This window comes from Pseudoalteromonas sp. OOF1S-7 (assembly GCF_022347765.1).
In the GTDB taxonomy this organism is placed as follows: Bacteria; Pseudomonadota; Gammaproteobacteria; order Enterobacterales; family Alteromonadaceae; genus Pseudoalteromonas.
In genome coordinates, this window is the sequence record NZ_JAKRFZ010000006.1 from 1 (window position 1) to 115,343 (window position 115,343).

Sequence of the window (115,343 nt, forward strand, 5' to 3'; positions counted from 1 at the left end):
TTCGTGGCCAGAGTGTAAGCCATCAGATACAAACTCTTGTGGAAGGGCTCGACTACCTGAACCGAATGAACCTTTGGATCTTGAGCGCTTTTTAGATTTTGAACCAAGTAATTATTATGATGATTATTCGGGTAACTCAGCTGGTAACGCAGGTAATTCGACCAAAGAAGAAAATGAGTGCGGTACAGCTGGAAATCCTGTCAGATATCAGGACGGAGCCAAAGTTGAAGAATTCATCGACTTCGTCGGTAGCGGCACCAATCCAATTTCCATTTCAAGGACGTATGATAATAGTATAGGAGCAACAAGCTTTTGGGAATCTGGCGCTGAATCAAGTGCGTTTGGACGTTACTGGCGCACGTTTCTAAACTTAAAGCTATCTGGCTTTCAAGAGCCTGCCTACCTGATAAATACATATAGCTTTTTCAAAAGACTTGACAATGGGAAATCCGTATATTTTTCTAGTGAAGATGGAGTTAATTACAAGCCGGGAGGAAGGTATAAGAAATATCTTGAGGGTTCTAAATTCGTCAAGAGATCAAATGGTAGCTTTGAATTTACTTCAATTTATGGGAATAAAGAAGTTTATAATTCTAACGGAGAGTTGATCAAGTTCGAAGACGAGAGTGGCGCTGGCTATTATTTAAAGAGAACGTCAGGGAAAATTAAAATTGAAAGCACCAGTGGTAACTACATTACTCTTTTCTTAGATGGTAAAAGAGTGACCAAGTTGGTTGATCAACTTGGTCAGGAATATATCTATAGATACTACGATAACCGAAATGATGGAAATAAAGGTTACTCGCTAAAATCAGTAACATTCCCTGATGGAAATTCAGTAAGTTACACTTATGCTAATTCATCAACTGTGACTGGAAGATATAACTTCGCTAAATTAACCGGTGTTTACTATAATTCAAAGCGTTACTCTTGGTTTGAATATGAAAAAGTTGATACAAAATATAAAGCAACTTCTAGCTCTCATTATGGCGGAATAGACAAGCATAAATTTGAATATAAGGAAAATGGTGTTGTCATTACCAATCCGCTTGGACATAGAGTTGATTATAGTTTCGATAAGGGAAAGGAAAAAGATAAAAAAAGCCTCCCATCAACCTATTGTCCTGGTATGTCTCTAACTAAGACTTACGATAGCAATGGGTTTATTGATACGATAACAAACGAAAATGGTTATGTCACAGATTTTGATTATAACGATGTGGGTGATGTTATTAAAAAGGTTGAGGCGAAAGGTACATCAGAGCAAGCCTCATATGAATACACATGGCTATCAAATGGAAAAATATCATCGGAGGTAGGCCCCAGTTATAAAATAATTTACCAGTATAATAATAAGGGAGAGGTAACAAGACGAGAAAAGAGAGATCTCAACAATAACATCATCCAATATATGGATACGACTTATACTTATCATAGTAATAAACAGGTTAGTTCAATCAAGGTAGTGGCAAGTAAACTGGGTGATTCACCTAGCTGGTACTATTATGATACAAAAGGAAACCTAACCCAAACAATAGAAAAAGGACTTAAAACGACTTATTCCTCCTACGATGCACTTGGCAGAGTTGGCAAGATAGCCTACCCAACTGGTTTGGCTGAGACATTTACTTATTATCCGCGAGGTGAAGTCAAAGCTAAAGTTACTACGGATGGTCAGTCCCAATCTAAGATTGAGTATAAATACAATGTGATGCAACAGGTCACACAAGAAAAACACTCAACCGGATTGGTTATCGATTACACTTACGATCAGGCGTTCAGGCTTACAAAGATCCAAAAAAATAATGGTGATGTGGTCAGTTTTACGCTTGATAAAATGGGTAATGTTCTGTCTCAGCAGTTTTATAAATCATCCAATACCAGCCAAAAGCACAGCATAGCGTCAGCAACTTATGATGAACTTGGAAGAAAGCTCACTGAGTCGCTCAATGGTAAGCTATTACGAGAATATACTTATGATAATATTGGGAACATACTATCCATTGAAGACGCTCATGGTAATATTACCAGCTATACTTATGACGGATTAAATCGGGTTATTGCTGAGTCAGCGCCGGATGGTGGCGTTACTGAACTCGATTATCGTGATGATAAACTTAGTTCTGTCAGGGACGCGCGTTATAACAGAACTACCTATAGCCACAACTCTGATGGTTCAGTAAAGAAAATACAAAGCCCTGATACCGGCTCAACACATTTTTATTACTATGGTAACGGTATGTTGAAGCAAAAAACGGATGCTAAAGGTAATAAAATATATTATTACTATGACGAACACGGTAGGTTAATCCGCTTAAGCGCCAATGGGAAATTGCATCACTTTGAGTACCGTAATGGTTTGTTATCCAAAGTTACTGACCCTTCAGGCTCTACCTCATTTAGCTACAATGGCGCAGGTAACCCCAGATCCCAAACTAATACGATAAGCGGCATAGGTTACAGAACTAGCCAAGATTATGACCAGTATGGCAGGCTTTCAGAAATAACCTATCCAGGTGGGAATAAGGTTATCTATGAGTATAATAAAGACAATTCAGTAAGTCGTGTGCTAGTCAATACGAATGGGACTAATCGTACTCTAATTTCAAATATCTCCTACAATGCTACTGGCGCAAATACTGGGTTTTACTTCGGTAATGGTCTCAAGAGAACTCTAGCCCGGGACGGCGGTAACAGAATCTCCTCAATTAAAACGACAGGGGTGCAGGATTTGACATATGCCTATGGCAAATCTGGATTGATTAGCAGTATTACCAACAAACAGAATACGGATGCTTCACGCAACCTGGGTTATGATAGAGCAAGTCGATTAAGTTCAGAGTTGCAAGGCACAAGCGGCATTGGTAGCACCTATACCTATGATACAGTTGGTAACCGAAAGTCTAGGTCGTCTAAGGGAGAAAAATATTCAGGCTGGCTGGTATTACACGGTTCCGTTTCAACAGTTATCCCATTTATTAATCGAGCAGGGAAAGAAAATGATGTGCTGACTTATGCATCCAGCAACAACCGGTTGAGTAAAGTCACAGGGTCGGGTGGTTCATTTACGCTGAGCTATGATAGTAACGGCAATATTATTGATGACGGTAAACGCAGCTATAGCTATAACAACTTCAACCGTCTCGTCGGTGTGTCAGGTGGCGTGCAATACAAGTACAATGCTTTAGGCTTACGCGTATCTAAAAAGGTTGGCAATACAGAAACCCACTTTATTTACAGCCAAAGCGGGCAGTTAATGGCACAGGGGACTCACAAGCAATATGTTTACCTTAATGGACAAGTTGTTGCCTACATTAACAATGACAAAGTCTATTATGTACACAACGATCATTTGGGTCGCCCGGAGCTGCTTACGAATGCATCAAAGCAGGTAGTCTGGCAGGCTGAACTCTATGCATTCAATCGCAGTGTAATTCTGGATCAAGTTGGCGGCTTCAATATTGGCTTCCCGGGTCAGTACTTCGATTCTGAGAGTGGGTTGTATTACAATATAAATCGGTATTATGATGCTAAAACAGGTCGTTATGTTCAATCTGACCCTATCGGTTTATTGGGGGGAATGAATACCTATGCTTATGTTGATAGCAATCCGACTTCCCGAATTGATCCGTTTGGGCTTGCACAAGTATGTAAACGACCTCTTTCATTTGCTGGAGAGTTTCAGACAAGCGGTGCCACAGGTTTGGATTTAGGAATATTCCATAGACATATATTTTCTGAAGATGGTAGCGGGGAAAATTGGGGGTATACTAAGGGAGGTATGTTTGATGACAATAAGAACAAAAGCAAATATAAGTGTGACTCTAAACGTTATGATGATGAATTAATGAGAAAGGCTGTAAATGATATAAAGCTAAATTATAGTAATGATGGTTATAACGTCATTACCAATAACTGTCAGGACTTTGTTACAGATGCACTAAAAAGGTACGCTCAATTGGAGATGCTTCAAAACATAGTTGGTAATGGTGGTAAATAAAAGTGAACAGAGATTTGTTGAATCATTTAGCAAAAATCCTAATGATTTTATCCGCTTACTTAGTGCTGCTATGTGTGTTGGATTTCGTTTTTGTAGTTTTTTTAGAGCAGAAACAAGGTTGGTATAATAATTTAGCTTTACTAGTGTTTACACTGCCTTTTTTTCTAAGTTTCTATACCTACAACTACGTACGCAAATCTATTTTATTAACAGTAGTTGCTTTTACACTTGGTTTGGTTGTTAGTTACATTGAATTTATGTGGGTGTCAATCGAATTTCATACGCTAATAGGTGGAGATATTTAGTTTTATTCTATTAATTTTTGTATTTGAAAGGCCAGCTATGCTGGCTTTTCTTTTTTGAGCTTGTTAGTTGTGGCTTTTTTTAGAAAATTTTGTCAGGGGTTGTAGATGATTTCAAGGCTGCCACACAAGCAAAAAGCTACTCGGGTCATAAAATGAATTGGCGTCTTATATTGACAGGGCTCAACTGATCCTGGACTGCAAAGTCAGGTGCCTCTTTTCTTGGAGTACGTGCAATGTGGTATAACAACACTCCTGGTGCACCAGATAATATCGAGCTTAAAGGTTCTGACTTACCACTATACAAAACCAAGCCTACTTGCGCTTATTCCTTATCCACCCTAAAATTGCGTCGCCCAGTCATTAAGCAGTGCGTTAATTTTGTCTATCACTCAGTATTTTTCAGAAAGCGGTCCCCTGGCTCGTCACTTTAACGGCTATCAGCCAAGACAACCTCAAATCGATATGGCCGAAGCCATAGATCAGGTGGTCAAAGACGGCGGGCAGTGTGTAGTAGAGGCGGGAACCGGTACGGGTAAGACATTTGCTTATCTGGTTCCGGCACTGTTGAACGATAAAAAGGTGATCATTTCAACCGGCTCAAAGGCGCTGCAGGAGCAGCTGTATCATAGAGATTTACCAGAACTACTCAAAGCGCTTGGTAAAGGCCGTAAGGTTGCTTTATTAAAGGGGCGGGCTAATTATCTGTGTACTTATCGTCTGAATGAGCATGTGGCGCATGTGCCCAGTGACGACCCCGATGTGATGCACCAGCTGGCCATGGTGGCTAAGTTTGCTACTGAAACGCAAAGCGGAGACCTGGCAGACTGTGTAGGCATTGAAGAAGATGCCAAAGTACTGCCTTATGTTAATTCCACCGCGGACAACTGCTTAGGGAAGGACTGCCCTGATTTTGCCGACTGCTATATACGTAAAGCCAGGCTAAAAGCGGCGGAGGCCGATCTGGTTGTGATTAATCATCACTTGTTTTTTGCCGATATGTCAGTCAAAGAGTCGGGGTTTGCGGAGTTAATGCCAACCGCAGATAGCTATATTTTTGATGAAGCGCACCAGCTAGGTGAAATCGCATCCGATTACTTTGGTGAGTCAATCAGTACTAAACAGTTACAAGCACTCATTAATGATTTGCGGCTGATTTACCGAAGTGACATTCCAGACATGTTGCAACTGGGCAAAACACTGAATAAGTTAGAGACCAGTGTCGCTGATCTGCGACTCGTGTTTGGGGGCGATGGTGCACGGGGAGACTGGCGAGAAAAGTTACAGGATAAAGTGATCTGCGATGCGCTGCACAGAGTAATTAGCAATCTGGACTTTTTATATCAGGTGCTCAAGTTGTGCCTTGACCGTTCTGACAAGATAGAACATCCACTGGAGCGGGTTTTATCGTTTAAAGGGCAGTTCGATCGGGCATTTGATGTTACTCAATCGGGCTTTAGTTATTGGTTTGAAACCACCCGACGTTTTCTGACAATTCACATCACGCCGCTGGATGTATCTAATCGATTTAAAGATATAATGGCTAAGAGTGAAGCGAGCTTTGTTTTTACCTCAGCAACTTTGTCGGTCGACAACAGTCTGGCCCATTTTAATACCAGCCTGGGCCTTGAGCCTGATCATCAGGCCATCGTCGACAGCCCATTTGATTACGAATCGCAGGCGGTGCTTTGCCTGCCCCGTTATCTGCCCGAAACCAAAGATGAGCTGATGCCACATGCGCTGGTAAAAATTGCCAAGCAAGTGATCAATGCTGCTAAGGGCCGAACTTTTTTGCTTTTTACCAGTTATCGGGTAATGCACCTAGTTTATGAAGGACTGAACACAGCGACAGAATACCCAGTGTTTATGCAGGGGCAAGCGTCAAAGCGCATCATTCTGGAACAGTTTGTTCGCCACGGTAACGCGGTGCTTATGGGCACCGCATCGTTCTGGGAAGGCGTTGATGTGCGTGGTGATACACTGAGTTGCGTACTTATAGACAAACTTCCGTTTACCTCACCGGATGATCCACTCCTGCAGGCCCGGATGAAAGATGCCCAATTGCAGGACAAAGAACCGTTTGACGAAATTCAACTTCCCCTTGCCGTTATTGCGTTAAAACAGGGCGTCGGGCGTCTCATTCGGGATAACAAAGACAAAGGTGTGCTAATTATTTGCGATAATCGTCTGGTTACGCGAAAATACGGTGAAACCTTTATTAAAAGTTTGCCTCCCATGTCACGTACTCGTGATTTGGATAAGGCGTTGTCATTTTTAGAGAATATTGACCAGCATGAAATATAATTTGCTTGCCCTGGATGCTTCAACAGAAGCTCTGAGCCTGGCGTTGTCGTATAACGGCAACCTTTATCGCCACTTTGAAGAATGCCCTCAACAGCACAGTCAGAAAATATTGCCTCTGATTGAACAATTGTTTGCTGAGGCCGACTGTCAGCTCAAAGATCTGGATGGCCTGGTATTCGGTCGTGGACCAGGTAGTTTTACCGGGGTGCGCATCGGGGTGTCTGTCGCACAAGGTCTGGCGTATTCGGGCAATCTGCAGCTGGCGGGCGTTTCTACTTTGCAGGCCATGGCACAACAGGCTTTCGCACAGACGGATGCCAAGCAGGTCCTTGTTGCCATCGATGCACGGATGGGTGAAGTGTATCTTTGCCATTATACCCGAGGTGAAAATGATCAGGCGGTTGCTTTAGGTGATGAAAGCGTGATCAAACCGGAACTTATTGAAGGGGATTTTGCAGGCGTGCTGGCCGTGGGCACCGGCTGGCAGACTTATTCAGAGGTTGCCGACAAATTAGCACTCGAAGTACATAACGCTATCACCCTACCACATGCCGAGTATATGCTTGAAATTGGCGCTGTGCAGTTTGAATCCGGGCAAGTTGTTAATGCCGCTGATGCTCAGCCTCAGTATGTCAGAGATACAGTGACGTGGAAGAAGTTGCCCGGGCGCGAATAACAGGCTAGTCTTAATAATGGTACAATGGTTTTTTGGTGGTATTGATTGATGAAAATCAACCAGCTTGTTCAGAATCAGGATACTTATCAGCTCAGGCAGTCGGTTGCTAGACCTGCTGCCAGCGAGCCCGTTACGCCCCCCAAACCTACCGCGCAGCTAAAGTTTTCGGATGCTGGCATTGCGCTGGCCCAACAGTACAATGCAGAAAAGCGCGATGTTATCTACGACCAGCCCAATTATAAAACCAGTATCGCTATGCAAGCCTATAGCGCCATTCAAAATCAGGAGCGACGCAGCGAAGTTCAGTCCTTGCTTGGTGTCAGTATTTACGCCTGACAGGGGAGTGACCTCAAAACCCGCGCGCAGTGCTTAATTGTGTTGCCAACAGCCTGTTTGCTTGAATATTTTTCAGCAATAATTTAGTCAATTCATTTGTTTTAATCTGCTTTTGGAGTAATGTTAAAAGAAAAGAACAATTTATGGTCACGAGTTTGCTGAACAGATTTAACCAGTTTGCACTCAAACTTTCTTCAAATACAGTTGTTTTGTCGTTGCGGGAAGGCTACATCGCGCTGATCCCATTTTTCATTGTTGCCTCTGTTATCACTTTGTTAAATCAGTGGCTTGGAGATGACTTACACAAGTTAAAGTATCAGGCGCTGGGAGACTTCAATACTCTGGTGTGGGGGATATTTCCGTTATTAACGCTCATCTCTTTTAGCTATTACCTGTCTAAAAACCTTAAAATACACACCATCGCTGGCCCTGTCTTAGTGCTTGCCTGCTTTACTGCAACCACAGGCTATATCGAAATCAGTCAGGGCACCCTGAGCATAGTGCATCGCAACGGCATGCTGTATTCGTTGCTTATGCCAGTTTTGTGCTGTTATTTGCTGGCTTATATTGAGCGAATACGCTGGCTAAGGCTGGTCGGGATAAGCTCTATCAGCCTGTTTTTACGCAAACACCTGAATCTGATCATTCCTTATATTCTGGTTACGGCGATAATACTGCTGGTGATCCCGCTCCTGGATCATTTTACCGGCCAACTTCATAGTACCTTAAAGGTACTGAACCCGACCTGGAATGTATTCGAGAAAATTTCAGCGCAGCTGATTTTTTCACATTTATTATGGTTTATCGGTGTCCATGGCGACAATACTTATCACCTTCTGGTATCGGGAGAGTTAACCGATTATCTGGTATTACCTCAGCTTTCGAGTTATGACTTCTATACTTGCTTTGTGATTATTGGCGGGACTGGCTGCATCTGGGGGCTGATCATTGCGTCAATACTGCTTAAGAATGCGCGTCACGAGCGAAGTATTGCCATGATCGCATCGCCACTTGCACTCTTTAATATCAGTGAGGTTATGCTCTATGCATTGCCTATTGTATTTAACCCCTACTTATTGATCCCATTTTTGCTCAGCCCGTTGCTGAATGCGCTGATAGCGTATGGGTGTATTTCAACGGGGGTGATTACTCTGGACCCGGCAATAGATATTCCCTGGTTTACGCCGGTGTTTGTCAGTGGCTGGTTGCTGACGCAGAGTGTAAGCGGAATTTTACTTCAGGTTTTACTGATTACGCTGAATGCCTGCCTTTACTATCCATTTTTGAAATTCAACCGGGACCATAACTTATCAGGAAAGGCACTAGATGTGCTACTCAAGCGATTTACCACCGGAAGGCTGATAGAGGCGGGGGCGGAAAGTTCTTATACCCGTTCCCAACGCGAAGAGCAGATCAATGTACACAGCCTGAAGGAAGTTACTGATGCACTGAATCGAGGTGAGCTAATGCTGTTTTATCAGCCGAAGCTAAACCCATACACCAAAGAGGTGGTTGGGTTTGAAGCCTTACTCAGGCTAAAAGACGCCGATGGCCATGTGCAGGGCCCTTGGTTTTTAGCTACGCTGGAGCAACACGCTCTATTACACATCATTGATAACTTTGTAATAGACCAGCTTGAGGTGGACCTCGAGCACTTTGCCCGGGAAGGGTTCAGGCCCAAAGTGAGCTTTAATATCTCACCACAAAACTTACTGACCGGAGGTTACAAACGCATTGTAAAGGCTTTTGCGGATTACCCAGGTCAGGTGGAAGTTGAACTGCTTGAATCCAGTTACATAGAGGATTTTAATCGGACCGTCGATGTGGTTAATTTATTGCGGGCGCACCAAATTGCCTGTGCAATGGATGATTTTGGTACCGGGTACTCCTGCCTTTCCGTGTTATCTAAGCTCAACATAGATACCATAAAACTGGACAGAAGCCTGCTGCCAGAGAGCTACAACCGCAAGTCGGTGTCTTTATATACCAACCTCTCAGAGATGATAGCTAAGCTGGGTTTTCGGCTGGTGGCAGAAGGTGTTGAGACAAAGGAAGAAGAAAACCTGGTAAAGCAGTCACAGGTGGATTGTGTTCAGGGGTTTTTATATTACAAAGCTATGCCCATAGAAGAAGCGATGAGCCTATTGCAAAACCAGGAGGATGCAAACCAGCAGCAAGAAGCCATTGATCCGTCGATGTAAATGAGCGGGCCTGAAGTGTGACCCGCTACCGAGTTGTATTAGTACTCGATATAAGAAATAAGCTTATCCGCAATTTGTGTATTATTCAAAGAGCCTATAAATGCATCTCGTCCATCACCATAGGCAAAAATCTGGACATCGATTGCTGTGTGACCTTTGGTTGTCCAACCGGTAAAGCTGGCGTCATTGATGAGTTTATTGGCAGCTTTATACAAAGCTTCTTTTGAATCCTTTTGCGCGCCTGCTAGCGCTTTTTCAGTATCTTTATCAAATGGCAAGCCGGTAAACTGAGTCCAGGCCTTCGCCATTTGGGCAGATTTTACGTCATAAAGTGTATTGGTAAGCTCTTTGACTGACGTTTTTACATTTGCAACGAGCTCAGTCTTCCACTGATAAACCCCATTGCTACCTAAAGTCAGGCCACCGGTGGAGTGATCTGCGGTGACAACCAATAAAGTGTCAGGGTTTGCATCGATATACGCTTTAGCGACTTTAATCGCCCCCGCAAAATCGTCCATCTCTTTCATTGCACAAGCGATATCGTTGGCATGGCCACACCAGTCTATCTGGCTGCCTTCAATCATGACGAAGAAGCCTTTGTCTTGATGTTTGTCTAGCAACTCCAGTGACTTTCTGGTCATGGTGGTTAATCGCTTTGGTTCATCACTGTCAATCGCATGAGGAAAAGCGACTTCTGCAAACAGACCCAGTGCGGGCAAGTTGTTCAGTGAGTCAAGGTGACTGAATTGGTCTACATATTGATAACCTGCCTTTTTAAACTCACTGACCAGGTTGCGGTCTTCGCGAATAAAGTACTTAGTGCCACCACCTAGCATTAAGTCGATAGGCAGCTTACCAGCAATCTTGTTATCTATATAATCGTTTGCGATTTCATCATAATTACGACGTGATTCATTGTGTGCCGCAAAGCTTGCTGGTGTGGCATGGTTTATTTGTGATGTAGCGACCAATGCCGTGGTCATGCCTTGCTCTTTGGCTATCTCCAGCATGGTTTTGAGTGATTGCTTGTGCGTATCTACCGCGATGGCACCGTTGTAACTTTTGGAGGCGGTACTGAGTGCCGTGGCGCCGGCCGCGCTGTCTGTTACAACGGTATCATCGTCAGGGTAGGTATGTGCCATGCCTACCAGAATTGAATCAAATACTGTCGGCTCAACCATCTTGGTGGTTTTATCGTCTTGCATATAGCGATAAGCGGTGGTGAAAGCTGGCCCCATGCCGTCGCCAATCATGTAAATGATGTTTTTTGGTGCCGCGAATGCTGAATTTGACAAGGTGCAGCCCAATGCAAACGCGAGGGCACTCAATTTACGTGTCATAGATGATCCTTAATTTTCCCGTATGTGTGCTCGTCTTTGTGCGGAGTAAATCATTGTCAGAATTATGATTTGTGCTATGCACACGAGCCAGAATGCGTAGAATATTAATGTAATACGTTCAATAAGAATATGAATTTATGTTGACTGCTAATAAAAATAAGATAAAACAAGGGAAAGTAGACGGTTTTGCCTATCAGGAAATTGGCCAGGGCCCGCAAACTGTACTGATGCTGCATGGCTGGCAGGACAATAGCAATAGCTTTTTGCCTGTGTTGGAAAACCTTACCGATGACGCGCTGGAAGCTTATAGGTTCATTGCGCTGGACTTTCCAGGTCATGGTAAGTCGGCCTGGCGAAGTGTTGATGCGTATTATTATTTTGTCGAATATGTGTATGATATTCTGAGTTTTCTTCGTGTAATGCATATAGAATATTGCAACATTGTAGGTCATTCCATGGGGGCATTGGTGGGTGGGCTATTTACCAGTTTGTACAAAGAGAAAGTGAATACACTGACACTGATTGATGGTATTGGTCTATTATATCAAAGCAATAAGAATGCTAAGCAACAGTTGCTTAGAGCGTTTTCTGCGCGTGAAGCAAATGAGCAGATTTATGATGCAACAATGCGTTTGTTTGCCGATAAACAAGCTATTATCAGCGCTCGGGTCAAAGTGAGCGATTTCAGTGAAGAAATTGCTGCTATATTAATGGAGCGGAACATCGAGGAACTTGAGAAGGGCGCACGCTTAACGACGGACCCTAAATTGAAACTTCCGTCAACAACGCGCTTTTCGCAAGCTCAGGCGTATTCTTTGTTGCAAGATGTTGAAACACCCACTTTAGCAATAATGGGAACGTCCGGTTACGCGCAAATGAAACACAGTTTGGGTCAATTTTCTGAGTGTTTTAAAGAGTTTACAAGTACCGAAGTGGCAGGTGGACACCATTGCCATATGGAAAATCCGGAGCAAGTGTTAGAGAAGATCTTAACGCATATAAAGCATCCGAACGTTTCCTGATTGTATATTTGTGTCAAATGTGGGACTATCCCAGCTTTAGAGTATTTACTCAATTGTTTGTGTACCTTAATTATATTAAGGTAAGACCAATATAAAAAATAACGAGAACACAGGAGCTAAGAGTGGAAAAAATCTGGTTAAAGCGCTACCCCGAAGGGATGCCTGAAACAATCGACCCAGAACACTACAACTCGCTGCTTGAATTATTCGACAACAGTTTTAGAGAGTTTGCTCAGTTACCAGCATATAGTAACATGGGCAAAACAATGACTTACCAACAAGTTGATGAAGCAACCAAGGCAGTTGCCAGTTACATTCAAAACACCCTAAAGTTAGGTAAAGGGGACAAAGTAGCGGTAATGATGCCCAACCTGCTACAAACACCTGTAACTATTTTAGGTGTACTGCGAGCCGGCTGTACGGTTGTTAATGTCAACCCTTTGTACACGGTACGAGAGCTTGAACATCAGCTCAATGATTCAGAAGCGAAAGCAATCTTCATATTGGCAAATTTTGCAAACACACTCCAGAAGGCATTGCCTACAACGGGTGTTAAGCACATAGTTGTAACACAAATTGGTGACATGCTGGGTGGTTTCAAAAAGCATTTGGTCAATTTCGTCGTTAAAAAACTGAAGAAAATGGTACCAGAATACGACTTGCCTAATGCACAACCCTTTGCACATGCGATAAGCGCCGATCCGGGTCTGTATGAAGTGCCAGAGATAAACCTTACGGATCTCGCATTTTTACAATATACGGGTGGTACAACGGGTGTATCAAAGGGGGCTATGCTGACCCATGGCAACATGGTTGCCAACCTAGAGCAGGTATCAGGGTGTCTTGATAAGGTGCTTGATAAAGGTCGTGAAGTCGTCATTACTGCACTACCGCTTTACCATATCTTCGCATTGACAGCGAATTGTCTAACTTTCATGAAGTATGGCGGTCATAATATTTTGATCACGAACCCTCGCGACATGCCGGGGTTTGTTAAAGAACTGGCAAAATACCCGTTTACGGCCATCACAGGCGTAAATACCTTATTCAATGGCTTATTAAATACACCAGGGTTCTCTGAGTTGGACTTTTCTACTTTGAAAATGTCACTTGGCGGTGGTATGGCTGTGCAGCGACCTGTTGCAGAGCGTTGGCAGAAGGTCACAAAGAGTAAACTGATGGAGGGCTACGGTCTGACGGAGTGTGCGCCTTTAGTAACAATTTGCCCCTGGGATCTGGATGGTTATAACGGCTCCATTGGTTTACCGGCACCAAGCACCGACCTGAAGGTTATCAATGATCAGGGTGAAGAAATGCCAAAAGGTGAACCTGGTGAGTTGTGTGTTAAAGGCCCTCAGGTGATGGCTGGTTATTATAACCGTCCTGATGCAACGGCAGAGTGCCTGCAAGATGGCTGGTTTGCAACCGGTGATATAGCCATTTATGATGATGAAGGCTTTTTCTACATCGTTGATCGTAAAAAAGACATGATCCTGGTATCTGGCTTTAACGTGTTCCCCAACGAGATTGAAGAAGTGGTCGCTATGCACGAAGGTGTGCTGGAAGTCGCCGCGGTTGGTGTGCCACATGAAGTCAGTGGTGAGCAGGTTAAAGTTTTTGTTGTACGAAAGGATCCATCTTTGACAGAAAAAGATATAATAAAACATTGTCGCGACAAGCTAACCAATTATAAAGTCCCTAAATTGGTCGAATTCAGAGATGAATTGCCTAAGACCAATGTCGGCAAAATATTGCGTAGGGCATTAAAGTAAAAAGAAACCGGCGAAAGCCGGTTTTTTATAGGGAGTAAATGTGCAGTATCAATTTATCCAACAACAAAATGAGCTCGACGCTTTCATAACAAAGATATCGGATAGTACCGTGCTGGCGATTGACACCGAGTTTATGCGCCGCAGGACTTTGTACCCGGAGATTGCTTTGATCCAAGTTTATGATGGGGTACATCTAGCCTTGATTGACCCTCTGAGCGAAATCGACTTTTCTAGGTTGTGGCATTTACTTCGCGATGAACGGATTGTAAAAGTGTTGCATTCGCCTTCTGAGGATATTGAAGTGTTCCAAAAATTCGCAGGTTTTGTGCCAACGCCTTTGTTTGACACACAATTTGCGCTGCAGTTACTTGGCGAAGGAAATTGCGTGGGATTTGCCAATATGGTTAAGGCAATGCTTGATATTGAGCTAGACAAGAGTATGTCCAGAACAGACTGGCTTAAGCGCCCGTTGCAGGCGAGTCAACTTGAGTATGCTGCGGCGGACGTCTTTTATCTTTTGCCCTGCTATCAGACTATTAACAAAAAGATTGCTGAAAAGGGGCTGTCGGAAATCGTTACCTGTGAATCCCAACTCATCGCACAGAAGCGCGCATTTAGAACGCCGGACCACTATCTCTACCTGAACATTAAAAACGTCTGGCAGTTAAAGCCTCGCGACCTTGCTGTCTTAAGAGCACTTGCCAGCTGGCGACAGAAAAAAGCGGAAAAAAAGAATCTGGCTCTCAATTTTGTGTTAAAAGAGCATAACATGGTCGAGATAGCAAAGCGCAGGCCTGCTTCTTTAAATAGCCTTCGAAATATTCCTGGTGTAGAACCAATGGAGGTAAATCGCTCAGGCAAAGAAATACTCGCCTGTATTGAAGCCGGGAAAGCTGTGCCAGAAGCAGAGTTACCAGTGCGAGTACAACGACTGATAGACTATCCTGGTTACAAAGGCGCAGCGAAGGAAATAAAACATGCCATTGCTGACGTTGCCAAAGAAAAGGGGATTCCTCTGGACGTATTCGCATCGAAAAAGCAGATCAATCAGGTGATAGGCTGGAACTGGAAGTTAGATGAGCAGCAGAGAAAGACATTCCTGAAGCCGGATTTATTCCTGGGCTGGCGTCATACTATGCTTAAAGATGCGCTATCGAAGTGGCAAGTGACCTAGAAAATAAAAAAAACGCCGCATATTGTGCGGCGTATTCATTTAGACATTATTTCTGTTCGTCGTCCGGGAGCGTCACATTGAGCTCCAGCACAGCCAAATCGTCTTCATTTTGTTCAAACTGAACATTGACTGCGTCAGAGTCAACTTTGACATACTTACGGATCACTTCCAATATGTCTTGCTTCAACTGAGGCAGATAATCGGGGGTGCCACGCTTAGAGCGCTCATGGGCAACGATTATTTGTAGCCGCTCTTTAGCCAGCGATGCGCTGGACTTTTTCTCGGATCGAAAATAATCAAGTAAAGACACATTAACCTCCAAAAATCCGCTTTAGCAATCCTTTCTTTTCAACATTCAAAAACCTGAAGTCGACGATTTCACCCAGTAAACGATTGATGGCATCGCTGTACGCCTGACCTGCGTCCGACTCTGTATCGAGGATCACAGGTTGTCCTGAGTTAGATGCATTTAACACAGCTTTAGACTCAGGGATGACGCCGAGTAAATCGATAGCCAGAATTTCCTGGACATCTTCGACCGATAACATGTCACCGCTTTCGACCCGCTCTGGGTTATAACGAGTTAGCAACAAGTGCTCCTTGACCGGCTCAAGACCATCTTCTGCACGTTTTGATTTGCTTTGCAAAATGCCCAAGATGCGATCTGAATCACGTACCGAGGACACTTCCGGGTTGGTTGTGACAATTGCCTCATCAGCGAAGTACAGGGCCATCATTGCGCCAGCTTCAATACCGGCAGGCGAATCGCATATGATGAAATCGAAGTCTTCCGACATCTCTTTCAAAACTCGCTCAACCCCTTCTTTGGTCAGGGCATCTTTGTCGCGAGTTTGTGATGCAGGCAAAATATAGAGTTTCTCAACGCGCTTATCTTTTATCAGTGCCTGATTCAGATTGGCTTCGCCATTGATGACGTTGACAAAGTCATAGACTACGCGACGCTCACAGCCCATGATGAGATCTAAGTTACGCAGGCCAATATCAAAGTCGATAATGGCCGTTTTGTATCCTTTAAGTGCCAGACCTGTGCCGATCGCTGCACTTGATGTGGTTTTACCTACACCACCTTTACCTGAAGTTACGACAATAATCTTTGCCATCTGAATTATCCTTTGACCAATGCTGTTAATTCTAATGATTCGTTATTTTGTGAAATCTGGCAGGCTTTGCCCCAGTGTTCCCCTTGCAAAGAGTCACTGATCCAATAACTGCCGCCGACTGAAACAAGTTCTGCTTCGAGTTTTTGGCAGTAAATACTCGCCTCATGATTTCCTTGCGCACCAGCGATAGCACGCCCTCTGAGCGTGCCATAAATGTGAATATTGCCATCGGCAATGACCTCTGCACCATGACTGACAGCACCCAGTACAATGAGATCCCGGTCCTTCGCATAAATTTGTTGTCCGGAACGTACTGTGCTGTTTATGACCTGAGCGCCGAGATAAACTTCTTTTTCTACGACTTGTGTTTCAGGACTCTCCTGAGTGACAGGTTTAACGTCTTTAGTGTAGTTGAGTACAGACAAGCCGATTTCTTTTGCCTCAGCATTGTGCTGCTCTGTACCATTACATATACCAACTGGGTTTAATGCCAACTCTGCAAGGATGCGTTTTAAATCGCTGAGCACAATACTCTGCTCCTGGACGTCGGCAAGATTGATGACGATAGGCGCTCCTTTAAAAAACTTAGGAGCCTGGGAAATTTTATCACTCAGTTGCTGTTTTACATGGCCAAGGTTGGCATCGAAGAGGTGTAAAACTGAGAGAGTAAACAGGTTTCCCTTCAATTCAAAAGACTGTGTAGACATAAGCGCTCAATACCAGTGCGAACTCTGATTAATATTGTTCTGACCCCGTACATCTGTACGTTTGAGAGTCGCAAAACTTTCCAAATATTATATAGGTCATGGTATAGTGCTGCTCTCAGATTAGCAAGATTTTATAGGGTTATAATGCTAGCCGCAGTATATAAAAGTAGTAAAAAAGCCGATACCTATCTTTTTATTGAGAAACGAGACGATTTTAGCAAAGTCCCTGACCCTTTAATGGCTACTTTTGGTACGCCAATATTCGTAATCATTGTGGATTTAGCAAAGCGCACTAAGCTTGGGGTTGCTGATTTAAGTAATGTTAAGCAAAAATTAATCGACGATGGGTTTTATTTGCAGCTGCCACCTCCACAAGAAAATCTTCTGGATGAATTAAAAAGACAAAACGGAGTAAAAAGTGACTAAAACACTATCCGCCTTATTAGTATCCTTATGTCTGGCATCGCAAACTGTTAAAGCAGATGATCAGGCGCGCTTCGACAGCTATGTTGAAGTCTTGAAGGCTGAAGCCCTGGAGCGGGGTTACACACCCGCTCTGATTGACAAGGCGTTCAGTACCGTCAAATTCAAAAAGAAAGTGATCAAACAGGATAAGAACCAGCCAGAAATTGTCGAAACTCTGGAAACTTATTTACCTAAGCGGGTGCCCGACTGGAAAGTTCAGCGCGCACGTAAGCTCTACAAAGAAAACAAAAAACTGCTGGACAAAATCACTCAGGACTTTGGTGTACAAGGTCGTTTCATTGTCGCTTTATGGGGACTTGAGAGTAGCTTTGGTCGGGTGCAGGGGGGTTACCCTGTGATAAGCTCACTGGTGACGTTGGCATTTGACGGTCGTCGCGAAGCGCTTTATAAACGACAATTATGGGCTGCATTGGATATCCTCAAAGATGGTCATGTAAATATTGACGATTTTAAAGGCTCGTGGGCCGGCGCCATGGGACAGTCGCAGTTTATGCCAACTTCCTTCAATTCTTATGCCGTTGATTATAATAACGATGGTAAAAAGGACATCTGGACCAGCAAGGAAGATGCTTTGGCTTCCATTGCAAACTATCTGAAAAGTGTTGGCTGGAATGACAATTTGACCTGGGGTCGTCAGGTACAGCTTCCAGATAATTTCCCAAGTCAATACGTACTGAAGCGTGGCTCTAAAAATCATAAGCAATGGCTTGAATTCTGGCGCGACTCCGAACGAACGCTCGAAGAGTGGCAAAATCTTGGCGTCAGGCGTACAGATGGCACTGACTTACCTAAGGTAAATATTAGTGCCGCGCTGGTAATGCCGGACGATATGAATGGTCGTATGTATCTGGCCTACAACAACTACAAAGCGTTGATGAACTGGAACCGAAGCTACTATTTCGCAACCAGTGTAGGGTATTTATCCGATCGCATAGGCTACCCGAAAATCTAGTCGTTCAGATAACAAGCAAAAATAAAAAAGGCAGCGTGCGGGCTGCCTTTTTGGTTGGGCTAATGCAAGTGAAAATCAGTAGTAGCTCAGGTCTTGTGTTTTTCCCCAGAAAACCCGATAAGAAAATAACGTGTAGCCAATAATGGCTGGCACCACCAGTACCACACCGTACAGCATAAAAGTAAGGCCTGACGGGTCAGCAAGGGCATCGAACATGGTCAATGTACCTGGGATTACGTAAGGAAAAAAGCTATACACAATGCCAAAAAAGCACAGCAAAAATATCACCACGGCAATGGCAAATGGTAACCAGCAACCGTGGCTTGGCTGTTGATTGAGTCTTAACAATACTCTGTCTTGTAAGACAAAGAGCACCATGCAAATGAAGGGAAGTGGTAATAACAAAAGGCTTGCCTCAGTACCAAACCAACGAGCCTGAACATAGGTGTTAATAAGCGGGTTAACGACAGAAACTGCCAGCACGCCCAACATAGCAACCAGATTACTAAACCGACACCAGCGGATAGCCGCATTCTGTACCTCACCTTCACACTTCATGATTAGCCAGGCAGCACCTATCAATGTGTACGCGGCGATTACGCCGATTCCACTGAGAGCGGCAAACAGGTGACTTGGGAGGCTGTGTTCAAACGACATAACATACAGGCCTAACATATATCCCTGCGAAAATGCGGTTATCAGGCTGCCGAGCTTGAAGCAGCGATCCCAGGTATGTCGATAACGCGTTTTTGCCTTGGCACGAAAGTCAAAAGCGACTCCCCTTAAAATTAACCCTAGTAGCATAAAGGCGATAGGCAGGTAGAGAGCTTGCAGTATAATCGAATGTGCACTGGGAAATGCGATTAATGCTAGGCCAACAGCCAGCACCAGCCAGGTCTCATTGGCATCCCAAAAAGGGCCTATCGATGCAATCATGGTATTCGCAGCGGGCTTATTGTCGCCGGGCAACAGTATACCCACACCCAAATCGTATCCGTCCAACACGGCGTAAACGATAATTGCAAGTGCCATCAGAGCACTGTACAGCAAAGCAAGATGTTCTGCGCTAAGCATATTGACCCTCCTGAGCGGGTATTGCCTGATATTCTTCAACCTGTACTGCATTGCGTGCTGTGTAGAAAAGCGTTTTGATATAAGCTGTCAGTAGCACGGCATATAAAGTAAGGTAACCAATTAGGGTGAGTAATACATGCTCACTGGGTACATTCGTGACCAATTCTTCAATCTTTACCAGACCGCTGACCATGAATGGCTGGCGGCCAATTTCAGTGACATACCAGCCTGCCAGGGTCGCTATCCAGCCTGAAAAAGTCATGAGAACGAGGGCTTTTAGCTGCCAGTCAGGGAGGGCTGAACGTTTCCATAAGGTGTAGCGGGTTACAAACGCAACGAGGATCATCAAAACGCCTGTTCCTACCATGATCCTGAAGCCGAAAAAGACAGGTGTAACAGGTGGATGTTCACCTATAAAGTCATTCAGGCCCCTGACTTCGCCCTCTGTATCATGAGTCAGGATTAAGCTCGCCAACTTAGGAATGGCGATTTCAAAATGATTGGTCCGTGCGTCCTCGTCTGGTAGGGCGAATAACAACAGAGGTGAGCCACGCTCCGTTTCCCAGAGACCTTCCATAGCGGCTATCTTCTGCGGCTGATGCTCTAAGGTATTCAGGCCATGCAGGTCGCCGACAAAAATTTGTACCGGTGCGAGCAGGGCCGCAACCGTGAGCGACACTTTTAAGGTTAACTTTGGGGCGTGTTTATGGTCATTTTTGAGTAGACGGTAAGCGCTGATCCCGGCAACCAGAAAAGAAGCGGTGAGTCCGCTGGCGATTAGCATATGGAAAATGCGATAACCAAATGACGGGTTAAAAATAATTTCAACCCAATTCTCCGGATAGAAAACCCCATCCACCAGGGTATAGCCAGCAGGAGTTTGTAACCAGCTGTTTAAAGACAAAATCCAGAAGGCAGACAGGGTGGTGCCTATTGCGACAATGAGTGTCGAAAAGGTATGTAAACGTGGACTAACGCGTTTCATGCCAAATAGCATTATCCCCAAAAAGGTTGCTTCCATAAAAAAGGCAGTGAGCACTTCGTAGCCCAGTAGCGGGCCTGCTATATTACCAACGCGCTCCATAAAGCCTGGCCAGTTAGTGCCAAACTGAAAAGACATGGTGATACCACTGACCACGCCGAGTGCAAACGTCAGTGCAAAAATTTTAACCCAAAATCGATAGGCTCTTAGCCAGACTGCTTCGCCGGTTTGATCGTAGCGAAACTTGAAAAACACTAAAAACCAGGCCAAAGCGATGGTTATAGTGGGAAAAAGAATATGAAAGCTTATATTGGCCGCAAATTGAATACGCGACAATAGTAGGGTATCAAGCATGACGCACCTCGTATATTATATCAGCGCGAACCGGGCCAGGATCAGGCTATACAGTTTCGCTGATACGACTGTGATGCGCGGGGACGGACCGCGCACAATGAAGAAATCCTTTTCAAAAACCACTCAGTCAGGATTTTCTGAGTAGTTTGTCCCTAAAATCAATTACTTTGCTGACCGACGACCCGAGTTTCATTAAGGATTGCAATTGCTCAGGTGTTAGCCGTTGTAACTCTGCCGACCACTTGGTGACTGTTTCTAGTAGATCGTGAATGGACTGCATTTGTTCTTGCGCATACTTTTCATTCGGCGAGTTAGCTCCGTCCAGGATCTGATCTCGCAACAGGCTCAGGGTTGGGTCAATTTCGCGCTTGCGGCGTTCTTCAAAAACGCGATTTGCAAGATCCCAGATACTGCCGTTGGGTGAGTAATATTCTTTTCTGTCGCCAGGAATGTGATGGACCTTAACCAGTTGCCAGGATTGCAGCTCTTTAATGCCCATGCTGACATTACCTCGGGATATCTGAAGTGCTTCTGCAATCTGATTGGCTGTCAGAGGCTTTTCATTAATAACCAGCAAGCCAACCATTTGACCTATGGTGCGATTGAAGCCCCAGCGGCTTCCCATTTCTCCACAATGGAGAACGAAATTTTCGATTTTAGGTGATAGCTGCATTTTTAAAGTTTCAGTAATTATTGAAACTTTAATATATAGTGCGATTTGATTTGGATCAAGCCAAAAATTCAACTAAATTAATTGCAATGTGGACAATGAAAAATGGGAAGCACATGAAAATGCTTGCCCATCGGTTGAAGGACGTTCGTTTTAACTGGACGCTGGGTGGCTAGTTACCGTGTTTACCCGTTTCCCAGCGGTCATTAAGCAGTGTTTCACCGGCATCTATGGCGCCAGCTTCTAATGTTGTAGCCATCGAGTCGTTCCAGCGATTCAGGTAGCCAAACAGGGCAATAACTCCAAGAATTTCAACTATTTCACCATCATCCCAATGCGCCTGCATCGCGGTTTCAATAGTAGTGTCTACCGCGTTTGGTACACTGGATGCTGCAAGTGCGAATTCAAACGCGGCTTTCTCGGCATCTGTGAATACATCGCTTTCCCTGAACTGCCAGATCTGCGCCAGTCTTTCGTCACTGCCGCCATAGCGCTGTGCAGCTAAAATGGTATGTGCTTCACAGTAACGGCATCCTGTATTCGCACTAGTAATGTAGCCGATCAGCCTTTTTAATTCTGAGGTGACGCGGCCGTGGTTTTCCATAACTGCCTTGTTCAGGTTAATGAAGGCACGGGCAATTGCCGGGCGGATTTGCATGGTTAGCACACTATTGGGACAAAAGCCGAGTGTTTCGTTAAAAAATTTCGCTAATTCTGAGACTTCTTGATCATGTTCTTGTGACAATGGCTTAACTAAAGGCATACTGGTTTCCTGTTGATGTGTTTATGTTGCATATGCAACAACTATATGTGTAGAGGTACAAATTGTCCAGTGACAATGATATGAAAAAAGCGATTGCCAACAGAAAACAGGCACTTGAGGTAAAAGGACCAAACAAAGGTGCGCTCGACCTGAGCAGGCATGTACCATTTCAAGTTGCCGTAGTAAGTAACCTGTTGTCACTTGACCGTGATCCGGTAATTCGTTCACTGACTGAACTTAACACGCGGGAGTTACGCGTTTTACTTAACGTTGGATCGTATGCACCCGTGACGGCTGCAGAAGTAAGTTATCAGTCTCGCCTGGATCCCTATTCTGTAACGCGTGCCGTCAATACTTTACTCAAACTAGAGCTGGTGCGTGCAACTGAGCTGACAGGCAAAAGTAAACCTGTAATTTTGACAGAAGCCGGAGAGAAAATTTATCGAGAAGTCTCGGCACATGTGCGAAAAAGGGAAGCAATGCTGACTGCGCACATGTCTGAGGATGAAAAAGCGCAATTAAGTACTTTACTGATAAAGTTGGAGTTAACGGCAGAAGAGATACTTGCTAACGAAGTCACGGAAATGGAGGAACAGGGCCAGGCCGTAACACGAGACCATAAGGAAATGCTGCGTTGGTACAAGCGCAGCAGGCTTAGCAGATAAATTTGTTTACAGAGTATCCATGCGGTCAATCACGACATTCCGGTTGCTGAAGCGGCATTGAGTTTTATCGTAGTTAAAAGTATCCAGATAACGGCCACTGATGATCTTCGTGGAATCCGGCTGCGCGTTATTTTTGAGTAACAGGATGAAGTGGGATTCTGCCGCAAGGGCCGAGTGTTGAATGTATTGCCGTGAAGAGGTCACCATGTGAACTGTTGTTGTGCTGTTGCGCGCTTTATTAAAACGCGCGACTATCTGCGTTTTTCCATCGAGTGCGACGTTAAGCTTATTGACTGTAAATTGCGCATTGTCCGTAAACAGCGCAGCATATTGTTTCGCGCTTCCTTTGTCGCGAATTTCCGGATAGGCATAAACAAGATCCTGGCAGATTTTCACATGGTCAGGCTGCCCGAATGAAGCACAGCCGCCAAACAGCATCAGGGTTGGTAGCAGTCGACGATACATATGTACGGTCCTGTTATAAAATTGTGCCTGAATCATTACACAATTCAATACTGCCGCCAAGTGTTGCTACGATGCCTGTATCGACACAGAGACTAATGTTTCTTGTGGGATTGTTTGGTAGAGCTCCTGAATGCTTCTCTGGCTGCAATCATACGGTAGGCAAGCGCGCACACTATATAAGCTAGCACTAGTGCGCTGCCAGTCAACAGAGTATCTTTATCCTGAACAAACATCCACAACATAGCCAAAGCGATACTGGCGAACGTAAAGTGTGTAACAAGTGGGTTCATCCGGGTTTTCTTTTTCATTTCAATAAAACTAACATGGTCAAATAACGACCATATTATAAAGTACAGTGCTTAAACATGATAGTAATTTATGCTTTTTATTTTCATTGCTAGTTCTAAAGTGCTGTTGTTTTGTATGTTTCTCATCCTTTGTATCTTCTCCATCCATAGGAGAGTCAATCACGTTATTGTAAATGTTATTTGTAAACACTTTAGGCACAAAGAATTTGACCTAGAATAAGTTCTTATCTTTGCAGTATTTTACAATGGTACCAGTAGCTATGTTCGTGCTTGTATCGGGAGGGAAGCGTGAAAATCACCTATCGCTTTAAGTTGGACCTAAAACAGCTCATATTGTTATTGGTTAGTGCCGCCATTGTATTGTCGGTGTACAGTGCATTGATGGCCAGTTATCGCGTGCATGAACACGCATTTATCAAAGATGCGCTGGCATCCAATCAGGCATATGCGAAGAAGCTGGCCGAGGTCACTGAGTTGTTTTTACAATCATTAAATAGTCAATTGCGCGTCAGCGCAGGCCATATCTCAAATCACTTTGACGATAGCCATGCCATTGATGCTGAACTGGCACGCTTACTGGAACAGACCAACAGCTTTGATTCTCTGGTGGTGATAGATGCTCAACGCAGGATTGTATCAGCTCAGCCTTCCAGTCTCGCGCTGAAAGGGCTTACTCTCGACCCGTCATTATCTGTACCAATCGAGTTGCAACGTCCCTATATTCTTGACCCTTTTGTATCACCAGCAGGCAATTTACTTGTCAGCCCAACTTTCCCTATATTTGCTACAGATGGCGCTTATCTCGGTTTTATTGCTGGCGGAATTTACTTGCATGGCAATACAATTTTAAATCAGCTGTTGGGCACTCATCATGCTTCCGAACATTCATATGTTTATGTGGTAGATAAGAGCAAGCGATTGATATATCACAAAGCTAACGAACGGGTTGGTGAGTTTGTTGGCGATAATCTGGCCATTAACGCCGTATTGAGCGGGCGATCGGGTGCGACGGAAACTCTGAACAGCCAGGGCGAAAATATGTTAGCCGGATTTGCCCCGGTGACCAGTACCGGCTGGGGAGTTGTAAGCCAGCGCGCGTTGACCAGTATTATTGCTGAGCTGAATCAGACACATACCAATGTACTGTATTCCACTTTACCCTTCGCGCTTGCTATATTGATAGCGACCCTGTTTGCAGGGGTTGTTATTGCCAGGCCACTTGCGCAGTTGGCACAGAATGTCAGTTTTCTGAGTCCAGGTAATTTACGTTGTATTGATGAAACGCCTGCCTGGTATTTCGAGGCCGAAAATTTAAAGTCTGCAATCCTGAATAGTTCTGAGTTGCTTGGACAAGAGATAAGGGAACTGGAACAAGATAGAAAAATGGACCCGCTTACCAAGCTGAACAACCGTTTTGCAATGCAGCTGTGGCTGGACAATGTCAAAAACATGCATTATCAGTTTTCTGTTATGGCGTTGGATGTCGATCACTTTAAATCGATTAATGATGAGTTTGGACATGGTGTTGGAGACGAAGTGCTATGTGCTCTGGCTAATGTGATGAAAATGAATGCGAGAAGTCACGACTTCGTTTGCCGAAGTGGTGGTGAAGAGTTTTTAATTTTCATGCCTTTCGTTGATTCAAATCGTGCGTTTAGTATCGCAGAGCGTTTGCGCACTGCGGTTTGTGAATACCCTATGCCCATTCCCCGGCCCGTTACAGTATCAATTGGCATCGCCAGCTGGCCGGCAAATAGCAACAGTATAGAAGAGACGCTAAATATGGCTGATCAAGCCCTTTATCAGGCTAAGAACCAAGGGCGCAATCAAACCTGCCAGGCCAAAAAATACACTCATGCAGCTAACAATGATGTCGCTCAACACGCGATTTAGGGCCGATTAACATCATACATTATGTTGTTTTTCTAAGGAGAGTTTGAACCTGATGCAGTGTTGTGATATGAATAATATCATATAACTGGTCAGATTAGGTTACTCGCAACAAGCTAACCTTGACTTTAAATTATGCAGGGATTGACGGTGCTAAGATAAAAGTTAGATTTATTGATCTGTATCGAGAATAAGACTTGCTTTTAATTCTATCATTGCAATTTGTTAAAATACCTGTTGATATTGAAAACAATAAAATATAAGAACTTAGCCGAATAATGACTTTTTCATTCAGTACTTTTTACAATCTGTGTAGTAGTGAGGCGCGCTATGAATTGGCGCTCGATTTGATCTATGAGAAATTCAAACCGGCTCATTGTCTGATTGGTAAATTTATCGATGCCGATACGCGGGTTAAAACGGTTGCTTACTCCGTAGATGGCGAACGCTCAAACGACATTATCTATGACCTCGAAGGTACCCCCTGTAACGATGCTAAGACGAGTCAGGGAGTATGTTCGATCAGTTGCAATTTGCAGCAGATGTATGCGGAAGATGAGATCCTAAAGATATTTGATATTGATGGGTATCTTGGCGTAACACTGCGTGCATTGGATCATAAACCGATCGGTATTATGGTTTGTTTGTTTGACGAGAAGGTCGTCGTCAGTGAAGAAGACCGACACTGGTTCCGTGAACTTAGTCTGCTCGTAGGGGCAGAGCTGAATCACAATCTTGAAATTGCTGCACAGCAAATACTGGTCAAGCAACTTGCAAAGGGTGAACGCATAGCGAAACTAAGCTCCTGGACCTGGAATATCAGCCGGGATAAGCACGTTTTCAGTCATGAAATGCGTCGCCTGTTACAACACCGCGAAGAGACGTTATCTCTCGATGATTTCACTGACTGTTTAACTGAAGTGGATCAGAAACGGCTCAGGGTCATCATCCAGAAACTTCGTACCGGTCATCTTGACTATATTGATGTCAATGTAACCCATAAAAAGCGCACCAACTTGCGTGGGCTCTATCGTATCATCGGGCGTGTTGAACAATGCGAGGAACAGCGAGACGAGCGCGTCTTTAGTGCCACTGTGCAGGATGTCTCTTATATATACTCCCTCAATAAACAGCTAGAATTGACCAACGTCGTGTTTGAACACGCGACAGAAGCCATTATGATCACTGACGGTGATAACAAGATCATAATGGTCAACAGGGCGTTCGAACGATTAACCGGTTATACAGGGCATGAATTATTAGGTCGTGATCCATCAGTGCTGTCATCGGGACAACACAGCGGGGACTTCTATCATCAAATGTGGAACAGCCTGATGAGTTCCGGTTGCTGGAAGGGCGAGATCTTCAATCGTCGTAAGAACGGACAGATTTTCCCTGAAGAGCTAACCCTCAGCCTGGTGAAAGATGAGCAGGGTGACATCGTCAACTATGTTGCTATTTTTCGGGATATTACAGAATGGAAGCGCAATGAAGCACAACTCATGTTTTATGCAAATCATGAGCCCCTGACTGCGCTGTTGAATCGTCGATGTTTTATCGACATTGTTGAAGAAAAAATATCAGCCAGCCGCAGTTTGCATACACCCTGTTCTCTATTGTTCATCGGTCTTGATCATTTTAAAGAAGTAAACGATATCTATGGCCCAGAAATAGGTGACAAAGTATTGGTGTCTGTAGCTAAGCGACTGCGAAACGGGATCAGGGAGATGGATACGATTTCCCGCTATGGTGGTGATGAATTTGCTATTTTGCTGGATAGCACAGACGTAAAAAGTGCCTTACAAGTTGCGAAGAAACTCAGTGACAAAATCAAGCAGCCTTATGTATTCAACGACCTGACAGTAGAGCTCAGTGCAAGCACAGGTATTGCTCAACTAGAAAATCGGGGGCGGATCACTGCCGCTAAGTTTATTCGCAATGCCGCACATGCATTAGAAAGCGCGAAGAAAACTCACCGGGGTCACGTTGCTCTTCACAATGCTGCAATTCAAAACGCCTACCTTAACAAAATTAAGCTTAAAGATAAGCTGAAGTCAGCGCTCAAAAGTAATCTGTTAACTGTGTACTACCAACCGATTGTCGACGTACAGTGCGGAAAAATTGTTAAGTTTGAGGCGCTGGTCAGGTGGTTTGACGACGAGCAGGGAATGATATCACCGGGTACCTTTATTCCTATTGCAGAAGAGTTTGGTTTAATTCATCTCATTGGCCAGTTTGTACTCGAGAAAGCCTGCCAGGATCTGAAAGCGCTACATCTGCATGGCTATGAAGATGTCAGTGTGTCAATCAATCGCTCGGTGAATGAATTTAAAACCAGCAATGACCAGTTTAAATTGGTAACGGAAGCCATCACTAAAGCTGAAGTGCCATTTGATAAAGTAACACTGGAAGTAACGGAATCCATGGCAACAAACCGCTATACCTGGGAGCTGCTGTCTAAGCTCCGGGAGCAAGGAGTAAAAATTGCGCTGGATGATTTCTGTACAGGCTATTCCTCACTTAGTCATTTGGTTGAAAATCAAGTCGATTATTTGAAAATCGATAAGTCCTTTGTAGACAGCTTGATGGCAGACAGAAATAAAAAGGTGATGATCAATTGTTTGCTTAATTTAGCGCAGGAGTTGGGTATAAAAGTGATCGCCGAGGGGGTAGAGTCTCAGAGTCAGCTCGCGATGCTTGAACAGCTAGGTTGCAATCACATACAAGGTTTTTATTACAGCCCGGCTCAGCCACTATCTGCGTGCTTAAGGTTGTTACAGGAGTTCAATTCCGGACAGGTTTTTAATGATGAGCTAATGTATATCAGCAAGTCATCACAGCAACATTGATGGAGCTGGGGCCATAACTGGCCCCTAAGCAGAGTCTACCTTATTTTAGACTTGCTTCAGATAAGGTTTGAGCACGTCTAGCAAGGCTGCCAGATGATCGTCTCTGTCGTTCAAAGCCGGGATATAATAGTAAGTTTCACCGCCAGCCTCGATAAAGTACTCTCGGTTTTCTTCTTCCAGCTCCTCAAGTGTTTCGAGGCAGTCTGCACTGAATGCAGGGCTGAGAATCGCCACTTCCTTGACACCCTGAGATGCCAGCTCTTTGAGCGTCACATCTGTGTAGGGCTGCAACCATTCTTCGCGTCCAAAACGACTTTGGAACGTCGTCATTACCCTGTCTTTATCAAGTTTTAATTGCTCGCAAACTAGCCGGGTGGTTTGTTGACAAAAACAATGATAAGGGTCGCCGTTATCCAGGAATCGTTTCGGTGTGCCATGATAAGAAAAGAGCAGTTTTTCAGGCAAGCCGTGTTGGTCAATGTGTTCCTGTACGGAATTCGCCAGCGCGCTGATATAACTTGCCTGTTTGTGATAGCCATTGATAAAACTCAGGCTAGGCACCCAGCGCCAGGTTTTCAAGACGTTCGCGATGGCGTCAAATGTTGATCCTGTTGTTGCACTGGAGTATTGCGGGTAAAGCGGAAGTACAACAATGTTGGTTATTCCTTTTTCACGAAGCGCTTCAAGGCCACTTTTGATAGACGGATTACCGTAGCGCATTGCCATAACAACCTCGACATTATCGTAGTTTTGTTCTTTCAGTAAAGCGCGGAGCTTACTACACTGATCTTGTGTAATTTGCACAAGCGGCGAACCATGCTCTGTCCAGATACTGGCATAAGCTTTTGCTGAGCGGCTGGGTCTTATTCTTAATATGACTCCGTGTAGTATTAACCACCAAAGTACTCTTGGCAGCTCCACGATGCGGGGATCAGATAAAAACTCTCGCAGATAGTTTCTCAGCGCAGGTGCGTTTGGGGCGTCAGGACTGCCCAGGTTGGTAACCAGAACACCGATTTTTTCATTAAATCTGTTCTCGTGCGGATTATCAGTAATGGCAGAAAGCTTTGGCACTCATGGCTCCTTTGGCGTGTTCTTTTAGCCTTGCTATTTTACATAAAAGGCTGGAGTGAAAAAATGATTTTTGAATGTACGCACGTGATGTGACATCAGATCTCATCGTTTTGTCTTAAAAATTTGGCAAAATATAGATTTGTTGTTGCAAAAACAGCGCATTAGTCGTATTTTCTCGCTCCGCAGAAGCAATTTAAAGCATAGAATTCGAGTTTAACAATGCGATTAAATCATCCAGTCACCAATCAGGAAAAGCGTTTTTCCCAAGACACCCGACTTATTTCAGTCACTGATCTGAAAGGGACAATACTTGACTGCAACGAACACTTTGTAGCGGTCAGTGGGTATTCTAAAGAAGAACTGATTGGACAACCCCATAATTTGGTACGCCACCCGGATATGCCTGAAGTCGCTTTTAAGACAATGTGGGATCAATTAAAGGCGGGAAAGCCCTGGATGGGCCTGGTAAAAAATCGTTGTAAAAATGGCGATCACTATTGGGTGAATGCCTATGTTACGCCGATGACGGAAGGTGGCAAAATCGTTGGCTATGAATCGGTACGTAGTTGCCCGGATCGCGCATCGGTTGAACGAGCAGAGGCGCTCTATAAGAGAGTCAAATCAGGCCAGCGCGATACAATAAAGTTACCTAAGTTGCGCTCGATCTGGCCTTCAGTCGCAGTGCTTACGGCCATCCTACTCTATGTCATGGTAAGTGAAACGCTTGGGTTTGGCTGGTTGATTGCTAACACCCTGGCGTTATTTGCCTACAATACCTATCGCGACAATGAGCAACTCGGAAGAATTGACAAAGTCATGTCACACAGTTTTTGTGATGACATCGCTACGCAGGTATATTCCCCCTGGAGCGGGAAAATGGCGCAGTTGCATGTTAAATTGCTCAGTGAACGCTCACATTTGGATACCATAATCACGCGGATTGAGTTTGCAGCCAAAGGGGTGGCCAGCGGTGCACAAGAAAGTAACGCGAAGAGTAAAGAAACCACTCAATGCCTGACCAAGCAGCAGCTTGAAACTGAGCTAGTTGCGACCGCGATGAATGAAATGGCAACCACAATCAATGAGGTATCTCAGAGTGTTCAGGTCAGTTCAGAAGATGCCAAGGGCGTGTTGGTGCTTGCTCAGGAAAGCGCTCGCAGCTCCGAAGAAACCCGGGTGTCAATTGAAAGCCTTGGAGCAACGGTGGTTGATATAAAAGATTCTGTGCTGGGTGTAGCAAAGCAAACATCGAAAATTGCAGAAGCTGCCCAGATCATCGAGCAGATAGCAGAGCAAACTAATCTTTTGGCACTAAATGCGGCGATCGAAGCCGCCAGAGCCGGAGAGCAAGGACGTGGCTTCGCGGTCGTCGCTGATGAAGTACGTCATCTTGCACAACGTACGCAAGAATCTACAAAGGAAATTCACGCAATTATTGATCAGCTGACGCAAAGTACGCAAAATGCAGAATTTATAGCACAGCGGGGCGAAGATGAATCTCGCCAGGGTATTGAACAGCTTTCGCAATCCTCCAGAAAGTTAGAGGGGATCTATCAGCTGATAGAAAAGATCAGTGCAAGTAGCATGCAAATCGCTACAGCGGTCGAAGAGCAGGCCGCTGTATCAGAAGATATCAATCAGCAGGTAGTAAACATAGCAACGCTGGCAAATACAAGTGCTGGTAGTTCAAATGAAATGCATATAATCAGTGAAGAGCTGACGACCGTTGCAAATGACATGTATGAGCTGGTTGTCAGGTTTAAACGCTAAGATTTAATCAGAATTCTGAATGGGGCAGGTTTTTGCGATTCAAGTTGTTGTAGCTTTGCGACGGTTACCGCTGTGAAAACATGCCCTTTTGGTAACAACATAATCCCTGTGTGGCTATGTATTGCCAACCCCAGCTCCATTCCCGGTTTAAGTGCCTGTGCATCAATGATGTTCATCGAACCTACTTGTTCAACTCCCTGAGTATCGGATTGTAACGACTGTTCCAGAGCTGCAACCACTTTGGGGTGATAGAAGGACCCGCTGTACATTTTTATCATCTCCAGCGCGTGGGCGCGCTGTTCGGCGTTGGCCTCATGATTTTTCAGCAGGTGCTCAACATAATCTCTGACCGCAGACAGAATGTGTGCGCCAATGGGGATCTCTTTCCCTTTAAGACCCTTAGGTATTCCCTGGCCGTTATATTTCTCAAACTGGTGGTAGATAGCTTCACCAACGTCACTGAGGTGTTGGGCTGGCATCAGCATCAACTGCGCAGTGGCTGGATGGGTAAAGAATAGCTTACGTTGTTGTGGGCTGAGCTGTTCCAGGGGCTGATTATACAGCGCAGGATCCATGGCAAGCAGACCTACCTGCGACAAGTACCCGGCCATTCGGGTAAGTTGCACGATGTTTGCGCTCAGTCCAAGTTTGCTCGCAACTACGCCACAAAGCTGTGCTACCTGTTTGGCCATGTCTGCGTCGATGTAGGGGTTTGCGTTAATGAAGTTATAGAGCAGCTCAACCGTTGCTTTATGTTCATCCTGTTCTCTTTTATTGGCGCACTCGAGTTGACGAAGTACGGCCCGGATCTGAGACGTGCGTTTGTCGACCAATTCTTCCAGATTACCATTAAGTGCCTTCAATTGCGCATTCTGTTTACTGATCTCTTCCTGAAGCGCGAGATTATATTGCTTGAGGCGATACTTCTCTGCGGCTTCTTTAATGACATGGATCAGCGTTTCATTTTGCCAGGGTTTTTGCAAAAAGTTATGGATCCCGCCTTCATTGATTGCTGCGATTGTCGAATTCATATCGGCATACCCTGACAGTAATATCCGCTGTGACTGGGGTGAGATTTGTCTCGCTTTAGTAAGAAACTCAACTCCGTCCATTTCAGGCATTCTCATATCTGAAATGACCACTTCGAATTCACGTTCATACAGTGCCTTGAGAGCGAGTTCACCGCAATCAAATACAGCCACCTGCATACCTGACATGCCCAGTGTCCTCCTCAATACTTTCAATACACCCGGTTCGTCATCCAGACATAACACCCTAATTGGGCCACATGGCGGCTGTGTAGTTTGTGACGCTTGGCGGTGTTCCATCCTGAATCAACAACGTTAGCAGTAGGTAATATAAAAATTAGTCTAAACTTGGTTGTATAACAATGGCTGCAGTGCGTTGGCTGCTAAAATGCGCAATGTAAGGAGATCTCAATGAAAGGCATAATATTCCGTAGTTTGGAGGAGCTGGTGGTCGAAAATCTGGGAATGAGCGCCTGGAACGCGCTACTGGACGAGCATTGCCCTGCACATCGAAGTTATGTGTCAGCCGTCTCCTACCCGGACGAGGAACTATTTGCCCTGGCCAACGGCGTCGCCAAGCACATGGCATTACCGTTGCCTGATGTATTGGGCGTATTTGGGCGTTACTTATTTGGCTCACTGGCTGCTAAGCATCCTACTGTACTTGCGGAACTGGATACATTTGAAAAGTTAATCGTGGCCATAGACAGTGTGATACATGTGGAGGTAGCCAAGCTATATGATGAGCCGAACCTGCCAAAAATAGACACAGAAATCATCAATGACAGTGAGATAGTGGTTGACTATTGCTCCCCACGCAAGCTTTGCTTCTGCGCGGAAGGGCTTATTTATGGTGCGGCAGATCACTATAACAGGCAAATTGAGATTTCACATACCAGCTGTATGCACAATAATGATGACCACTGCCGTTTTGTCGTGAAAATTCTGGTTTAAATCTGATGTCGTGTCGCGTTTTGTGGTCTGAATTTTTCTGTCGACGGCCACACTGTGTCTATGGCGGGTAACCTGTACAATCGCAATGAGGTTATTTATGGATCAAGATAACAACGAGTATTATAAAGCGTATTTGAGAGAGAAGCAGGCTCGGGACGCACTTGAATCCTTGTTAGAAGATAAAACACGCTCTCTGTACCTTGCAAACCAGGAGCTGGAGGCGAACCTGGCGCAATTAAAGCGCCAACATGCTGCGATTTTGCAAAGTGAAAAAATGGCTACTTTAGGTGTAATGTCTGCCGGCGTGGCGCATGAAATCAACAACCCGTTAGCATACGTCAATAGCAACATCAGTACTCTTGGCCAGGTTGCAAAGGGCGTTGCGGATTTAATCAATGCGAGTCAGCGGTTCTCTGACAACGCACTGGATCAAGATACGTTTAAAGACACGTTTAGAAAGCTTGAGTCGCAGTACCAGTTAAGCTTTTTTGCAGACGATGCCCAGGAGCTGATAGAGGATTGTCAGGATGGCTGTCAGCGCATCGCAGTGATCGTGGCGAGCTTACTCGATTTTGCTCGGCCTAAAAACAATGAATTTGTAATGGCTGATATGACAGAAGCGATTGACAGCGCGCTGGCTCTGCTTGCGAATCAGCTAAAGCACATTAAGCTTGTTGTAAAACAGGTAGATATACCACTAAGCTATTGCAATCTGGCTGCATTAAATCAGATGGTAATTAATCTTTTGATGAACGCAAAATATGCTTGCGAACAGGCAAAAGCACAAGGTCATTGTCAAACCCCCCAGATTACACTTCGGGTACAACCCACAAAAGAACAGATACTGATTGAGCTTATAGACAACGGCACCGGGATAGAAAAGGGCAACCTTGAACATGTTTTTGAACCTTTTTTTACCACTAAACCCGTTGGCCAGGGCACAGGTATGGGTCTGGCTGTTGCTTATGGCATAGTTTCGGAGCACAAAGGTGCAATTAGCGTCGAGAGTAAGCTCAACGAAGGTACTAAAGTGACCATCACATTTCCTGTCAGGGCGATCAGTTAAATACTCTTCTCATTTCTGTATTGTCGTCTTCCATAGATCATTGTAACCCTAATAGCATGTCCCTTTATTGGGCCTGTAGCACGTATTTATCAGTGTTAACGTTGACGTTAACGTGATGTTTCTGGTCTGACCTTGACTGTTTTATATATAACCGTTGGTTATAAGGTATTCTCAAATTGAGTATTGATTCTGAACTTATTCGCATAAAAATAACTTATCAATATAGATAAGTTTTTCTTTTTAATTCCAGTTTAAGGTATTTAACTGGTTGTTCTTATTGCAATAGAGGTGAATATATAAACTGTCATATATGAATTTAGCTCATTTAAAGTTTCTTTCGTGGAGCGTGTAAAAAGTCCATTCATTTGAATAATTGATACGTAAAAAGGATGGGTTTTGTGATTTTGCTGATTAAAAAGTAGTCACGCTTACGTTGACGTACTTTATTTCTATGTTAGCTTTACTTTAAAAATGTTAATCACTAAAACGGTAAAGGTTGAAGAAAGTATGAAAACGAGAAACAAATTCAAGGTGGCAATGCAGCTCAGTGCAATCGCTATTGCTATTGGCTCAACACAAGTTCATGCCTATGATTGTAACGGACTTGCTCCCTGGGAATCGGGAAACGCTTACACTGGTGGTCAGCAGGTAGAGCAAAACAACAATGCTTATGAAGCAAACTGGTGGACCCGCTCTGAGCCTGCGACAAATTCTGGTGACTGGCAGGAGTGGACTTGGCTGGGCCAGTGTGACAGCGTTGTCGAAAATAATCCTCCGGTTGCCAGTAACTTACAGCCAGCTAACGGCACAGAATTCGTCGTTAATGACAGCGTTGCCATTAGTGTTAAGGCGGTAGATTCTGATGGTACCGTGAACAAGGTCGAGTTCTTTGTAGATGGTAGCTTAATTGCCACTGACGTAAGCGGCACCGCAGATATGTTTGACGCGCAGTGGAGTGCGAGTGTTGGTACGCATGATATTAGTGCAACGGCATATGATGACAAAGGTGCTGCATCAAATGTTTTGACTACTCAAGTTGTTGTAAAGCCAGCAGATACCGGCAACAAAGCGCCAGAAGCACAATTGCTGGTTAAGAGCCAGCCTGCTGAACTGATTATCGGCTCAGACGTTGTGTTCGGCCTGTCGGGCAGTGACGTGGACGGCCAGGTGACCAAGTTGACGTTTACGGTAGATGGTGTCGAGGTGGTCACAACTAATGGCAGTGCGACGGATCACACGTGGACCGCACAACAGCTCGGCCCGGTTTCCTTTACTTTAACAGTTACTGACGACAAAGGTGCAACAGCAAGCGTGTCTCAAACGCTCACCGTTGTTGAACAGGGGCAAGGTGGTCGGGATGATTGTAAACCAGAAGGCTTATTCCAGACCCCGGGTTTTAATACACCCTATTGTACTATCTATGACGTAAATGGTCGTGAGAAAATGGGTAGCGATCACCCGCGCCGTGTTATCGGTTACTTCACCAGCTGGCGCAACGGCGCAAACGGTCAACCGTCCTATCTGGTTGATGATATTCCATGGGATAAGATCACCCACATCAACTACGCGTTTGCCCATGTGGATGCTAACAATAAAGTTTCCATTGGCGATCCGGCTGCACCCGGTAATCCGGCAACGAACATGGAGTGGCCGGGTGAAGCCGGCGCTGAAATGGACCCTGCATTGCCTTACAAAGGTCACTTTAACCTCTTGAACAAGTATAAAAAGCAATATCCAGACGTTAAAACCCTAATTTCAGTAGGCGGTTGGGCAGAAACTGGCGGTTACTTCGGCAGTGATGGAAAGCGTGTCAACAGTGGCGGTTTCTACACTATGACGACCAATGCCGATGGCAGTGTGAATCAAGCCGGGATAGACGCATTTGCAGCGAGTGCTGTGGACTTCATCCGTACTTATGGATTTGATGGTGTTGATATTGACTATGAATATCCAACTTCAATGAACGATGCCGGTCACCCGGATGATTTCCCTATTTCTAACGCGTTGCGTGCGGGATTGAATGCGTCTTACCAGGTGTTAATGAAGCGCTTACGTGAAGAATTGGATAAAGCCGGACAACAGGATGGCAAGCACTACATGCTAACGATAGCTTCGCCTTCTTCAGGTTACCTGTTACGTGGTATGGAGACCTTCCAGGTTACGAAATACCTGGATTATGTCAACATCATGTCTTATGACTTACACGGCGCATGGAACCAGCATGTCGGACACAATGCCTCATTGTTTGATACTGGCGAAGACTCAGAGTTAAAAGCGTGGAATGTGTATGACACAGCGCAATTCGAAGGCATTGGCTACCTGAACACCGACTGGGCAGTAAAATATTTCCGTGGTGCCTTGTCCGGTGGTCGTATCAACATTGGTATCCCATATTATACACGGGGCTTTAAAGACGTGCAGGGTGGCACAAACGGTTTATGGGGTCAGGCAGCGTTCCCTGATCAGGCTAACTGCCCGCCAGGTACAGGCAAAGGTGAAAAGAATAAATGCGGCAACGGAGCAGTAGGTATCGACAATCTGTGGCACGATAAGAATGATGTCGGACTGGAGGTACCAGCCGGTTCTAACCCGCTTTGGCATGTTAAAAATCTGCAATCTGGTGTGTTAGGGAGCTACCTTGCTGATTATGGCCTCGACCCAGTTACAGATCCAGCAGATGCAATTACCGGTACTTATGCGCGTCACTATGACTCTGTTGCTGTTGCACCCTGGTTATGGAATGCTGAGAAAAATGTATTCCTGTCTATTGAAGACGAAGAGTCAATGGGCACCAAAGTGGACTATGTCATCAACAATGGACTGGGCGGGATCATGTTCTGGGAGCTGGCTGGTGACTTCGACTATGATGCTGCCAAGGGCGAGTACTTTATGGGCTCCAGCCTGACTACGCTGGCCTATAACAAGTTCAATCAGTCCGGCGCGCCATATGATATTCACCCGGGTAATGTGAACTTCCAGGTACCTGCGGAGTCGGTCGATGTCAGCTTTACAGCCAAGGATTTTCCTCTTGGCGATGACAACTATCCAATCGCCCCTACGTTTGCCTTTACCAACAACTCTGCAATCGACTTGTCTGGTGCCAAGATAACGTTTGATGTACCTGTTGCAACCTCTGCAATCTTTAAGTCCAACTGGAATGCGCAGGAAAAGTTGGGCATGGCGGTTGAAGTGAATGCCTCTAATGCAGCAGGTAACAATATTGGTGGATTTGAAAATGAATTCCACCGCTTCTCTATCACACTGGTTGATGAGTGGGGCAACATTCCAAAATCCTTCGCGCCGGGTGAAACGGTCAATGCACAGGTGATGTATTACATGCCGATCACCGGCCCGGTTAACTTTGTTGCAGAGAAAGACGGTAAACGGTACGCCTTTAAGTTCGAGTATCCGCAATTGCCAGATGCTAAACCTGGCGACGGCAATGGCGGACCTATCACAAGCTGTGAAGGAGTCCCTATCTCACAGATCACGGTTTACCCGGAGTTTCCTAAGGGAAGCCACGCAGCTCAGGGGGATCTGATCATTGATGGCAATGGGGTGTACAAAGCGAAATGGTGGAGTAATAAACAACCATCGACAAGCTCTGATTACACCAAGGTTTGTAGTTTGTAACCGACCCATTTTCACACCAGAGGGGCTTCGGCCCCTAGATAGAGGCAAACTATGAAAACGTATATCTCATTATCGCAGCAAACAGCTATCGGTGCGCTTGTGCTGTCGGCACTAAGCTACAGCGAGCTGGCAGCAAGTCATGGCTATATGGATTTTCCTATGGCAAGACAGGCCATCTGCGAAGATCAGGGCGGCTACTGGTGGCCAGAAGATGGCTCGAATATTCCGAATGCGGCTTGCCGGGCAGCGTATCTGGAATCGGGTTATGTGCAGTTTATCCAGGAGCACGAATTTGCAGTCAATACGCCTGATTATAACAATCAGCAGGCCGTAGAAAAGAATATTCCGGACGGTACGCTATGCGCCGCAGGCTCTCACGAAAAGCGTGGTATGAATTTGCCATCAGCTGACTGGCAGAAGACCGATGTCAGACCTAATGCAAACGGTGAACTGGCAATTCGCTTTCATGCGACAACACCACACAACCCAAGTTTTTGGAAGTTCTATCTGACTAAACCAGGCTTTGACCCTGCGACAGACGAAATGACCTGGAGCAGCCTGGATTTAATCACAGAAATAGGCAATGTGGATTTTGTTAAAGACCCGGATGGCAAGCGAATATATGAAATGACCGTTCAAATACCTCAGGGTCGCTCCGGTAATGCCATTTTGTATACACGCTGGCAGCGCAACGATGTGGTAGGAGAAGGCTTTTACAATTGCAGCGATATCAACATTGTGAGTGATACCCAGCCCGTTGACTGGTATGCAGCAGGATTTTTCGTTAGTCGTGGTCAGACTGCAAATGTCGGCGACCACATATGGGCAAGGGTATTTGACCAAAACGGCCAGGAAATTGTTAAGCACTCATTAGCTGTTACCACACAAAATCAGGCCAACTGGACCAGTGTGTTAGCGGGTCAGCTAAATACGACCTATGCCAACGATGTACAAGTGGGTGTGAAGCAAGCCACTGGCGACGTGATATTTGATGAAGCCAATTTGTTGAGCAACCAGGTATTTGTCACCGATGCTGCTTACACCTATAACCTCACAATTGTGCCCAAAGCACCCAATACTCCGCCAACGGTGCATCAGCCGGAAGCGGTTGTGATGGACGAAAATACGGAAGTTCAGGTACATGTACATGCGTTTGATGATGAACAGACTGAGCTGACATATAACTGGACACTTCCAGCAGGATTGTCGATGACAGGTAGTGGCGCCACCATTGCTTTACAAAGCGGCGAAGTAGTAGCAGATACCCAGTATATCGTGTCAGTCGCAGTTTCAGACGGTGAGTTAGAAACGTCAAGAGACCTTAGTGTGACAGTCAAAGATGTTCCTGTATCGACTTATCCGCAATGGCAGGCCTCAAGCACGTACGTTGGTGGCGATAAAGTGTCTCATGGCGGCAAAAATTATGAAGCCAAATGGTGGACCCGAGGAGAAGAGCCAGGGAAAGCCCAGGTATGGAAAACGCTGTAATCAGTTAATAATTTTTAGTAGTACCAGTAAATCACCCCCTGGGGTTTGGATATAACATGTAAATAAGGTTGAGAAAGTAATGAAGATTAAACAAATTAGCACGGCGATTGGCCTGGCACTGATGAGTGGTTCAGTAATGGCGGCTCCCTCTACACCTAGCCTGAGCTGGGAACCGCAAGTGTATTCATTTGTCGATGTCGTACTCGATGGCAATGGCTCATACAAAGACCTGGTGACGGCCAAAGACAAAGTGGACATTCAGATTAAGTGGAACGCCTGGAGTGGCACAGGAGGTGATAGCTACAAAGTATACTTTGATAACCAACTGGTCAATGAAGGCGCACTGGAAGCCGGCACCAAGGGGGGCACTATCACTTTCCCATACACCCAGTCCGGTCGTCATACTTTGTATGTTGAACTGTGTGACAGTACAGGTTGTGCGAGAAGTGCCGGTAAAGAGATTGTGATTGCTGATACAGATGGCGGCCACCTTGAACCACTGCCTATGGATGTAAACCCCAATAACCGCAACAATGGCACAATCCCGGGTAAAGTGACCGGTGCATATTTTGTAGAATGGGGAATTTACGGCCGAGACTTTGATGTCACCAATATTCCAGCACAAAACCTGAGTCACTTACTGTATGGATTTATTCCAATCTGTGGCGCGAATGAATCGCTAAAAGAAATAGAGAACGGTAACAGCTGGCGTGCTCTGCAAAAGGCCTGCGCTGGCACTGCGGATTATGAAGTTGTTATTCACGATCCCTGGGCTGCTGTACAGAAAACGCTACCCGGTGTTAATCAGAACGACCCGATCCGCGGAACGTATGCCCAGCTGATGGCACTTAAACAGCGTTATCCGGACCTTAAGATCTTACCTTCAGTTGGTGGCTGGACGCTTTCAGACCCATTTCATGGCTTCACGACTAAGGCAAACCGCGATGTATTTGTTGCTTCAATGAAGAAATTCCTGAAAACCTGGAAGTTCTACGATGGCGTAGACATCGACTGGGAGTTCCCGGGTGGAGATGGTCCTAACCCGGATCTGGGCGACCCGATCAATGATGGTCCGGCTTATATCGCATTAATGGCTGAATTGCGTGCCATGCTAGACGAGCTTGAAGCGGAAACCGGTCGCACCTACGAGCTGACTTCTGCGATAGGTTCAGGTTACGACAAGATTGAAGATGTAGATTATCAGGCCGCGCAGCAGTATATGGATTACATCTTCGCAATGACATATGACTTCTACGGTGGCTGGAATAATGTAACAGGCCACCAGACGGGTTTGTATTGTGGCTCTCACCTGAGTCAGGACGAATGTAATGGTACTGGTGTTGATGATAGTGGGGAGCCACGTAAAGGGCCTGCTTATACCGCACACAACGCGGTGCAACTGTTATTACAGCAAGGTGTTAACTCGAAGAAGATCGTCATGGGAGCCGCGATGTACGGTCGTGGCTGGGAAGGCGTGATGGATCAAAACACCACTATCCCAGGTAACCCGATGACTGCGCCGGGTAACGGCAAGTACACAGGCTCAACGTCAGAAGGCGTCTGGGAGCCTGGGATCATGGACTATAAGGCAATCGCTGCCAACCTGGTTGGGCCAAATGGGACAGGTCTGAATGGTTTTGAAGTTGGGTATGACGAGCAGGCAGAAGCCGCTTACGTCTGGAACCGCAGCAATGGTAAATTACTAACGTTTGACAGCGCTCGCTCTGTTGAGGCGAAAGGTCGTTACGTCAACTTGTATGACCTGGGCGGCTTGTTTGCCTGGGAAATCGATGCGGATAACGGCGATATTCTCAATGCTATGTACGATGGCCTGACAGGAGGCGTACCTGTGAATAAGCCTCCGGTCGTTTCTGTTGACAGCAATGTCACAGTGCAATCGGGTGGTTCAGTAACCGTTACTGCTACGGCTTCAGATCCAGATAACCAGCCGCTGACTTTTGCATGGAGCGCATCAAGTGCACTGACGCTTGCTAATGCAACCAGTGCTGCTGTCGGCGTCACTGCTCCAGTTGTGACTCAAGATACCGAGTACACGCTGACTATCGCCGTGTCTGATGGTGAAGCGACCACGACGCGCAATGTCACTGTGCTGGTAAAAGCGCCTTCAACAGGTAATGACGCGCCCGTCGTAACACCGATTGCAGCACTGTCGCTGGCTGAAAATACCAGTACATCAGTACAAGTCAGCGCTACGGACCCCAATGGTGACGCATTGACTTACTCCTGGTCTGCAAGCAATGGCTTGACTGTCAATGGTCAGGGGGCAAGCGCTACAATTACGGCTCCGGAAGTGACTCAGGATACGACTTATCAGGTGACCGTTGCTGTGTCGGATGGCGTTGCGACTACCACTGTGTCATTCGATGTGACGGTAACCGACGCAGCGGTAGGTGCCGATCCCTGGGAGAGCAACAAAGTCTATGTAGGTGGCGATCGCGTTAGCTACCAGGGCAAGTTGTACGAAGCTAAGTGGTGGACTCGCGGTGAGGAACCAGGCAAAGCCATGGTCTGGAAAGCGCTCTAAGCTATGTTGATATCAGAGGACGGGGTATGTGCCTCTGATTGACCAAGGGATTGGCCAACAATAACCAATAAAGGCGCTCAGGCGCCTTTGTTTTCTGTCAGATATCCTTCATAATCTAGCTAATATCAATGATAGCTAGACGTCGTGCATTTACTTTTTCTTTTGTTTTTCCTACCCGTCGTTGCTTTTGCCAATGCACAGTGCGAAACGCGCTACAAGGTTGGTGTTGGCACCAGCTGGCCACCGTACGTGATGTATCGCGATACAGTCCCTTATGGCCTGGATATCGAAATTACCCGCAAGGTGTTCAAACATGCGCAGCTTTGCATCGACTTTGTTCAGTTGCCATCATCCGCGCGCGGGATCACTGAGCTTTCTAAGGGCTTTATAGATATCCTGCCTTCAGCCAGCTTTAATACTCAAAGAGCCGAAGTGGCGTTTTTTAGTCAGGCGTATCGCCGTGAGAGAATGCGTTTATTTACCCGCAAAGAAACGGTGAGAGAAGTCAGAAGCCTGACTGAACTATTTGCGGCAGAGCACACCTTTGTTGCTAATCCTGGTGCTTACTATGGTAAAGAGCTTGAACAGATTTTGAAGATCGCCTGGTACAGAGAGCGGTTATTGGAAGTGCCCAGCATCAGCCAGCGCATGCAATTGGTAAACAAAAAGCGTGTCGATTTTTTGATAGAAGACGAGTTTTCTGGTTATTACTACATAGAAGAGCTGGGGTTTGAGCAAATGCGGATCCATCCCTATGTAGTCAATGATAACGCGATTCATTTTATGTTAAGCCGAAAATCATTTAATAAACAGCAAATCAATGAGATCAATGCGGCTATTGATGAACTGAAAGGCGAAATCGCTGATCTGATCCATCAATATGGAATAGAAATGGAAACGCGTGGGCGAAGCGTGCGTCTTGAAGCGTTTTACGGAGTGTGAATATGTGCAAAACAGGGTTGATAATATGTGTGTTACTGATGGTATCAGCGACTAGCATCGCCAAAGAGCTGAAGCCATATCGTTTTGACACCATGCAAGTGAACCTGGATGCTTTGTTATTTGACCGTACTGACCGGATTAAACCGGCAAAAAGTGACTTTAAGGTAACGCGCAGTATCGCAATGTCGAACGACGACGGGTACCGCGCAGTGTTGCTCAGTCTTGAGAACCTTTCATCAGGGCGGCGTATTCTTGAGCCGGAGCAACTTATGGTAGTTTATGCTGACGGCACTGCTCTGCAGGTAAGTGCATTGCCGCACAAAGTAGTTCTTGAGGGGTATGAGAAGCGTAGCTTCACACTTGAGCTGGGCGCGAATGACTATCCTGTAGTTGCGATTGTTTCGGCCAATAATTCAGGATATTAAGGAAGATGGGATTAAAGCAAATCAATCGGCTGCACGCAATCTCAACCAAGCCAACGCGGATGATCCTGGGTCTGATGAGCGGCACTTCTCTGGATGGCTTAGACATGGCATTGTGCGAGGTAAGTGGCTCAGGGCTCGATACGCAATGCAAATTGTTAAAGTTTACCACCATTGCATACGACAACGACTTTAAAGACAAGGTACGTCAGGTCTTTGCTAAAGATACGGTCGACTTTGAGTACCTGACTTTACTAAACCCCTGGCTAGGTAACTATCACGCAAGGTTAATCAACCAAGCCTTGTCACAGTGGCAAGTAATGCATGAAGAGATCGATTTGATTGCCAGCCATGGTCAAACTGTATTCCACTGTCCTCATCATCAGCATAGCTATCAAGACTTTGCTGACGGTACGCTGCAGTTAGGTGATGGCGATCAGGTAGCAACACACACGCAAATCATCACAATTTCTGATTTTCGACAAAAGCACATTGCTAAAGGCGGCGAAGGCGCGCCGCTGGCCCAGTATGGCGATTACTTGTTGTATCAAAGTGCCCAGGTTAATCGGGTTCTACTAAATCTGGGCGGAATTGCGAATTTCACGGTGTTGCCGCGAAGTGGTAAAATCGATGATATTCGTTGCTCAGACATAGGACCTGGGAATACACTGATGGATGCTTACTGTCGACGTTATTTAAGCCAACCCTACGATGAAGGGGGGAAGCTGGCGAGGCAAGGTCGAGTCTGTGATAGCCTGCTTGAAGCGTTAAAGGCTATACCTTTTTTCCGATACAATACGCCAAAAACGACCGGTCCCGAAGTTTTCAGCCTGACTATGCTAGAGCAAAAGCAGGCTCAGTACTCGAGGTCACTGTCCCATTATGATGTGCTTGCCACTTTAAATGAGCTCACAGCCTGGTGTGTGTTAGAGCATTTGCAATGTCTGAAGCTGAATGGGCCTACTCAGCTCATACTTAGCGGCGGAGGCGCGCACAATACATTGCTGGTCGAAAAATTTAAATCGAGCCTGCCAGACAGTTACGAAGTGTCAAAATTGTCCCAGGATGGTGTGTGTGTTGACTCGAAAGAAGCTGCACTATTTGCGGTCCTGGCAAATGAATGCGTAGCCGGGAGTGGTTTATTTTCGTTCGGTAAGATAAGTCTGCCTGGTTGAGCTTAGTAGGGCACTAAATTCATTACGCAGGTATTTGGCTATTGCCTGCAATATCCTACTTGTTGTCCCGTTATCATCTGCCGCGGCCCATTCATCTTCTTTTCGAGGGTGTATTTCACGAGGCAGGCAGGCCATATAGTCCATACTGTTTTTAACGCGCTGCTTATAACCCAGCAAACTTAATTGCAGGTTGTACGATCCGCTTTTTCCCGATCCCCCCAGATATATCTCTACTGTACCAGTCATGATGTCTTTTTCTTTAAGTTTATATATGCCTATAAAGTCAACGTCGCGATTATCCTGGTGGTTAGCTGTAATGCGGATCTGATTTCCTGACACCGCGTCTTGCGGGAGCAGACAAGAGACAATCAATTGATCTTGTTCTATATAAAACTCTAGCTGGTCAAACGGTGAGCCTTGTTCCAGAAAAAACAGCTGTTGTGCCTGGTCCTTGATATCAAAAGTTAAAGACCGTTTACGTGTATTCATGGTTTTGCCGAAAAATTAAACTGGGGCAATTATGCCGGGGTAATATGTCAAAATTATTAAAAAAGGGCCCTGTAATGAGCCCTTTTTATGAGTACCTGAACACTCTTGCCAGGTAAACGCTGTTACTTGATAGCAAGCATCAATAAGCCTGGCAGTACAAAGAAAGAACCCAGTACATATCCGAATGCCGCAGACTTATTACGTGTACCAATTCGTGCCAGTTTCTCGGCCAGTTGTAGCGGAATTTCACGGAGCAGAGGTAAGCCATAAATCAGGGCAACTGCGAACACATTAAACATGACGTGTACCAGCGCAATCGTCAGGGCAACTTCGGCATTAGGGCCTGTGATAGACGTTGCTGCCAGCAGTGCTGTGATTGTAGTACCAATGTTTGCACCTAGTGTGAATGGATAGATTTGACGTGTATTGAATACTCCGCTGCCTGCCAGTGGGATCATCAGGCTGGTGGTTGTAGACGATGACTGAACCATTACAGTCACAACCGCACCTGAGCTGATACCTGCAACCGGGCCACGGCCAATTGCACTGTGTAGTAATTCTTTAGCACGACCGACCAGTGCTTTCTTAAGCAGTTTACCTAGTGTCGTTACAGCGAACAGGATCATCGCAATACCGATAACAACCATAGCGATACCGACCGCTTTACCATCAAGGAAGCTGACTGCATCTTTAACCAGGCCGACAGCCGGTTTAACAAGAGGCTTAATGAAGTTGTAACTCTTAAGAGATAAGTCTGCATCACCCACAAAAAGGTGTGAAAGTGCGGCAGAGAATTTTTCCAACAGGCCAAACATAATTTCCAGTGGCAGGAAAATAGCGACTGCAAACAAGTTAAAGAAATCATGAACGGTAGATGCAGCAAAAGCACGCTGGAATTCTTCTTTGTCACGGATATGGCCAATCGATACCAGCGTATTAGTGATAGTAGTACCAATGTTTGCACCCATGATCATCGGAATCGCGATGCCTAATGGCAGGCCACCCGCAACCAGACCAACAATAACTGATGTTACAGTAGAAGAAGACTGAACCAGAGCGGTGGCAAATGCACCCAGCATTAATGCGACGAATGGGTTAGTTGCGAACGCAAAAATTTCTTTAGCACCTTCAGTGCCACCAGAAGCCAGTTTGAAACCACCACTGACCGTACCCACAGCGACGAGTACGAGGTAGACCAATAATGCGATGGCGGTCCAATTTAAGATTTTTGCAAAAAGAGAGGTTTGATTTTGTTCACTCATGATTTTACTCAGTTATGTCAGGCCAGCTTATGTGGCACTTTGATGACGTTTTTATTTCAGGGCGGATTAAAACAAAGTTATATGACAGAAATATTTCAATGCGACTGTCGTTTAACCAGGTACTCAAAATTAAAGGAGGCAGTGTGACATTTCGACCGTGAAGTATTTATAGAAGTTTTTTTAAGTTTCTAATAAACAATGCTATTTTGAACTTCGCAACAGTGTTACATTGGTTTACATTACTCAGGAGGCGATACGTAATTTCGTCTGGACTCCACATTTCATACACGATTTAGACCTATGATAGTTACAAATGGTTACCGAGTCTTGTTCATGCGCTTTATCTTTTTGCTTTTAGTGGGGTGTTTTTTGTTAACGGGTCATGCCGCCATGGCAGCTCAGCAGCAAAGCATCCTCTTAGATGACAGTACCACCGAGCTCACATTGCGTGATGCCCGCTTTTTTTACGATTATGATAAGCAAATAAAGGAGGTCAGCAATGTCTCCAAATATGTACAGCAGTTTGTTGCGCTGAGCGAAGTAAAAAAAAGGCCACAGCATGCGCTGTACTCGAAATGGGCCTGGCTGAAACTAGACAATCGGAGCAATACGACTGATTGGGTCATGTCGTTTGGCTTTGCCAGATTGCCCAAACTTGCCGTGTACGTGCTTGAGGATGGCCGCTTTAAGCAAATTCACTCACAAGACGCGAGTGCCAGCTTCGAACAACGGCCTATCCATGATCCTCAAATGTATGTTCCCCTGAACATCAGGCAGGGCCACAGTGAGTTCCTGGTTGAGTTCCAGACATTTGCTAACGCACCGGCTAATCTGCGCTTACACGCACCAGCGCATTACTTGTCGACCTCACAGTTAAGTATATTGACGAATGCCAGCCTTGCTGGTGTTGTGGCCGCTATTTTGCTGATTGTTATAGTTAACCTGGCATTTAACCGTAACACCACAAACGTATTCTATGCCCTGTGGACTTTTCTGTTTTTGCTTATCGTGATCGATATGGCTGGCTTTACATTTCAGTATTTCTGGCCAAATTACGGCTTTTTCAGCGGCCAGTTTTCGATAGCGCTGATGGCCATTGTGCCGATATTTCATCTTTTGTTTGTGCGTGGTTTTTTACAACTAAAGCACTATCATCCGACGCTGAACACCTTATATGTTTGCGCGACCTGGTTGTACATTCTGCTGGTGCCTACGGCGTTGTATCTGCAAAGTGTTTATTTTAATTTATTAGCCAGCACGTTTGTCATCCCCTTGTTTGTCTATACCTGTGTGTGGAGTTTTAGGCAACAAGGCCCTGGAATGCGTACCTTTACCTATAGTTTGGTCAATCATCTGGTATTTCTGAATTTGTTGACCATAGTTGGGGCCAGTTATGGCAATCTAATTGATTTGTTTCAGATCACCTCGTTTATCAAGATTGGTTATCTAATCGAAGTCTTGCTATTCACTGTCGCACTGGCATTACAGCATAAGTCTCTTCAGGGGCAGTTAGTTCGACACCTCGAACAGCAAGTTAATGCGCTTAATCGCACAGTTGTGAGTGAAAGGCAGGTCGTAAACGAGCAGGTAAACCAGCTTAAAGCAAAAGAGGAGCAGCTGTTTACCGATCTGTCACATGAATTGCGTACACCACTGACTGTGATGAAGATCCAGGTCGAATCTTTACAGTACAATATTGTTGAAAACGTGGAAGATTCCTACGCCAAGTTAATGGCGAAAATTGACGAGCTACATAAGTTTATTGATCAGCTGATGCTGGTTACCACAGACAAAGACGTTGCAAATATTCTGAATAAAGAAGAAATTAAGGTCGCGCATTTCATCAACGAAACTTTCCAGACCTGTATGACCTATGTGGACCCGAAAAAAGCCAGGCTCGAAATCATTAACCGACTAGACCCCCACTTTACCATGCAGTTTGACAGACGTTCTATCGGTAACGCGATATTGGAGGTCGTCAAGAATGCCCTGAAATACGGCGGAGACGGCGTTGATATAAAAATGAGTGCGCAGGTTACACAGCAACACCTGGTGCTGCGTATTGAAGACTCGGGTATGCCGTTGTCATATGATGCTCACAGGCAGCTCTTTCAGCCTCTGTTTCGCGAAGAAGCGTCACGTAGCTCACTCAGCGGTGGTAAGGGTATGGGACTGGCTGTGTGCAAAAAGATAGTCGAATGTCATGGTGGTAAAATCGAATCACACAACAGTTTACTGGGCGGACTATGCATAGAAATTATCCTGCCAACCTCAGAGGTGGATGTCGCGTTGGCGTAGAAAAGAGTTGTAATCTGTTTGATGTCTGGCAGACTGCGCTGCGATTTAGATAAAGAATAAGGTTACAGACATGATAAGAAAAACCCTGGTAGCGCTCGTGGTTGGTTTGGCACTGACAGGATGTGAAGTGACTTCTGTCAATACGCAGTCGCAGCAGCAAAGTGTTGAACGCTCAGATGCCAACGCGCAGATGAAGGCACTTGCACAGTCATACTTCGATGAGGGGATCACGCTCAGCCCGCTATCTGCGACCTTTTTCGGTATGTCTGAGTACAATGACAAATTTGAGCCGCCACTTGGAGAGGCCAGCCTCGCGCAGTCTCGTGCCTTTACAGACCGGTACCTGGCGCGTCTCGAAGCACTCGATAGCAGTAAGCTATCCGGCCAGGCTAAACTGTCTTACGACATTCTTCATTATGAACTGCTGCAAAGTAAAGCGGCTGAGCAGTTTGATGGCCAGTATTTGCCGATCGATCAGATGTACGGCTCACACCATATTTTTGCTTCACTGGGCTCGGGCGAAAGCGCTCAGCCTTTTAAAACGGTAGACGATTACAGCAACTTTCTGAAACGCGCAGACGGTTTTGTTGCCTGGCTGAAGTCTGTACAAACTATGATGACGCAGGGCATTGAACGTGAGGTGGTGTTACCGCGTGCGATCACCGTTAAGGTCATTCCTCAGTTTAAAACACACGTCGTGGAAAAAGCAGAAGACTCCATATTCTGGGGCCCCATTAATAACCTGCCCGAGACTTTCTCAAGCGAAGAAAAGCGTCAAATTACCCAGTCTTACAAGCATTACATCGAGCGCACTTTGGTTCCGGCGTACCGAGACATGGTCCACTTTCTGGAAACAACCTACCTGCCTGCGTCCAGAACCACGGTTGGCTATAGTGCATTACCCAACGGCGAAGCCTGGTATCAGCATTACATTAAAGAAAACACCACGCTGGACATGAGCGCAACAGAAATTCACCAGCTGGGCCTGAGCGAAGTTAAGCGCATTCGCAATGAAATGAGCAATGTTAAGGAACAAGTCGGCTTTGAAGGTGATCTTCAGGCATTTTTCCAACACTTGCGTGACAGCGAGGAATTTTATTTTTCTTCAGAGGCTGAACTGATCCAGGCCTACGAAGAAGTGAAAAAGAAAATTGATGCACGCGTGCCTTTGTTATTCGATATTAAACCTAAGGCAGATTATATCGTCAAACCTGTGGAAGCGTTTCGTGCGGCATCGGCGGCCGGTGCATCGTATGAAAGCCCGGCACCGGATGGTTCTCGCCCCGGTGTTTTCTATATTAATAGTCACAACCTGAAGGCTCAGCCAAAGTTTATCGTAGAGACACTATCAATCCACGAGGCCGCGCCCGGGCACCATTTCCAGCTCGCGTTGCAGCAGGAAATTGACGACCTGCCTGATTTCCGTAAGTTTGGCGGCTCGACCGTGTTTGTTGAGGGCTGGGCGCTATATGCAGAAAGTTTGGGTAAAGAGCTGGGTCTGTTCACCGATCCGTATCAATGGTACGGCCGTTTGGCAGATGAGCAGCTCAGAGCAATGAGACTGGTCGTAGATACCGGCTTGCATGCCAAAGGCTGGACGCGTGACCATGCGATTGCCTTTATGCTGGATAATTCGTCGATGGCCAAGAGCGATGTTGAAGCCGAAGTTGAGCGCTATATTGCGTGGCCAGGCCAGGCGGTATCCTATAAAGTGGGCCAGTTTAAGATCCGCCAGTTGCGAGAATACGCCGAACAAAAACTTGGCGCAAAGTTTGATATTCGCGCATTCCATAATCAGGTACTGATTGACGGTGCTTTGCCAATGCCTGTGTTGCAGGACAAGATAGAGCGCTGGGTCGAATCTCAAATGTAACCTCGCCAGTTCACAGGCCAGCTTTGCGCTGGTCTGTTTCTTTTAGTACAATCTGCGCCCCCTTATCTATGTGGCAGACTGTCGTTATGAGCACAACTCCTTTTTGGATTGAAAAATCACTTGAAGAAATGAACCAACAGGAGTGGGAAGCCATCTGTGACGGCTGTGGCAAATGTTGCCTGCATTCCTTCATAGATTCAGACGAAGATGAGGAAGAACAATTTAGTAGCACCGACGTACTGCGTGAGGGGGAAGAGTTGTTGTATACCGACGTGGTGTGCCAATACAGCGACGCAAAAACCTGTGCCTGTACCCGATATTCAGAGAGACAGACACTGGTGCCATCATGCGTGCAGCTCACCAAAGACAATCTGAAAGACATCTTTTTTATGCCACAATCTTGCAGTTATCGCCGCTTACACGAAGGTCGTGGCCTGGCGAGCTGGCATCCGTTGCGTCACGAGGGCTCAAAGCAGCCAATGCATGACGCAGGGATCAGTATTCTGGGTAAGGCCATCAGTGAACAGGATGTCGATCTTGAGAACGACTTTGAAGATCACATTGTCACCTGGCCTGAACGTGATATTGATTAATACCAGGCTGTTTAAACTCAGAAGGCGACACTCTCTCCTTCGTTAAGAATGTAAATGGGCCGCTGGGGTGCCAGTGTTTGTTGAACATGGAGCAGCCGAAACAACGCGGAATGTGACGTTAAATCGCCCATTTTCCAACTCATATTGCCATACCCCCAGGGGACCACTTGCTGACAGTTGAGGTCGTCGGCAGCCACCAGCATATCTTCGGGTGTAAGGTGAACATTGCGATACCATTTGCCATACTCCTCGTGGTGATAAGAGGCTATGGGCAGGAGGCAAACGTCAATATCACCGTACTTCTGTTGTATGTCTTTGAAGTGGGGCGAGTAACCCGTATCACCCGCATAAAATAAGGTCTTTCCCTGGTACTCAAATATCCAGCCACCCCATAAGGTTGCGTCATTGTCTTCTGTTAGGTAGGGCACAACGATCCGGCTGCTGAAATGATGAGCCGGCACAAAGTGCACGCTAAGCTGGTCTTGTTGTGCGCTGGCATACCAGGCCATTTCATTGATCTTATAGCCGCCGCTGGCAAAGTAGTCGGCAAACCCCAGCGGCGTATAATAAGTTGGCTCGGTGCCTAGGGTGTCGATATCTGCTTTATTGAAATGGTCGTAGTGTATATGCGAATAAACGACTGAGGTTAGCTTATTGAGCTCCTGATCTGAAGGCCACAGAGGCTCAGTCCGATAAAAGCCGCCGGTCCATTTAAAGCCCAGGTCAATCGGCCAGTCAAACTGCTGACTCACAGGGTCAACCAGCACTTGTTGTCCGTCAGGCATAGTGAGCAAAAAGCTGGCGTGGCCAAGCCATTTTACGTTAAAGCCCAGTGTGGTGTTGATTTCGGGGCGCTCGCCTGTGTAACGGCATTGCTCCATGCTTTCACGACATTCAATCAGCGGGGTAGGCGGGTAACAGTCCTGCTCACAAGTGTAAGGGTAGCGCTCTGGCTGTTTATAGAGATTGGCAAAACGGTCTGTGTAGCCCTGAGATGTTTTGTATTTTACCACCGTCTGGTCCGACTGAGTCACTTCAACCTGGTTGGCGGTACAGGCACTCAGGCAAATGATGAAAGGCAGGGCGAGATAAGGTTTGTGCATAAACGCGTCTTTTTTTATTCTTTTACTGTGTTAGGCTTAGCTTAGCATAAGTGATTAGCACAAAATCAAATAGTTAGATGTAAGCAGGTGTTACTACAATACTAATTTGGTTGTTTAGTTGATGAGAGTACAAGATGAGCAGAGTTTCTCCAGAAACCTGGTATGCCTTAGGGTTTTTCTTTTTGCTGATCCTGGGCCCCTTTACAATAGGCTGGGGTATAATGAAGGCTTACCGCTGTTATTTTCCTAAAACGCCACCGACGGAGGATGAGAGTTCAGTGTCTGTGGTGTCGCAGCTCAGTGCGCAGCGAGATGGTTTCTTTAAACTTTATCTGCTTGGTCTGGTGATTTGTTCGCCCGGATTTTATTACATTTACACTGAATATTTGGCGCATATTTAATTCTCCTTACAAGTGGGCTTGCTGAAAAGGCGCATCCTTGCACCCGCTCTCACAGCCTGTTAAGCAATGTCTTTGTAACTTGGCAAGGAATCAAACGCGCCATAGCGTGTTACGGCAAACGCGCCGCAGCGGCTGGCGTACTCAATAGCACGATATACGCTGTCCCGAACGGCCAATATGGTGTCGATAGGCAAGTCTGAACGGATAAAGGTTGCCAGTAAGGCGCCAACAAACGCATCTCCCGCAGCGGTTGTGTCTACCGCGGTTACATCGGGTACTTGCACCTCGCCCTGATAAGTCTGCCCATAAAAGCGAACAGCTTGCTTACCATCGGTGATGATCAGCAGCTTTACATTTGCTGCCATGATGGCGTCGAGGGTATGCGACTGAGGCTGACCCGGATGACTGTGCTCGTTCAAAAATACCAGTTCCTCGTGTGACAGCTTAACAATGTCTGAGAGCGAAATTACATGCCAAATGCGCTTTGCGCAGTGGGTCAGGGATGTCCAGAGGTTTTCTCTCAGGTTCATATCAAAGCTGGTATTCATGCCCTGAGCGCGTGCCTGAGTTAAGGCATGGACGGTTGTTTTATAGATGTTGGTTTCGGTCAGGCTATTACTGCATACATGTATCAATGAATGCGTATCGAACATGCTGGGATCAAAGTCGTCAGAGCGAAATAGCAGATCAGCCGCGGGGGGACGATAAAAACTAAAACTTCGTTCGCCGTTTGAATCCAACGAAACGAACGCCAGCGCGGTTTTGGCTTTGTCTGTCGAGCTTATGTAATCACAATTAACCCCATGGGATTGCAACTCTTGTTTTATAAAGTGGCCAAACATGTCATCGCCGACCATACCGCAAAAACTCGCTGCAATACCCTGACGGGCAGCGGCAACGGCAACATTGGCCGGCGCGCCACCTGCGTATTTAGTAAAAGATTCAGGCGTTTTTCCGTCTGACAGGAAATCTATCAGGGCTTCACCAAAACAAACCAGGCTCATAATGCCTCCTGTGCTAGTTGCTGGGCTCTGAGTACTTCGTAGCAGGCGCCCATTGTATGATAATCGGTTTTCCCGGCAGGGCTTTTTTCGTTGCTGTATGCCTGGTTTCGTTTATCCAAAATGCGGTACCAGGCACCATGCTCATGATCTATCATATGATCCCAGCAATACTGCCATATTTTGTCATACCACTGCCAGTAGCGGTTTTCACCCGTTGTGAGTGCCAGCAGCGCCGCAGCGGCAAAACTCTCGGCCTGAACCCAGAAGTATTTGTCTGAGTCGCAAATGCTGTTATCCGGCGCAAAGCCATAGTATATTCCTCCATGCTCCTCATCCCAGGCAGTTTCAAGCGCCGTATCAAACAGGTAACGGGCGCGTTCAATCATCCAGTTTTGTGGTTTGTGTCGATACAGGATCAGCAGCAGCTTACTCCACTCAGTTTGATGACCAGGTTGAAAGCCCCAGGGCCGAAACAGGTGCTTGGGGTTATCCAGGTTATAGTGCCAGTCAATCTGCCAATTATCACTGTAGTGCTCCCAGACAAGGCCGTTGGCTAATTCAGCCTGCTGCACGGTCATGGTAAAGGCAAGCATATGTGCGCGTTCAAGGAATTTATTATCCTGCGTGGCCTCAAAACACATGAGCAATGCTTCGCACATATGCATATTGGCGTTTTGACCCCGGTAAGGGTCAGCGATACTAAAATCACCATTGTACTCGTCCAGGTATAGCTGATATTCACTTTGATAGTATTTGTCTTCCAGTAAAAGCCATACCGACTCTATGGTCTCAGCCGCTGAATCAACACCGGCCTTAAGCGCAACCGCGTTGGCCAGTAAGACGAACGCAAGGCCGTAACAGTGGTTGGTATTGTCTTCAACCTGGTTTTTACTGATAACCCACGCGTAGCCACCATTGGGTTGTTTGTGTGTTTGCTCAAGAAAGTCCAGACCATGGTGAACCAGTTCGAGGTATTCAGGCTCACGGGTTTGCAAATAAGCCATTGCATAATTGAACACAAACCGGGTACTTGATACCAGGTGGCGATCATGGTGGTTGTAAATCGTGCCGTCATCCAGAAAATAGTGGAAAAACCCACCACCTGAGTCAACACAGCACGGATGGTAAAAGCCCATCGTACGGTTGATATGATTAAGTAAGAAGTCATCGTTTCTGAAGTTTATAGACATAACCTATCCAGTGTGTCGTTAATTAGCCTGAGCATATTTACCCGGCAATACCTGCATTTGATCTTACTCTAGCATCATCAAAAATAAATTGGAACGGTCCAATAAAACATTTGTGATTTTTCTGTAACAGTGTGTAGAATCACTGAATCCTTTAACACGGAGTAATCCAAGTGAGCGAAATTAACACCAACCAAAGTTATGTAGCCAGTGGAGATGCAAAAAACAACAACTATTTGTTGCCACTGACCGCCATGACCACCCTGTTTTTTTTATGGGGCTTTATTACTGTACTGAACGATGTACTGATCCCGCGACTGAAAGCGGTGTTTGACCTCAGTTATACCGAAGCTATGCTGATCCAGTTTTGTTTTTTCAGCGCCTATTTTATCGTTTCTTTACCTGCCGGCGCATTCCTCAAGCGCTTTGGTTACAAAAACGGTGTTCTGACCGGCCTGGTAGTGGCAGCAGCAGGATGTATGCTGTTTTATCCGGCTGTGGTTGTCCATGAGTACTGGATATTCCTGAGCGCGTTGTTTGTACTGGCGTCAGGTATTACGGTTCTACAAGTATCTGCAAACCCCTATGTTGCAGCACTGGGTCCAGAGAAAACTGCCTCAAGTCGATTGAATCTGGCGCAGGCACTCAATTCATTGGGTACGACCGTTGGTCCGGCGGTGGGTGGCATGTTGTTATTTGGTGCCGGTGCCAGTATGGCAACTGACGCAACAGCAGACTCCGTTAAAGTACCTTATCTGATACTTGCCGGTGCCTTGCTGCTGATTTCCGCTGTATTTGCGTTTTTAAAGCTGCCGACCATCGAAGCGCATACAGAAGAAGGGGATTGTAAAGCCCGTGGTCACAAGCTGACCGAAGCTCCGCATCTGGTGATGGGTGTTGCGGCTATCTTTTGTTATGTAGGCGCAGAAGTTGCGATTGGCAGCTTCCTGGTTAATTATTTTGCCGAGCCATCGATTGCTGGTATGGAAGAGCATACCGCAGCCAAGTATATTTCTTATTACTGGGGTGGTGCTATGGTAGGGCGGTTTATTGGATCTGCGGCACTACAAAAGATTGCCCCTTCAAAAGCACTGATGTTCAATGCCATTGCCATTATTGCACTGTTGCTTCTGACGATGTCGACAGACGGCAAACTGGCTATGTTCGCGGTACTTGCTGTAGGCCTGTTCAATTCAATCATGTTCCCGACCATTTTCTCAATCGCTATTGAAGGACTGGGCTCTTTAACCAGTAAAGGGTCAGGCTGGTTATGTCTGGCAATTGTGGGAGGTGCACTGGTACCGCTGGGACAGGGTCTGGTTGCAGACAGTGCCGGGATCCAGATTAGCTTCATTGTCCCTATGGTCTGTTATGTCTTTATCGCCTGGTATGGACTGAATGTGGTGTCTCTGTACAAGCAGTGGCAGCAAAAAGTCGATAGCTAAACGCGCTTTTATCGAGCCGGCCTCAGCGCCGGCTTTTTTATGTCCGGTTAACTCCATTAACCTTGTTCCTTTGTATCTCGCTCACTATTTCTCATCCTGTTGCTATTGAATACGTATTCATTTGCGGTGTACTATAGAATGAATTGGAACGGTCCAAATAATTGCAATAGGTATAGAGGAGAGGTGCATGTATCGCATCATATCGGTAGCAACCCTGGCTACTATGATATCAGTCTCGTCGCTGGGGGAGGCTAACGCGTCAAACACTCAGTGGGTAGACCCATTTATAGGCACTGGCGGTGACGGCCACACCTTCCCGGGGGCTGTGGTACCCTTTGGCATGGTTCAGCTGAGCCCGGATACCGATAACCCCATGCGCGGTGTATCACCACAACCAGAAATCTATAAGCGCTGTGCAGGTTATCATTATGACGATACCACCATAGTCGGTTTTTCTCATACACACTTTTCCGGTACCGGACACTCTGATCTTGGCGATCTACTGATCATGCCCATCAGCGGGGAAGTTAAAACCGATCCGGGCACGGCAAAAGATCCCGACTCTGGCTATCGCTCGCGATTTTCGCACGATCAGGAATGGGCCGAAGCTGGCTACTATGGAGTAGAGCTACAAGATTACAATATTAAGGCCGAGCTCACAGCCAGTCCGCGTGCAGGTATGCATCAGTATACATTTAAAAATGGTGGCGAAGGTCATGTGCTGTTTGACCTGACCAGCGCGATTTACAACTTTGAAAACAAAGTTATCTGGAGTGATATCCGCAAGATCAACGACACTACGTTGCTTGCCTACAGGGCAACCAATGGCTGGGCACGTAATCGTCAAATGTATTTTGCCATTGAGTTTTCGCAGCCAATTGATAGCTACCGTTTTATCAACGAAGATAATATGCGCTATCGCTGCATGGGCTGTTTGGGCAAGGAAAAGCACTCCACCATAGAAAACAAAGCCGTAAAAATGAGTGCCGGTAAGGCGATAAAGTTTGTTGCCAGTTTTGCCAATGTCGAAAATAAGCCCCTCCAAGTGAAGGTTGCCTTGTCTGCCGTTAGCCGCAGCAATGCGTTGGAAAACCTGCACGCGGAAATACCGCACTGGGATTTTAACAAGGTGCGCGAAGCGGCCAGTTCTCAGTGGGCATCCTACTTGGATAAAGTGGATGTAGAAGGGACTCGCTCCGAAAAGCGTCAGTTCTACACCGCGCTGTATCATGCCTTGCAGGCACCCAGTTTATATCAGGACGTCAATGGACAATATCGCGGTGTCGATGGTGAAATTCACGATGGTAAAGGCTTTGAGCATTATACCCTGTACTCGCTGTGGGACACTTACCGCGCGCTACATCCGTTACTGACCTATATCGACCCCGACAGAGTCTCGGGCATGATCCAGTCCATGTTGGTGCACTATCAGCAAAGCTACGAAAAGATGTTACCTATCTGGTCGTTCCATGCGCACGAGACCTGGACCATGATAGGCTATCACGCCGTTTCTGTGATAGCTGATGCCTATCTCAAAGGGATCCGAGATTACGACCTTGACCTGGCTGTAGAAGCCATCATTAATACGGCCAATAACCCGGTGTACGATGCGATCCCTGAATATAAGCAGTTCGGTTATGTGCCAATGGATGTGTTACCAGAGTCAGTGTCTATCACGCTTGAATATGCGTACGATGATTTTGCCATTGCCAGAATGTTTGAAGCGATGGGTAAAAGTGAGCTGGCAAAACAGTATTATGCCCGTGCAATGAGTTATAAGAATGTCTTTGACCCGCAAAGTGGCTTTATGCGCGGTCGTGACAGCCAGGGACGCTGGGATCCGGACTTTAACCCGTTTAAGGCCAAATACATGGGGCCGTTCACCGAAGGCAATGCCATGCAATACAGCTTTTATGTCCCGCAAGATGTCGCCGGCCTCATTACCTTAATGGGCGGAGACGAGGCATTCACCCAGCGTCTCGATGACTTGTTTGATACGCCTTTATCCCATGACATGATCAAAGAGCACGAAGACATCGCCGGTTTGATAGGTAACTATGCCCATGGTAATGAACCCAGTCATCATATTGCGTATTTGTATAACTACGCCGGTAAACCGTGGAAAACCCAGCAACGTATTCGCCAGATTATGGATACCTTAAGCTCAGATAAACCCGACGGTCTGGCAGGTAATGACGACGTAGGGCAAATGTCTGCCTGGTATATCTTCTCAGCAATGGGTTTTTATCCGGTAGCTCCTGGTGACCTGGCCTATGCCATTGGTGCGCCACAAACACCCAAGGTTACGTTGAAATTGGCAAATGGTAAGCAGTTTACAACCACTGCGGTTGGTTTGAGCGATGCAAACAAATATATCCAATCGGTTACTTTGAATGGCAAGGTCCTTGAGCGCAGTTATCTGACTCATGACGACATTATGTCGGGCGGGGAGCTGAGGTATGTTATGGGCGATAAACCAAATATGAATTGGGGTAAAGCCTTTAAAGCAAGGCCTCCGGCTTTATCCAAGTATCAGTAGCATGACCCGATTACAATTTCATCAAGCAAACGGCCAGGCTGTGTTGTCCTTCAGTATCGGTCAATGTTGTTAGACTGAGGTCGATACAACTTGCGGTGATCATTGTGTTAATCAAAGGTGGGATAAGTCCCGCCTTTTTTCATTTTTAGCGTTGACACTTGTCCAATAACTATTCAGTTAAAAAATAAATTGTGAAAACAAGTGTATAATTGACTTAAGACCGCAAAAGTTTCGCCGATAAGGTAAGACAAACTCGTTAAGATTTGGTAAAACAAATTTGTATTAGCAGAATTAAGACAGGATCCCCATGTTTAGTGCGCTCAAATTTACAACTAAAATAACACTGGCCGCTTCATTGGTGCTGGTGATCGTGCTTTCCCTTTTTACCGTGAATAACTTTATTCTGATGCGCTCGCAAACTCAGGCTCAACTGACCCTGGTATTGCAGGAAATCTCTGAGTCGGTATCGCAGAATATAGCCAACTGGCTAAACGACAGGCTGGATATTGTCAGCTCTGTTGCCAGCGGCCATCGTGCTAACGACTCGACGGCGGATATTCTGCGTCGAGTACAAACGGCCCATGAGGCAGGGCATTTCAAAAATACCTTTATTGGCACACCCGATGGCCAGTTTGTACTGAACGATACCAGCGTAGTATTGCCCAGTGATTTTGATGCCACCCAAAGGCCCTGGTATAAACTGGCTGAGCGAAAACGCGACACCGCGTTCACAACACCTTATATTGATGTCACCAGTAACGAACTGACCATCACCGCAGTAGTTCCTATTATGCGCAATGGTCGCTTCTCGGGCGTTGCTGGGGGCGACATAGACATGGCGACCATTACAGACATAGTCAACGAAATTGATTTTCTGGGTTACGGTTATGGCTTTTTATTGGATGCAGAAGGTCGGATCCTGAGCCACCCGAATACGCAGCTAAACGATAAACCTATGGCGGATCTGTTCGGCACCAAACTGCCGCTGTCTGAGTCATTCGCTGATCTGACCATAGATGGCAAAGAAAAACTGGTTTCTTTTGTTAAAATGCGCGGTATTAAAAATGTCGACTGGTACCTCGGGGTAGTGATCGACAAAGAGATTGCATACAGCTCAGTGGCCTCATTTCGCAATATGGCACTTATCTACATGCTCGTGGGCGTTGTGGTGATTGTAGTGATGTTACAGCTGTTACTGAAATACCTGATGCGGCCAATGGTTCACTTAAACGAAGCAATTAAAGACATAGCTCAGGGAGAAGGTGATTTGACCCGCAGACTGGAAGTTGAAAACAATGACGAGTTTGGTGAGCTGTCTAATTACTTCAACCTGTTTGTAGACAAAATTCATCAAAGTATCTCTAAGGTCAAGGAAACCACGCTGGCGCTTGAGCAAGTGATGGCCGGGCTGCAATCGCAGACACAGGGCGCACTGGACATCTATACCGAACAAACCAAACGTACAGACAGTGTTGCTACGGCCATCAATGAACTGTCATCCAGCGCGGTTGAAATTTCAAATAATGCTAAACATGCCTCGGAATTAGCGACGGAAGCAAACAGTTTATCCAGTCAGGGTCAGGTTGCACTCAACGCCAATATCGAAGAGATAGGCTCTCTCAGTGCCAAGATGCAGGAAGCCCAGTCGACAATTGATGGCCTGGATAAATTGACCTCCAGTATCGGACAGGTACTTGAAGTCATTAAAGGGGTCAGTGAGCAGACTAACCTGCTGGCGCTAAACGCGGCAATTGAAGCTGCGCGCGCCGGTGAAGCCGGGCGCGGGTTCGCCGTGGTCGCCGATGAGGTCAGACAGCTTGCTCAGCGGACACAAGAGTCGACTCAGGAAATTGAAAACACCATTGGCGAGTTGCAGCAGGGATCTGCGTCGGCCGTAGCGGTGATGAAGTCGAGCATCGATGATTCCAGTAACAGTGCTCAGCAGGCTCAGTCCGCCGGTACTAAAATGCAGGAAGTGACGCATGCAATCGACTCTATTGATGGTGTAAACCACGCCGTGGCCAGTGCAACACAGGAGCAAAATGCGGTGATCCAGTCGCTCGACAGTGACATTCATGGGATCAGCGATTTGTGTGTTGAGGGCAGTGACAGCCTGACAAAAACACTGGAAGAATGCCAGACACTAAAATTGCAATTTGATGAACTTGAAAATATGCTCGCCAAGTTTAAGGTCTAACCCTCTCTAAGGCTGCGCTCATGCAGCCTTTTTCATTTATTGCACAAGACTAAATAAATTCCCTTCATGAATCATATATGACAGCTGTAACCTAAATGTATTTTTAGCGCAACATGGATGTCATTTAGGCACATTAGACTGCACGCAATTCCAATATAGCAACAAGCAAATATTAAAAGGTGTATGCGATGAAGTGCGTTAACCACTTGCTATTAGCAGGTATGGTCGCAGTAGCGGCTAATGCTCAGGCAAACGATCTGGATAAGGTCATTGATTCAAGTTCGGCAATTAATCAGTCCGCTTTGCAATCTCAAAACAAAATCAACTCAATTGCAGACGATATGCAGTCACGGCTGCAAAAGTTCAGAACCCTGAATAAAGAAATCGATGGCCTGGTTGTTTACAACAGCCAGCTGGATAAGCAGATCAAAAATCAATTAGAAGAAATGGCTGCTATCAATGCGTCGATGGATCAGGTATCGGTTATCGAGCGTCAAATTACGCCGCTGATGATGCGCATGATCACCGGTCTTGAGCAATTCGTTGCCCTCGATGTGCCATTTCTTAAAAATGAACGCGCCGAGCGTATCGCAAAGCTACAGGCCATGATGGACCGCGCTGATGTGTCTTCCAGTGAAAAATTCCGCCGCGTTTTAGAAGCGTACCAGGTAGAGGTTGAATACGGTCGCACTATCGAAGCTTACTCAACACTGCTCACCGTGGACGGTCAGGAGCGCGAAGTCGATATGCTACGTATCGGACGTCTTGAACTACTTTACGTAACCAAAGATGGCAGTAAAGCGGGTAGCTGGAACAAAGAGAGCAAGTCTTTCACTGCATTGCCAGACACCAACATCAGTCAAATCAACAAGGGTATCCGTATTGCCCGTAAGCAACTTGCCCCGGATATGTTAACTCTGCCAATTCAGGCTGCAGAATAAGAGGTATACAATGAACTTTTTTAAATCTTTCAGCCTAAAAACGGTTATGGCAGCGACACTGGCGTTGTCGAGCTCCGCATTTGCAGCCGAGCAAGCGATGGACCTGGATACCCTGTTAAAGCAACTTGAACAAGGTCAGACAGCCCAGAACGCGCAAAACGCCCAACGCGAAGCGCAGTTTAAGGCACAACAGAGCGAACAGGTTCGCATGCTGCGCGAACTGACCGCAAACCGTGACGGTGAGCTAAACCGCTCAGAGCGCCTTGAAACACAGTTTGAAGAAAACGAAATCAAGCTGGGTAACCTGAGCGATACGCTGTCTAAACGCATGGGTTCACTCAAAGAGTTGTTTGGTGTTCTGCAGCAGGTTGCGGGAGACTCAAGCAACAAATTCCGCACGTCAGTGGTCTCTGCCGAAATCCCAAACCGCAGCGCGTTTATGGATGATATGGCACAGCGCATGGGCTCAAGCACCAAGCTTGCGTCAATAGAAGACATTGAAAAAGTCTGGGTTGAGTTACAGCGCGAAATGACCGAGCAGGGTAAAGTCTCTCGCTATACCTCAGATGTGATTGTCGCCGGTGGTGCCAAAGAGCAAAAAGAAGTACTGCGTGTTGGTGCATTTAACCTGATTGCTGATGGAAAATACCTGTCTTACAACCCAGAAACTAACACATTGTCTGAGTTGACGCGTCAGCCTACTGCACGCTTCACACAAAGTGCAGCTGACCTTCAGTCTGCGCAATCAGGTATTGTCGACTTTGCACTTGACCCAACTGGCGGCTCAATTCTGGGTCTGCTGGTTCAGGCGCCAAACACCAAAGAGCAGGTCGAGCAGGGCGGTGCTGTCGGTTATGTCATCCTGGGCGTAGGTTTGCTTGCACTGTTAATTGCCATCGAGCGCTTTATATCTCTGATGATTATGGGTGCTAAGATCAATCGCCAGCTAAAAGACTCTGTTGCACGTGAAGACAACCCGCTGGGTCGTGTTATGAAAGTTAAAGAGCAACACCCGAATGTAGCGTATGACACACTTGAGCTTAAGTTAAGTGAAGCAATTCTGCGTGAGATGCCGAAAATTACCCGTAACCTGACCCTGATTAAGATTATTTCAGTAGTTGCCCCGTTGCTTGGTCTACTGGGTACGGTAACCGGTATGATCAATACCTTCCAGGCAATTACACTGTTTGGTACAGGTGACCCGAAACTCATGGCAGGTGGTATTTCTACTGCACTTGTTACGACAGTGCTGGGTCTGGTGGTTGCTATCCCAACCGTGTTCCTATACACCCTGCTTAACACACGCTCTCGTAACTTGCTGCTTATTCTGCAAGAGCAAAGCGCCGGCATCATCGCTGAACGCAGCGAGAAAGGAGCGTAATTGTGGTTCTTTTAGTAGATGCAATTAATGCGCTACGTGAGTTCCTAGATACAGGTGGCCAGGTTCTCCTGGTCATCGGACTGGTCACATTTCTGATGTGGTTGTTGATCCTCGAGCGCTTTATGTTTGTGTTCGGCAAGTTCAGAACGTATCGCAAAGATCTGCTGAACAGCTGGAGCAGCCGAGAGGAAAGAAACAGCTGGAATGCAGAGCAGATCCGCCAGGCCATGATCTCACGAGCCGGTATTCAGCTTAACAGTAACTTACCTTATATCAATGTCATGGTTGCCCTGTGCCCCTTACTGGGTTTGCTCGGCACTGTGACCGGCATGATTGAAGTCTTTAATGTCATGGCAATCACAGGCTCCGGCAGTGCCCGCTCGATGGCAGCCGGTGTATCCAAGGCAACCATTCCTACTATGGCTGGTATGGTTGGCGCGCTGTCCGGGGTGTTTGCCTCGACCTTTTTGCAACGCAAAGCGAAGCGCGAAGTAGAATTGCTGGAAGACAAGCTGTTGCTTGACCACTAGAAAAGAATTTGAGGAAACAAAATGAGAGCTCCACTAGCAAAGGTTTTTCAGGAAGAAGAAGCCGAAGAAATTAACATGACGCCGATGCTGGACGTTGTATTTATCATGCTGATCTTCTTTATCGTTACCGCGTCTTTCGTCAAAGAAGCGGGCATAGATGTAAACCGCCCGGAGGCGGCGACAGCTGTGAAAAAGCAGCGCGCCAATATCCTGGTTGCCATTTCAGATAAAGGCGAGATTTGGATCAACAAACGCCAGGTTGATATCCGCGCTGTACAGGCCAACATCGAGCGTCTGAAAGCGGAAAATCCACAGGGCAGCGTGGTTATTCAGGCGGATAAAAAAGCAACTACAGATACCTTAATCAAGGTAATGGATGCATCGCGTGCTGCAGGCGCGTTTGATGTATCGATTGCAGCACAGGAATCATAGGATTAGAAAATGCGTTACTTACTAGCACTCGTTATTGCAGGTATTGTGACTTTTTTCTTGTTTCTCGGTATGCAAGCACTGATCACAGGCGGCGAAGGCAAAATGGAAGAGCCCGTCAAAGGCAATGTACTTGACTTTGTTCGCCTGAAAAAAGAAGAAACAGTTCAGAAAAAAGAACGCAAGCCACAAAAACCACCAACGCCAAAAGAGCCGCCTCCACCTATGGATGCGCCTCAGATGCAAAGTAATAACCTCGATGCAGCAGGCGCTGACTTTAACTTTAGCGCAGACGTTGCAGCTGATGTAGACCTTGCCGGAGGACTGGCACTCGAATCCAGTGATGGTGAATATCTACCAATCGTTAAGGTTGCGCCAGTCTATCCCAGGCGTGCGCTGTCACGCGGTATCGAAGGATACGTGATCGTTGAGTTCATAGTGACGAAACAAGGCACGGTAAGAGATCCGGTTGTCGTGAAAGCTGAGCCGGAGAATATTTTTGAGCGTGCGGCAATGGATGCGGCTTTGAAATTTAAGTACAAGCCACGTGTTGTGAACGGTGAAGCGGTAGAAGTAGCCGGTGTTCAGAACAAGATCTCATTCCAGATCAATGGCTAACAGACAAAGGTGCGATTATGAAAGTATTTAAAAAAGTCTTGTTGGCAAGTGCACTTAGTTGCGCCGGCCTGATAGCGCCAAGTATGGTCTCGGTGTTACCGGGTGTTGACCTGGCGGTTGCACATGCAGAAACCAAAACAAAGCGTGTGCCTGCACTGCGCGAAAAAGTATACAGCCAGCTGGCACGTGCACAAAAGCTGGCCGACGAAGGCGACGTCAAAGGTGGCCTTGAGGTGCTGGACTCCATTAAAGAACGTTCGGGTAGTATGAACTCTTACGAAATTGCCATGATGCACAATTTCTATGGGTTTATCTATTACAACGAAAACCAGCTTGATAAAGCCATCGCTTCATTTGAGCAAGTGGTTGCTGAAGAGGCTATTCCAGAGTCACTGCGATTATCCACGACTTTTAGTCTGGCGCAATTGGCCATGGCCAATGGTGATTATAGGGCTACTGTCGATTATCTGGAAAGGTGGAAGGAAATTAATACTCAGCCAATTAAAAGTAATTATTACGTATTAAAAGCACAAGCTTTATATCAGGATAAAAACTATCAATCGGCTGTCGAAAATATCAATATAGCGATATCATTAACAGAAAGTGAAGGTAATGTTCCAAAGGAGAGCTGGCTGGTTCTGCAAAGGGCATTATACTACTCAATGAATCAACCTAAAAAGGTTGCTGACGTACTGGAAAAAATGGTTAAGCTGTTTGATAAGCCAGAATACTGGGTTCAATTAGCGGGTATGTTCGGTGAGCTGGGCAAAGAGAAAAAGCAATTGGCTTTGCTCGAAACAGCCAAACAGCGCGGCTTTATTAAGAAACGTAGCGACGTTATTCAGCTGGCTCAGGTTTACCTGTTTAATGGTTTACCTTATAAGGCGGCGGTTGCTCTGGATGAAGGCATCAAGAATGGGGTTGTCGAAGGCAATGCAAAAAATTATGCCTTTATTGCGGAGGCTTATGTCCAGTCCAAAGACGAAAGCAAGTCGATTGACTACTTTGCCAAAGCAGACAAAGCAGTTGACCATGGTAACTACTTACAGCGTATAGCGGAAGTCTATATTAACCTGGAAAAGTTTGACGAAGCTGCCGACGCTGCGCGAGCAGCACTTGACAAGGGAGAGCTTAGCTTCGAATCCAATGCCTATGTAGCACTCGGTATGGCGCAGTATAACCTTAAAAATTTCGACGCTTCTATACTCGCATTTGAACAGGCTGAAAAGCACAAAAAATCGGCTAACCTTGCCAAGCAATGGATTAAATATGTAAAACGAGAAAAAGTTCATGCTGAAACGTTAAAGCAAGCTTTGTTATGATTTTATAATCGCAACACCAAAGCCGCCTTCGGGCGGTTTTTTTATTCCAGTAAAAATATTTTACCTACAATGGATACTTTCATTTTTCTGAAAATAAACAGACACACAAATGAAATATAGACTTTATATGATAACGCCAGCTCATTTAAATACACAACGGAGAATAAAATGAAACTTACTGGGTTATTCAAAGTAAGCCTTGTTACATCTGCACTTGTACTAGCTGGTTGTGGCGGTGACATCGAAGTAACACCTACAGTTAATGATACAAGCGTTACAGATTCAAATAATACAACAACAACTACTAATAATGGCACAGGCGATAATTCCGGTGGTGATAATGGTGGTAATACTGATGGCGATAAAGAGCCAGTTGTTACTAACCCATGTGTAAATCGTACCGTTGCTGGCGTAGAAGTTCAGGGTGACTTCCGTAACGACAAGCATTGTTACTATGATACTTCATTCGCAAGTAAAGCATTAGAAATCAAAGAAAACATTACATTTGATGCATTACCAAATGGTGGCGCACACGTATTCGCTGGCGCACTGTTAATTGGTGAAAACTGTGACACTAGTACAGGTTGTGCAGTGCCAGAGACTGGTCCTACTCTAACAGTAAAACCTGGTGCCACTATGGCATTTGCTTCAGGTGAAGCGATCATTCGCATATCTCGTAGCGCTAAAATTATGGCTGAAGGTACGGCTGAGGCGCCTATTACGTTTACATCAGCAAACGACATTGACGAATTTGACATCACTGGCACAGGTCCTCAGTTTGCTGACTGGGGCGGTATCATGATCAACGGTAAGGGATTAACCAACCAATGTTCTAATGCTGCTCGTGCTGACAATTTATGTAATGTTCCAGCAGAAGGTATTGTGAGCCATTTCGGTGGCACTAACAATGCAGACGACAGTGGTACAATCAAATACGCTAAAATATTTTATGCTGGCTCTGGTCCACGTGAAGGTGGTATCGGTAACGACCTTAACTCACTGACATTGAACGCAGTAGGTTCTGGTTCTAGCTTTGAGTTCCTTCACATTCATCAGGGTTTTGATGATGGTATTGAGTTCTTCGGTGGCGCTGCAAACATCAAGAATATTGTCGTAACTGATACGCAAGACGACTCTATTGATATCGACGCTGGTTGGCAGGGTAAGGCACAGTTCATCTATATTAAACACGGCACTATTAAAACCAAAAAAGATGTGAACTACACTGTCAAAGATGATGATGGAAACAAGATCATCCAGACTATTAAAGCCGGCACTGATGGTTTCATGGGTAACAATGGCTTTGAAACCGATGGAGAAAAAGAGTCTGGCCCGGAGTACGATGATGTATCTCCATCGAATCCAACAATTGCAAATGTAACGGTTGTTACCACAGACGGTAGGTCAATCCGTGACAACGACCCTTCTCAGGCTGCAACATTTGACGATGCTATCCGTGGTCATTACTACAACACATTGTTCATTAAAGAAGATAACGCTACTAATGGTACAGCTTGTCTTCACTTTAAAGACAGTGATGCAGCGCAAAATGCAGTTGACAACAACCTGAACTTCCACAGCTCAGCGTTGGCTTGTGTAGCGAATTTCACAGAGTCCAGCAAAGACCTCCCGGGTGAAGCATACACTGCTTGGTGGGATAACGACGGAGCTAGCATCATTCTTGATAAAAAAGGTGACGTGCTTGCAGATGACGGATTTTCTACCAATACAGAGTCTGAAGATCTAAAAGCTATTGAAGCAAACGACCTGAAATCTCTGAACGACACTTTCTTTGATGAAGTTGACTATGTAGGTGCTGTTTCAAGCACAGATACTTCAAGCGTGTGGTACAAGTGGGTTCAAGAGGCTCTTGAATTAGCAGATAAAGACTAATCAACACGATTAGCTTGTTACTAATTCATTAAGTATTTAGAAGTAGGCGCATTGATTGCGCCTTTTTTACGAGTTTTATCAGGATTGCAAATGAATACGCAGATAAAATTAAGAAAAGTAGCTTTGGCAGTGAGTGCTTCTTTGTCGGTTGGTATTGCGACGCCGGTCTTTGCTGAGGAAGCTCAGGAGATAGAAGAAGTTGTTGCGGTGGGCTCGCGTTTGCAGGGTAGTGCAGCAGCAGTAATTGAAGAGCGTAAAAATCAGGCTTTCGTAGCCGATATCCTTGGTGCAGAGCAACTCTCTCGTACCGGTGATAGTGACGTCGCATCAGCGCTTCGACGTGTAACGGGTCTTACGCTTGTTGATGGTAAATTCATCTACGTACGTGGCCTTGGTGAGCGTTACTCAAGTGCTCGATTAAATGGTGCAGCGGTACCTAGCCCGGATCTGACCCGCAACGTTATTCCTCTGGACATATTCCCATCGAGCATCATAGAGAGCCTGGCCGTTCAAAAAGCCTATTCTCCTTCTATGCCAGCTGCATTTGGTGGGGGTAACATAGACATTCGAACTAAGTCAGTTCCGAGCGAATTTGTAGCCAATATTGAGGTAGGAGTTGGTCAGAATCTTAACTCTCAGGATGGATACACGTTTAACAGAAGTGACAGTGGTATTCCTGTCGCGGTTCAGACAGCAATAGTTCGGTATCGTGGTGACCTTTCCCTGCGAGGCATTGTTGAGCGTGAAGGGTTTACCGGTGATGGAGATCTGACTCCCGCAGACCAGGCACTTGCAGTTAATAAGTCTTTGGTACTCGAATTACCTCGAGATATTCGTGTCAGGGAAGAGTCTCTGGACCCTAACTATGATTTAAAAGCGAGCATTGGTAACAGCTTTGATGAAAGTTGGCTTGGCGGAACGATCGGCTTTCTAGCTGCTGCATCTTATGACAACGACTGGAAATATTCGGAACGAATGACAGCAGTCCTAGATCAGTCATTTCAGGAAGGGTGTAAAACAACGTTAGAGACGGCAGAAGACGCAACTAATTCTTGTTATGTGACGGTGAAGGACTCAAAAGAGACGTCGCAAACAGAGCGTATCAGTGGTGTATTCAATCTGGGCTATAAATATGAGCAGCACAATGTTTCTTATTCAAAAATTTACCTGGAGGATATTGAGGAGGAATCTGAACTGTCCACCTCAGAGAGTCCTAATGGTAGTACAGTAAGAACGAAAGCTGCAACGGGCCAGGCATATCGCAATTACGACTTTAACTATGAAGAGCGTATTTTGGATATCGATCAGGTTGTCGGCCAACACACATTCATGGACTACATGGGTATCGGAGTCGATTGGCAGTATACAGAGTCAAAAGCTGAAACAAAGATCCCTACTAATATTAGTTATAACTTCATTGACAATTTTGATGACGCTGAAACTTATCAGAACTCAATAGTGACGGGCGACGATAACCGTATCCTCTATTCATATACTGAAATGGAAGATAACGTTAAGTCGTACGGCGGAAACCTGACGTTACCATTGTATCTCGAGAACATCGAACTGACTTTTAAAGCTGGTTATGATTTCGTTGATCGCGCACGTGTTTACTCAACTTCAGGTTTTGCAATCCACAATGAGACAAACATAGCAATTCCGGTAAATTCCGATTTAGAGGGAATTAATGCTATTACTTCTTACTTAAGTGATGACTTTGTTTCAAATAACGATTTTTTGATCGCGTTCAATGAACCAACGGCTCCAAGTGCTGATGACTACATCGCAGCACAGAAAATAGATGCTGGCTACTTTGAGTTTGACGCTATTTTCAACAACACCTGGCGTTTAAGTGGCGGTATTCGCTATGAAGATTTCAAACAGGTGTCGATTGGTACCTCAAGCTTGATTTTTGATCGTGTCACGCACAGCACTATCTATTCGGAAGAGCGGATCCTTGCTGGTACAGTTAACGAAGACGATTTCTTTAACGCACTGTCGATGACTTATCTCGGCGGTGAGAAGTATCAGATACGATTTGGTTATGGTGAAACAGTTGTTCGCCCTGATTTACGTGAATTAGTTCCGGTCGCATATTTTGATCCATTGACCGATATTCGGACAATCGGTGTCTCGGGACTCAAGAGTAGCGAACTGAATAATTATGATGCACGATTTGAATACTATATGGATAACGGCGACAATTTCTCTGTTGGTGCCTTCTATAAAGATATTACAGCGCCGATAGAGTCGATATTGCAAGTTGGCGATGAAGATTATACAGCCACATTTGTAAATGGCGAAACCGGTGAAGTGTACGGTGTCGAAGCCGAGTGGTTATACGACCTGTCGGGTGTTGTCAGTGGCTTCTTCACCTCTGGTAACGTCACACTGAGTGACTCAGAAGTTGAGATTGACCCGGCGCGAGCGGGTAACCTGACAAACCCAACCAAGCGTATGACGGGGCACTCTAAGTACGTAGTTAACTTACAGCTTAACTACGATTCTGCAGATGGCCAGCACAGTAGCTCTCTTGTATATAATGTATTTGGCGAGCGGATCCTGGCTTCGGGGATCGGTGGTCGCGAGGATGCGTTTGAACAGCCATTCCACTCATTAGACCTGGTTTATACCTGGTATCCGGATTTTAATTCGCAGGTGAAGTTCAAGGTTCAGAACTTACTTGATGAAGAACAGGAAGTGACCCAGTCGGACTATATTGTTCGCCAAAAAGAAGTGGGCACCAGTGTAAGCTTGAGCTACAAGTATGAATTTTAAGTAATTCACCTCAAATTTAAAGTTGCCGCCATATCTCGGCGGCGGCTTTATCTTATCGCCCTTTCGGATGTTCTGAACATAGGTTTACTCTTGCGTAAATTTCAATTTATCCCAAGTCAGTATTTGCTAAACCAGGTACGGATGATAAAAAAATTAGCTTAATGTTTGGTTAATGCTGCATTTGACTTGTTCTGAGTCAATATGTGAAGCTTGAAATGATGGTAAAAAGTTAAACTAATGTGACAGTGAAAGCTTGCTAAACTAGGAAAATATTTTCTTACTTTTCAGTTTGTTGTAATCAAAACTTCTTGAACACTCGTTAGAATTAAGCCATACTTTGTTCTCACATACTAAATCAGAATTTTGGCAATTAGACTGAGTTTCTGGTCGCCAACAACCCGGTTCTAAACTGCTGCCTTCGGTGGCAGTATGGGACACAACCTTTACATGTTGTATCCAAACCCCGCTTTCGCGGGGTTTTTTATCATTAATGTTCACTTTCAACGCTAAAAGTATAGTTTCTTCGGATAATGTTTGCTATTTTTAGACGTCTAGACATACCTCTCACGCAAAATACTCAATGAATCAAAAAAAGGTAATACCATGAAAAAAGTAGGACTAATTGGTTGGCGTGGAATGGTCGGCTCTGTATTGATGCAACGCATGCATGAAGAAAATGACTTTTCTGACATTGAACCTTATTTCTTCACTACCTCTCAAGCTGGCCAGCCTGGGCCAGAAGTTAACTCGCAGACCAAAGCGTTACTCGATGCTTATGATCTCGATAGCCTCTCGCAAATGGACATTATTCTGTCTTGTCAGGGCGGAGACTACACTAAGTCAGTTTATAACGGACTCAGAGAAACTGGATGGGATGGCTATTGGATTGATGCGGCGTCTGCACTGAGAATGTCATCAGACAGCATCATTGTTCTGGATCCGGTAAATAAAGATGTCATTGAGCAGGGGTTAGAGCAGGGGGTTAAGACCTTCGTGGGTGGTAACTGTACTGTGTCATTAATGCTGCTCGCACTGGGCGGTTTGTTTGAGCAAGACCTGATTGAATGGGTCAGCCCTATGACGTACCAGGCTTCATCGGGCGCCGGTGCGCGAAACATGAAAGAACTTATCGCTCAGATGGGCGATATACATGATTGTGTAAAAGCTCAGCTTGGCGATCCAGGGGCTGCAATTTTAGAAATCGATAAGCTGGTTGCACAAAAGCTACAATCAGACAGCTTACCAACTGACCAGTTCGGCGTGCCGCTTGCTGGCAGCTTGATCCCCTGGATAGACGTGCCTATGGAAAGTGGCCAGAGTAAAGAAGAATGGAAAGCCCAGGTTGAGGCGAATAAAATCCTTGGTTCAAGTAAACAGCCGATCCCGGTTGACGGGATCTGTGTGCGGATTGGCGCCATGCGTTGCCACGCACAAGCCTTAACGATTAAGTTAAGAGAGGATGTTTCAGTCGAGAAAATTGAGGAAATATTAGAAGCACACAACGAATGGGTTACGGTTATTCCAAACGACCGTAAAACCACTGAGCAAGAGCTGACGCCAGTCAAAGTTACAGGTACTTTGAACATTCCAATTGGCAGAATACGTAAACTCACTATGGGACCTGAATATATCAGTGCATTCACCGTCGGAGATCAGCTGCTCTGGGGTGCGGCCGAGCCACTGCGTCGTATGCTCAGGATCATTGTTGAGCAATAAGCCTTGCTTTCACAACACACCTAAGAATAAACAAAGCACGCACTTGAACAGCGTGCTTTGTTTATCTAAAGGTCACGTTAAAGCTTGAACTGCGACGATTACACAGATAATAGTCATACGACCACCCATATAGCAGCCCTACAAACTATATCCTATAAATTATATTATGTTAAATAGAGTGTTGTTCTAATCTCACGCTCTGGTGATGCTTACCTATCGTAGATTTTAGACGCCAATTTTGATCGCCTTTCCCCGTTTACACCAATAGGCACATTGTTTAGTTCTCTGGTTATATCTTGGTTAGTCTTTAAGTAGTGCTTGAGATATGGCCATGTTGTTTCACCAAGCTTCCTTCAGTGGTCTTTCTGTGTTTCTTTGTCGGGCCTGAGTAAAGCTTTTCAAGTTTGTATGTTCTTGTAATTCGCCGGAGCTGAGTACTTGCTATATCTAGCCATGATTTAAAGACCGATACTAACCAGTATCGGTCTTTAAAATAAATCCAAGTAAAAGCTGCGCCGTCTTTTCTTTAGGTGCTGCCAACGCTTTTTAATGACTTGAGCATGCTGAATAAATATTTGAATTGATTTGGTTATTTCGCTTTTGCCATTCACTAGAATATGATACTGGCTTGTTAGCCAGATGCTCGTTAGCTTCTGCAAACAACTTCATACATGACATAGCGGGGATCGCTTTTGCTGCGAAATCAGCATAGCCCGCTGCTGAAAAGAGTTTGGCTGCAGTTGCAGGTGCATTCGCCGAATATGCGAATTCGCCAGCTTTTGCTACAAAAGGGTTAAGATCGAACACATTCACAATTAGCACTATTACTGCAATGACAACTAGGAATGTATGTTTTATAAAGTAATTCACTGTATCCCTCCTGAATGTCCTACATACATAACAGACAGTAAGTTACATGCGATAGTCTGTAAAGACGTTTATATCAAACAAATGGGTTCAGCTGTAACATATGAGATTTCCTGATATATTGAGAATTTAGATAAAAGGAGTTTAAAGATGTCCTGGATGTCTCAAATGCTTGTCTTCGGTACTTTGATCGCTGTCGGCCTGTCTTGGAAAGTACTTACGAGAGGTTTGAAAAAAGACCCTTACAGTATGCACTTCATCATTCCACTCATCTTAGCCGTTGGCATTATCCTTATTGAATATTTTGACAAGTTTGGCTTCGATCCCAATAACAGGAATATCAAGGACTGGGTAGATGGCGCTGTATACTTGAACAACATGTTAACGCCGATATTGCTGTTGGCCACTATCTATCTATTATATCGGACTTGGCTCACAAGTAAGCAAGAGCTCGCTGACGCCCGAGATATCATGAGGAAAAAGGAAGAGTTGGAACTTTTAAGGTCAAGGGTACAACTGCTGAACAAATTCCTTGATACAACGCCTTCTGATTACTTGGACTTTAAGGCTGATGTAATGGTCTTGAATATCAACAGCGAAACGAACGGTGTAGGTTTTTTGAATGACTTACAGCCTTTATTAAATCGTACAAAGCGTTTACTTTTAAATGAAGAATCGCTATTTATATTTAACGATGCGCGCGTTTTCACAGCATTAAAGGCAATCAACACATCAATAGGGAATAATGCACCGACCTATAGAGATATCTTCAGTACTCAGATTAAGCACGGGTCGGCGGTTTATATGAGCCGAATGCGATCAGGCCTGGAAGAAAGAACTGATGAGGAAATAAAGCTCATTCTAAGTAACTTAGTGCGACTCCTTTATAAAGAAACATATTTTGCTGAATGCCGAGACAATAAGGATTACGATGTTAATATTGAACCAATTAAACATCAAGATATGTTAGTTACAGAGATGGCTTTAAGCATAATCCAGCTTGTTAAAAACTCAAATTACGAATGTGAACTGTTCAATGAATATAGATTTCACTTCTCTTCAATGGAGTTCGCAGGGCTGCAGGAGCTTACAAACTCTAACTCTTTGTAAAACGTTTTACACCTAAATCCATGCCCCATTATTTTTACACTCTCTCCCAAAGTTACCGACGAGCGATGAAAAACTCTGGAGCCATTGCCCCTACCCCCTCAAAATCCTACGTATTCTGGCTGGCTCCTAACTGTCAGGCCCATGTCTGCAAAGCCAATAACGCTTCGGAAGTATGCGACCTGGAACGCGCGTATTGGGAATTTGAACTAAGGAGGACGCGTTTGCACTAGACGCATTCCTAACCAAACCCCGTGTTCATGTGGGCAATTATGCTATGCATGACTTCAGATCTAGAAAAAGCCCTGCTGTTGACTGAATTTGTTACAACCCGAACCAGTCGCTTGCATGACCAACATTACTACCAAAAACAACCCATTAACCCCCTTTGAGCACGACTGCCCTCCTTCATCAAAATAACAATTATGCAAAATGTTAAATTATACTGTATACAATATAATTTCATTGGTGTAAGTTACATCTAGCTTTTGTATCGGATGAAAATCCACCAGCGATCAGTTATTCCATGCTAGGAGACTGATAGTAATGGGTTTTGATGTGGCCTGCGCAAAGCTTAAAGGTACTCAGTGTACCAATAATAATAACACTACAAGTTAACTTGGCGGTGAGCAGAACGCGCTTATAAAAAACCTTGTTAACAAATAGATAAACAACAGGAGAACATCTATGCCTTTTGCTAAACGTGCGTTGGCAAAACTACTTGCCAGAAAAACACTGTATCGGGCGAGCGCGATTGTACTGACTACGCTGTCGTCTGGCGCGGTTTTAGCCGGACAATCCCTGGAGTCAAACCCGCTTATGTCGAGCGACTCATTGCTGTTCAGTACAGCATCTGCCAGTCACAAACACGCTGGCCAAATTTGTGGTACTGATCACAATTCACAGGACTGGTCGGCTATCCAAAAAGAGAACGCCAGACAACGCTCTTTGAGTTCCAGTTTTGCCACGCACATTATATCTGAGCTGGCGAGTCAGGACGACCTGGCTGCAGAGAATGGCAATGGTGTTCCGGGGCGTTACTATATTCCGGTCGTGGTGCACATATATGGTGACAGGTACAACTGTGAATCAGGCACCTATTGCTTAACCGAGCAAAAAGTCATTGATGGCTTGAACAAATCAAACCAGGACTTTCTGGGGTTGATCACCGATGACGGCCCTATCGCGCCGGAGTTTCAGGCGATACGCGAAAATCTGAATATTGAATTTGTGCTCGCCAAAAAAGATCCAAGTGGTCAGCCTACCAATGGTATTGTGCGCCATCCGCAAAAAGCAGGCTATGGTAAAGGCAGCGGTGTTGATGACCAGATTGCTGCCGACGCCTGGGATAACTTTAAGTACATGAACATCTATATTCAGCAAGACCTGTACGATGATGGTTCAACCAATAATTCGGGTGTAGCCTGGTATCCTCAGCTCAGCATGTCGCAAAATGGGCTATCGCGCGTTGTTTATAATGGCGACTATGTGGGTGCCAACACCAGTGAAAATTTCCGCTCTGTGTTAACCCATGAGTTCGGCCACTGGCTTAACCTGCCCCACACCTTCGACGGCGATGTCTGTACTATTCATTCAGAAGCGTTTTGTAACGCCACCGGTGATGGCTCGTGTGATACACCACAAATGAGTAGCAGCATTTTACAAAACAATGCCAAAAACTGCCTGGGCCAGCCAACAAACACAGAAAACTTTATGCACTACTCTGATAACTATGCCATGTTCACCCGTGATCAGGTAGACAGAATGACCGCTGCCCTGCATGGACCGGCACGTGCAACGCTTTGGTCGAACTCTAACCTTATTGCTGTGGGCCTTGAAGAATATACCAGCAATGCCGATCACCCCTGGGATGGCACATCTGGCGCGGTATTGCCACCGAAGGGCGATGTTATTCAGGCGTTTACAAATCTGTCGGGTCAAAAAGGCGAAGTAGATAACTATGAGATCTCGGTGCCTGAAGGTACTCAGGCTGTTGCCTTTTATCTGGACGGTTACGATGAAGACCCTGACATGTATGTATCCAAAGGCAAAGCCCCGGTTAAAAATGGCGACAACTGGGAGGCCGACTTTATTTCATTCAGAAGCGCAGGTTCACCTGAGCTGGTCACGATTTCTGCGCCTTCGAACACCGAGTCGTATCATACGGCCATCGATGCCTTTAGTGCCTATTCTAATGCAACTTTGAGTGTGATCTCCGGCACAGACGATACGCTGTGTGCGGGTTGTGAGCGGGTATTTTTAGCTGAGATCACCGACCTTGAGTCGGCTAAAGGCGCTGAACCCAAGACCTATCAGTTTAGCGTCCCTTCTGATGCCTTGCGCACGGTTGCCGTTATACCGGGCGGATATCAGGGTGATCCGGATGCATACGTGAGTATGAACTCGGTGCCTACTTCGGACAACCACGACTGCGGCCCCTTTAGCGCGCCAAGACACAGTGAGTACTGCGAATTCAATGCAGGCGGCGGTGAACTGAACATTATGATTGACCCTTTCCTTGAATACAGTGGGGCGTCATTGGTTGTTTATTACGAACGAGCCGCAGACTCAGAACTGCCCGTTGCCGAAGCCAATGGCCCTTACAGTGCTGTGCTGGCAGGCTCAATACAGTTTAGCAGCACCGGCTCAAACGATTCCAATGGCAGTATAGTGAGTTACTACTGGGAGTTTGGTGATGGCAATACCTCGACGGCTGCAAACCCGGTCCATACTTATCAAAATGCCGGCGTTTACACTGTAAAACTCAGCGTGACAGACAATGACGGTAATCTTGCCAGTGACACGGCGATTGCTGAAATAAAAGCAGAGCGTATTGCACCCATAGCACAAGCTAATGGCCCCTACTCTGCAATGCTCGGTAACGCAGTTAGCTTCAGTAGTGCAGGTTCTGAGGATACGGATGGCAATATTGTCAGCTACTTATGGCAGTTTGGCGATGGCAATACGAGTACCGAAGCTAACCCGGTTCATAGCTATTCAGACGCGGGAGACTATATTGCGTCGCTTGAAGTTACTGATAACGACGGGCTGCGCCATAGTGCACAAGCTACAGTGACGATTAACGCACTCGAATATTGCACCACCAGCGGTAATACTAATTATGAATGGATAGCGAACGTACAAAGTGGTGCATTCAGCAACCCTTCTCAGGCGAACGGCTACAGCGACTTCTCGGCTCAGACTATCAAACTGAATGAAGGGGAAAATCAGTTTACATTTACGCCGGGCGGAAACTACACCGAACACTGGGTGGCCTGGATCGACTTTAATAACAACGGTCAGTTTGAAGAGTCTGAGCAGGTTATGTCTGATGTTTCTGGTAAAGGTGCTGTGACGGGCACAATCAATGTGCCCGAAAATATGGCAGGCACCCAAGCCAGGCTGCGTATTGCGATGAAGTATAACGGCGCGCCTTCAAGTGCCTGCGGTGCGATTGGCGATGGAGAAGTTGAAGATTATACGGTAGAAATCGTTAAGCAAGATAAAGTTGGCACTGTCCCTGACGCGTGTGCAATTCAGCAGCCAGTGAGCGGCGGCCGACTGGAGCCTGGCAAGGCACAGTGTCTGGGTGGAGATGGCACCTTATGGCTGTCGATTGGTGACATCACCTCTACTCAAAATGTGGCGATAACAACGGCACACGGCAGTAGCAATTTACACATACTGTACAAAAACGGCGGCTGGCCAAGCGATAATGACAAAGATGCCGAGTCAAACTCAGGCTCTACGACTGAATGCATTCAAATCGCGGCCGGAAGTGATTACTGGTCTTATCTTAAAGTTTCAGGTAATGCAGAAAACACCAGTATTATCGTAGATTTTGACGTCCAACAGTGTCGTGAGCATCTATAACTAACTTGAAATTGTAAAGCAGTATCTGACCCGGGTACTGCTTTATCTTCACTTCTCTCTTCAAATAAGTTCGTTTACTGGTCTGGTATGAGTAAACACCATACAGCTCTGATAGCTTCAAAGATAACTACTGATAATAAAGTATTGCAAAACTAGCCAATTATCTGAACTTGTTCAATGCCTAACTGCCGGGGTTTTGTTACCACGAATGATGATTCGTGTACTGGTTATAGGCTCAATCATAGAGAAAACCCTCATAGTTTATTATTGCCTGTTTACATTCGTTTACATGAAAAATATATAGCGCGTGCGTGTTTAATTATGAATTAATTATTACAAATCAAGATTCTGAGTGAATTTTGTTCAAGCCTTATATTCATATTAGTATGTTATATAAGTAAAAGTAATTTAAACCCTGGGTAACCTCGTGTTTACATCTTCGTGCCTTCTGTACGGAACCTTGAACGGAAGGAACAACAACTAATCTAGGGAAAAACTATTATGACAACTAATAATCTAAAGATCGGCGCCATCGCACTGGCTGTTTCAGGCATGTTTTCAGCTTCTCATGTAATGGCAAACAGCGCTGAAGCAATCAATAATGGGGTGAGCGTGGTTCAACTGAGCCAGAAGATGCAAGGTCAAAATATTGCAGGTACACAGTTCATTATTAAGTATAAAGACAACAGCAACCAGTTAATGTCTATTTCTGGTGCTGATATGTCCCCAGCTATGATGAACTCACGCGCACAGAGCTTCGTAAAGAACTTCAAAAGCAAGAAAAAGTCTACGCTTAAAACGAGCTATGTTCGCAAAATGGCACTGAGCAACCACCACGTTATGCGTGTTGACAAAAAACTGACTGCAGCGGAAGCACAAAATCTGATGCAAGAAATGGCAGCAACTGGCAACATCGAGTACATCGAAATTGACCAAATGCTCCAGCCTTTTGCAACACCAAACGATCCACGTTACTCAGATCAGTGGCACTATTTTGAGACTGCGGGCGGTATCAATGCGCCTGCGGCCTGGAACAAGGCAACTGGTAGCGGCGTGGTCGTCGCAGTACTTGACACGGGTTACCGCCCACACGCGGATCTGAATTCGAATATTCTGCCAGGCTACGACATGATCTCTAATCTGTCTGTGGCAAACGATGGCGGCGGCCGAGATAGCGATGCACGTGACCCGGGTGATGCTGTCTCAAGAAACGAGTGTGGTTATACGCACAGCGCACGTGATTCAAGCTGGCACGGTACGCACGTAGCCGGTACAGTTGCTGCGGTTTCCAACAATGGTGAAGGTGTTGCCGGGGTTGCTTATGATGCAAAAGTGGTCCCTGTTCGTGTGCTCGGTAAATGCGGTGGTCTGACTTCGGATATCGCAGACGGTATCATCTGGGCATCTGGTGGTTCAGTATCAGGCGTACCGTCAAACGCCAACCCAGCTGATGTAATTAATATGAGTTTAGGTGGCAGCGGTGCATGTAGCTCGACCACCCAGAGTGCCATCAACACAGCGCGCGCTAACGGTACGACTATTGTTATTGCAGCAGGTAACGACAATGACAACTCTGCAAACTATAACCCGGGCAACTGTTCTGGCATCATTAATGTTGCTTCTGTAGGCCGTAACGGCGGCCGTGCATACTACTCTAACTACGGTTCTAACATCGATGTTGCAGCGCCAGGTGGTGCTCAAAGCTTCGCAAATGACCCGGAAGGCATACTGTCTACTTACAACTCTGGCAGTAACGGACCATCAAGTGATAGCTATGCATACTCACAAGGTACGTCAATGGCGGCACCTCACGTTGCAGGTGTGGCAGCACTGATTAAACAAGCTAAGCCTTCTGCGACGCCGGACGAGGTAGAAAGCATCCTGAAGAGCACAACACGTAGCTTCCCGGCAACTTGTACGAGCTGTGGTACTGGTATCATCGATGCTTCAGCTGCAGTTGATGCTGCACTAAATGGTACGGGCAGCAACGAACTACAGGATGGTGTTGCTAAGACTAGTTTGAGCGGTGATTCCGGTAGCGAAACGTTTTATACATTTAACGTTACCAGTGGTGTGAGCCAGGTAACCTTTACCATGAGTGGTGGTTCAGGTGACGCAGACTTGTATGTACGTGTAGGCGCTAAACCTACCACGGCAGTATTCAATTGCCGCCCGTACAAAAATGGAAATAACGAAGAATGTACGTTCAACAATCCTTCTGCAGGTACCTATCATATCATGTTACAAGGCTACAGCTCGTATAGCGGTGTGAGCCTTAAAGCGCAAACTAACTAAGGCATAACTTTAAGTTGTATTGTTCGCAAGCAACTTAAAGAGACAATGAACCGACCCGGGGCAACACGATTTTGATTCAAAAGGTGTTGCCCTGTTTTCAAAATTCTAAAGTCATGGTTTTGACCTGCTCAATGTCTCGACTTCGTTTTTCACAACAAATACAGACTAGCGCTATAAACTGATTTTGCATCAACCTTGTGTCAGAAAACTAAAAATTACTGTGAAATAAAGTTTAGTTTTACCGGTCTTCTAGGGACACTGACTATTTTGAGAAAACGATGTCTCACTCAACTAACCATAAAATAATTACCTATATCCTGGCTGTAACCCTGATTGTTATCGGCAGCTCTTTTATTCTTGGCGGACACACCCGTTATATTGAAAATGCATTTGGCTTTTATTCAATGACAGGTATTTATTCGTCGCAAAGCCTGGGGTTATTTTGGGGAGGGTTCTGTATGCTGACTGGAACAACGCTGGCAGCCGCGCCCTATCTCTCAGCGCTTCGCAGACCTCAGTTTGGCCTGATCATGCTGCTGAGTGTTTTTATGCTTTTAACTTTATTTGATTTCGGCCGTTGGATAGCTGAGCATGGCGGATTTCCCGTTATTGGTTCAGGTCAGGGGATCATCAAGTATTTTGCACTTTTGCCACTGGCATTTTATCTGTGTTTTGGAACTCGGATCACTGAGCGTACACATGCATTGATGAATTATATTCCGGTTGCGATTGTGTTGTTCTGGATAGGCGGTATGAAGTTTCTCGAGCTAGAAGCCAAAGCAATAGTCCCTTTGGTTGAGACTTCGCCGTTTATGTCCTGGCTATATGCGTTGTTTAGCGTACAAACGGCGTCTGACTTGATTGGTATCTACGACCTTGTCTTTGCTATCTTACTGGGTATCGGTATTTGGTTTAGAAAGCGCTATCTGGTACTTATTGGATTAGCAGGAACCGGTGCCGTGTTCATTATGACCCAGACTTTTTTGTTTACGGCTGAGGGCGGATTCTCAGATACCAGCTTAATAGATGGCTTAGGCCTATTTATCATCAAGGACTTATGGTTTATCTGTAACCTGATCATCATTTTTGAGTACGCCAGAGGATGCGAGGATACTTCTGCAGAGCTATAACTGCCGATATTGACGTGTTTTCTCGCTTTACTGATGCCTGGCCGTTGCATTCCAAGAGTGCATAGGTCAGAATGAACCACTGTTTAAATAATCAGTGTTATACACAATATGACGCCACTCGTTGATACACTAAAGCAGCTCAGGTACTTAGTCGCGCACCTGGAAGATAACACGCTTGCGACCGAATACCCTGATATCGCACGTTTTATGCGGGATGACGTTTTCGATCCGCAACGATGCAAGGATGAATTGGCGTTCCTTTATCAGTTTTTGTATGTGTACGGACGTAAGTCGGAGGCCACGTTTAACCGGTTTCGCAATGAAATAGAGCGTTTTTATCTTTGGTCCTGGTGTGTCCAAAAAGCATCTGTGTTCGAGTTAAAACGTGAAGACATAGAAGCCTATGTTGAGTTTGTTGTAGAAACAAGTGATGACTGGGTAGCCACCTCTGTACAGTGGCGATTTAAAGATAGTAATGGCTTCAGGCGTGTTAATCCTAACTGGCGCCCCTTTGTTTATAAAGCGAACGGGGTTAGTCAGCAAACACTTGCATCTATGTTCACAGCCCTGAATGTGTTTTACAAGTTTGCAATTTTAGAGGAAAAAACGTTCGCCAATTTCGTCCCTGTAATTAAAAAGAATTGCCCCTACCTGGTCGTTCAGTCTCAAATAAAGCTACCAGATACATTAAGTGATCTGCAGTGGGAATACGTTTTCGGCGTTACTAAAGACCGTTGTGAGAAGGACCCCAAACTTGAGCGAAACCTGTTTACCCTCGCCTGTTTAAAAGGTCTTTACTTGCGGATCTCGGAGCTTTCCGACAGACCTCAGTGGTCACCTGTTATGAGCCACTTCTGGCAAGATCAGGATGGATTTTGGTTTTTACGCATTATGGGCAAAGGCAATAAACTGCGCGATGTGACATTAAGCGAAGACTTTATTGACTATCTGAAACGCTATCGCCTCAGTCGCGGGCTCACCTCCTTGCCCCGGGTCGATGAACCACATCCCATCATTCACAAACTGCGAGGCAGCGGTGGAATGAATGTCAGACAAATACGCCGTATTGTTCAGGAAAGTTTCGATCTGGCCATAAAAAAGCTCAACGAAGATGGCTTTGCGGAGGAATCTGAAAACTTGCAGGCTGCGACATCACACTGGTTAAGGCACACCGGCGCAACACATGATGCGCAGCATCGCCCTTTAAAACATTTATCTGAAGATCTTGGACACTCAAAAATCGCGACGACCGATCAGATATATATTCAGACTAACATCAAAGAAAGAGCCAAATCAGGGATCAAGAGAAAACTTTAAGGGACCTGCTGAAGTTTTTAATCGACAAGGGCACATCATACATATTTGAAGTGTTCTTTGAGAGTCGGCAATGATTCCTGCGTTAAACTGCAAGGTGGTTAATTTGAAACCAAATCGATCATGGTATTATTAACCGGGGTAATGGCCAGGTAGTTTCTGATTACTCTCACATGTCTTTGTCGTGCATCTGAAGTATTGTAATTATCTATTTCAACAACTCCCTTGCTTAATTCCATACTCCCCTTCAAGTGATCCCGTATCACAACCGGCACATCAGAGACTGGAACAAATTAATCTAATCGCTAAAAAGTCTTTAACAGCAGCATCAGCGCCAAACGTGAAGTGGATTGCCGAGCGTGAGAGCGAACGATATCTATTTCTTCAGGTGATGGCGAATAGACGGTTATTAGATCTTCATCTGAGAGTAAAGACTTCAGTCTAGGATAAGCAGTTTCATATAAGGTAATCATAGCTATTTCAGTTTGTTCCGACTTACTACTAACTCTTGTAGCAAGTGGTTGGCCTAAAAACCGAAATTACAAGGTGTTTGTTCTCTATAACTGCCAGCTTCGACACCTCGAATCTTCTCTAAGCTCAATTAAACGTTCACTTTTTAACTACAAACAACGATTACGTAAAAAGTGTAATGAAGTGTAATACCTTGTATGCGATTAAGTTTCTAACATATGTTAAGTATTTGTATCCGGCAAATACGACATTAACCTAACAGGATTAGAGGATATTATGAAAATAAATCTATCAACTATGGGAACTGCTGCACTTGTCTGTTTATTGCCCACATTTGCAGTTTTAGCTAATGACTTTACGATAAGACACGCTGACATCAATGGAACCCTGGGAACGGTAAGCTTTGGTCAAGTACCAGTAGGTGGTTCGAAGGATATTGCCATAGATTTTTATAATGGTGAACAGGTTGATGTATTGGATAATTGTGCCACTTACCCATCGTCCAACTCAAATTTTCAGATTGTGTCTCAAACCTGTGGTGATTGGACGGGCTCGCGTATACCAGATCCTTATAGTGTTCACTTAGCGCCTAATAGCGGCTCAAGCTGTCGTGTCACTATGCGCTACACTCCATCAGGTGTGGGTGCGGATAATGACCGATTCCAACTCTACTGTAATGATTCAAGTTACAACGGAAACTCACGTCCTACTTTTTATGTAAACCTAAGTGGAAATACATCTCCAACTTTATCAACACCAGGGGAAAATTTGATAGTAAAAGTCACGAATAGTTACAGCTTGGTCTGGAAAGATGCCGGCAGTGGCGCCAATCTAGACGGATCCTTTTGGAAGCCTATACCAGAAAACGGTTTTCATATTGTTGGCCATACACTTTGGCAAGCACATACTCAGCCTGACAGAGGAACCATAACTGTAAAGGAAAAGGTTCCTGGATCAGGAGCATTAACTCCTGCATTGTCTTATGAACTTGTTTGGAATGACAAGGGAAGTGGTGCAGTTAACGATGTCTCTGTCTGGAGGCCTATATGCCAAGAAGGATATTCCGCAATTGGTGATGTTGCTAGTCAGGGTTATACTACACCTGCACCGGGCGAAGTACAATGCATTTTGAATAGTGAGTTGATAGACGCAGAATTCACTCATATGAGGTGGAATGATCAAGGAAGCGGTGCTTATAGTGATTTTAGTGGATGGGAGTTTATCGGAACATCGCCTTCAACTTCTTATCATTCTCGTACAAGAGGGTTATTTATTGGAAGCAACAACTATAATAACCCAGCTTTTGCAAAAGCTATTCTAACTGAGACACCTGACTTTATTCATAGAGCTGTAAATTGGACTTATTCTGGCGGTAGAGACTACAACCACCCAAATAATCCAAGTTTTGCATTTTTTGTTGAAGAAGCAACGAATGTGATCATTGATTTAACTTCGAGTGTTGATACATATTTGTATTTGTTAAATGAAAATGGTGCTGTTATTGCTTTAAATGACGATGGCGGCGAGGGATATAATTCTCGTATTCAACAATTGTTGGATGTAGGGCACTACAGGATAGTAACAGCTACTTATTCGACGGGAAGATCAGGAAGTGGTTTGTTAAAAATCGATTCTGATAAAGATGTCATTTCATTGGGGTTTAAAGAAGAGACGGCAAATCAGGCACTTAACGAAATTGCTGATTGGTTTCCGGAGGATGCAAGCACTATTGCAACACATCGAGAACACCTAGTTAATCACTTAGTTAATAATACACCTTTACCAACATCGTCTTCTCTCTATCATCAAACAGTGGTGATGGATCCAGAAATATTTAATCAACCGGAATTTGCTGCTTGGCAGTTCACAGAGTGTGATGAGCTTGGTGCTATTGTTGGCTTTGACGCAATGATGTTTACTATAGGTGCTGTTGGGCTACATGTGTCAAATAGCGAGAGGGTGACTAGAGCATTTTTAAGAGAAATTGGACCTGATACTTTAAGGGGTTTAAGCAGGCAGATACACAACTTTAATGCGGCAGTAGGACGTTTCGATAGAGCCCGTTCATTGTTCGGGCTTGTTGGCTCTATATATAATGCAGGCGGATTCAAAGCTATCTTTAAAGTTATTCGAAGTGAAATGTCATGGTGGGATTGGATTAAAACAGGCATAGTTTCGATAGCTCAACTCATTGCTTGGTTTGCGACAGACGGAGTAGCATTTGTTGCAGAGGTAGCTTTAACCATCATGAGTGGAGAACAATTGTTGGAAGACTCTGCTAAATATGGCAAGAAATGCCTTTTATAAACATAAATGACAGCTAGGCTTTGGTAATAAAGGTCTAATAATGAATAGATCCTATCTGATTCAGTAATTATATGAATTAGTTCCGGCCAGACATTTCGATTTAAAAAATTGAGAGTTACCCTTTGATAGAGGTGTCGAACCTTTATCAAAACGGGTAACTCTCATGTTACATACCAACAATCCAATCATTAAATACAAAGCTGGTTTGCACAACCTGGCTTGAGAGCTTGGAAATGTATCTAAAGCCTGCAAAATGACGGGAATTCGCGAGATACGTTTTATCGTAATCAAGAACTCGTAGATGAAGGCGGTATTGATGCACTCATCGATAAATCGCGCAGAACATCAAACTTGAATAACCGCGTAGGTAAAGAAACTGAAAAAGCAGTTTGAATCTATGTGCTCGAATTTCCCGCTCACGGGCAAGTGAGGGCCATCAATAGTTTTTAGGAAAGCACAGTGAGATTTGCATGTTAGGAACACATCATACAAATTATAAATATACAAAACAACTCAGCATCTGTGACAACACAAAACAAAATATTTCCAGTAATAGCGAGAAATTTATCCTGCTGTTAGTTATGTTAAATCAAGTGTTTCTAGAGGTCGGCTGGGTGCAGTATCGGGAATTGTAAAGCAGCGACGAGAAAATACGTCGCTGCTGGTTTATCTAAATATTTTTAGCAATGAACTCAATCGGGTGCATTGGCTTTTGATTTTCGTAACGCTTCACCTGGCAGCGGCATGAAAAGCCGGTCGCCAAAATTGTTTCACTGGCCATATTTTTAGTGTGATGCTGCCAAGACATTTCATACAGGTTTCTTGAATTCTCCTGATGATCCGTTTCGTGGCCGTACGTTCCGGCCATGCCGCAACACCCTGTCGCTGGCGTACTCAATTCTATTCCTAGGTTTCTGAATATCTCGCTCCAGACATTTTTGCTTTGCGGCATCGCGCTGGTTTCAGTGCAGTGACTCAGTAACTTAACCGACTCGTGGCTTTCTATCCGCCCTATTGAGTTCCAGTCTTGTGTTGCGAGCCATTCATGCGCAAGATGAACTTGAAAATCTAGTTCATCTTTATTTAGTATTTTTAGGTATTCGTCTCTGTAGCAAAGTACTAACGAAGCATCTAAACCAACCATAGGTCTCTCATAACTCGCGATGCGAGAAAGAAATTCATTGGCCGAAGACGCTGTGGATTTAAATTCCTTCAGAAAGCCTTTCACATGTTGGGCTTTACCATTAGGTACAAATGGCAATAATATCGGCTTATTACCTAGTTTGCTGATCAAAGTGATAAACGATTCAACCAACTCTGCTTCATAGTAACTGGTAAAGGGATCCTGAACGATAAAAACAATATCGGACATTTCTTTCTTTGATAGTCCGGCAAATTTGGATTCGTCGTACACCTGAGCACTGTTAACTCGAGAAGCTAAAGTTGGCACGCTAAGCATTGGCGTATCTACGTACCCGACAATGTGTTTTAGTGCAGATTTAACGGGCGGCAGGTTAACGAAAAAGTTGGTTAACCTTGGCACCTTGGCCATCAAGGGGGTCGTTTTTTCAACGTTAGCTACCAGGTGATCCTTAAGCGGCCGGTTGTACTTGCTGTAGTATAGATTTAAAAATCTCGCGCGAAAGCTTGGTACGTCTACCTTTATAGGGCAAGCCGTTGTACATGCTTTACAAGCTAAACATTCGTCCATTGACGCTTTAACTTCGTGAGAAAAATCATAGAAACCTTTTTGCTTTTTCTGATTATTTCGAAAACGTTCCCACCAGGTGACTTCATTTTCTTTTTCTATGAGTGTCTTTTCGGTTGCTAACAGGTCAATTCCCTGCTCTTCTTGTAAACGAAACCACTCTCGTATAAGTGAGGCTCGCCCTTTCGGAGAGTGACGTCGGTCTCGGGTAACTTTGTAAGACGGACACATGGGTGAGTTTTGATCATAATTAAAACAAAGCCCATTGCCATTGCAGTTCATCGCATTTTCAAAACTCTCGCGTACCTGAATGTTTATCGACTTATCAAACCAAGCGCGCTTTTGATCGTCCACACTAACAAGATTATCTGTACTGTCTAACGGTGTACAAATCTTGCCTGGGTTCAGGCGGTTGTTTTTGTCGAATGCAGTTTTTATTTTTCTGAGCTCAGTAAAAAGTGTTTCACCGAAGAATTCAGGTCCATATTCGCTTCGATATCCTTTGCCATGTTCACCCCACATCAATCCGCGATACTTGGCTGTAAGCGCTACAACTTGATCTGAAATTTCCCGTAACAACTTTTCTTGTTCAGGATCACACATATCTAATGCCGGTCGAACATGAAGTACGCCTGCATCAACGTGACCGAACATACCATAGTTCAATCCTTTGCTGTCTAACAGCTCGCGGAATTCTAATATAAAGTCTGCTAAATTTTCTGGGGGGACTGCGGTGTCTTCGGCAAATGCCAGGGGCTTCTGTTTGCCTTTTGTATTGCCCAGAAGACCAACCGCCTTCTTTCGCATTGCGTATATTTTTAGGATATCTGATTTATCATTCGTGAGCTGATATCCTACGACGCCAGCTTCCTTTTTCGCTATAAGTTGATCAAGCTGACTGCACAGCGACGTGACTTTACCTTCTATTTCTTCTGGAGTTTCTCCATTGAACTCAACCATGTTGAGTCCCTGAACTTCAACGCCCGGAACATCTGAGATTAAGTCCGATACTGAATGCCAGATAACATCTTGTTTCGCCAGATTAAGTACTTTGCTATCTACAGTTTCTACGGATGTGGCATTAGCCGAAACCAAAAACGGAGAATTCCTGAGCGCCGATTCGAAAGAATCGTATTTTATATTTATGAGAGTCTTAAAGGGCTGTATGCGCGTTACGTTTAATTTGGCTTCAGTGACTATGCCCAAAGATCCTTCCGAACCTGTAATCACTCTGCTCAGATCAAACGTTGTCATCTGACTATCAAAGACATTTTCGAGGTCGTAACCCGTCAGGAATCGATTCAGTCTGGGAAATTTCTCTAGTACTTGCGCGCGATTATCTCTGCAACTGTTTAGGACCACACGATAGATGTCGCCAACCCGATTAGATTGTTCGGCAAGTACTTGCGCTTTTTCTAGCTCCAGTTTGCGGGTGTTAAGCTCTGTACCATCAACAAGAATGGTTTTTAATTCAAGAACATGATCACTGGTTTTTCCATAGACTAGAGAACCCTGACCAGAAGCATCAGTGTTGATCATTCCGCCTATTGTTGCGCGGTTGCTGGTAGATAGATCCGGTGCAAAAAAGAAGCCGTAGGGTTTTAAAAAATCATTAAGCTGATCCTTTATCACACCGGCTTGTACTCTGACCCAGCCTTCTTCCTCATTAATTTCGATGATACCGCGCATGTAGCGTGACAAATCAACGACAATCCCGGGCGTAAGCGACTGTCCATTTGTCCCGGTGCCGCCACCTCTTGGACCAAAGCTTAAAGAAAGAAATGGGTCCAGTGAGGCAACTTGCATTGCAATCTGAACATCTTTGGAACTTTTTGGGTAGATAACGGCCTGAGGGATTTCTTGATAGATACTGTTATCCGTAGCCGTGACTATGCGAGTGGCGTAGCTCGTGTCGGTGTCTCCGCTAAAGCCCTGACTACTAATCTTTTTTATATAGTCGTTTAATAATGTATTGGCAGAATCCTGCTGATTAATTTCGGCAATCATGACGGTAATAAATTATTGCTTTGCCCTCATTGTATCATGTTGAGTGGCATTACAAATCCGGAATTTTTCGTTTTGTTACATTTTGAAAAGACTATGGGATGAAATCTGGAGTAGGCTTAACTTGAAGTGAGAATTCTAGTGAGGTAAGTATGAAGACTTTTTTGATGAATCTGTTAGCCGGCATATGTGCTTTATTGGCACTAGTCTTTATTGTCGTACCCGGCCCTTCACTTATTTTCCTGCTTGCCGGACTGCTCTGCTTGTCCTTAAACTATCCCCGGGCAAGATCCTGGTTAAAGAAAGCTCAGGTTGGATTTAAAAATGTGTGTGTTCAGCTAGATAGACGATTACGTTAGCACAGTAATTAAAAAAGGCCTGTTAAAACAGGCCCTTTTTATTTTTCAGGTTGCCCTATGCCTTGTTTTGCTCAGCCAGGTATAACCAGGTTTCCAGAACCGTGTCTGGGTTAAGCGATACTGAATCAATACCTTGCTCTACTAACCAGGCTGCAAAATCTTCATGATCCGAAGGACCCTGACCACAAATACCGACATATTTGCCTTTTGCTTTAGCGGTTTGAATCGCCATTGATAGCAGCTTTTTAATAGCCGGGTTACGCTCATCAAACAGGTGTGCGATCAGACCTGAGTCACGATCAAGACCTAGAGTAAGCTGAGTGAGATCGTTTGAGCCGATTGAGAACCCGTCAAAATACTCAAGGAATTCATCTGCCAACAGTGCGTTTGAAGGAAGCTCACACATCATGATGACTTTCAGTCCATTCTCACCACGCTTAAGACCGTGTTCTTCAAGCAATTGGATTACTTGTGCGGCTTCTTCAAGAGTGCGCACAAATGGGATCATAATCTCTACGTTTTCGAGACCCATTTGGTTACGTACGCGTTTGATTGCTTCACACTCAAGCGCAAAACACTCGCGGAAATCTTCTGAAATGTAACGAGAGGCGCCACGGAAACCAATCATTGGGTTTTCTTCTTCCGGCTCGTACTGCTGGCCGCCTACGAGGTTGGCATATTCGTTTGACTTGAAGTCAGACATACGAACGATAACGCGCTCTGGTGCAAATGCCGCACCAAGGGTTGAAATACCTTCAACCAGCTTTGCGATATAGAATTCTACCGGAGAGTCATAACCGGCGATGATTTCTTTAATTTCAGCTTGCAGCTCAGCAGATTGCGTGTCGAAGTTAATCAGCGCTTTTGGATGCACACCAATCATGCGGTTGATAATGAATTCAAGGCGCGCAAGTCCGATACCGGCATGAGGCAGTTTAGCAAAATCAAATGCGCGATCCGGGTTACCCACGTTCATCATGATTTTCATTGGGATGTCAGGCATTGAATCAATGCGCGATGAAATTACTTCAAAATCAAGTTTACCCTGGTAGATATAACCTGTGTCACCCTCTGCGCATGAAACAGTGACTTCATCGCCATGTTTGATGGTATCTGTTGCATTACCACACCCAACTACCGCTGGAATGCCGAGTTCACGGGCGATGATTGCAGCGTGACAAGTACGACCACCACGGTTAGTAACGATAGCAGCAGCGCGCTTCATGATAGGTTCCCAGTCTGGGTCTGTCATGTCGGTAACCAGAATATCGCCCTGCTCTACTTTATCCATTTCGTCGATGGAGTTAAGTACGCGTACTACACCGCTGCCAATTTTGTGGCCAATTGCACGGCCTTCGCATACGATGTCTGATTTTTCTTTAAGCTGGTAACGCTCCATAACGTTAGCATCTTCGTTTGAGCGAACTGTTTCTGGACGCGCTTGTACAATGTACAGCTTGCCATCGTTACCATCTTTGGCCCATTCAATATCCATTGGACGACCATAGTGTTTCTCGATGATAACGGCTTGCTTGGCCAGTTCCTGCACTTCGCTGTCTGTAATTGAGAATTTATTAGACAGCTCTGGTTCCATATCAACGATCTCAACTTGTTTGCCGTGAGATTCATCGTTCGAATAGACCATTTGAATAGCTTTGGAGCCGATATTGCGTCTTACTACTGCCGGTAAGCCTTTAGCCAGTGTTGGTTTGTGTACGTAGAATTCGTCTGGGTTTACAGCACCCTGAACGACCATTTCTCCAAGACCATAACTTGAAGTAACAAACACCACGTCTTCGAATCCTGATTCGGTATCGATCGTAAACATAACGCCTGAAGAGGCTTTATCTGAGCGGACCATACGCTGGATACCGGCTGAAAGCGCAACACCACGATGGTCATAGCCCTGATGAACCCGATACGAAATCGCGCGGTCATTGAACAAAGATGCGAACACATGCTTGATGGCAACCATCACAGCATCTATCCCTTTTACGTTAAGGAAAGTTTCTTGTTGTCCTGCAAATGAGGCATCTGGCATATCTTCCGCGGTCGCTGAGGAACGTACAGCAAAGGAGACATCGTTGTTATCATCGCCATGAAGTGACGCGTATGCGTTGCGAATGGCTTGGTCTAATTCTGGCTGGAAAGGTGTGTCAATAACCCATTGACGGATTTGGGCGCCGACTTTGGCAAGTTCGTTGACGTCGTCAACATCGAGGGAATCGAGAATAGTGTGAATTTTCTCATTCAGGCCTGATTGCTCAAGGAATTCATTAAAGGCGTCTGCCGTTGTCGCGAATCCACCGGGTACTTGTACACCTGCATTGGCAAGGTTAGATATCATTTCACCCAGAGAAGCATTTTTACCACCAACTCTAGGTACGTCTTGCATACCTAATTCTTGATACCAGAGAACGTAGTCTTGCACGGAACTGTCTCCAAAAACAAATTGTATTTAATGTGAGAGAAAAATTGACCTTCCTATAGGTCGAAGGCATTCTACAACTTAAAGCATAGTGACGTAAACCACGACGCGAAAAAATACTAAAAAAGTAATTGAAAGGTTAAAATGAGAACTGCGTTTTATATATCAGACGGGACGGCGATTACCTCTGAAGTATTCGGCCATGCCACCTTATCCATGTTTCCTGTAGATTTTAATCACAAAACAATACCATTTGTTGAAACAGTCGATAAGGCGCAAAAAATCAAAGAGTTAATTAATGCGACGGCAAAATCTAGCGGCGAGAAACCATTGGTTTTTTTCACTTTTGTCAACCCGATTCTGTCCGATATCATTTTGGCTTCCGACGGGGTTTGCTATGATTTTTTATCTTACTCCAGCGAAATTGTAAAAAGAGAACTAAAAGTAGCGCCTGTGCCAAAAATCCATAGGACACATAGTATCCATGAAGCAACTTATGATTTCAGGATTGATGCTGTCAACTATGCGCTGGCCAATGATGACGGCGCCAACGTTAAGGACTATGAAAAAGCTGATATCATTTTGGTTGGCGTAAGTCGCAGCGGCAAGACACCGACTAGTTTATACCTAGCACTGCAGTACGGTATTAAGGCGGCCAATTATCCAATGACAGAAGATGACCTTGAAAAAGGCACATTACCGAAGTGTTTAATGCCTTTTAAACATAAGATTTTTGGTTTAACGATTGACCCTGAGCGCTTGTCAGCTATAAGGCAAGAGCGTATGGCCAACTCTCGTTACGCCTCCATTAGACAATGTAGGATCGAAGTACGTGAAGTTGAAATGTTATTTAAGAAGAATAAGATCCCATATCTAAACTCAACTAAGTTCTCGGTTGAAGAGATATCTGCAAAAATTATATCAGAGACGGATCTGGAAAGACGCAAATATTAGAAAAGGCCCTGTGAGGGCCTTTCTTATAATTTTAGATTCGACTCTTTGTGTCTTTTAGCAAATCAGCTACTAAGAAGCCCAACTCCAAAACCTGATCTGCGTTTAAACGCGGGTCACATTGAGTACGATAACGCTGCGCCAAATCTTCATCTGATAAGCCGTAAGCGCCACCAATACACTCAGTTACGTGCTGGCCAGTCATTTCCAGGTGAACGCCGCCTGGGTATGAGCCTTCAGCTTTGTGCACAGCGAAAAATTGGCTGATTTCGCGTAAAATATTATTGAAACTGCGAGTTTTATATCCTGTGCTTGCTTTTTCAGTATTGCCGTGCATTGGGTCAGAACTCCACACAACTTTTCGTCCTTCTTCCTGTACTTTTCTAACCAGTGCAGGGAGTTTCTCAGGCAAGATATCAGCACCCATTCGTGTGATAAGTGTTAGTCGTCCTGGAATGTTATCCGGGTTAAGTGCATCAATCAGCTGAATGAGTTCATCTGGTTTCATACCAGGGCCAACTTTCACGCCTATTGGGTTTTTGATTCCCCTGAAAAACTCGATATGCGCGTGATCTAACTGTCGCGTGCGTTCACCAATCCATACAAAGTGCGCTGAACAATCATACCAATCTCCACTAAGGTGGTCTCGGCGAGTAAGTGCTTGTTCATATCCCAATAACAATGCTTCATGTGATGTATAAAGGTGTGTTTCCTTCAGACTAGGGGTTACTGATGAGTCGATACCACACACTTCCATAAATTCCAGTGCTTCCTGAATACGATTCGCCAGTTGTTGAAACTTTTCTTTCATCGGGTTAGCGGCAACAAAGCTCATATTCCATCGACTTACCTGATGCAAATCGGCTAATCCACCTTGAGCAAAGGCACGTAGCAGGTTAAGCGTTGAAGCACTATGATGATATGCAGTTAAAAGTCTCTTGGGGTCTGGGATACGAGCCTCTTCTGTAAACTCGAAACTGTTTACAATATCTCCCCGGTAGGACGGTAGTGCAACGCCATTAATGGTTTCGTAGTCTGATGAGCGAGGTTTAGCATACTGACCTGCCATTCTTGCAATTTTTACGACCGGGCACTTACCACCATAGGTAAGTACAACAGCCATTTGTAGAAGTGTTTTAAATGTATCTCTGATACTGGTTGCACTAAAGTCTGCAAAGGACTCAGCGCAGTCACCCCCTTGCAATAAGAAAGCTTTGCCTTCACACACATCTGCAAGGCTTTTATATAAGCTTCGTGTTTCTTCAGCAAAAACTAAAGGTGGTGCCGCATTAATTTGCTTCTCAACCGATTCCAATTCTATTTTGTCCGGGTATTCCGGTTGTTGTACTATTGGGTGATCTCTCCAGCTATCTGGACTCCAAGGCTTCATATTTTTTCCTCATTCCTCATTAGTTACCTCAAAAGCAAGTTACCTTATAGACGCAATGGCATCAAGGATATTTCGAAGAATTTCAAGGATAATTCATCAAATGAGAACACATCATACAATATGCTTTTCAATATATACCTCAGCACTATCAAAAAATTCAGCATACGCTAACATGAACTAGGCGTCTTAGTTTCAGTAAAGTAGGTAAGATTTATTAAATTTGAAACATACAGAATCATCAGCAAGACTTTAGACTCTGCCGGCTGTATTATGTTAAATATTTGGCATAATACTAGTAACCTGTGTGGTACGCCTTTTTGTTGCCAGACGTTACCCCTCAATGGCACTTGTAATGTTACTTATGCTCAGTTCCGTATTCACTTGCCTGTAGCAAGTTCAGAGTTCTATTACATTTAATGAAAATTTGAGACCTGATTGTTGGAAATCCATAATGAAAGGTCTGCAATAACCAAAATGAGAATGAGAAAGCTTGCTCGAATCTCCGTAGCTTAATAATTTGTTGAACCTGCGTTGAGAACCTCTTATATGGAAGTTAAAAGTTCATTATTCCGTAGGCCTTGTTGACCAAATACAGATAGCTTAGGTAACACCGTAATTTCAGCTGTTTCCCTGATATTCAGGCATACCTAGCCTTGCCATTCTATTGAGCACTTTCACTTTTATCATCGCTTCAGCGTGCTGCTTATTTAATCCACGACTAACCAGCTTGTCACCCATTAGCTGTTTATACCGGTACATTGCTGTTTCAGCCAGCGAACGTTGATGGTAGTTAACACACTTTTTCCACTCACTGCTGCCTATATGCTTTGTTAAAATAACAGCGCAGTTGCGAGCATGTCCATCTTCCCACAACTGCGCATTACACCTTGGCGGGATCACTGCGTCGGCCTTTTTGGCTGCTACTTCGGCATAACAGCCTCTAGTATCATATGCACCATCCGCTTTTACCGAACTGACTTTCCTGCGCAATGGCCAGATGTAACTTTCGCCAGGTCCGGCGTTTATTCGCACCATCTTTTCTTGCATGCCACTCACCATTTCCATATACCTTTAAACCAGTGCTATCAACCACGATATCAATGCCTGCGGATACACTAGAATTTGTGCCTGTAACGAACTGCCTGCTCTGCACTACGCTTTCACAAACAACTATAAGTTGGCGTATCCAAACCAAGCTTCGGCATTGATATCAGCGAAGAAACAAAACCCTGCGTAGCTCGAAGAGACAAGCGAAATACAGCCCGCAAAGTCAGACAGATCTCAATAGCCAGCTCAGAGAAATGATTTGCTCGCCCTTTAGCGCAGTGATGTTGCGTGTTGTTCCACTGGGTAATTGCATCCTCGGAAAACCAAAGCTGGATGTTGCCTCTGGCGATAAGGGCTTTGTTGTAATCACGCCAGTTAGTGATACGCTTTTCTTGCAAAGTTCAGTCTCGGTGTTTGCTTTTGAGATCTGATCATACAATGCTAGATTAGTTCGATGATTTAGGAAACAACGCCTATTCCGTATGTAGTTTTTAGTGCACTTCCTTCAAAGTATGTCGCTGTATTCTCATATAAAAATGTGACTTGTTAGCATGTGCTCTTTTCAGCTTTGATAAAGATCCTCTCATTCTTAGATACATTTCCAATCCAAATACAATAGTCCCCTGCCTTACCAAGGTAAAAATCTGCTTTCATTAAGATTTGATTATTAATTAAACATTCTGTATCCCCTCATGAAAGTATGAACAGCCAACCATATAGAATACTCATTGCTTTTAACCCATAAACAAACTAAAATAAAGGAACACATCATACATTATTTAATAATACACATTAGTCATATAGTCTAATCTTTAAATGACTTATATTGCTTACAAAGAGACATCTAGTTAGATTTAGGAAATAAAACATGTATAATCAATTTCCTGATAAATCAGGTTTCGTATCATGAAAAGTAAACTCTCTATACGTTCTCATTTTGATTATTTATTTGACCAGATCTCACTCTTTTGTGAAGAGCTTCAACAAGCTGAAATAATTCAAGCTAGCTACTTTAAACTTCCTCCAGTTCAAAAGAAAGATGAACTTTCAGCACCGGATAGTATCCATGTTGAAAAACTAACAGGTAAGGCAGCACTGGCAAGTTGTATTGCATCATACAAAGATCTTTTCCTTGATAAAAAGGAAAGTGGAAAGGTACTTACCAGACACCCCGGAATACTTCTTGTTAATGACCCTAGCTGTGAAATAAAAAACAGGCTAGTTGAAATTAACCTTGCTAAAGATGCTTTTAGAGAGCTTATTCTTGAGATCGCAAATAATGATGCAAGATTCGAGGCGGTACACAGTGCCATCCCAGGGTTGGTGACATTAGCAGCCTACAGAAAAATTCATTTCGAGCAAGCTATTCCTTACTCCGTACGCTTTACTTGGATGACTAAACATTCAACCAAGACACTTTCTAAAAAAGCAGCTTTGGATATATTGCAAAGGTCTTCTCAGTATACAAATCCAAGAGCAATTGATCAAAACAATTGGCAATCTCTGGTAGAGCAAGAGCGGGTTAGAGTAGCAAGTTTGCCTTCTTTAGCAAAGTTAAGAATAAAAAGACCTACTCGAGTAAGTCCTGAAGTTAACGTTCGTTTCAGTGCCAAAAATAGATATCATGTTAGTGGAGCTTTGCCGTTCGTATTGCTAAATCCTCAAAAGGAAACCAAAATTGGAGAGCTAAAAAATTACATTCGTGATGAAAACGACCCCAGAAAAAAAGAGTATAATTATCTAATAGAAAGAATTTATTTGGAAACCATCAAAAGCTAATTTTAAATTGTAATAAAATAAACGCAGAGGTATTTGCCCTACTTAACATAGCCATAAAGATCACATCATTACATGCCTATAAAATAAGTGATTGCCAACTAACATTACAGCATTTCATCTTGAAAATCGTAAATTTGCTTTTTGCTTAAGCCAGCAATATTACAGATTGATAAAATACATCATATTGAAATGTTATGTTCATTGTATCATCTCCAAAAAGGCCGTTCATTCAACATTAGAGCATCAGTAAAAAAGAACAGCGGCATTCACTTATAGTAGTTGGATGCATTAGTTAATGCTTACCCATATTTTGTACCAGTATGTATTAGGCCTCTAACGTAATGGTTGTACCACGTCAAGGATAAACCTCCTCTGATTTAACATAATCAATTACCCTTCAAAAGGGCGTGTCATTTTAAAAGTTCTGTCATTAAGTAGTACTAACCAACGAATCCCTCCACCTCAACTTTTGGATCTATCTTGCCAATAATCTGCTTGCTCTCGATACACTAATCACAATGCTCCAGGTTTCTATTCCAAGTCGATAGTCTCTTTTCAAGGACACATCATTAGCTTGAGTTAACCAGTCTCATCGACACACAGGAGTCATCACTGTCCAGGCAGAATGCCCCACTAAAAGAACACATCATTTATAGGGGCCATGATAATGGGGTTCGGCCATTGTACTCAATCGTCACACTGCAATCAGCAATCTAACAGCCATTCGAAATAGACCAGTTCGCTTAAACTTCATTCCATTGCACAACCACCCTGATCAAATCGGCTTTTGGATCTATCTTGCCAATAAACGGCTTGCCTTCTATCGATAAGGAACACATCATTTAATAATGATTAACCATGCTCATAGATACGCTACATTCATAACCGTCCAACCTCAATCACTCATACTAACCCAAGTAGAATCGTATGCCCCACTAAAAGAACACATCATTAATGTGAGCCATGATAATGTAGTTCGGCCATCGTACTCAATCGTCACACTGTCAATCAGCAAGCTAACAGCCTTTCGAAATGAACCGGGTCTCCTAGACTGCACTTCATTGCACAACCGCACTGATCAAATCGACTCTTGGATCTATCTTGTCAATAAACGGCTTGCCTTCTATAGATAAGGAACACATCATTTAATAATGATTAACCATGCTCGTAGATACGCTACAGTCATAACCGTCCAACCTCAATCACTCATACTAATCCAGGTAGAATCGTATGCGCCACTAAAAGAACACATCATTAATATGAGCCATGATAATGGGGTTCGACCATTGTACTCAATCGTCACACTGTCAATCAGCAAGCTAACAGCTATTCGAAATAAACCGGCTCGCCTAGACTGCATCTCATCGCACAACCCCCTGATCAAATCAATTATTGGATCTATCTCGCCAATAAACGACTTGCCTTCTATAGATAAGGAACACATCATTTAATAATGATTAACCATACTCGTAGATACGCTACAGTCATAACCGTCCAACCTCAATCACTCATACTGATCCAGGTATAATCCTATGTCCCACTAAAAGAACACATCATTAATATGAGCTATGATAATGGGGTTCGACCATTGTACTCAATCGTCACACTGTCAATCAGCAAGCTAACAGCCATTCGGAATAAAACGGCTTGCCTTCTATAGATAAGGAACACATCATTTAATATTGATTAACCATACTCATAAGCACGCTACAGTCATAACCGTCCAACCTCAATCACTCATACTGATCCAGGTATAATCCTATGCCCCACTAAAAGAACACATCATTAATATGAGCCATGATAATGGGGTTCGACCATCGTACTCAATCGTCACACTGTCAATCAGCAAGCTAACAGCTATTCGAAATAAACCGGCTCGCCTAAACTGCATCTCATCGCACAACCCTCTGATCAAATCAATTATTGGATCTATCTCGCCAATAGACGACTTGCTCTCGATACATCTGGTTTCTATTCCGAGTCGATAGTTTTTTCTCAAGAACACATCATTAAGATGAGCCATAATAATGGGGTTCGGCCATTGTACTCAATCGTCACACTGTCATTCAGCAAGCTAACAGCCATTCGAAATAAACCGGCTCGCATAGACTGCACTTTATTGTACAACCGCACTGATCAAATCGACTTTTGGATCTATCCTGCCAATAAACGGCTTGCCTTCTATAGATAAGGAACACATCATTTAATAATGATTAATCATACTCATAGGCACGCTACAATCATAACCGTCCAACGCCAATCGCTCAAACTAAATTCGGTGGAATCCTATACCCCACTAAAAGAACACATCATAAATATTTAATATCTATAACAATCTTATCATTAAATGGGAAAACCGGTTATATCCTACAATCTACAAGGTATTTGAAGATAAGTGTGTGTTTACTAAGCAAACATAATATATGTTCAAGTACAAGAATCTGCACATTGCGTTATAAAGTTTTGTTTTGAACAATAGAACGCCTTTTTATTTAACATAATCAGACGTTCTTCGTGAAATTGAGCAGTTATTAATCAACTAATTATTTTTTCACAATTTCTTCGAGCGTATCTTCATCAATAACTTCAGCGTTTTCTACAATCCGCTTGCCTCCCTGGATTTCAATACGCTTATTATGCTTATTTAATGCTAATATTTCGTCACAAAATTGAGCGGATGGGTGCATTTCATACACGTAATCAATAATTTTTCCGCTTTTATCATCTTTTACGTTTGAGATATGATATTCAGAGATAGCACCTTTTTCGATCAAATCCTTCATCGTTGTGGTCATATCCCTTCTTAGTGCTTTCAGTTTATTGTCGGTAATTTCATCATCAGGATAGATAGAACCATATTTCTCCATGATAGAGAGCAGCCGAAAATGGTAAGTTTTACCAGGCGCAGCATATCTCCATAAGTGGTACAAACGGAGCATCATCCAGCGAGATAAACCTCGTTTTAGCTCTTGTGCACTGTTGAAGTAATACCCTTTGTACTCCAAATTGTCGATCATGTTATGAACAAACGCATTAAGACAGGCTACACATTTAACGTTACCACCCTGACCTTTTTTCCCGCTAAAGTGTAATGAAGATAAAAAATTCATATTCGACTCATAGAAAGAGTCATCTATATCAGTGCTTTTAGTATCAGTGGCTCGATATTTAAATGAAAGTTTGGACCCTTGAAGCGCCTCTAAAGATTCTTTAATTTGAGGATAAGGCATTGATTGGCCAACGGCTTTTAACTCCTGAGCCAACTCGTTCATAGAAAAAATTACAGCATATTGAATACCGGACTTAAAATTAATTTTTACTATCTTACCTTTTGAAGCGAGGCGGATCAGCGCACGTTCAACCTTTTCTTCTCGATCTGATGGCCAAACCAAAAATTCCGCTTCCTCCCCATCTTTTTTACTGCTCACCACAGCAGGAGTGATTTTTAGCTCACCGTCGTATACTATTCCATCAACTTTTTCAGAAATTCTTCTGGAAATGATCGTTTTCTTTGGAGCTTCTTCTAAAGGTAGCTTTTTATAGCCAGAACGAACAAACCGTCCCCACAGGTCATAGTGATTAAAGGTATTAGAGTAAGCCCTCAAACCATGAGTAGCACTTTCAAGTGAAACGCGTACGTCTTTGTTATCAGTAAACAACGCTAAACTTTCGTTGTCAGTTGCACTTTCAACACCATGGATCTGACCTCTAAGGGAATCAGGTAAATTATCAACAGAGATGTTTACCTTACGGCTCATTTTATTACTTCCAGAATTTTGTGACGGTTAATGACAACACATTCACGATCAAAAGTTAATTGTTTAAGTTAGTATAAAACTGATCCAGACTAAAAAACACGAAGAGATCACATTTTTACTAACTGTCACGCATTTCTGGATCAATATTTTATCAACTGCTGCTCAAAATCGCGGTTCAAATCACAAAACTAGCGTTGATTTGAGCCAAATATCGCGTTGTACGCCGATCGTTGTGGATAAATTGAGATCTGGCTAGTAAGGATCCGATCCATTCTAAGTAGAGATCAGATCTATACCAATGAAATCCCTTCAAAATTCTCAGCAATGTGTATAACCCCATGAAATAACTTAGTAAAATATGGATCCAGCCGTAGGTAAAAGTGGATAAAGCTGTGTGTAAATTGTGATTAATTATGATTTTGAATCTACGGTTGGTAAAAAGCCGATCTAGGAGTACAGAAAGATCTGATCTTAACCAAGTATTCTCTTGATCCAAAAAATTTACTGTTTATTCAATAAAAACAAAAAGATACCTTTCATTTATAGGCCCTTAGCCTTTAATACCTATAGATCTAACCATTTCTAAACTTATTTATTTAAGCTTTAAGTAAGATATAAAGTAAGATGTCATTGTTTTTTTATGTTTACTGCAAAAGTAATGGACATTATAATAATAGCCATCATTTGAAGGAAATAACGTATGTCTATCAATAGCAATGCGCTCTCAACGTACCGGCTGCTTAAAGCAACAGCTGAAGTAGCTGAAAAATCACTTGAAGGTCGAATTCAGCATTATCGTGCACATCTTAAAAGTGAAGATAAAGAACTTCGTACTTACACACAAAAAGCAGCAGCAGATTTGCTCGGCGTAAACAATAGAACACTGAAAAGACGGCATGATCAAGGTGATTTTGATCACCTGGCAATTCAGAAAGGGGCTAATGGTCACTATGCTTATACGTTAGCCAATATTTTTTCTATGGCTGAAATATTGGGGATCAAAGCAGATCACAGGCAGGCATCCGATAAACTTCAGGTTATTGTGATTAATAGTTTAAAAGGGGGTTGTGGTAAGACAACCAGCCTAGTAAACATTGCAGCAGCACTTGCGACAACAAATATAAAACGATACCGGATCGGGATCATTGACCTTGATCCCCAAGGATCGTCTTCCAGTTTTTTTCCTTCACAAGATCCTGAACCGATCACAGTCGGTGATCTAATGCGTGATTGTATAGAACTTGATGAAGGTGAAACCTGGGGTCAATTGGTATCAGATGCATTCAGAGAAACACATATTCCAAATATCCGTGTATTACCCTCAGGCATGGATGATTTTTATTTTGAGCATGAAACTGCAACTGAGCTAAAGGAATCTTCGACCTATGCACAGACCCGCCACTATCATAAGTTAAAGGAGAAGGTCATAGACCCGGTTTCAGAGCAGTTCGACATAATCCTGATAGATACCGCGCCTTCTCTTAATTTCATGTTCTATAATGCGTTGATGGCGTCTACAGCCATGTTGATCCCAGTGCATCCAGAAGCTGTAGACTTTGACGCAAATAATAAGTATCTGAAACGATTGGGCGAGATCTATCATACTGTAGCAGCCCTTGGCCATGAAGGCTGGGATTTTATGCAATTCCTGGTTACTAACTATGTAAAGGGTAATCATTCTCAGCGTGACATTGTAAAAGATGTTCGCAGTGCCTTTGGTCGCCAGGTCATGAGTTATCCGATCAATCATAGCTCCGCTATTACGGCAAGTTCTTCATCGTTCAATACGATTTTCGATCAGAAAACTTCCGATTCACTCGCTAGTCGCGAGTCTCTCATTAAATCGCAGGAAAACATCAAAGACGTTGTTGATGAGCTTGAGATGTTGATCCGCTCAAATTGGCAATCAACTCAATCATCACTTGATCAGTAAGCAGGTAATCAATTTCATGGCTAGAAAACGTAAAAACGACACACGCATCGATCCATTTGCAACACCCGTCGAAGGAAGTAGTTTGGATGATCTATTGGATCAGGCAAAAGTGGGTGATGTAGTAACAATGCCCGCTCCAAGCGATCCTAATAGAATGATCACTTTGATCTGTAAGGTGATCAAGCATAATGAGATAGGTCATGTTACAAAGGTATATGGCGATAATCGACGCGATCAGACACTGTTAAACGAGCGGTCTGTTGCAGATATACTGCCTGCCATTGAAGCTGATAAACGTAATTTACACCCTGCGTTATGCTGGGAAAAAGGCTCAGTACAAGAAGTATTATCAGGCTCCAGACGCAGAAAAGCGTGTTTACTGGGGGGGGCTGATTATGTGATTTTAACCTCTGCCGATTTTACGGATGAAGACGCAAAAGTGCTCTCAGTATCGTCAGATCAGTACATTGCACCGAGCTTATGGGAACAGGGCAAAGCCTTTTCACAGACTAAGCAGGCACTTATCCAACAAGGTAAAAAAGGCTCCTATCGCGAAATTGCCGCTATCGAAGGCTTATCACATACCGCTATTGCAGACTCTTTAAAAGCATTTGAACAAATCCCGGTTGAAGTTGTTGGTCTCTACCCAACAGCAAATCATCTGGGTCGGGAAGCCGCTAAGAAACTTATCACGGCTATCCAGGAACATAATGAAGCATTCAAAAAGAAAATAGCGGAATATGAATCAAAAAAGCTGACATCCGAGCCTGTCAGTGACGAAAAGCGTGCAGTATTGCTAACCAATTATCTGACGACTTTTTCGAAGGCTGAATCGAGAAACGTCGCATTGCTCGAAAACGACTATGTGAAAGTACAGAAGAATATTAAAAGCGGTGCTATCACAGTAAAAATAGATGATCGTGTGATGACTGAGAAACGCCTGGAGCAACTTGAGAAATTGCTCGCAAGCTTCAACTGAGTATTAACGGCCGGATTTACCGGCCGTTTTTCGTACTTTTTCGAATCAGTTGTCATCCAACCAGTCACTTTTTCCCAATTTATCGCCATTTGCCCCTTTAGCTCAAATACGTAATTTCATATACTGCTCTTTTACGTCTTTTTTATTGTAAACGAATGTCTTCGCAGTTATCTAAAGAGCAACTTCTAGCACTATTTGAGGAAATTAAGCAGGAACAGTCGACGCAATTTCCGTTGTCTGAGCGATTCCTCAAACAGTATTTCAATGCTGCCTTGTTGAGCAAGGCTAAACAGTATTTGCATGACGAGCAGATCAGCTTTTTGGAACACTCCGAGGATTTCACCAAAATTGATGCCCAAGTAATGGGTAACTTTGGTAACACCTTTACACAGCACATTAAAATTGAGCAGGTTAAAGGAACGCCTTCGGTTGAAGCGCAATGCACCTGTTCAAACAATCCCAAGTGTCGTCACATTGCAGCTGTACTGCTTAAGCTCAAAATCGATCATTCAGGCGGGTTCGGAGAGTCTTATCTGGTCAATGACTGGTTCAACGAATTAGCTCAGTTACAGCAAGCCAATGACCTGGATGTCACTAACGTGCTGCTATTTGTACTTGAATCACGCGGTAACGAGCTACTGGTTAACCCTAAAACTACGCCGCAAAAGCCGGATGGTATCTACCCACTTGGTCGTGCGCTGACTGAGCATCAACTGAATAGTCAAGTACCACCAAAGGATATACTGGAAAGTGATTTCAGACTTTTTTCCTGGATCCGCTCGCAAAACACGCCTGGTCATTTCGAACTCTCCGGAAGTTGGGGGTTTTCGGCTTTGCAGCAGTTGGTGCAGAGCAAACGTTGTTTCTACCAAAGCAGTCGAAAGCCCCTGACATTTGGCCATAAGCAACATCTTGAATTCGATTGGGAAAAAGACCGCGATGATTACCGCCTAACCAGTCATTTAACCGGTGTTGAGCAGTGGCAGCTGATTAAGACAGATCCACCAGTGTATCTTGATACTGAGAACATGGTGCTAGGTCGCATTGAGTCTGAATTGAGTGCCCAGGAAATTGCGCATTTGCATACCATGCCGTTGATCAATGCTACAAAAATAGAAGCGGTGATCAAACGTTTCCAGGATGTATTTGCTGACAATATCGTGCCACCACCGCAGGGGCACGAGCATCTGGTTAACAAGGATAAGCTAGTTGCCAGACTCAGCATAGAGCCAGGCCTGCCGTTTAAACTGGCGCTGTCTTTGCTAGATAAGGAAGGTCGTTATTCAAAAGCGAAACAGCTAAACCGCTGCGAAAAAATGCTCAACGGGCTTGGTTTTACTGCGCAGCAAAATCACTTTTTACTGCCACACGACGACGATGTGACGTATCACTGGTTTAATAGCGAAGTACGTCCTTACTTGCAAAGCAAGCTTTGGCAGGTCGATGAACTCCAGGGCGGGCGACCTGTGTTGACACCTAAAGTCACGCTGGTACTTAAACGGGACAAAAAACATCATGTAATTGGCCGCGTGATGTTTGATGATAAGCTGGTCACGCTCGACTGGGATAAAGTCCCTTCACATGAGGTGAACTCTCTGGCCAATGTTTATCAGTACATCAAGATTGCTGAGCAGTTCTACGCGGTACCCAAGGCCGTATATGACGAACTGTTAAAACTTAAAGGCCGATTCAGTTATTACCTTTCCAGCTCGCAATTTAAGTTTCCGCTCTCTTACGCCAGTAAGTTGTTTGAACTAACCGCTATAGAAAGTGTTTCAGACGACCCTCGCCTACTAGATTACCTAGAGGAGTTGAGTAAACCCGAACCGACAGCCACTGCGGTCACATCTGGTCATGGCGAGCATTTTACGTTACGAGATTATCAGATTCAGGGGGTCGACTGGCTGCGATTCCTGAATCGCCATCAGCTTGGTGGGATCCTTGCCGACGACATGGGTCTGGGCAAAACCCTACAGGTAATTGCGTATTTTATTTCTCAGCATAATACCCTGGTGACTAAGCCTTCTTTGATTGTGTGTCCGACCAGTCTGGTTGGTAATTGGCAAAACGAATTCCGTCGCTTTGCACCGCATCTGCCACTGTTAACTGTGCATGGTGCCCAACGTGACAAGCAGCTCAATCAGGTGGCAAGCGCGCGCTTTATTATTACTACCTACCCTTTGTTAAAACGTGATTTGGCGCACTATTCTGAGCTGGAGTTCGATTCCATCGTGCTCGATGAAGCGCAGTACATCAAGAATGAAACGGCGCAAATTTCCAAATGTGTGAAACAGTTGTCTGCCGAGTTTAAGCTATGTCTCAGTGGCACACCGGTTGAGAATAACCTGCTTGAACTTAAGTCTCTGCTGGATTTTGTCATGCCGGATGTTTTGGGCACCAAGCAGCAGTTTAAACACTACTTCCAGCAGCCGATTGAGAAAGAAAACGACACTCGCCGTGCCAAAGAACTCCAGTCTCTGATAGCGCCTTTCATTCTGCGCCGTACTAAGTCAGAAGTGGTCAGGGAGTTGCCGGCAAAAACTGAGTTGGTTAAAAAGCTTGAATTCAGCGGAGATCAAGCTGATATGTATCATCAGGTACAGGCCAAAATTGAGTCTAATCTGGTTGATTTGTTTAAAGAGCAAGGTGTGGAACGAAGTAAATTGGCTTTTCTGGATGCGTTGTTAAAGCTGCGCCAGATTTGTTGTCATCCCAGCCTGGTCGATAAAACTCAGGCATTTAACAGTGCCAAGTTTGACTGGCTATCAAGTCACCTACCTAACTTTCTTAAAGCAGGGCGCAAGGTAATTATTTTCAGTCAGTTCACCAGTGTTTTGGATATGATTGCCAACCATTGTGACGATTTAGGCATTCCATTCACTATGCTGACAGGCCAAACGCGACAACGAGACAAGGTCATTGCACGTTTTACTGAAGGTGAAGTGGATGTTTTCCTGATCAGCCTTAAGGCTGGCGGAACCGGCCTGAATCTGACCCAGGCAGACACTGTGATCCACTTTGATCCCTGGTGGAACCCGGCAGTCGAGAACCAGGCGACAGACAGAGCCTATCGAATCGGTCAGGATAAACCGGTATTCGTCTATAAGTTGATCATTGCGAACTCTATTGAACAAAAGGTTTATCAGATGCAAAAAGACAAGCAGGCGCTGGTAGATGCTCTGTTTGCTGATGCGGGCGTGAATTTGACCCAGTTTAATGAAGCGCAAATGCTCGAAATGATAAAAAACTAATTTTTTCTGAACTTTTTAGAACAGAGGGGGGTCTATCATTATGCTTGTTGTTAACGCCCAGTTTGTAGTAAGCATATTGTTGATTTCCCCCTATTAAATACAAGTATTGTATCGAGCCGGTTCAGTGTGAACCGGCTTTTTTTTGTGCGTTTTTAGGTTGTTCCATATTTGATCCACATTGTTAGACTTTAATAACCATATTGGCGAATTAGGATGCAATGGACTCAAGGGGCGAGCTATGTTGTGCTACGAAAATGCAATTTCACAGTTAAACTTTATTGAACCTCAGTCGCAGTGTGATTATGATCTATTGAACGAGGTGGCCAGTTCAGAAGATCTGGCAAGTATTCTGACCATGCTGCTATTTGATGAAACGTTATCAGACAAATTAAAAGGTCAGGTTAAAAAGCAGCTTTCACAACTAAAGGCTAAATCGAGAGGCTAAATGACATCTAAGCACCATATTCTTATCGTTGAGGATGATTACGACATTGCAGAGCAGGTAATGCTATTTTTTAAAGCCTCTGGATTCGACATTTCTCATATTGCGGATGGTGCCTTAGTGGTCGATTGGGTAAGAAAAAATAACCCTGATGCCATTTTGATGGACATCATGCTGCCAAACCAGGACGGTGTGGAATGTATGCGCCAGATCCGGAAGTTTTCTATGGTGCCGATTGTTATGCTGACGGCGAAAGTCTCTGAGGCTGACCGTTTAAAAGGGTTAGAGTTCGGGGCCGATGATTACGTCTGCAAGCCGTTCAGTGCTGCTGAGCTGGTTATGCGTATCAAAGCGATATTACGTCGCTGTCAGGCGGCTCCCAGTGCGTCTCAGGAGGCACCGATTGTTGTTGACGTTGAGCAACTGATTGTATCGATCAAGGGCCAGACCCTGTCTCTTACCAAAGTTGAGTTCGACGTGTTTGCCATGTTGTACCAGGCGCCAAATCGGGTCTTTTCACGCCAGCAAATCCTTGACCATATTCAGCCTGATAACTTTGATATTTCTGATCGCGTTATTGACAGCCACATTAAGAATATCCGTAAAAAAATTAAGCAAATCGATTGCTCGCCCAAAATTGTAGAATCGGTTTATGGTGCGGGTTATCGTTTTAATGAACAACAGCTCGACGCATAATGGACGGCGCATCAGCGCCGCGACATTACCACAATGAACTGGAAGAAAAGTACAATATAATAGGCATTTAGGCTATGTAATTGATATTATCTAAACATAGCAACAGCAAGAGAATGCCTATGTTTTGGTCCAGTTTAGCCTCCCTTTCTCCCACGCATATTTTGACACTGCTCAGTGCCGGCGTTGTGTTATCTTCCAGTGTCTTTACTCCACTGTATTTTTTGTTTCGGCAGAAGAACCAAACTGCCCGGGCACAACTGGCGATGCAAAACGAGCAACTGCAAAACCAGCTGGCGCAGCGGGATGATGAGCTTAAACAAGCACAGGCCCAACACTGGCAGCTGCATGGCGACTGCCAGCAGCTTCAGGCCCGGCTTGCCGAAAAGCAACGCCAAACCAGTGAGTTGCAGGTTCGCTGGCAAAAAGCTGAAGACATGGCTCAGGATACACAGGCTTATGCACATCGCCTGGAGCTGGAACTGACTGACGTGAAAACCACGCTGACACAGAAGCAGCAATCCTTTGATGCGCAACTGGCCCAGCTGGAGCAATCAAAATCTATTTTGAAGCAGGAGTTTGAGAACCTCGCGACGCAAATCTTTGAGGATAAAAGCGAAAAGTTTGCCCGTCACAGTCAGGACAAAATTTCTCAGCTATTACAGCCCGTTCAGGGCGAACTCAAGGGCTTTCGGGATAAAATGGAAGCCATTCACAGTGAAGAGTTAAAGCAAAGAGCGGCACTGCGTACTGAGTTATTGCATTTGCAGGCGAATAATCAGGCCATCACCGAGCAGGCGCATAAGCTGACAAATGCGTTGCAGGGCCAGAAGAAAACCCAGGGTAACTGGGGTGAGTTGATGCTGGAGAATGTGCTCGATAGTGCAGGCTTGCGTCCCGGCAATGACTACCAGCGCGAGGTGAGCTTCTCTACCGAAGAAGGTAAATATCGTCCTGATGTGATCATTTACCTGCCGCAGGAGCGTCACCTGGTGGTGGATGCAAAAACGTCGTTGAATGCCTACACCCGTTATGTAAACGCGGAGCAGGACAGCGAGGCCAACCAGGCCATTGTGGCACACGTTGAAGCGGTTAAAGCCCGGGTTAAAGAGTTGGGAGATAAATCTTATGAGCGGTTGCCTGGTTTAAATTCCCCCGAAGTGGTGATCATGTTTATTCCAGTCGAATCGGCGTTTGTTGAAGCGATTAAATATGCGCCCGATTTGTATCAGTACGCCCTTGAGAACAAAGTCTTAATTGCGACGCCAACGACCCTGCTAACCAGCCTGAATATCGTTAAACAGTTGTGGCGATTTGAAGAGCAAAGTAAACACAGCAAGGAACTGGCGCTACGCGCTGAAAAGTTTTACAGCAAGCTGAATGCGTTTTTACATAGCCTGGAAGGCGTTGGTAAACAACTGGATAAGGCGCGTGAAGGCTACGACAAAGCAATGGCTCAGCTCTACAGCGGCAAAGGCAATTTGATTAAACAAGCCTCGGAGTTTAAAGAGTTGGGTGTTTCTGTGTCTCGCGAATTACCCAATGAGTTAACTGAAAAAGCCAAACTGGAGCTGGAATAAATAGTGTTATGGAATATATACTAAGGAACTAGTTAATAAAAAAGGGCCATCAGGCCCTTTCTTTATTTGCGTATGATTAGCTATTACACAGGGCGTACTTACCTCTGCGTGGCATGTCTGTATACAGGTAAATATACATGTCGTTATTTTGTACATCCTGCCAAATACGGCTGCTTGCTGCCGGGCACAATGAATTGCGAATATATTCTTTCACTTCACTTTCCGACATTGCCAGTTTAGTTGGGATCTGAATAAACACATTCAGCTCGCCGCTTTTAAAATCAATATTATTGAATTTCCAGCTGCCCATCATGAACTGCTTAGAAAAGTAGCGCGTAATGCGTTTTTGGGCGCTTGAATCAATGGCTGCAATCTGCACTTGTTCAGATGAGCTATCAACAAAATAAGTCCATGCAGCTGAAAGAATGATAAAGCCGCCCAGTAACATAGACCAGATTGGTAATGTGGCTTTTACTGTCGTATTTTGCTTTTTCTGACGATGTCTGGATTCAACAATTTTTACCCATTCATTGTGTTTCATAGTACGCTGTGTCATAGACCATTCCTCCCGTGTATATTGCTTATTAAAACCAATCATTGTGGAAAGAAAATGGAGGAGAACATGCATTACGCCTGATCGGATCAGTTATTGGCCGATTTTTATTGAGGTCGGATCTGTGAAGGCTGAAATAATTTAATCCTATACTTCGAGTGTTAATTATCCAAAACAATTTGAAGTGGGTCAGGCCTTTGTCTATTGCCTGTGGCTATTTTGCTCTTGTCTGTTTAAAAAGAATTGCAAGTTTGACTAAATAAAGAGCAGGCTAAGAAAAGAATGCCTGACAATAGGACAGGCATTCTGAGCTCTAAACCTGTACCGTCGTTTGTGGCGTTTTCGCTTTCGGTGCTGTCGAAGCCGCGTATAATGTCACTCTTACTGAGAGTCCCCCCAGCCTGCTATCCCTGAGCTCAATCTCACCTGACATGGATTCCACCAGACTTTTACATAAGGATAATCCCAGGCCTGATCCTCCGGTTGCCCGGCTGCGTGAGCTTTCTACCCGGTATAAACGTTCAAATAAACGTGGCTTTTCATTGTCCGACACGCCCGGTGAAGAGTCTTCCAGCTGAATGATCAGTCCCTCACAGTTTTGCCGTATCTTAAGGCGTACCTGGCCAGGCTTGTCTGTATACAGGCAAGCGTTTTTTGCAAGGTTGTCTATTACTCTGTCCAGCTTGGGCTTATCGATCAACACACTGGCTTGGGTTGGGATCGAAACATCGGCACTAAAGTGCAGATCATTGCTTTGTACCAGGCGCTTGATGTCATAGCAGTAGCTGTCAGCAAGCGTTCGGGTACAGTAAGGCTGATTGTTGACCACCATAGCCTGGTTATCGGCCTGAGAGAGTTGATAAACGTCCGAGATCAGGTGGTTCAGCTGAGATATTTTTTCATTGATCTTGCTGTAAGCCAGAGTATCGTCGTCCAGCAAATTATATTCCAATGCCTCAATGTGCAGCTTAAGTACACTCAGCGGTGTTCTCAGTTCATGAGAAATATCAGCCAGCATCTGATCTTTTTGTTTGAGGTTCTGCTGGTAGAGATTGGCTTTAAGACGCGCCGTTCGGTTTTTACTGAACAAGATATAACTGATCAAAATACCCAGTAATAGACAGGTCAGGGCAACAAATAACCACATGCGCTGCATCAGTTGTGCATTGCGCAGCTGGCTTTCAGTTAGTTTACGGTGATGCTCTGAGTCATCCAGGCGCTGCTGCTGCATCACCGTGTCTATGGTGCGCTTGTGAGTTAGTGCCTGCTCGGAGTTGGCTTTTTCTATATTCTGGGCAAAAAAGGTATTTGCTTTGCTGAGCGCCTCGTAAGCTTCCTGGTGGTTACCTTGCTGAAAGTCATATTTGGCTTTCAGGTTGAAATAAAGCTGAGATATATATGAATTCTCATGCTCGTCTGCCATAAAGCGTGTCAACCATTCGTAGTGGGGTCGTGCCTGCTCGGGTTTATGCTGATATAGGTAAGCGCGGGCCATAATGATGTGTGCATGAAATCGCTGGAGCTGGTTATCAGTTTGGGTGGCGTAGTGCATCGACAATCTGGCGTGCTCCTCGGCCTTGGCCCCTTTCTCCAGCTTGAGATAGGCTTGACTGATTAACTTATGGGCGCGCGCCAGGCTGACATTGGCTGGTATTTGTTCCAGCAGCTCAATGGCCTCGGTGGTTTTCTCCACTGCCAGTAAGTAGTTTTTGCGCTTAAATGTGACCTGAGCCAGTCTCAGGGCGGTGCCGGCAATATTGCTCAGCTCACCCGACTTCTTGTCTGCAACCAGCGCTTTAGTAAAAAAGAATTCGGCCTGCTCCAGGTCATTGAAGCGCATGGCCATATCGCCCAGGTTATAAAAGTTGTTGGCGACTACCCCATGAAGCTGGCTGCCTTTCAGTGCATCCCTGGCTTTGAGCTGAAACTGCATGGCTATCGCCATTTCATTCTTGTTGTCATACAAGGTGCCGAGATTAGAATAGCTTTGCCCTACAAAGTCATTATTATTCATCGCCTTAGCTGTTTCTAAGGCCTGTCTGTAGTTGCTTTCTGCAGCATCCAGCTTGCCCATACGTCGATAATTGATCCCCAGTTCCTTATAAAGCCGGTACTGGTTGTCGATATCCAGCTGGAAATGTCCGGGTAGCCTGTTTAACGCATCAATGGCCTGTTGATGGTTACCCTGCTTACGATAGATTTGTGCTTCAACAAAGCGTGCTTTTAGTTGCTTTTGCTGGTTGGCGTGGGTATAAAATGGGGTCAGACTACTGAGTGCTTGCTCGTAATTGCCCGACAATTCGAGCTTCTTGATTTCCTGTAATGTTAATGTCGAGTTGGTTGCCTGCGCATTAACAGTGACTATACTGAGTAACGCAAAAGCAGATTGAAGCAGTATTTTTTTCATAATTTCTTACTGGCACATCAGACTTTTTTCAGAGTATGCAATAATTGTGGTGCAATTATGGATCTGTAAAGGGGGTTTACAGCTCGCTGAGTTGGTAAAATGATGGTTTGTAAGGCTACCTAGTTAGTAAAATTCTGTTTTATCCGGCTGCTGACTTAGTAAAATTTTGGTTTATTGACCCCGGAGTTAGTAAAAATGTGGCCTGAGCCGTGCTTATTATTGCAACGAGTCGAACTTTTAAGCCAATAGCAGGTGAGTTTTTTCGAATTTTAAGCCAAAATCTAGTGGTCGTCCTATTTTTTGCCACTCACGCCCCTTGTCTGTCATCAAAAGCGCGTCAGCTGATAAAATCCTGATCTGACACTCGCAGGCGGGTAAAATAGTGATCCAGAGCTAATCTGGCTGAGATTAAAGCGGTTGAGTCTGTTGGCTCTGGTAACAGGCCATCTACTTTGTTGATTGGATTGTGTGTTGCAGGAATTGTGCTGGTAAAAAACTGATCTAAAAAGGGCCCGCGGGCCCTTGTAGATGTAGGAACTTTATGACAATTAAAACTGGTTCATGGTGTTGGCTTCACCACCTGCTTTCAGCGCGTTTTCACCGCTGAAATATTCTTTATGTGTATCACCAATGTTTGAGCCGGCCAGGTCCTGGTGTTTCACGGAAGCCTGCTCACGGCGAATTTCTTGTCTCTGAACATCACGTACGTATGCAAGCATACCCAGGTCACCAAAGTACCCTTCCGCCAGAATATCGGTGCTCAGTGCGGCAGTGTGATAGGTAGGCAAGGTGATCAGGTGGTGGAAAATACCCGCCTGAGCCGCACCGTCACGCTGGAAGGTTCGTACCTTAGCATCGGCTTCAGCTGCCAGCTCTGATTGATCCAGTTCAGGAGACATCAACGCTTTAGGGTCCTGGGTTGGATCAGGATATGCCGATAGATCTTTGCCCTGTGCCTGCCACTGTGCATACACTTGCTCACGGAACTTCAGCGTCCAGTTAAATGACGGTGAGTTGTTATACACCAGCTTGGCATTGGGTACCTGTTCACGAACCCGGTTAACCAGTTCTGCAATTTGCTCTACATTGGGCTTTTCAGTTTCAATCCACAGCAAATCAGCACCTGACTGCAAGCTGGTAACACAATCGAGTACAACGCGGTCTTTTTCAGTGCCTTCTCTGAATTGATATAAACCATTGTCGAGACGCACGGGCTTGCACAGCTCACCATTTTGTTTAATGACCATATCACCTTCGTTCAGATCCGCAGCGCCTGAGATAGCTGTGGTGTCGAGGAACGCGTTGTATTGGCTGGCCAAATCGCCGGGGGTTTTAGAAACCGGGATTTTCTGCGTCAGGCTGGCACCTAGCGAGTCGGTACGGGCGACAATGATCCCCTCTTCTACGCCCAGCTCCAGGAATGCATAACGCACCGCATTGATTTTGGCTAAAAAGTCTTCATGCGGCACGGTCACTTTACCAGCCTGGTGACCACACTGCTTAGCATCCGATACCTGGTTTTCAATCTGAATGGCACAGGCACCCGCTTCAATCATTTGTTTTGCCAGCAGGTAGGTGGCTTCTTCGTTACCAAAACCGGCATCGATGTCGGCGATGATAGGCACTACATGAGTTTCGAAGTTATCTATCTGAGCTGTGATTGCCTGTACGTCACCACCCTGTGCTTTGGCCTCATCCAGCGCCTTATAAAGATGATCAAGCTCTCGTGCATCTGCTTGTTTTAGGAAAGTGTAGATCTCTTCAATCAGCTTAGGCACCGCAGTTTTTTCGTGCATACTTTGATCTGGCAGCGGTCCAAATTCAGAGCGAAGCGCGGCAACCATCCAGCCACTCAGGTACACGTAAGAGCGTTTGGTGGTCTTATTATGGCGCTTAATGGCCATCATCATTTGCTGAGCAGTGAAACCATGCCAGCAACCCAGCGACTGCGTATATTGGCTGCTGTCGGCATCGTACGCAGCCATATCTTCACGCATTACCTTCGCGGTATATTTGGCAATATCCAGACCCGTTTTAAAGCGGTTTTGTAAATGCATTCGGGTTGCAAATTCAGGGTTGATCCCTTGCCATGTATCGCCCTGTGACTGGCACAATGTAGTAAAACGGTCAATTTGAGAGGTATAACTGCTCATAACAAAATTCCTTCGAACGGGTTTAAGCTAACTGGTTTATGTTTGTCTGCCAGGG

77 protein-coding genes and 2 pseudogenes are annotated in these 115,343 nt (G+C 44.9%); 54 read left to right on the top strand and 25 right to left on the bottom strand.

The window, feature by feature from the left end; all coding sequences use genetic code 11:
* Positions 1-73: 73 nt before the first annotated feature.
* The 5 genes from MHN33_RS10635 (at position 74) to MHN33_RS10655 (ending at position 9,819) form a co-directional block, all read left to right on the top strand.
* A complete protein-coding gene (locus MHN33_RS10635; protein WP_239397914.1) occupies positions 74-4,000 on the top strand; it encodes an RHS repeat-associated core domain-containing protein in 3,927 nt (1,308 codons plus the stop codon).
* A gap of 767 nt (positions 4,001-4,767) precedes the next feature.
* Complete coding sequence (locus MHN33_RS10640) at positions 4,768-6,606, top strand: ATP-dependent DNA helicase (protein ID WP_239398124.1); 1,839 nt, start codon at positions 4,768-4,770, stop codon at positions 6,604-6,606.
* Positions 6,596-7,282, top strand: a complete 687-nt coding sequence (gene tsaB, locus MHN33_RS10645; RefSeq protein ID WP_239397915.1) for a tRNA (adenosine(37)-N6)-threonylcarbamoyltransferase complex dimerization subunit type 1 TsaB — start codon at positions 6,596-6,598, stop codon at positions 7,280-7,282. The genes MHN33_RS10640 and tsaB overlap by 11 nt, the downstream gene beginning before the upstream one ends.
* A gap of 48 nt (positions 7,283-7,330) precedes the next feature.
* A complete protein-coding gene (locus tag MHN33_RS10650) occupies positions 7,331-7,618 on the top strand; it encodes a hypothetical protein (protein WP_239397916.1) in 288 nt (95 codons plus the stop codon).
* 143 nt (positions 7,619-7,761) lie between these two features.
* On the top strand, positions 7,762-9,819 hold the full coding sequence (locus MHN33_RS10655) for an EAL domain-containing protein (RefSeq protein ID WP_239397917.1): 2,058 nt from the start codon (positions 7,762-7,764) through the stop codon (positions 9,817-9,819).
* A 38-nt stretch (positions 9,820-9,857) separates the two neighbouring features.
* Here MHN33_RS10655 and MHN33_RS10660 read toward each other — a convergent pair whose 3' ends face one another.
* Positions 9,858-11,159 (bottom strand): alkaline phosphatase, encoded by a 1,302-nt coding sequence (locus MHN33_RS10660; RefSeq protein WP_239397918.1) that lies wholly within the window; start codon positions 11,157-11,159, stop codon positions 9,858-9,860.
* A 137-nt stretch (positions 11,160-11,296) separates the two neighbouring features.
* Here MHN33_RS10660 and MHN33_RS10665 point away from each other — a divergent pair, with 137 nt between their 5' ends.
* The 3 genes from MHN33_RS10665 to rnd all read left to right on the top strand — a co-directional run bounded on the left by MHN33_RS10665 (position 11,297) and on the right by rnd (position 15,127).
* Positions 11,297-12,181 carry an alpha/beta hydrolase gene (locus tag MHN33_RS10665; protein ID WP_239397919.1) on the top strand — a complete coding sequence of 295 codons (885 nt, stop codon included), beginning with the start codon at positions 11,297-11,299 and terminating at the stop codon, positions 12,179-12,181.
* 122 nt (positions 12,182-12,303) lie between these two features.
* Positions 12,304-13,953, top strand: coding sequence for a long-chain-fatty-acid--CoA ligase FadD (gene fadD / locus MHN33_RS10670; RefSeq protein WP_239397920.1), 1,650 nt, complete (start codon positions 12,304-12,306; stop codon positions 13,951-13,953).
* Between the two features lie 40 nt (positions 13,954-13,993).
* Positions 13,994-15,127 carry a ribonuclease D gene (rnd, locus tag MHN33_RS10675; protein WP_239397921.1) on the top strand — a complete coding sequence of 378 codons (1,134 nt, stop codon included), beginning with the start codon at positions 13,994-13,996 and terminating at the stop codon, positions 15,125-15,127.
* Between the two features lie 46 nt (positions 15,128-15,173).
* Here the strand turns inward: rnd and minE are convergent, their stop codons facing one another.
* Genes minE through minC form a run of 3 tightly spaced genes read right to left on the bottom strand, consistent with a single transcriptional unit; the run spans position 15,174 to position 16,955 of the window.
* Positions 15,174-15,437, bottom strand: coding sequence for a cell division topological specificity factor MinE (gene minE / locus MHN33_RS10680; protein ID WP_010381216.1), 264 nt, complete (start codon positions 15,435-15,437; stop codon positions 15,174-15,176).
* A gap of 1 nt (position 15,438) precedes the next feature.
* Positions 15,439-16,248, bottom strand: a complete 810-nt coding sequence (gene minD / locus MHN33_RS10685) for a septum site-determining protein MinD (RefSeq protein WP_054016622.1) — start codon at positions 16,246-16,248, stop codon at positions 15,439-15,441.
* 5 nt (positions 16,249-16,253) lie between these two features.
* Complete coding sequence (minC, locus tag MHN33_RS10690) at positions 16,254-16,955, bottom strand: septum site-determining protein MinC (RefSeq protein ID WP_239397922.1); 702 nt, start codon at positions 16,953-16,955, stop codon at positions 16,254-16,256.
* Between the two features lie 144 nt (positions 16,956-17,099).
* Between minC and MHN33_RS10695 the strand changes: the two genes are divergently transcribed.
* Positions 17,100-17,381: a YcgL domain-containing protein gene (locus tag MHN33_RS10695; protein WP_054016620.1), complete on the top strand. Its 282-nt coding sequence runs from the start codon at positions 17,100-17,102 to the stop codon at positions 17,379-17,381.
* Complete coding sequence (locus MHN33_RS10700) at positions 17,374-18,393, top strand: lytic murein transglycosylase (RefSeq protein ID WP_239397923.1); 1,020 nt, start codon at positions 17,374-17,376, stop codon at positions 18,391-18,393. Before MHN33_RS10695 ends, MHN33_RS10700 begins: the two co-directional genes overlap by 8 nt.
* 75 nt (positions 18,394-18,468) lie before the next feature.
* Here MHN33_RS10700 and cydB read toward each other — a convergent pair whose 3' ends face one another.
* From cydB to MHN33_RS10720, 4 genes are all read right to left on the bottom strand, one after another.
* Complete coding sequence (gene cydB, locus MHN33_RS10705) at positions 18,469-19,467, bottom strand: cytochrome d ubiquinol oxidase subunit II (RefSeq protein WP_239397924.1); 999 nt, start codon at positions 19,465-19,467, stop codon at positions 18,469-18,471.
* Entirely contained in the window at positions 19,460-20,803 is a 1,344-nt protein-coding gene (locus MHN33_RS10710; RefSeq protein WP_239397925.1) for a cytochrome ubiquinol oxidase subunit I, read from the bottom strand. The genes cydB and MHN33_RS10710 overlap by 8 nt, the downstream gene beginning before the upstream one ends.
* A gap of 127 nt (positions 20,804-20,930) precedes the next feature.
* Positions 20,931-21,476, bottom strand: coding sequence for a GbsR/MarR family transcriptional regulator (locus MHN33_RS10715; RefSeq protein ID WP_239397926.1), 546 nt, complete (start codon positions 21,474-21,476; stop codon positions 20,931-20,933).
* Positions 21,477-21,645: 169 nt separating this feature from the next.
* Complete coding sequence (locus tag MHN33_RS10720) at positions 21,646-22,236, bottom strand: carboxymuconolactone decarboxylase family protein (protein WP_239397927.1); 591 nt, start codon at positions 22,234-22,236, stop codon at positions 21,646-21,648.
* An 80-nt stretch (positions 22,237-22,316) separates the two neighbouring features.
* Between MHN33_RS10720 and MHN33_RS10725 the strand changes: the two genes are divergently transcribed.
* Positions 22,317-22,901: a MarR family transcriptional regulator gene (locus MHN33_RS10725; protein WP_239397928.1), complete on the top strand. Its 585-nt coding sequence runs from the start codon at positions 22,317-22,319 to the stop codon at positions 22,899-22,901.
* Positions 22,902-22,907: 6 nt separating this feature from the next.
* Here MHN33_RS10725 and MHN33_RS10730 read toward each other — a convergent pair whose 3' ends face one another.
* Positions 22,908-23,366, bottom strand: a complete 459-nt coding sequence (locus MHN33_RS10730; protein ID WP_239397929.1) for a nuclear transport factor 2 family protein — start codon at positions 23,364-23,366, stop codon at positions 22,908-22,910.
* A 596-nt stretch (positions 23,367-23,962) separates the two neighbouring features.
* Here MHN33_RS10730 and MHN33_RS10735 point away from each other — a divergent pair.
* Together MHN33_RS10735 and MHN33_RS10740 are read left to right on the top strand one after the other, a co-directional pair.
* A complete protein-coding gene (locus tag MHN33_RS10735; protein WP_239397930.1) occupies positions 23,963-25,567 on the top strand; it encodes a sensor domain-containing diguanylate cyclase in 1,605 nt (534 codons plus the stop codon).
* 275 nt (positions 25,568-25,842) lie between these two features.
* Positions 25,843-28,413, top strand: a complete 2,571-nt coding sequence (locus MHN33_RS10740) for a GGDEF domain-containing phosphodiesterase (RefSeq protein WP_239397931.1) — start codon at positions 25,843-25,845, stop codon at positions 28,411-28,413.
* Between the two features lie 45 nt (positions 28,414-28,458).
* On the opposite strand, the gene hemH is transcribed toward MHN33_RS10740, so the two are convergent.
* Positions 28,459-29,487, bottom strand: coding sequence for a ferrochelatase (gene hemH / locus MHN33_RS10745; protein WP_239397932.1), 1,029 nt, complete (start codon positions 29,485-29,487; stop codon positions 28,459-28,461).
* A 219-nt stretch (positions 29,488-29,706) separates the two neighbouring features.
* Between hemH and MHN33_RS10750 the strand changes: the two genes are divergently transcribed.
* Complete coding sequence (locus MHN33_RS10750; RefSeq protein ID WP_239397933.1) at positions 29,707-31,257, top strand: PAS domain-containing methyl-accepting chemotaxis protein; 1,551 nt, start codon at positions 29,707-29,709, stop codon at positions 31,255-31,257.
* Here the strand turns inward: MHN33_RS10750 and MHN33_RS10755 are convergent.
* Entirely contained in the window at positions 31,254-32,585 is a 1,332-nt protein-coding gene (locus tag MHN33_RS10755) for an HD domain-containing phosphohydrolase (protein ID WP_275442778.1), read from the bottom strand. The two genes, MHN33_RS10750 and MHN33_RS10755, sit on opposite strands and share 4 nt — an antisense overlap.
* Before the next feature lie 111 nt (positions 32,586-32,696).
* Here MHN33_RS10755 and MHN33_RS10760 point away from each other — a divergent pair, with 111 nt between their 5' ends.
* From MHN33_RS10760 to MHN33_RS10795, 8 genes are all read left to right on the top strand, one after another.
* Positions 32,697-33,239, top strand: a complete 543-nt coding sequence (locus MHN33_RS10760) for a heme NO-binding domain-containing protein (protein WP_239397935.1) — start codon at positions 32,697-32,699, stop codon at positions 33,237-33,239.
* A 97-nt stretch (positions 33,240-33,336) separates the two neighbouring features.
* Positions 33,337-34,305, top strand: coding sequence for an ATP-binding protein (locus tag MHN33_RS10765; RefSeq protein WP_239397936.1), 969 nt, complete (start codon positions 33,337-33,339; stop codon positions 34,303-34,305).
* A 507-nt stretch (positions 34,306-34,812) separates the two neighbouring features.
* Positions 34,813-37,938 carry a glycosyl hydrolase family 18 protein gene (locus MHN33_RS10770; protein ID WP_239397937.1) on the top strand — a complete coding sequence of 1,042 codons (3,126 nt, stop codon included), beginning with the start codon at positions 34,813-34,815 and terminating at the stop codon, positions 37,936-37,938.
* Positions 37,939-37,989: 51 nt separating this feature from the next.
* Positions 37,990-39,426, top strand: coding sequence for a lytic polysaccharide monooxygenase (locus MHN33_RS10775; protein ID WP_239397938.1), 1,437 nt, complete (start codon positions 37,990-37,992; stop codon positions 39,424-39,426).
* Positions 39,427-39,505: 79 nt separating this feature from the next.
* Complete coding sequence (locus MHN33_RS10780) at positions 39,506-41,971, top strand: glycosyl hydrolase family 18 protein (RefSeq protein WP_239397939.1); 2,466 nt, start codon at positions 39,506-39,508, stop codon at positions 41,969-41,971.
* A 144-nt stretch (positions 41,972-42,115) separates the two neighbouring features.
* Entirely contained in the window at positions 42,116-42,913 is a 798-nt protein-coding gene (locus MHN33_RS10785) for a transporter substrate-binding domain-containing protein (RefSeq protein WP_239397940.1), read from the top strand.
* Positions 42,914-42,951: 38 nt separating this feature from the next.
* Positions 42,952-43,338: a hypothetical protein gene (locus MHN33_RS10790; RefSeq protein WP_239397941.1), complete on the top strand. Its 387-nt coding sequence runs from the start codon at positions 42,952-42,954 to the stop codon at positions 43,336-43,338.
* Between the two features lie 5 nt (positions 43,339-43,343).
* A complete protein-coding gene (locus tag MHN33_RS10795) occupies positions 43,344-44,510 on the top strand; it encodes an anhydro-N-acetylmuramic acid kinase (RefSeq protein ID WP_239397942.1) in 1,167 nt (388 codons plus the stop codon).
* On the opposite strand, the gene MHN33_RS10800 is transcribed toward MHN33_RS10795, so the two are convergent.
* Together MHN33_RS10800 and MHN33_RS10805 are read right to left on the bottom strand one after the other, a co-directional pair.
* Entirely contained in the window at positions 44,475-44,999 is a 525-nt protein-coding gene (locus MHN33_RS10800) for a hypothetical protein (protein ID WP_239397943.1), read from the bottom strand. The two genes, MHN33_RS10795 and MHN33_RS10800, sit on opposite strands and share 36 nt — an antisense overlap.
* Before the next feature lie 122 nt (positions 45,000-45,121).
* On the bottom strand, positions 45,122-46,261 hold the full coding sequence (locus MHN33_RS10805; RefSeq protein WP_239397944.1) for a Na/Pi symporter: 1,140 nt from the start codon (positions 46,259-46,261) through the stop codon (positions 45,122-45,124).
* A gap of 300 nt (positions 46,262-46,561) precedes the next feature.
* Here MHN33_RS10805 and MHN33_RS10810 point away from each other — a divergent pair, with 300 nt between their 5' ends.
* The 3 genes from MHN33_RS10810 to MHN33_RS10820 all read left to right on the top strand — a co-directional run bounded on the left by MHN33_RS10810 (position 46,562) and on the right by MHN33_RS10820 (position 51,025).
* Entirely contained in the window at positions 46,562-48,559 is a 1,998-nt protein-coding gene (locus MHN33_RS10810; RefSeq protein ID WP_239397945.1) for an ATP-binding protein, read from the top strand.
* A 70-nt stretch (positions 48,560-48,629) separates the two neighbouring features.
* A complete protein-coding gene (locus MHN33_RS10815) occupies positions 48,630-50,432 on the top strand; it encodes a DUF885 domain-containing protein (RefSeq protein ID WP_239397946.1) in 1,803 nt (600 codons plus the stop codon).
* Positions 50,433-50,518: 86 nt separating this feature from the next.
* Positions 50,519-51,025 (top strand): YcgN family cysteine cluster protein, encoded by a 507-nt coding sequence (locus MHN33_RS10820; protein ID WP_239397947.1) that lies wholly within the window; start codon positions 50,519-50,521, stop codon positions 51,023-51,025.
* Positions 51,026-51,042: 17 nt separating this feature from the next.
* Here the strand turns inward: MHN33_RS10820 and MHN33_RS10825 are convergent, their stop codons facing one another.
* The gene (locus MHN33_RS10825; RefSeq protein ID WP_239397948.1) at positions 51,043-52,128 is read right to left on the bottom strand and encodes an MBL fold metallo-hydrolase; all 1,086 of its coding nucleotides are present in this window, start codon (positions 52,126-52,128) and stop codon (positions 51,043-51,045) included.
* Between the two features lie 134 nt (positions 52,129-52,262).
* On the opposite strand from MHN33_RS10825, the gene MHN33_RS10830 reads away from it, so the two are divergent.
* On the top strand, positions 52,263-52,529 hold the full coding sequence (locus MHN33_RS10830; protein ID WP_239397949.1) for a hypothetical protein: 267 nt from the start codon (positions 52,263-52,265) through the stop codon (positions 52,527-52,529).
* A gap of 59 nt (positions 52,530-52,588) precedes the next feature.
* Here the strand turns inward: MHN33_RS10830 and MHN33_RS10835 are convergent, their stop codons facing one another.
* Entirely contained in the window at positions 52,589-53,533 is a 945-nt protein-coding gene (locus MHN33_RS10835; RefSeq protein WP_239397950.1) for a carbohydrate kinase, read from the bottom strand.
* Positions 53,530-54,723, bottom strand: a complete 1,194-nt coding sequence (locus tag MHN33_RS10840; RefSeq protein ID WP_239397951.1) for an AGE family epimerase/isomerase — start codon at positions 54,721-54,723, stop codon at positions 53,530-53,532. The genes MHN33_RS10835 and MHN33_RS10840 overlap by 4 nt, the downstream gene beginning before the upstream one ends.
* Before the next feature lie 170 nt (positions 54,724-54,893).
* Here MHN33_RS10840 and MHN33_RS10845 point away from each other — a divergent pair, with 170 nt between their 5' ends.
* From MHN33_RS10845 to asd, 12 genes are all read left to right on the top strand, one after another.
* Positions 54,894-56,165, top strand: a complete 1,272-nt coding sequence (locus tag MHN33_RS10845; protein ID WP_239397952.1) for a sugar MFS transporter — start codon at positions 54,894-54,896, stop codon at positions 56,163-56,165.
* A gap of 187 nt (positions 56,166-56,352) precedes the next feature.
* Complete coding sequence (locus tag MHN33_RS10850; RefSeq protein ID WP_275442779.1) at positions 56,353-58,704, top strand: GH92 family glycosyl hydrolase; 2,352 nt, start codon at positions 56,353-56,355, stop codon at positions 58,702-58,704.
* 307 nt (positions 58,705-59,011) lie between these two features.
* Positions 59,012-60,901, top strand: a complete 1,890-nt coding sequence (locus MHN33_RS10855) for a methyl-accepting chemotaxis protein (RefSeq protein WP_239397953.1) — start codon at positions 59,012-59,014, stop codon at positions 60,899-60,901.
* Between the two features lie 188 nt (positions 60,902-61,089).
* Positions 61,090-61,842 (top strand): DUF3450 domain-containing protein, encoded by a 753-nt coding sequence (locus tag MHN33_RS10860; protein ID WP_125718053.1) that lies wholly within the window; start codon positions 61,090-61,092, stop codon positions 61,840-61,842.
* 10 nt (positions 61,843-61,852) lie between these two features.
* Positions 61,853-63,223: a MotA/TolQ/ExbB proton channel family protein gene (locus MHN33_RS10865; RefSeq protein ID WP_239397954.1), complete on the top strand. Its 1,371-nt coding sequence runs from the start codon at positions 61,853-61,855 to the stop codon at positions 63,221-63,223.
* Positions 63,224-63,225: 2 nt separating this feature from the next.
* A complete protein-coding gene (locus MHN33_RS10870; protein ID WP_010381299.1) occupies positions 63,226-63,753 on the top strand; it encodes a MotA/TolQ/ExbB proton channel family protein in 528 nt (175 codons plus the stop codon).
* A 21-nt stretch (positions 63,754-63,774) separates the two neighbouring features.
* Positions 63,775-64,185 carry a biopolymer transporter ExbD gene (locus MHN33_RS10875; RefSeq protein WP_010381303.1) on the top strand — a complete coding sequence of 137 codons (411 nt, stop codon included), beginning with the start codon at positions 63,775-63,777 and terminating at the stop codon, positions 64,183-64,185.
* A gap of 9 nt (positions 64,186-64,194) precedes the next feature.
* A complete protein-coding gene (locus tag MHN33_RS10880) occupies positions 64,195-64,800 on the top strand; it encodes an energy transducer TonB (RefSeq protein WP_046005184.1) in 606 nt (201 codons plus the stop codon).
* Between the two features lie 17 nt (positions 64,801-64,817).
* Entirely contained in the window at positions 64,818-66,122 is a 1,305-nt protein-coding gene (locus MHN33_RS10885; RefSeq protein ID WP_239397955.1) for a tetratricopeptide repeat protein, read from the top strand.
* Between the two features lie 168 nt (positions 66,123-66,290).
* A complete protein-coding gene (locus MHN33_RS10890; protein WP_239397956.1) occupies positions 66,291-68,015 on the top strand; it encodes a hypothetical protein in 1,725 nt (574 codons plus the stop codon).
* A 90-nt stretch (positions 68,016-68,105) separates the two neighbouring features.
* On the top strand, positions 68,106-70,793 hold the full coding sequence (locus MHN33_RS10895) for a TonB-dependent receptor plug domain-containing protein (RefSeq protein WP_239397957.1): 2,688 nt from the start codon (positions 68,106-68,108) through the stop codon (positions 70,791-70,793).
* Between the two features lie 603 nt (positions 70,794-71,396).
* Positions 71,397-72,509 (top strand): aspartate-semialdehyde dehydrogenase, encoded by a 1,113-nt coding sequence (gene asd / locus MHN33_RS10900; protein ID WP_239397958.1) that lies wholly within the window; start codon positions 71,397-71,399, stop codon positions 72,507-72,509.
* Between the two features lie 546 nt (positions 72,510-73,055).
* On the opposite strand, the gene MHN33_RS10905 is transcribed toward asd, so the two are convergent.
* Entirely contained in the window at positions 73,056-73,379 is a 324-nt protein-coding gene (locus tag MHN33_RS10905) for a hypothetical protein (RefSeq protein ID WP_239397959.1), read from the bottom strand.
* A gap of 147 nt (positions 73,380-73,526) precedes the next feature.
* Here MHN33_RS10905 and MHN33_RS10910 point away from each other — a divergent pair, with 147 nt between their 5' ends.
* The 7 genes and pseudogenes from MHN33_RS10910 to MHN33_RS10940 form a co-directional block, all read left to right on the top strand.
* Positions 73,527-74,486 carry a hypothetical protein gene (locus MHN33_RS10910; protein WP_239397960.1) on the top strand — a complete coding sequence of 320 codons (960 nt, stop codon included), beginning with the start codon at positions 73,527-73,529 and terminating at the stop codon, positions 74,484-74,486.
* A 684-nt stretch (positions 74,487-75,170) separates the two neighbouring features.
* Positions 75,171-78,356: a M43 family zinc metalloprotease gene (locus MHN33_RS10915; RefSeq protein WP_239397961.1), complete on the top strand. Its 3,186-nt coding sequence runs from the start codon at positions 75,171-75,173 to the stop codon at positions 78,354-78,356.
* Positions 78,357-78,857: 501 nt separating this feature from the next.
* Complete coding sequence (locus MHN33_RS10920; protein WP_239397962.1) at positions 78,858-80,651, top strand: S8 family peptidase; 1,794 nt, start codon at positions 78,858-78,860, stop codon at positions 80,649-80,651.
* Positions 80,652-80,929: 278 nt separating this feature from the next.
* Positions 80,930-81,781 (top strand): DUF417 family protein, encoded by an 852-nt coding sequence (locus MHN33_RS10925; RefSeq protein ID WP_239397963.1) that lies wholly within the window; start codon positions 80,930-80,932, stop codon positions 81,779-81,781.
* A gap of 108 nt (positions 81,782-81,889) precedes the next feature.
* A complete protein-coding gene (locus tag MHN33_RS10930) occupies positions 81,890-83,098 on the top strand; it encodes a tyrosine-type recombinase/integrase (protein WP_239397964.1) in 1,209 nt (402 codons plus the stop codon).
* Between the two features lie 744 nt (positions 83,099-83,842).
* Positions 83,843-85,873 (top strand): Vps62-related protein, encoded by a 2,031-nt coding sequence (locus tag MHN33_RS10935; RefSeq protein ID WP_239397965.1) that lies wholly within the window; start codon positions 83,843-83,845, stop codon positions 85,871-85,873.
* 163 nt (positions 85,874-86,036) lie between these two features.
* Positions 86,037-86,263 (top strand): annotated as a pseudogene (locus MHN33_RS10940) (helix-turn-helix domain-containing protein); the annotation flags it as partial.
* Between the two features lie 280 nt (positions 86,264-86,543).
* Here the strand turns inward: MHN33_RS10940 and MHN33_RS10945 are convergent.
* Positions 86,544-89,588, bottom strand: coding sequence for an FAD-binding and (Fe-S)-binding domain-containing protein (locus MHN33_RS10945; protein ID WP_239397966.1), 3,045 nt, complete (start codon positions 89,586-89,588; stop codon positions 86,544-86,546).
* A gap of 164 nt (positions 89,589-89,752) precedes the next feature.
* Between MHN33_RS10945 and MHN33_RS10950 the strand changes: the two genes are divergently transcribed.
* Positions 89,753-89,944, top strand: coding sequence for a PGPGW domain-containing protein (locus tag MHN33_RS10950; protein ID WP_239398126.1), 192 nt, complete (start codon positions 89,753-89,755; stop codon positions 89,942-89,944).
* Between the two features lie 55 nt (positions 89,945-89,999).
* Here MHN33_RS10950 and ppsA read toward each other — a convergent pair whose 3' ends face one another.
* Positions 90,000-92,375: a phosphoenolpyruvate synthase gene (ppsA, locus tag MHN33_RS10955; protein ID WP_239397967.1), complete on the bottom strand. Its 2,376-nt coding sequence runs from the start codon at positions 92,373-92,375 to the stop codon at positions 90,000-90,002.
* 141 nt (positions 92,376-92,516) lie between these two features.
* Between ppsA and MHN33_RS10960 the strand changes: the two genes are divergently transcribed.
* Complete coding sequence (locus tag MHN33_RS10960; protein ID WP_239397968.1) at positions 92,517-93,326, top strand: pyruvate, water dikinase regulatory protein; 810 nt, start codon at positions 92,517-92,519, stop codon at positions 93,324-93,326.
* A 31-nt stretch (positions 93,327-93,357) separates the two neighbouring features.
* Here MHN33_RS10960 and MHN33_RS10965 read toward each other — a convergent pair whose 3' ends face one another.
* On the bottom strand, positions 93,358-94,713 hold the full coding sequence (locus MHN33_RS10965) for a 3-deoxy-7-phosphoheptulonate synthase class II (RefSeq protein WP_239397969.1): 1,356 nt from the start codon (positions 94,711-94,713) through the stop codon (positions 93,358-93,360).
* A gap of 618 nt (positions 94,714-95,331) precedes the next feature.
* A pseudogene (locus MHN33_RS10970) lies at positions 95,332-96,158 on the bottom strand (IS5 family transposase).
* Positions 96,159-96,666: 508 nt separating this feature from the next.
* Between MHN33_RS10970 and MHN33_RS10975 the strand changes: the two are divergent.
* Positions 96,667-97,539, top strand: a complete 873-nt coding sequence (locus MHN33_RS10975; protein ID WP_239397970.1) for a DNA replication terminus site-binding protein — start codon at positions 96,667-96,669, stop codon at positions 97,537-97,539.
* Positions 97,540-100,082: 2,543 nt separating this feature from the next.
* Here the strand turns inward: MHN33_RS10975 and MHN33_RS10980 are convergent.
* Positions 100,083-101,297 (bottom strand): replication protein A, encoded by a 1,215-nt coding sequence (locus MHN33_RS10980; protein ID WP_125719856.1) that lies wholly within the window; start codon positions 101,295-101,297, stop codon positions 100,083-100,085.
* Positions 101,298-101,997: 700 nt separating this feature from the next.
* Here MHN33_RS10980 and MHN33_RS10985 point away from each other — a divergent pair.
* From MHN33_RS10985 to rmuC, 6 genes are all read left to right on the top strand, one after another.
* On the top strand, positions 101,998-103,230 hold the full coding sequence (locus MHN33_RS10985; protein ID WP_239397971.1) for an AAA family ATPase: 1,233 nt from the start codon (positions 101,998-102,000) through the stop codon (positions 103,228-103,230).
* 16 nt (positions 103,231-103,246) lie between these two features.
* Positions 103,247-104,209 carry a transcriptional regulator gene (locus MHN33_RS10990; RefSeq protein WP_239397972.1) on the top strand — a complete coding sequence of 321 codons (963 nt, stop codon included), beginning with the start codon at positions 103,247-103,249 and terminating at the stop codon, positions 104,207-104,209.
* Between the two features lie 155 nt (positions 104,210-104,364).
* Entirely contained in the window at positions 104,365-107,460 is a 3,096-nt protein-coding gene (locus tag MHN33_RS10995; RefSeq protein ID WP_239397973.1) for a DEAD/DEAH box helicase, read from the top strand.
* 238 nt (positions 107,461-107,698) lie between these two features.
* Entirely contained in the window at positions 107,699-107,905 is a 207-nt protein-coding gene (locus tag MHN33_RS11000) for a hypothetical protein (protein ID WP_046005164.1), read from the top strand.
* Positions 107,906-108,598 (top strand): response regulator, encoded by a 693-nt coding sequence (locus MHN33_RS11005; protein ID WP_239397974.1) that lies wholly within the window; start codon positions 107,906-107,908, stop codon positions 108,596-108,598.
* A 119-nt stretch (positions 108,599-108,717) separates the two neighbouring features.
* Positions 108,718-110,175 (top strand): DNA recombination protein RmuC, encoded by a 1,458-nt coding sequence (gene rmuC / locus MHN33_RS11010; RefSeq protein WP_239397975.1) that lies wholly within the window; start codon positions 108,718-108,720, stop codon positions 110,173-110,175.
* Positions 110,176-110,251: 76 nt separating this feature from the next.
* Here rmuC and MHN33_RS11015 read toward each other — a convergent pair whose 3' ends face one another.
* The 3 genes from MHN33_RS11015 to MHN33_RS11025 all read right to left on the bottom strand — a co-directional run bounded on the left by MHN33_RS11015 (position 110,252) and on the right by MHN33_RS11025 (position 115,288).
* Entirely contained in the window at positions 110,252-110,731 is a 480-nt protein-coding gene (locus MHN33_RS11015) for a hypothetical protein (protein ID WP_239397976.1), read from the bottom strand.
* Between the two features lie 310 nt (positions 110,732-111,041).
* Positions 111,042-113,135, bottom strand: a complete 2,094-nt coding sequence (locus MHN33_RS11020) for an ATP-binding protein (protein WP_239397977.1) — start codon at positions 113,133-113,135, stop codon at positions 111,042-111,044.
* Between the two features lie 548 nt (positions 113,136-113,683).
* Entirely contained in the window at positions 113,684-115,288 is a 1,605-nt protein-coding gene (locus MHN33_RS11025) for an isocitrate lyase (RefSeq protein WP_239397978.1), read from the bottom strand.
* Positions 115,289-115,343: the final 55 nt, after the last annotated feature.

Bases quoted from the DNA above. Each gene is read 5' to 3' on its own strand.
- MHN33_RS10640 (WP_239398124.1), top strand. From the start codon at position 4,768: ATGGCCGAAGCCATAGATCAGGTGGTCAAAGACGGCGGGCAGTGTGTA.
- MHN33_RS10800 (WP_239397943.1), bottom strand. From the start codon at position 44,999: ATGAATACACGTAAACGGTCTTTAACTTTTGATATCAAGGACCAGGCA.
- MHN33_RS10920 (WP_239397962.1), top strand. From the start codon at position 78,858: ATGACAACTAATAATCTAAAGATCGGCGCCATCGCACTGGCTGTTTCA.
- MHN33_RS10840 (WP_239397951.1), bottom strand. From the start codon at position 54,723: ATGTCTATAAACTTCAGAAACGATGACTTCTTACTTAATCATATCAAC.
- MHN33_RS10915 (WP_239397961.1), top strand. From the start codon at position 75,171: ATGCCTTTTGCTAAACGTGCGTTGGCAAAACTACTTGCCAGAAAAACA.
- MHN33_RS10770 (WP_239397937.1), top strand. From the start codon at position 34,813: ATGAAAACGAGAAACAAATTCAAGGTGGCAATGCAGCTCAGTGCAATC.
- MHN33_RS10780 (WP_239397939.1), top strand. From the start codon at position 39,506: ATGAAGATTAAACAAATTAGCACGGCGATTGGCCTGGCACTGATGAGT.
- MHN33_RS10985 (WP_239397971.1), top strand. From the start codon at position 101,998: ATGTCTATCAATAGCAATGCGCTCTCAACGTACCGGCTGCTTAAAGCA.
- MHN33_RS11020 (WP_239397977.1), bottom strand. From the start codon at position 113,135: ATGAAAAAAATACTGCTTCAATCTGCTTTTGCGTTACTCAGTATAGTC.
- MHN33_RS11025 (WP_239397978.1), bottom strand. From the start codon at position 115,288: ATGAGCAGTTATACCTCTCAAATTGACCGTTTTACTACATTGTGCCAG.
- MHN33_RS10710 (WP_239397925.1), bottom strand. From the start codon at position 20,803: ATGCTTGATACCCTACTATTGTCGCGTATTCAATTTGCGGCCAATATA.
- MHN33_RS10945 (WP_239397966.1), bottom strand. From the start codon at position 89,588: ATGATTGCCGAAATTAATCAGCAGGATTCTGCCAATACATTATTAAAC.
- MHN33_RS10655 (WP_239397917.1), top strand. From the start codon at position 7,762: ATGGTCACGAGTTTGCTGAACAGATTTAACCAGTTTGCACTCAAACTT.
- MHN33_RS10975 (WP_239397970.1), top strand. From the start codon at position 96,667: ATGAAAAGTAAACTCTCTATACGTTCTCATTTTGATTATTTATTTGAC.
- MHN33_RS10815 (WP_239397946.1), top strand. From the start codon at position 48,630: ATGATAAGAAAAACCCTGGTAGCGCTCGTGGTTGGTTTGGCACTGACA.
- MHN33_RS10740 (WP_239397931.1), top strand. From the start codon at position 25,843: ATGACTTTTTCATTCAGTACTTTTTACAATCTGTGTAGTAGTGAGGCG.
- minD (WP_054016622.1), bottom strand. From the start codon at position 16,248: ATGGCAAAGATTATTGTCGTAACTTCAGGTAAAGGTGGTGTAGGTAAA.
- MHN33_RS10775 (WP_239397938.1), top strand. From the start codon at position 37,990: ATGAAAACGTATATCTCATTATCGCAGCAAACAGCTATCGGTGCGCTT.
- MHN33_RS11015 (WP_239397976.1), bottom strand. From the start codon at position 110,731: ATGACACAGCGTACTATGAAACACAATGAATGGGTAAAAATTGTTGAA.
- MHN33_RS10875 (WP_010381303.1), top strand. From the start codon at position 63,775: ATGAGAGCTCCACTAGCAAAGGTTTTTCAGGAAGAAGAAGCCGAAGAA.
- MHN33_RS10860 (WP_125718053.1), top strand. From the start codon at position 61,090: ATGAAGTGCGTTAACCACTTGCTATTAGCAGGTATGGTCGCAGTAGCG.
- MHN33_RS10910 (WP_239397960.1), top strand. From the start codon at position 73,527: ATGTCCTGGATGTCTCAAATGCTTGTCTTCGGTACTTTGATCGCTGTC.
- MHN33_RS10890 (WP_239397956.1), top strand. From the start codon at position 66,291: ATGAAACTTACTGGGTTATTCAAAGTAAGCCTTGTTACATCTGCACTT.
- MHN33_RS10965 (WP_239397969.1), bottom strand. From the start codon at position 94,713: ATGAAGCCTTGGAGTCCAGATAGCTGGAGAGATCACCCAATAGTACAA.
- MHN33_RS10930 (WP_239397964.1), top strand. From the start codon at position 81,890: ATGACGCCACTCGTTGATACACTAAAGCAGCTCAGGTACTTAGTCGCG.
- MHN33_RS10995 (WP_239397973.1), top strand. From the start codon at position 104,365: ATGTCTTCGCAGTTATCTAAAGAGCAACTTCTAGCACTATTTGAGGAA.
- MHN33_RS10665 (WP_239397919.1), top strand. From the start codon at position 11,297: ATGTTGACTGCTAATAAAAATAAGATAAAACAAGGGAAAGTAGACGGT.
- MHN33_RS10765 (WP_239397936.1), top strand. From the start codon at position 33,337: ATGGATCAAGATAACAACGAGTATTATAAAGCGTATTTGAGAGAGAAG.
- MHN33_RS10810 (WP_239397945.1), top strand. From the start codon at position 46,562: ATGATAGTTACAAATGGTTACCGAGTCTTGTTCATGCGCTTTATCTTT.
- rmuC (WP_239397975.1), top strand. From the start codon at position 108,718: ATGTTTTGGTCCAGTTTAGCCTCCCTTTCTCCCACGCATATTTTGACA.
- MHN33_RS10885 (WP_239397955.1), top strand. From the start codon at position 64,818: ATGAAAGTATTTAAAAAAGTCTTGTTGGCAAGTGCACTTAGTTGCGCC.
- MHN33_RS10935 (WP_239397965.1), top strand. From the start codon at position 83,843: ATGAAAATAAATCTATCAACTATGGGAACTGCTGCACTTGTCTGTTTA.
- MHN33_RS10660 (WP_239397918.1), bottom strand. From the start codon at position 11,159: ATGACACGTAAATTGAGTGCCCTCGCGTTTGCATTGGGCTGCACCTTG.
- MHN33_RS10650 (WP_239397916.1), top strand. From the start codon at position 7,331: ATGAAAATCAACCAGCTTGTTCAGAATCAGGATACTTATCAGCTCAGG.
- MHN33_RS10730 (WP_239397929.1), bottom strand. From the start codon at position 23,366: ATGTATCGTCGACTGCTACCAACCCTGATGCTGTTTGGCGGCTGTGCT.
- MHN33_RS10895 (WP_239397957.1), top strand. From the start codon at position 68,106: ATGAATACGCAGATAAAATTAAGAAAAGTAGCTTTGGCAGTGAGTGCT.
- MHN33_RS10760 (WP_239397935.1), top strand. From the start codon at position 32,697: ATGAAAGGCATAATATTCCGTAGTTTGGAGGAGCTGGTGGTCGAAAAT.
- minC (WP_239397922.1), bottom strand. From the start codon at position 16,955: ATGTCTACACAGTCTTTTGAATTGAAGGGAAACCTGTTTACTCTCTCA.
- MHN33_RS10830 (WP_239397949.1), top strand. From the start codon at position 52,263: ATGAGCAGAGTTTCTCCAGAAACCTGGTATGCCTTAGGGTTTTTCTTT.
- MHN33_RS10795 (WP_239397942.1), top strand. From the start codon at position 43,344: ATGGGATTAAAGCAAATCAATCGGCTGCACGCAATCTCAACCAAGCCA.
- MHN33_RS10725 (WP_239397928.1), top strand. From the start codon at position 22,317: ATGAAAAAAGCGATTGCCAACAGAAAACAGGCACTTGAGGTAAAAGGA.
- MHN33_RS10820 (WP_239397947.1), top strand. From the start codon at position 50,519: ATGAGCACAACTCCTTTTTGGATTGAAAAATCACTTGAAGAAATGAAC.
- MHN33_RS10980 (WP_125719856.1), bottom strand. From the start codon at position 101,297: ATGAGCCGTAAGGTAAACATCTCTGTTGATAATTTACCTGATTCCCTT.
- MHN33_RS10950 (WP_239398126.1), top strand. From the start codon at position 89,753: ATGAATCTGTTAGCCGGCATATGTGCTTTATTGGCACTAGTCTTTATT.
- MHN33_RS10720 (WP_239397927.1), bottom strand. From the start codon at position 22,236: ATGCCTTTAGTTAAGCCATTGTCACAAGAACATGATCAAGAAGTCTCA.
- MHN33_RS10855 (WP_239397953.1), top strand. From the start codon at position 59,012: ATGTTTAGTGCGCTCAAATTTACAACTAAAATAACACTGGCCGCTTCA.
- MHN33_RS10750 (WP_239397933.1), top strand. From the start codon at position 29,707: ATGCGATTAAATCATCCAGTCACCAATCAGGAAAAGCGTTTTTCCCAA.
- MHN33_RS10835 (WP_239397950.1), bottom strand. From the start codon at position 53,533: ATGAGCCTGGTTTGTTTTGGTGAAGCCCTGATAGATTTCCTGTCAGAC.
- MHN33_RS11000 (WP_046005164.1), top strand. From the start codon at position 107,699: ATGTTGTGCTACGAAAATGCAATTTCACAGTTAAACTTTATTGAACCT.
- MHN33_RS10990 (WP_239397972.1), top strand. From the start codon at position 103,247: ATGGCTAGAAAACGTAAAAACGACACACGCATCGATCCATTTGCAACA.
- MHN33_RS10825 (WP_239397948.1), bottom strand. From the start codon at position 52,128: ATGCACAAACCTTATCTCGCCCTGCCTTTCATCATTTGCCTGAGTGCC.
- asd (WP_239397958.1), top strand. From the start codon at position 71,397: ATGAAAAAAGTAGGACTAATTGGTTGGCGTGGAATGGTCGGCTCTGTA.
- MHN33_RS10880 (WP_046005184.1), top strand. From the start codon at position 64,195: ATGCGTTACTTACTAGCACTCGTTATTGCAGGTATTGTGACTTTTTTC.
- cydB (WP_239397924.1), bottom strand. From the start codon at position 19,467: ATGCTTAGCGCAGAACATCTTGCTTTGCTGTACAGTGCTCTGATGGCA.
- MHN33_RS10805 (WP_239397944.1), bottom strand. From the start codon at position 46,261: ATGAGTGAACAAAATCAAACCTCTCTTTTTGCAAAAATCTTAAATTGG.
- tsaB (WP_239397915.1), top strand. From the start codon at position 6,596: ATGAAATATAATTTGCTTGCCCTGGATGCTTCAACAGAAGCTCTGAGC.
- MHN33_RS10850 (WP_275442779.1), top strand. From the start codon at position 56,353: ATGTATCGCATCATATCGGTAGCAACCCTGGCTACTATGATATCAGTC.
- MHN33_RS10925 (WP_239397963.1), top strand. From the start codon at position 80,930: ATGTCTCACTCAACTAACCATAAAATAATTACCTATATCCTGGCTGTA.
- MHN33_RS10790 (WP_239397941.1), top strand. From the start codon at position 42,952: ATGGTATCAGCGACTAGCATCGCCAAAGAGCTGAAGCCATATCGTTTT.
- MHN33_RS10960 (WP_239397968.1), top strand. From the start codon at position 92,517: ATGAGAACTGCGTTTTATATATCAGACGGGACGGCGATTACCTCTGAA.
- MHN33_RS11005 (WP_239397974.1), top strand. From the start codon at position 107,906: ATGACATCTAAGCACCATATTCTTATCGTTGAGGATGATTACGACATT.
- MHN33_RS10755 (WP_275442778.1), bottom strand. From the start codon at position 32,585: ATGGAACACCGCCAAGCGTCACAAACTACACAGCCGCCATGTGGCCCA.
- MHN33_RS10695 (WP_054016620.1), top strand. From the start codon at position 17,100: ATGCTAGCCGCAGTATATAAAAGTAGTAAAAAAGCCGATACCTATCTT.
- MHN33_RS10865 (WP_239397954.1), top strand. From the start codon at position 61,853: ATGAACTTTTTTAAATCTTTCAGCCTAAAAACGGTTATGGCAGCGACA.
- MHN33_RS10715 (WP_239397926.1), bottom strand. From the start codon at position 21,476: ATGCAGCTATCACCTAAAATCGAAAATTTCGTTCTCCATTGTGGAGAA.